This window comes from Lacticaseibacillus casei DSM 20011 = JCM 1134 = ATCC 393 (assembly GCF_000829055.1).
GTDB lineage: Bacteria > Bacillota > Bacilli > Lactobacillales > Lactobacillaceae > Lacticaseibacillus > Lacticaseibacillus casei.
The window spans coordinates 1,326,445-1,441,787 of record NZ_AP012544.1; the positions used below are offsets into that span (position 1 = coordinate 1,326,445).

Below are 115,343 nucleotides of genomic sequence, written 5' to 3' on the forward strand. Positions count from 1 at the left end.
CCACTCGTGGATATCGGAAATTTTTTAACAGCAACGAGATCGGCGCAAAAGCAGCGGTTTGATTCGAGGTTAAGAATTTTTTGCAAATTTTATGTACGATGACTGATCAGCAAACTTTATGCAGATGTTTTGGCTTAAACGGACATTTATCGGATAATCAGTAAATTTGCCCAGACTGGCAGAAATCAATCAATTGTTGCATGATTGCCACTTTTGTGATGGCCGCATATTTTGGCTGATAGCTGATTCATGATGAATTGCTGAAGCTTGTTCAAAATTGTAGCCAAACAACAACCACCAACTGAATTTTTCCAGTAGCAAGCAGCATCCAGTGCTGCAGACGGCGAATTTTAAAGTTCGAAAGTTCGGTGGTGCGAGCGAGTTTTCATACATAAATTCGGATCAATAAACACGTTTAAGAATTAACGGGATTTGGCGACCTTAACCAGGCTTTGACGTTTACCTTTGGATAAAGCTAGAACTTTATTCAATACAGTCTCACATCATTTTGCCGAAACAATCTGCGTTAAATCGCGGTTAAGTCGCTCATCTTCCTCGGCACCAGCCTCTTTTTTCAGGTATACTAGCATTATCTAGAAGAAAACATATGTTCGAGGTGATGATGTTTGTCGACTCAGAATTATCCAAAATTAATCCACGCCATGCTGCCCTCTTTGCCTGACTACATTCAGGACTACTATCACAGTCAAAAAGCAATTCCGATTGCTGACTCTACCCTTTACCAGTATCTGCATTTTTATCAGGAGTTTCTTGACTGGCTGATCGCTAGCGGCGTGACGACCGCCACTTCCCCGCAATCTGTGCCGCTTGAAACACTGGAGCACCTTTCTTTACGCGATGCGCAGGCTTTTATGGCTTATCTGCTAGAGCGGCCTTCCAAAACGCATCCAAATAAACGGATGACGCGGCGTAGTGTTGCCTTGCGATTAGTGGGCATCAAGGCGCTTTATCGATTTTTGACCGAGGAAAGTGAACCGCATGAAGACGGTGAGCCTTACTTTTACCGCAATGTCTGGAATAAGGTTAAATTAAAAACCCACGCCGAGACGACGGCTTATCGCAATCACAAATTGCAGGAAATGCTGTTTGTGGACGGTGAAGATGCTAAGTTTTTGCATTGGCTGGATCAGGTTTATGCCCATCAGCTACCTTCGAAGCAACGGGCTTACTTTAATGCAGCCAAACAGCGCAACTTGGCGATTATTGCGTTGCTGTTTGGGTCTGGTGTGCGTGTGAGTGAGTTGGTCAATATGAATCTGGAAGATTTGAATATGGACCGACACACGGTGCAGGTTGTGCGCAAAGGCAATTTTCAGGATCGGGTGAATTTTGCGGACTGGATTGACCCCTATCTCACCGCGTATTTACAACAACGTGCGGCCATTATTGGCTATCAAAAGCCGACCTCGCCGCTGTTTGTAACGCAGGTTGGTCAAACTGTGAAGCGGATTCGCCAAAATACGATCGAGGCTTTTTTTAAACGTTACACGACGGCTTATGGTCGACCATCCACACCGCATAAAGCGCGGCATACGTTAGGGACGAATATTTATACGGTGACCAAGGATGTGCAACAAGTGGCCGATCAGCTTGGGCAGACGACCACAAGTGCGACTGATCTTTACATTAACCTAAGCGATAAACGTGGAAAAGCCGCGCTGCGTGAGGTTTCTGAAACAGCAGCCAAGGCGTTGGATCGGCACACCCAACAACCGCATGAAAACTAGTGCGCCTGAATTAGCCTAGACGGGTGTTATTCAGGCGTTTTTGCATGGACAGGCTTATAATGAAGCCAGTTAGCATAAGGGTAAATAGAAAGGCGTGATTCATTGTGTTGGATGTTAAGGATTCAGTGAACCGGCTGGCTTGGACCACCGAGCACCATTTTCTGCATATTCAGGCGCGGCATGATTTCATGCGGGTTTGGGCCGTTCAATTCGAAATGGCTTATACGGATTTTCGGGTGATTCAGATGGCCATACAGCTTGGCGGTGAGCAGTATCATGATCTGCTAAAGCGGTTTGCGGCTGCCTATGAAGCAGTTTATCCATTCGAATACGCTTTTGCGGCAGGTGGCCTTGCCGGTTTTGATGAACAATTTGCCGATAAAATGGCCGATTATCAAACCGCTGAACAAAACCTGCTTAAGCTGATTGCCGAGATTAAAGCCTTGCAGCCGGCTTGAGACATAACAACTAAAAGTGCCGTTTCTGACAGTATCGTTGTAAATAAACGATGGGTCAGGAACGGCACTTTTTTTAGAGTTTTGGTGGTCACCGGACTATCGCCAGAGCCCCCTTACCTACCTGCGACTGGTTGGTTGGCGGCGGGAAACGATGCGGTAATAAACGTTGCCGGTTAGACGATACATTAACACGTAGATCACGGCAAAAATGGCTAACGTGATGAGTGAAACGGTCAAGAAGAATTGCCAATCAGGCAGGCCAAACAGCATCATGATTCGCTGCACGAATGGCAAGGCAAAGCCAACGTGGATGGCAGCAACGACTAACGGCAGATAAAACAGCATGAGCAGTTGGCTGTTGATGGTTGACCGCACCTCGCGTAGGCTTAAGCCGACTCGCTGGAGAATGGTGTAACGCCGCTCATCAGCATAACCTTCCGCCAGTTGCTTGTAGTAAAGTATCAGCAAGGTCGCCAAGATAAACGTGGCACCAAAGACGATGCCGAGGAACAGAAAGCTGCTCATCATGCTGGCGGTATCGTCGTAGTTGACGGCGCGGGACTGAACAGTGTCAGGAAGTGCGATGCCACTTTTGTTTAAATCTTGATACAGCTTAGTTTGGTTGACATGACTGCCGCTCAACATTAAATCCTGATTCGTGGTGACATCTGTTTTAAGCTCGGCCATTGTCTTTTTCGGGTACAAATGATGCAATGCCGCGAGCATTTGTGTTTCAGATGGAAATGCGACGAAAAGATTGGGAATAAACGTTTTCGGTGCATTGGGAAAGCTTGAAACCCGCGTTGCGACATGGTAAGTTTGCTTCCCGATTGTCAGAGTATTGCCAGCGAAATGATTGGACGTGTAAATAAGAATATTGTTTCCATTCAGCGAACGGTGTTGTCCCGTGTACCGATTGTAGTTCGCAATGGTCATCAACTGGACGCTGCGGGCATTGTCAAACCCAAACGGCCCGTTGATACTGTTTTGGGAATTCAACCGGTTTTTTTCAAGCAATGCCAACGTGCTGGAAGGACCAGCAAACGTGCGAATTGATCGGATACGGACGTGATGGGTTTTGGCCAGCTCGGTGACGCGATTGGCAGCTTCGGCATCATTTGTTTTAAGGGAATAAGATAAGTCGACGGGCGTTTGTGCGTTAACGATTTCATTGATACTAAAGAAAAGCGTGGCGGTCGTGGCCAGCGTAATGAGGGTCATGGTCACCAAAATGGCAATTGATGCTAAACCGGCGCCGTTTTGTTGCATTCGGTAAAGCAGATTCGAGACATTAATGAAATGCTTAGGCTGGTAGTAATAGTTTTTTCGACGTCGCAGCCATTTTAAGACAAAAACCGAACCCGACGTGAATAAGCCATATGTTCCTGTGATGACCAGTATGACCGCAAAGAAAAACATGTTCATGGCTTCCAGCGGATTGGTGATGACAACGGCCAGTGTATAGCCGGCGATTAAACATACAAGGCTGAAAATCAGCGTGAACCACGCAATCTTCGGTTCCCGCTCACCGGCGCTTTGTTCGCGAACAATGTCAATTGGCTGCTTGCGAATAAGCCAGATTTCATCGATGAACATTAAGATGATGAAGAGTCCGATTGTGATGATGCCGGCAATGCTGAAGGCTTGTTGGCTCAGACCAAACTCAAGGTGGTGGTTGACATGCAGCACCTTGGCCAGTGTCAGATAGCTAATCCGCGACAGGACTGTTCCCAAAGCACCGCCCAATAGCAATGTTGCCAACAGAAGCAGCAATTTTTCGATGGCCATCATTTTGCTGAGTTCGCCTTTGCCAAAACCGATGATGTTGTACAAACCGAGCTGACGGATGCGTTGCTTGCGAAGAAAATTGTTGGCATAAATCACTAAAATGATGGAGACGATTGCGGTAATGACCGAGCCAAACATGAACAGCGATCTGCCAGCCGAGGCGCCAAATTCGCTGAACAGAACATCACTGCTGGCATAGGCATTTAGCATGATCAGATTGATCGCCATTAGAAAGCTGGTGGTGATGACAAATGGGACAAATAAGCGGCGGTCTGCTTTGAGGTTGGTGGCGGCCAGTTTGAAATAGAATTTCATTGCCCTTCGCCTTCCTTCGTCAGCATCGCCGTCATCGTCTCGCTGATTCGGGTCAGGAATTCCGGTTGATCAAGTTCGCCCCGGTAAAGTTGATGGAAAATTTGGCCATCCTGGATGAAAAGTACCCGCTTGCTATGGCTGGCAGCAATGGCACTATGCGTCACCATGAGAATGGTTTGCTGACTCTGGGCATTCACGTCTGTCAGCAAGTCCAAGAGTTCGCTCGAAGTTTTGGAATCAAGCGCCCCAGTCGGCTCATCGGCCAGCAGAATTTCCGGTTCGGTGATCATGGCGCGGGCGGCGGCGACCCGTTGCTGCTGGCCGCCGGAGAGCTCGTACGGATACTTTTGTAAGAGGTCGCTGATGCCCAACCGCGGTGCGAGTTTAGCCAAGCGCTCTTTCATGACGGCTAACGGCTTTTTTGCCAAAACCAGTGGCAGAAAAATGTTGTCTTGCACGTTGAAGGTATCAAGCAAGTCAAAATCCTGAAAAATAAAACCAAGGTGCTCCCGCCGGAATTTAGCACGTGCCCCTTCTTTAACTTTGCGGAGATCCTGGCCGTTGAGGGTGATTTCACCGCCTGTAGGGTTATCCAGTGTCGCAATCAGGTTCAGCAGCGTACTTTTACCGGATCCGGATTCCCCCATAATGGCGACGAATTCGCCTGATTCGACTGTAAAACTGATATTAACCAATGCTTGAACGGGTTGGGCGCCCCGACTTGTATAGGTTTTTTCGACATTTTTTAATTTAAGTAACGTTGACATACGATCTTCCCCTTTCACTGACTAGCTTAAAAGGGATGGCACCCTAAAACTACTTACAGTCGGCTGCAGTTGCTTACAAGCTGGTAAGCTGACTTACTCTGCCAGCCATCGGGTTTGGGGAAAATGAATCGCAAACGTACTGCCAACGCCGACTTTTGACGTCACCGTTAACCGCAAGCCTAATTTTTCGGCGATCTGACGGCTAAGGAACAAACCCAGTCCGCTTGCCTTTTGCGTGGCGCGCCCGTTATAGCCGGAATGCCCTTGTTCAAAAATCCGCGGTAGGTCTTCTGGCAGAATACCGATACCCATGTCGGCGACAAAAACGGCATCCCCTTTTGCGTAAATCCGGATGGACCCGCGCGGCGTGTATTTAATGGCATTCGTCAAGAGTTGTTCAAAAATAAACCGCAGCCACTGACTATCACTGACAACGGTTGGCAATGCTTCGACGGAGACCGTTAAATCTTTGGCAATGAACAATTTGGCTAGATCGCGAACGGTTTCGTTGGCGAGTGGTTTCAACGCCACCTCGGTTAAAACCAGATCGGTGTTGAGGGTTGTCAGTTTGAGGTAGTTTAACATCACCGTCAGATAGCGATTGATTTTGCTGATTTCCAGCCGGGCGTCGTTTGCATTGAACGGTTCTACCTGCAGTAGCAAATCCAAAGCCGTTAGCCGCGTTTTGATTTGATGCGTCCACAACTGCAAGGTGTCTAACATTTCCTGCTCGCGATCGCGGTAGGTGTCGCTGTTTTTTCGCACAGTTTGTTGCAAAGACTGGATTTTTTGGTAATATGCGCGGCCCAACGGATCGGTGATTTGGGTATCGTCCAGCAACGAGACACCCTCTTGTAATTGCTGCCATTCCCGGTTAAAACGCCACAGATCGTAACCGCCAATCACGAGTAACGGAATCAGGGCGAACAGCCACATATTAAGGATGACCTCGATTGAGACATTAACCAGCCAATTTGCCAATAAACCGGTTAGAAGCAACGTGAGCAGGCTTAACCAAACCATCCAGCGTGCATGGTAATAAGCCTTAATCATGGCCGGCCTCCTTGCTGGCTAACCGGTAACCTTTGCCCTTGACCGTCTCAATCAGTTGCGCCAAGCCAACCGGTGCGACTTTCTTGCGCAGCCGATTCATATTTACGGCCAATGCATTGCGGTCGATAAACTCGTCGCCTTCCCACAATTTTTCGATCATGGCTTCGCGGGTCACAACTTCGCCATTGGCACTAAACAAAAGGCTCAACAATTTAGTCTCAGTGGGTGTGATATCAAGCACGCCTGCTGGTGAGCGTAGCTGATTATCGGTCGGCACCAGCGTGAAGTCGTCGTGGGTTAAATTAGTCTCGGTTTGCTGATACTGATAAGTCCGCCGCAGCATCCCCTGAATCTTCGCCAACAAAACCGGCAATTCGATCGGTTTGGCTAAAAAGTCGTCAGCACCCAGGTTCATGGCCATCACGAGGTTCATATCATCGCCGGAACTCGTCAGAAAAATAACCGGTACGTTGCTGTGCTTGCGTAGCTCGCTTAGCCAGTGAAAGCCGTTAAAATATGGCAGACTGATGTCCATAATCACGAGGTCCGGTGCCGCGGCGCGAATCTCTTCGTCAACCTGGTCAAACTTCTTAACCAGGCTGACCGTGAACGCCCAGCGATTCAGGTAATTGGCGATCGTTTTAGCGATTACATCGTCATCTTCAACAATAAAAATCTTTTGGGGCATGCTCATTGCGCTCCCTTCGTGGTGATTCGTGGGTTTTTTTGATCTTTTGATTTACACTAAAGTCAGTTTCTATTTTAACTGATTTCAGGTGTTTAAGTTGGGACAATCAAAAATCGGCTGGCAAGGACAAACTGCGGCCTTTCTGTTAAGTCAAAATTTATTTGTTTTCGGTACGTCAACCGTCTTTTTTGCGGTGCTTTGGGACATTGCCTTAAAAACGTCTTCAGGCGCGTGGATGACGTATGTATCATTGGCGACTTCGTTACCGGCGATTTTAATCTCCTTATCCGCTGGAGTTTTGGCTGATAGGTACAATCGAAAATGGCTGATTGTCCTCTCTGCCGTTGCGGTCACGGTTTTGACCCTCGCTGTTGCCTACGTGTTTGCTTTTGTGACTTAGGAGCTGTGGCTGTTGCTGGTGATTGCCGTGATCCGCAGCTTTGGCAACGGACTGGAAAATCCGGCGGCCAATGCCTTATTGCCGCAGCTGGTGCCAGCCAAGCAAATTACGCGGGTGAATGGCTACAATCAAATTTTGATGGCGGCGATGCTGGTGATGTCACCGTTGTTAGCGGGCTATATTTTAAGCGACTTGGGAATCTTCTGGATTTTCGTCATTGATGCTCTGACGGCGGTGTTAGCAGTACTTTGCATAGGGGTGGTTCACGTACCGACGCCAACTGCACGCCGGGATCGAGCCAGCAAACGGCAAAATGGGATCTTGGCCGGCCTGCGTTACGTGGGGAATACACCGTTGCTGTTGGCGTTCATGTTGTTTACCGGCGCGGCCTTTATTTTAATTGCGCCATCCTCGCAACTATCAACGTTGTATGTGAATCGGACATTTGGCTCGGAAGTCTGGCATTTGACGTTCAACGAATGGTCGTGGACGATCGGTGCTGGCTTAGGGGGCCTGTTTATTGCCCGCCACAAAAAGTTCCGCGATCAGCTTGGTCTCATCGCCATTGGGTTTGCCGGCAGCGGGATTGCGTTTGCGGAAATGGGGCTTAAGCAGCCGTTCATCACTTATCTGTTCTTCATGTTTATTTCCGGGATTTTTTATCCGTTGATTCAAGCTGGCCAGACAATTTATCTGCAGGAGAACGTACCAGCAGATAAGTTAGGGCGCGTCTTTTCGTTATGGGCAATCCTATCGACTGGTATCTATCCGCTGGCGATGTTGGCGTATGGACCATTGGCAGACTGGGTGCCAATCGGATGGATCTTCATCATCACTGGGCTATTATTAATTGGCGTTGCCTACTGGTTCTGGCAGCGGTTAAAAAAATTGCGCTGGTAGCAACGCATGCTGGCGATTATGCTGTATTCAAAAATGCTTCATCACAATGGGTCGGGCAACGGCTCGATATGTGATGAAGCATTTTTCTACTCAAGCTTAAAATCGCTGAAGAGTTGCTGGTAGAGGACGTTACGTTAATTCGATCACCATGGCTTCCCCCCGCAGATCATTTCGAGTGATATGTTTATTTAAAAAAGGTGACTTTGCTTGCTGGGATCCGATAAAGTGAGTCCGGCGCGTTCTTAGGTTTACCCACCGCGATAAGCAGTGTCGGCATGAAGTGCGCAGGATCAAGATCCAGTGCCGGTAGGATTTTCTCGTGATCAAAGCCAGTCATTGCTCCAGTTTCATAACCATAAGCGCGCGCAGCCAACATGAAGGACATCGCGGCCAGACTGCTGTTTTGAATGATGAATTCACGCAACGCCTGTTTGTCGGTCCGGAAAGATGCCACCAGATTCTCAATCATGGGTTTTTGATGCTCGACGGCGCGGTCGGTCAGCAAACCTGCTGCCGCTGCTCGCTTGAACAGTTCTGCTTCAAATGGCGCTAAATCCAGTTCACCACCGACAAGCACAACCGCGGATGCGGACAGAATTTCCGGTGCATTAGTTCCGGCCACGCTGGCGATTTTTTCTTTTGCTGCGTTACTTTGGGCAACGACAAAACGGGTCGGTTGCATGTTGAGTGCGCTTGGCGCTTTTGTCGCATAGGTGATCATTTGCAGCAATTCGCCTTTGCTGATAGTAATTTCCGGATCAAATTCGCGTGCAGTGTGGCGTTTCATGACGACTTCATCAAAGTTATTATTTTCCAACATCAAATTCACCTCTTAGATTGTGAGCGCGCGCCGGCTTCTACACCTGGGAACGCGCTAATGTTTTTGAACATCTTTAGGATACGCTAAATGTTGGCGTTTTCCTAGTGATATTTAAAAATGGTATAGGCTTTATAAGAAGAATGGAAGCGCCATCATTAGCCCGCTATGCCATCGTCAACTGTAATGCACCTAATTCTGTAATCGCCGCTGTCACTTGATCGCCAGGCTTCAAAAAGACTTGCGGGTCGCGGCCAACCCCTGTACCACTCGGCGTTCCGGTGAAGATGAGATCGCCTGGCTGCAACGCCACAATCCCACTAAGATAATGGATTAACGTCGGCACTTTAAAAATCAGTTGGTCCAGACTTGCCTGTTGCATCACCTGACCATTGACCGTTGTCGTGATTTGCAGCTGGTCCAGATTGGCGGTTTCGTCAGGTGATGTGATCCACGGACCGATGGGAGAATAATTTTGAAACGACTTTGCCAAAGAAAATTGCGGTTCCGCATTGGCAAACTGAATCGCCCGATCGCTTAAATCTTCACCGACCATCCAGCCGGCAACATGGCGCATCGCCTCGCCTTCAGGAATATTGCGGCCACCAAAGCCCGATCACCACGACTAACTCGGTTTCCCAGTCGGTTTTGGGCCCATGCATGCGCACTGTGGCAGTCGGCTTGGCCAATGAACTGCTAAATTTGGTAAAAACGCTTGGAACCGTTGGTAACTTGATATGGATTTCTTCCGAGTGATCCAAAAAGTTCATCCCAATTGCAAAGATCTGCTGGCTAGTCGTGAGAGGTGCTTCCAGCTGGTCAGCGCTAAATTGAACGGTCGACCCGAGCGTTAATGATGCCGGCTGCGTTAAGGCAGTCAAAACATCTGGCGCATTCATAATCGGTTGGGCAGTCGATGCTGACGTGATCAGGTACGGTCGGCCGCCAATGTTGGCAATTTTCACTTGAAAAACTTCCTTTCAGAAGTATTAAGGTACGCCTTCAGTTTACTTCTGAATCGTTCCGGTGCCAAACCCATTGACCGTGGCAACAGCGGCTGAGTTGATTCCAAGTAATGCGGAGGCAATGATCTTAAAGTTTGATTCCATTTTTACCCTCAGTGAAGATTCGTCTGAAACGCCTGAATAACTTGTTGGACGGCTTGATTCTGCTCGGCTGTTCCAAAGGTGATCCTTAACCAGCCAGGCATGAGTCCGTCACAAACAAGAAAGCCGTGCTGAAGCAATTCCCGCTTGAGGGCTTGCGCTCGAGTTTGTGGTGCCTGAAAGAATTGAAAGTTCGTTTGGCTGGTGTAATGCGGCAACGCACTATCGGTCAAAAAAGTTTCCCAGCTGCGACGTGCCTGCTGAACGCGGCTTCGTGTTGTCTGAACAAATGCCTGATCAGCCAATGCAGCCTGGGCGCTCAATTGTGCGATGGTACTGAGATTATAAGGCAAGCGTACCGACTGAAGATAGGCGACCAGCTGCTTCGGAAAAATCCCAAAACCAACGCGAAAATTAGCCAACCCGTAGATTTTGGAAAACGTACGTAAGACAACCAGATTGTCAAATTGCGGCAGCAGGCTGATTGCACTTGTGGCGGGATAATCGTCGGTAAACTCAATATAAGCTTCATCCACCAGAACCAGTACATTTTCCGGTACTTGGCGCATGAACCGGGTTAAGGCCGCCAGTGATAGCAGTGTGCCGGTGGGATTGTTCGGGTTACATAACCATACCAGCTTTGTTCGGGGTGTGATAGCCTGCACCATCGCGGCTAGATCGAAGTTGCCGGTTTCGGACTGAATCGGGACATCCACCACCTTGGCGCCTTCAATTTCGGCATGCAACCGGTATTCGGAAAACGTCGGCCAAGGCTCGACAACTTCATCCCCCGGCTCCAAAAAGGTTCGGGCAATTAAGGCAATCACTTCGTCAAGACCGTTACCAAACACAAGCTGCTCACTCGCAACATGAAGTTGGTTAGCCACCGCCATGCGCAACTGACTCGCGTTACCGTCCGGATAATCACGACTTTGCGCAAAGTTCCAGCTAGCTACCGCCTGTTTCACTTCAGAACTGGTACCAAAAGGATTTTCGTTTGCCGACATTCGGACCAGGTTGGTTAAACCTAACTCTTTTTTCAAATCATCCAGCGGTTTTTCTGGGGTATAAGGTTTTAAATGCTTAACGGTATGTTTAAGCACGGGTCTTCCTCCTTGTAAAAAAACGAGCGTGAGCCAGTGTCGTTAGATGTATGACGCCCACTGGCTATTCAGCCGTCAATATTTATTGATGCTGCTGCGTTCCTTCAGACGACTCATTTTCCCTTCGCGACTTGCCAATTCCACTTCGATCTGATCAAGCGTAATACCCCGTTCAACCATCAACACCAGAACGTGATAAGTCAAATCAGCGACTTCGAGGACGAAGGCGGCGTCATCAGGATTTTTGGCAGCGACAATGACCTCGGTGCTTTCTTCGCCGACTTTTTTTAGAATCTTGTCGAGTCCTTTGGTGAAGAGATAATCCGTATAGGAACCGGGAATTGGCTGGGTTTGGCGGTCTTTGATGAGTTCATATAGTTCGGTGATACTTTGTTTGGCAGCTGTCATGGCAGGTCATTCCTTTCTTGCATAAGTGCGATAAAAACAACTCGTGTGCCCGGTGTGACAGGCGGGACCAGCGGGTAGAACCGATATCAGCAACGTGTCCGCATCGCAGTCAACGGCGATTGATTGGACTTTTTGGATGTTGCCGCTAGTTTCACCTTTGTGCCACAACATCTGGCGACTGCGCGACCAAAACCAGGTTTCACCGGTTGTCAGAGTTTTCTCCAGACTTTCGGCATTCATATATGCCACCATCAAAACCTGTTTGGTTTGAGCATCCTGAATAACCGTTGTGATCAAACCCGATGCCTTATTAAAATCGAGCGCTATCATCGAACCGCCACCTTTGCTTGTTTTAAAACCTTTTTGACTTCGGGGATGGTTAATTGACCAAAATGGAAAATGGACGCGGCGAGGCCGGCCGAAACGGCTGTCTCTTTGAACAAGTCAACGAAATCTTCGGCGGAACCTGCACCGCCGCATGCGACAATGGGAACTGTTACCGCGGCACTTAATTGGCGATATAGGGCTAAGTCCAAGCCCTCCTGAGTGCCATCAGCGTCCATTGATGTGACCAATAGCTCGCCTGCTCCGGCGACGACTGCCTGTTTGGCCCACTGAATGGCATCGAGATCCACCGGCGTGCGGCCACCATTAATTGTGACCTGATAGCGTTGGCGCTCAGGTTGCCACCGGGTGTCAATGGCGACTACGACCGCCTGACTGCCGAATGTCTCGGCACCCGCCGTGATAAGTTCCGGCTGCTTCACAGCGGCCGAGTTTAAAGCAATCTTGTCCGCTCCGGCCCGTAACAAGTCATGCATATCGGCGACTGAGCGAATCCCCCCGCCAACCGTGAGCGGCATGAAAACCTGCGCTGCCACTGCGGCCACTGTCTGCGTCATTGTTTGACGGGCGTCAGTCGTGGCGGTGATGTCCAAGAAGACAAGTTCATCAGCTCCTTGAGCTTCATAAGCTTTGGCGATGGCAACCGGGTCGCCGACATCTTTGAGTTGAATGAAATGAACGCCTTTTTTAACCCGTCCCTGATCGACATCAAGGCATGGAATAATTCGTTTGGTCAGCATCGTCATCCTCCAATTCTTTGAGCTTGTTCAGTTCGATGGCGCCGGTTTGCCACGCTTTGCCGATAATGGCCGCGTGAATGCCGGCTGTGCGCAACGCGGTTAAGTCAGTCAGCGTCCGAACACCACCACTGGCCACAATGTTGATCTCAGGGATGGCGTGTTGAAGCGTCCTGAGTAAATTAACATTTGGCCCTTGCATCGTGCCATCCCGGCCAATATCGATCACGATCACTGTCTGCACACCGGCTGCCTGCATCGTTTTCATCACGTCCACGGCGTTTTGCCGAGTCGTGGTCAGCCAGCCGTTTGTGGCGACTTTGCCAGAGCGAACGTCAATGCCGACAACAATTCGCCGTGAACCAAATTGCGCAATCGCCTGCTCAACCATTTCAGGATCCGTAATGGCAACGGAACCGAGGACAAGGCGATCAATACCGGCTGTCAGATATTCATTCATCGTTGCCAGATTGCGAATACCGCCGCCAAGTTCGATAAACGCCGAGGTGTGTTGGCGAATGGTCTTGATGGCAGCTTGATTAATCGGTTGTTGGGCGCGGGCGCCGTCTAAATCAACCAAGTGCAGACGGGTTAAACCCGCAGCATTTAACCGTGCCACCTGGTCCAGCGGGTCTGCGCTTAAACTGACGCGTTGGTAATCGCCTTGCGTTAAGCGGACGCTTTTGCCGGCTAATAAATCAATGGCTGGATAAAGTTGCATGGTCGGTCATCTCCTTAAAACGCTGCAAACCGGCAAGGCCAATCGCACCGCTTTTTTCTGGGTGAAATTGCGTGCCGAGAATATTTTGGCGCCGAACGATACTGGTCAGTGGTTGTCCGTAATCGGTTGTGGCAAGTGTATATGCGCTTTTGGTCTGGACGTAATAAGAATGCACGAAATAGGTCGCTTGATTGGCAAATCCTGCCGCAAACGGATCGTCTTGGGTCAGCGTGTTGGGGTTCCAGCCCATGTGTGGGATAGAGATGCCTTCTTTTGTCGGAATCGCGACCACCTGTCCGGGGATAAGCCCTAGGCCTTGCGTTTCACCAAACTCCTCGCTGCGATCAAACAAGAGCTGCATGCCTAAGCAGATGCCCAGTAATGGTTTACCAGTGGCGGCGAAGGCCTGAATCACCGAGATGAGATGTCTTTGCTGTAAGGCGTTCATGGCTGTTTTGAAGGCGCCCACGCCTGGCAAAATCAGACCGCTTGCTGCCATGATAACGGCGGGATCGGCGGAAAGCTGATTATCGATTGCCAGATAGTCAAGTGCTTTTTTGACGTTAAGCGTGTTGCCGGTGTCATAGTCTACGATGACAATCATCAAATCACTCCCTTAGTTGAAGGAATTCCCTTGACAGCCGGATTCTCGGAAACGGCCGCCTGCATACTGCGACCGAGCGCTTTGAACAAGGCCTCAATTTTATGATGGGTATTACGTCCATATAAAACAGCAGCATGCAGGTTAAACTCGCCGGCAAAGGCAACTGCTTGAAAAAAATCCTCGGTGACTTCCGTGTCAAAGCCGCCCAGTCGTTGGTTGGTTAACTCGGCAGCAAATACCAGATAAGCGCGGCCGGAAAGATCGACGACCACGCGCGCCAGTGTTTCATCCATGGGGACAAAGGCGCTGCCAAAACGTTCAATACCCGCTTTGTCACCGAGCGCTTGCTTGAAACAACTGCCTAAGACGATACCGGTATCTTCAATCGTGTGATGCGGGTCAACATCTAGGTCGCCTTGGGCTTTGATTGTCAGACCAAAGCGGCCATGCTTGGCAAACGCCTCTAGCATATGGTCAAAAAACCCTATGCCCGTATCGATGGCAATACCGCTTTGCTGATCAAGGTTGAGACTAATCGTAATTTGGGTTTCTTTGGTTGTTCGGGTAATCGTGGCTGTTCGCATGGGAATACCTCCTTGTCGCTCAATGATGCGTTGGCAAACATTTATCGGGCCGTTCGTTTCAAAATCGCTTCGGCATGACCGTCTAGTCCCTCGGTTCGCGCCAACGTGACAATCGCATTGGCTTGCTGCGCCAGCGCTTCGGAACTGTATTGAATAAATTGGGTTCGTTTCACAAAATCATAAACGCCTAAGGGTGAGAAAAATCGCGCCGATCCGGCAGTCGGCAAGACATGGTTCGGGCCAGCCACATAATCGCCTACCGGTTCTGCAGCATTTTCGCCAAGGAATACCGAGCCGGCGTGGTGGATTTGATTTAAGTAGGTTATCGGATCCGGCAATTGGATCTCCAAGTGTTCCGGCGCAATCGTGTTCATGAGGGTAAATGCGGCATCCGTGTCGTTAACAACAGCAATAAAGCCCTGATTCCTGATTGCAGTGCGGGCAATGGCCGCTCGCGGCAACGTTGCTAACTGAATTTCGACTTGATCACTGACGGCCTCAGCCAACTTTTCACTAGGTGTAACGAGCATTGCCCGGGCGTTGGGGTCATGTTCTGCTTGCGATAAGAGATCGGCAGCTACCCGCACAGGATCGGCCGAATCGTCGGCAATAATTCCGATTTCCGATGGACCGGCAATCATATCGATAGCAACCGCTCCGAAAACCTGTTTCTTGGCTTCCGCGACGTATTGATTGCCCGGGCCCATGATTTTGTCAACGCGCGGGATGGTTTCCGTACCAAAAGCCAAAGCCCCAATCGCCTGGGCGCCGCCGACCTGGTAAATTTCGTCAATACCAGCCAATTTGGCAGCGGCCAAAACCACAGGATTAAGTCCCGCTTTTTGCGGTGGTGTCACCATGACGATTTTCTTGACGCCCGCAAGTTCGGCCGGGATCGTCGTCATGAGAATCGTCGACGGATAAGCAGCGGTACCCCCGGGAACGTATAAACCAACTGCGTCAAGCGGCGTCACTTTTTGGCCGCGTATGATGCCTGCGGACGGACTATCGATAAAGCCATGGCTGATTTCTAACTGGTGGTAACTTGTGATGTTGGTCTTGGCCGAGTTCAGCGCTTTTAATAATTTCGGCGATAAGTTTGCTAAGGCAGCATCAATTGTTGCTTGCGGAACGCGCAGGTCATCGATTGAAACGTGGTCAAGTTGCGCGCTGTAGTTGCGTAAAGCAGCGTCTCCTTTTGCTTTCACGTTAGCCAGAATTTCCTGTACGGTTGTTTGAACCGCCGTATTTTGTGTTAGGTTTTGTTCGCGGGCGGCGACTTGTTGTTGAAGTTGGGTTAAGTGCCGGTAAGAATTTTCATGTTAAACCTCCTGGGGACGAACCCGTTTCAGTGCTTGGATGAGTTGATAAATGGCAGATTTCTTTTGCTTGAGTGCCAACCGATTCACCACAAGATGGGTGGACACTGGCGTTAGTGTGGCAAAAACCTTCAAATGATTTTCGCGTAAGGTCGTCCCGGTTTCAGTGATGTCGACAATCGCATCAGCCATGCCGGTCAGTGGTGCCAGCTCAACCGACCCTTCGATTTTAATCATCTCAACGTCTTCGCCTTGTGTCTGAAAATAGCGCTGGGCGATGTGCGGATATTTGGTGGCGATTCGTTTGCGACTTGTCTGATATGGGTCAAAGTCAGGGGTTGATGCGAGAATGAAGCGGCAACGACCGGTTCTAAGATCCAACAGGTCAAACTGTTGATGACCTTGTTCCTCGAGGATATCCGAACCGACAATGCCGATATCCACCGTGCCGCGGTTCAAGTAAGTCAAGACATCAGGCGCTTTGACAAGGACAAAATGAAAATCCGGATCATCGGTAAAGAGCAAGCGCCGGCTTTTTTCCTGGAGCGGCGTACAGTCAATACCGGCAGCGCTGAGTAGCGGCAGCACCTGTGCAGTTGTCCTGCCTTTTGCCAATGCAATGGTTAACGTCATAGTGTGGCCTCCTTGGGGGGAAAGATCAATTAAGCGGGCATGGCGACTTTTTGCCAATGCTCGAGCTTCAGCAAGCGAATCAACGAGGCAAAGCCGGGCATTGGGCGTTGTGGCGACAACCGCTGCTGCTTCCTGCCACTGGGAAGGTAAGCTATAAACAAAGGTCTGCGATGATGCGGTTGGTTCCTGAACGGTGTCCGTTAAGGCATCAACATCAAATGCCAATCCGACTGCCGGCAGCAGATCGCGTTGGAAGCTCGCCATGAGCTGGTCATAGCGCCCGCCGCTAAACAGATATTCGCGCCGATTAGGGACGTAAGCGTGGAAGAAAATGCCGGTATAATACGATTGCGGTGGCTGACTGGTTAAATCCAGTGTGACGTTAAGGTTCGGAAACTGCTCCTTTAAGAAATCGACAGTTGCTTGAAGACGTGCTACCTGATCGCTTACAAATGCCGGTGGCAATAATTGCCTTAATTGTTCGAAAACATTGGCAGCCGGGCCGAATAACCAAGGCCACTGTTTTAAGAATAGGTATAGCGCATTGTCGGCAAGTGGTTCGATCAGTCGTTCGTAGGCACTAAGATTCTTCGTGAAAAAGGCTTTCTGCAGTGTCTGCTTGGTCTCGGGATCCAGCGCTAAAGCCTGTAGAATTTGCGGAACAAAGCGCGCATCGGAAAGCTCCAGCGTTAAATCGGCAACCTGCAAGTCATCACAAATGCGGATGGCTTCGCTTAAACACGCCCATTCGGCTTTCAAAGATGCATAACCGATCAATTCAATGCCTGCTTGTGTGATTTGGTTGTAAGTACCGCTCAGATTTTTTCTGACGCGGAAAATATCGCCGACATACCACCAGTGAACCGGCGGCTGAATATTGGTGGTGCTCAACAAGCGCGCCAATGGCAATGTCAAATCCGTTCGCATCACAACTGTCTCCCCTGCGTCATCGAGCATCTGATAAGGTTGTTCACCCGTGACGGTCAGCGGCTGGAAAACATCGCGATATTCCAACAAGGGCGTTTTGACCCGATCGAATCCGGCATCGATAAAATGGCGGCTCATGATTTGAATTAGGTTTTCTTTACGGATAGCGCGCGGCCCGAATTCGTCGCGGGTACCAACAGGCAAATGGCGATTTGACATGACGGTGCTCCTTTCGCTGGTGCGGTTTTTTCTGGTGTGAAGTTGTTTTGAAGGCTATGACCCGTGATTGTTCTATTGTGGGCAAATAGACGGTTGGAGTTTGCTTTCTATAACGCGCTCCCCCGACGCAGAAGCTTGCGTGTAAGGACCTCGGACGCGATGGCCTAAACCCGGGCCATCACGCCCAAGACCGCTTACACTCCAGCTTCTAAACGCGCCGGCTCACGCTCACACCATAACGCGTTCGCCAGCCCAGAAACCTGCGTGTAAGGACCTTGGTCGCAATGGCCAAAGACCAGCCATCACGCCCAAGGCCGCTTACACTCCGGTTTCTAACCGGGCTGGCTCACGCTCATGCAAAAAAAAGCCCCCGAAAACGTTTTTACGTTTTCGGGGGCGACTGGTGATCGCGGTACCACCTCAATTTTGTTTGGACCTCACGACCCAAACCTCACCTACCAGCCACAAGTCGGCTTGCGCGAACTGTGACTGGCAGCGGTGATAACGCAACGGGTGCGTGACAGCCTACTTGGTTCAGCCATCAAGTTCTTAGATGTGTGTTCGGCTGGTCGATCGCGCCTTCTCAGCAATGGGCGCTCTCTTGGGATCGGTGGTAGCTTACTTGGTCTAATCACAACTTCATGTTTGTTAATGTGACTCTAATCATAACGACCTTTAGAAAAATGTCAACCACTTTTTTAAAATAACTACATTAGGTTTCGCCGATTGCCAACCGTTTGTTTTTTAATTTAGATGCAAGAACGAGATTGCAATATTCAAAATGATCATTTTGCCAGCGGAGATGTCGTTTTCAGAAAATCGAGCAACAACCCCTGCACTTCAGCATCCTGTTCTGGGGTTCCAAAGCTTTGGCGAATCCATCCGGGAACCATACTATCGCGCACCAGATAGCCATGTTGCTTTAAGAAAGCGCCTAATGCTTGTGGTTGCGCCACTTGGTACAGCATAAAGTTTGTCTGGGTGGCGTAATGCCGGATGTGATGGTGATCGAAAAATGTCGTCCATTGCTGGCGCGCCGCAAAAAGTTGGCGTTTAACCTTTTGGGTAAAGGCCACGTCTTCCCATGCTGCCAAAGCGGCCGTTTGGCTGAGACCGCTAATGTTATAAGGCAAGCGCACGTTTTGCATTTTCGGAATGAGCGCCTTAGGGACGATGCTAAAGCCGACGCGGAAATTGGCGAGTCCGTAAAGCTTGGAAAAGGTACGCATTACCAATAAATTGGCGAACTTTGTGATAAGCGGCAAGACTGAAGGATTGGGGACCTGATCAACAAAGTCAATATAGGCTTCATCCACCACAACCAGGATTTTCGCCGGTACTTGCGCCATGAATTCAGCAATTTCACTGACCTGCAAGTAGGTTCCGGTGGGATTGTTTGGATTGCATAACCAGATGACTTTGGTTTTTGCCGTGATGCCGGTTAGCAAGGCTTGAAGATCAATGCGTCCTGTGGCATCGTCGACCGGCGCATTGACCGTCACGGCACCGGCAATTGCTGCTTGCAACTGATATTCCGGATAAGTCGGCCATGGTTGGAGGCTCTCGTCGCCAACGTCCAGGAAGGTCCGGCAAATCAAAGCAATCATTTCGTCCAAGCCACTTGAAAAAAGCAGTTGATCAGCAGGCACCTGCAGCCGCTCAGCAACGGCATTTCGCAGCGGCATGGCATCCGGATCAGGGTAACTGCGGGCTTGTGAAAAAGTCCAGTTGGCAATGGCCTCCTGCACTTTAGGAGAAGTGCCGACAGGATTTTCATTGAAAGATAAACGTGTCACTTTTGCCAAACCTGCCGCCTTGGCGATTCTTTCCGGGGTACTGTCTGATACGTAATCCGGCAACCCGGCGATACTTTTGCGCAACATCACGCCACCTGCTTTCTTGATTGCCTTAGAGTTTACCCGCATTTGGGTGCGATGTAAATATAAAATGCATAAATATTCATAAATATAACAGAGCCTAACCTGGATTTTCTCGCTTTAAAGTTTCAAACGTTATTCAATTGTGCTAAATATAAAAGATGTTGGAGCTTTTTACATCATTTATGCCAGACGAAGTTCGTTGCCAACAGTCTTACGCCATCGACTTTTGCCCACACAAACAGGCACTAAAAGACGGAATTCAGTCCTTTAGTGCCTGTTTGGTGTCATGGATCAGCGAACTTCAGCTATTGGCAACAAAGGCTAAATAGTAAGTCACTGCCGCAACGGTTTGAGCCGAGTTGATTTTACCCGCTTTGACGCCTTCAACCAGCTCAGAAAACGGCACTAAACGGCTGGTGACGAATTCGTCCTTATCGAAATCTTGCGATGTTTTGGCGGCTAAGTTAATTTTGGCCAGCACAAGATTGACTGTTTCATCGGTCATCCCTTCGCTGGAACGGACCGCGGTCAGCCATTGCAAATCATGGGTCAGATAACCGGTTTCCTCGTGCAGTTCCCTGCTTGCTGCCGTTTGCCAATCCTCACCGGGATCGATTAATCCGGCAGGCAATCCGAAAACTTCGCTGTTCGTTGCTACCCGATATTCCCGATTGACTAACACTCGCCCATCGTTTGTTAGCGCCAACATAGCGACGGCATTGGCATGGCGAATCAAATCGCGTTCAACGGTCAGACCATCAGGCGTTTTGATTTTTTGCGTGACGACATCGAAAATCGGACCATGATAATGCGGCGTTTCACTTAAAATTTTCCCCTTTGCTAAGGGTTGGTCAAAAAACATGCTGAAATCTCCTTTCAATAACGCGCTCCTGCTCACGCTCAAATCAAAAAAGCCGCGCCTGGACGCGACTTTACTTATGCTTTGGTGAAATCTTTCATCCATGCTAGGGCAATGGCCTTTTCGCCTAAATGTGTTCCGACAACCGGGCCGAAATAGGAAAGCTCAAATGGCACAGTTGGGAACTTTTGCTGGAGATCCGTCAACCAGCGCTGTGCCTCTTCGGGATCGTTAGCGTGAATCACCACAGCGCGAATCGGATAATCGACTCGTTCAAGTTCTTGCTGGAACAACGCCTCAACCCGCGCGGAAGCTTTTTTGATGGAACGGATTTTTTCGATAGCGACGATTTTATGGGACTGATCGTCGAAAGTTAATAATGGCTTAATTTTCAGCATACCGCCAATAAAGGCTGAGGCATTACTCAAGCGGCCGCCGCGGACGAGGTTCTGCAAGTCGTTGACAATGAAGTATTCGCCCATGGTGCTGCGCAGATCATCCAGCCGGGCCAAAATGGCTTCCGGATCCTTACCGGCCTCAGCCATTTGCGCTGCAGCCAGAACCAACCAGCCCATTAGGATAACGGTAATTTGGGAATCGTAAACATAAACTTTAGCGCCATGAACTTCATCAACGGCACCTTTTAAGGTATTGACAAAGCCGGAAATCGTGCTGGCAAGATGAATGCTGATAATGGTGTCATAGCCTTCGTTGGCGAGATTTTCGTAAAGCTTCAGCATCTCACCCAATGGCGGCTGTGTAGTGCTGGGAAATGTTTTTGCGGTTTTTAGTTTGGCGTAGAATTCTTCTGTGGTAATATCCTTACCTTCGTCATAGACTGCGCCGTCAAGAATGACCGGAATCGGCACCACGGTAATGTGATGTTTGTCGATTTCGGCTTGCGGCAGATAACAGGTACTATCCGTCACGATAGCAGTTTTCATACAGGCACCCACTTTTTTAAAAATGATTGTCTACATCATACCATAAAATGCAAAGATCAAGGAGAAACACCCGGGAGCGTGTTATCTAAATTTGACGCTGGATGCTTCAACCGTTCTCCAGATACTACCTTTCAACACTAACTATGCTATATTTTGAGCATAGACAATTCTAAGGAGGACCTTGCAATGACGACTTCAAAGCCCACCACATTTGCAGTGGCCAAAATGACCAGTAAGCACCAGATCACTATTCCCAGGGCCGTTCGTGAAAAACTGGGATTGAGCGATCATGATAAGCTTGTTTTTCAGCTGACTGATCATGGACAAGTTATGATCGATAAAGAACAAAAGTCGGATCTATGGTCGATCATTCGCGAACAGGATGCGGCCCACGGTAGTATCGACACACCTGAGCCTGATTGGGGGAAAGATGTTGGGGCAGAGTTGATCGATGACTGAAAATAGAAGGTTTCACTAGAGCGACGTCATTTTCCTCAATCTTGATCTTACTGAAGAACGCAAATCTCTCGCTCTTCCATAAACGCCTTAAAACCGGTAAAATGATTGGGACAATTGGAAAGCGAGCGGATTAACATGTCTTTTGATGGAATCTTTACTCATGCCATGGCCCAAGAGCTTAACGGAATCTTAAGCGGAGGCCGTGTTGCTAAAATTCAACAGCCTTATGAAAACGAAGTCGTGATTACCATTCGCGCCGGGCGTAAAAATCATCCCCTGCTGCTGTCGGCCAATCCGCAGTATGCGCGGGTGCAAATTACCCATATTCCCTTTACGAATCCCGATGTTCCCGCTACCTTTACCATGACGCTGCGAAAGTATTTTAACGCCGCAACATTAACGGCAGTTCATCAGGTGCAAAACGATCGCGTGCTGCATTTTGAATTCTCAACGCGCGATGAACTGGGTGATGAGTTAGGACTGCGTTTGATTATCGAGATGATGGGCCGACACAGTAATATTTTTTTGGTTAGCAAGCGAACCGGAAAAATCATTGAGTTGATTCGCCACGTCTCGGCTGACCAGAATCGCTATCGCCCGTTGATGCCTGGTGCGCCGTATGTAGAGCCACCAAAACAGGACAAAATCAATCCGTTTGATGATCCTGATCGACTTTACCACGAACTAGAACGTCAAGTGACGCCAACGCTCAGCCGCGCCGCCTTGCTTCAGCAACATTATCAAGGGTTAGCCAAGGATTCTGCAGCGGAACTGGCTTTGCGCCTCAATCAAGGCGATGCTGGATGGGATGGCTTTTTCAAGGAACTTGAAGCGCCAGCGCCGACGATTACGACGCAAGGCAAAAAAGCGGTCTTTACTGCCATCCCCTATCAGTCGCTGTCAGGTGATCAGCAGCACTACCCGACCTTGAGTACGATGCTTGACGCGTATTATGAACAAAAAGCCGAGCACGATTGCGTCTTGCAACAAGGCGGCAACTTGATTCATGTGATTAAAAACGTCATCGATAAAGACCGTAAAAAACAGCGTAAATTGAAACGCACGCTGGAGGAAACGGAGAAGGCCGATGATTACCGCATTCGTGGCGAAATTCTGACGACGTATCTGAGTCAGGTGCAGCGTGGCATGACCAGCATCGAATTACCGAATTTTTATGCGGATAACCAGCCGATTAAGATTACACTCTCGAATCAGCTCACGCCATCCCGCAATGCCCAGAAATATTTTGCCAAATACACGAAATTACGCAATGCGGTTACTCATGTGAACCAACAAATGCAGGAAAATCAGGAGGAACTCGATTATCTGGAAGGCATTATGGCCCAAATTAATGTGGCCAGCCCCAAGGATTTAGCCGATATTCGCCTTGAGCTGCAGCAGCAAGGCTATTTGCGGAAACAGAAGCAGAAGAAAGGTAACAAACACCAGAAAGTTTCCAAGCCGGATCAATTTTATGCCAGTGATGGTACGAAAATCTGGGTGGGCAAAAATAATTTACAAAATGACCAACTGACTTTGCATACCGCCAAGAAAACTGATATTTGGCTGCATGTCAAGGATATTCCTGGCTCGCACGTCATTATCGACAGCAGTAAGCCCAGTGAGAAAACACTGCTAGAGGCGGCTAAACTGGCGGCATATTTTTCTAAAGCTCGGGAAAGTGCCAATGTTCCCGTTGATTGGATTGAAGTGAAGAAAATTCGTAAACCCAATGGCGCCAAACCCGGCTTTGTTGTTTACGAAGGGCAAAAAACGGTGAGTGTCACGCCAGATGCTGAATTAGTCGACAAACTGCGCACCCTGCCAACGAAATAGAAAGGGATTTTAAATGACCAACACATCTGCACAAATTAGTCGACCGATTCAGGAACACATTATTGCCAACAAAGTTAAACATGGCTGGAACACGACCGATACCAATTTTGAAATGCTGCTCGCCTATCACGAAATGGCTGAACTAACCACAGCACTGCTTAAGCGTGATCAAGACAACATCGCTGAAGAACTGGCTGACGTCACTATTTATCTGCTCGGTATTGCCGAAATCAAAGGGATTGATTTGGCTGAGGCGGTTAATGCAAAAGTTGCCATCAACGACCATCGTGTATACGATGCACAAGGGCATAAGCATCTTGAATGAACCAGTGTCTAGATAAGATTGAGACTGCGCGATCATGTTCCACGGCCAATAAAAAATGACCAAATATACCCGCTTGCGATTGGGGATATTTGGTCATTTTTTGGTTACTATTTTTGGATATTTTTTAGAATGCGTCTTTACTAACCCAAAAATTTGAAAACAACTCGGCTGTCGAACAATTTTAGCATCTTTTCAAATAGCACTTTGCTTAGCAATGCTGCCGCGATTGGAATAGCAATTCAGCAAAGTAAAACCAGCGGAATTGCCAACCCAGCATCCATGGCCGCAAGTGGGCCGACCATGCCAACAATCCCGAAGCCGGCCGACTGTGGCGTCCCGCTGATTGACAATAACGCGACCGGAATTGCGGAGATGATCGCCGTGAACAAACATGGCAATAGGATAATCGGATGCTTAAACAGATTGGGCATCATGATTTTCATCCCGCCTAGTGCAATGGCAATCGTGACGCCAGATTTGTTGACCTTCCAGGAATAAACCACCAGTGCCAAGGCTGTAGCGGCAACACCCATCGCCGACGCGCCTGCCGAAACGCCGTGAAGTTGGATCGCCAGCCCGATAGCAACAGTTGAAATCGGACTGACAATTAAAATGGCAAAAGAACAGGAGATCAGAACAGTCCATTAGGATCGGTTGCAAAGTGGCGGAGCTATTGATGACATCGCCGATCGCGGTAGTGAAAGCTGCGATGAATGGCAGCAACAGTACCCCAATATAGGCAACGCCACACCGACTAGAATTGGCATAGCAATGACAGCCGTTGAACCAAACCGATCTTTCACCCATAGCAAGACTAAGACAGCGATTGATGCCGTAATCATGGTATTGATCAAATCGCCGGTCCCGGCACCAACATAGGCTTTCGTGGCCGGGTTGAATTTCACGACGCCTGAGCCAACAAACGCTGCCCCTGCCGTTACCATCATTTGCAAAGGCTTCAGTTCAAATTGCAGCGCGATTAAGCCGCCAATAATTAAGGGGGTGGCAATTTGAAAAATGGCTGCGACTTGCGTCAAGGTCACTGCGAATGTGTTCGTTCCAAAATATTTGAGAATGCCGGACAAAACCGCGTTTGGAATTAGTCCAATAATGACTCCTAACGCTGTTCCTGATAAAACCTTATTAATAAATGCCGTCACTGTCATACTGGCTGCCTGAGTAGTCGTCGCGTGAGAACCTCGCTTTCCTTGCATCGGTGCGTCAGCAAGTGTTTCGGCTGCAGCTGGCATTCCTTTTGTTGTTGAATCTCCTGCCATTGAATTCCCCCCTTAATAAGAATGTAATGAGAATATTAACAGAAGATGTGCAGATAAGTCTAGCGTTAGATTGAAATTAATTAATGGGATTTTTCTGTTATACATCAGTGGACATTGCAATGGTCGCAACGATAAATTGTAGTCGTAAAATTAACCGTTTTGGCCGTCAATACGTGAACTTTGGATCAAGGGAAACCCACTTATTAATTCAATTTTAAAAGGGCATATTCAGTATTTGCTGGACATCTTTAGACGCGATTGTGATTCAATGATCGTTATCAGGAAGCACTGCGCTTAATATGAAACAGTCATTATGCTCAGCTGTTTGCAATTGCACTTTTAATGATAGTCATAGCCAACGCACGAAAATTGCAAAACGTCATCGTAGCTTTAGAAACATTTCAACAAAGAAAGGCCCTGTCAGCAATGTTGAAAATCAACAGTGCTGACAGGGCCTTTCCGATTAAATTTTGATGAATATGCTCGACGGCCTAGCGATTATTGGAACCGATCGCCCCACTTGGCGGGATCCTCACGCCATTGATGTAAGGAACTTAGCTGCTGAGTCGTAATGGCGCCTTGAGCTTCAGCAGTTTGAATGAGCGCCGTATAGTTGGTCAGCGTGAAGAATGGCAAGCCTGCTTTGGCGAAGTTAGCGGTCACTGCTGCCAGCTGATAACTGAAGATTGCTGCGACCCCCAGAACGTTGACACCGTCTTTTTGCGCTGCGGCCACGGCACTGAGCACGGAACCGCCCGTCGATAGCAGGTCATCAATGACGACCAGCTTGGCGTCTTCAGGAAGGTGCCCTTCAATCTGTCTCCCCTGCCCGTGGTCTTTAGGCTTACTCCGAATATAAACCAATGGCAAGTTCAGCAGATTGGCGACTAAAGCCGCATGCGGAATCCCGGCAGTGGCCACCCCACCGATGGCCGTCACGTCCGGGTAATGAGCCACGATTTCCTGGGCTAAGCCGGCCGCAATTTTACTGCGAACGTCAGGGTAACCGATAGTGAGACGATTATCGGTATAAATTGGACTTTTTAACCCGCTTGCCCAAGTAAATGGTTCTTCGGGACGTAATGTGACGGCTTTGATGCGGAGTAAATCGCTGGCAACTTGGTTTTCTAGTTTAGTCATGTGCTGTTTCCCACGCTTTCTTAATCGATTGATAGGCTTCAACTGGATCAGGTGCCTGTGTGATCGGGCGGCCGACAACAATGGCCGAACTGCCTAACCGTTTGGCTCGACCCGGTGTGACGACCCGTTTTTGGTCGCCGATGGCGGCACCGTGTGGCCGGATGCCTGGTGTGACCACGAGAAATTCAGGTTTAGTCACACTGCGGATCAATGGCGTTTCTAAGGCGCTGGCAACAACGCCGTCTGCATCACTGGCCTGCGCGATGGCCGCTAAGTGTTGAACTGCCTGATTCAGCGGCACGTCGATGGACAATTGGTTTTCCAACATGGTTTGATCAGTTGAGGTCAGGTGGGTAATGGCGAGCATTTTAGGCGCCGGATGATTCGGGGCTTTAGCTCCTGCCAACAATCCGCGTTTGGCTGCCAGCATCATTTCCTTACCGCCGGCTGCGTGGACGGTTGTTAGTGCCACACCTAATTTACCTAATTGCCAAGCGGCTTTTTCAACCGTGTTCGGAATATCATGAAGTTTCAAATCGAGAAAGATATCAACCGGGTGTGCTGCCTGAATGGCGGTAATAATCGCTGGCCCTTCAGCATAGAAAAGTTCCATCCCGATTTTGACGAAAAGCCGTTCATCTTTGGGAAAACGCCCCAAAAAATCAAGTGTGGTCACCTGATCTTTAAAATCGAGTGCAATGATAGGTGTCATACCGCCTGTCCTTCCTGAATGCGTGCAAATGCTGCGGCAATTTTAGGAATTGCCTTTTCTTCGTAGTAATTGGCCGATCCGATTGCGACTGCTTGGGCGCCTGCAGCTAACATCTCAGCAGCATCATGGCCGGAGCTAACCCCACCCATGCCGACAATTGGAACGTGAACAGTGTGGGCAACTTGATAAACCAGATGCAGTGCTATCGTTAGAATGGCCGGACCGGAAACGCCACCGGTTACATTGTCCAAAACTGGTCGGCCAGTGTGAACATCCAAGCGCATGCCCACCAGCGTGTTAATCAAGGAGATGCCATCTGCACCAGCGGCTTCGACTGCTTTAGCAATCACGGTGATGTCAGTGATATTAGACGTGAGTTTAACGAAAATCGGGACCGAACTGGCTTCCTTGACAGCGCGCGTGACGGCCGCAGCAACCACCGAATCCGTACCAAACGCCATCCCACCTTGTTTCACATTTGGGCAGGAAATGTTAACTTCCAGAGCTTTGACATTTGGGGCCGCGCTCAACTTTTTAGCAACCGCTGCATATTCAGCAACATCGGCACCGGCAATGCTTGCGATGATTGGCAGATCAGGATAGTTCTTTGCCAGCCAAGGCAGTTTTTCGCGTAACACAACCTCGGATCCTGGATTCTTCAACCCGACTGCATTCAGTGTACTGCTCGGGCCGTCAGCAAAAATCTTGCCTTGGTTGCCAACCCGTGGCAATAAGGTGGTTGATTTGGTCACCAATGCCCCCAGCAGATTCAAATCATATTGTTTGGCGTATTGTTCGCCAAAACCGAATGTCCCGCTGGCGGGCATGAACGGATTCTTCATCGTAAAGCCGGGTAATTGAATCATGTGATGCTGCCTCCTTTATTGTAACGGTTGCTACTGCCGGCAGTTGTCGGTTTTAACTTCTAATCGGTGTCATCGAGAATGCCCGTGATTCCAAGACCTTCAAAATAGCATCTGCGGTATCGAGGCTTGTCATCAATGGTACGCCATGTTCGATAGCAGTTTCCCGAATGCGGAACCCATCACTTGAGGTCTTCTTGTCGGCGGTCATGGTGTTGATCACCAACTGAATCTTGCGGTCGGCAATGTCTTCCAAAATAGTTTCTTTGCCGCTATCAAGTTTTTCGATGGTTTCAACCGTAATCCCGGCTTTTTCAAATGCTTTGGCTGTGCCGCTGGTGGCGACCAGCTGGTAACCGACTTCGCGGAACCGTTTGGCCAGTTCGGTTGCTTCGGCTTTATCAGCGTCTTTAACCGTGATTAACGCGCGGCCGAATTGTGGCAAGTGCATGCCGGCTGCTTCGAATGCTTTATACAAAGCTTTGGCTAGGGTGGTATCACTGCCCATAACTTCGCCGGTGGACTTCATTTCCGGTCCTAACAAGCTATCGACGTGATTCAACTTGGAGAAGCTGAACACCGGTGCTTTGACGTGGATCCCTGCCTGATTTGGCAGTAAGCCCGTTTTAAAGCCCTGTTCCTTCAGACTCAATCCAAGAATGGCCAAGGTCGCAACTTGTGCCAGTTTGACATTGGTTACTTTACTTAAGAAAGGAACGGTGCGGCTGGCCCGCGGGTTGACTTCGATGACATACGCTTTGCCTTGATGAATGATGAATTGGACGTTCATCAAGCCGATGCAGTTCAAAGCCCGTGAAAGTTTGATCGTTGCATCGGTGATCTGGTCAATGATGTCCTGACTGAAGGTTTGCGGCGGATAAACAGCCATCGAGTCGCCGCTGTGAATGCCGGCGCGTTCGATATGTTCCATGATCCCCGGCAAAACCACTGTCTCACCATCGGAGATGCAATCAACTTCGCATTCTTTGCCGACCAGATAGTGATCAATCAAAACCGGATGATCGTGGGAAACCGACACAGCCCGATCAATGTAACTGGCTAATTCATCGGCATCATGCACGATTTCCATCGCCCGACCGCCTAATACGTAACTTGGCCGAACCAAAACCGGGTAACCAATCTTGTCTGCAACTGCCAGTGCACCGGCTTTATCGGTTGCGGTACCGCCTTCTGGTTGCGGTAACTTCAATTGTTTGATGACTTGATCAAACAGATCCCGATCTTCCGCCCGATTAAGATTCTCAACGGAGGTGCCCAGAATTTTAATGCCGCGTTTAGCCAGTGGTTCCGCCAGATTAATCGCTGTTTGGCCGCCAAACTGCACGATCACGCCTTCTGGTTGTTCCAGGTCAATGACGTTCAGAACATCTTCAAGGGTTAATGGTTCAAAATACAGCTTATCCGCAATCGAAAAGTCAGTGGAAACCGTTTCTGGATTGCTGTTCATGATGATCGCTTCATAGCCGGCTTTTTGAATGGCCTTAACGCTGTGAACCGTTGCATAATCGAATTCGACCCCCTGGCCAATCCGAATCGGACCGGAACCGATGACTAAGACGCTCGGCTTATCGCTTTTGAAGCTTTCCGTGCTGCTTTCATAAGTGCTGTAGTAATACGGGGTATCACTGGCAAATTCGCCGGCGCAGGTATCGACCATTTTGTAAACCGGTAAAATGTGCTGTTCCTTGCGCATTTGCCGAATCTGATCCGCATGTAAGCCCCAAAGCTGGGCAATCTCTTCATCAGCAAAACCATAACGCTTTGCTTCAGCGAGCAACGGCAAATCGGCTTTATGCGCAGCCAGTTCCCGTTCCAATTCGACGATGTGTTTAATCTTGTCGAGGAAGAATGGGTTCATTTTGGATAATTCGGCGACTTCATCGATGGTATAATCCCGCCGAAATGCTTCAGCCAGATAAAAGAGCCGTTCGTCGTTGGCTTGAATGATATGCTTACTTAATTCATCGTCACTGAGCTTGGCAAAAGCCGGACGGCGGGGATGAATGAGGCCGACTTCAAGTGAGCGTACCGCTTTTAGCAGACTTTCTTCAAGCGTTCGGCCGATCGCCATGACTTCACCGGTGGCCTTCATTTGGGTACCGAGGGTGCGGTCGCCATTTTCAAATTTATCGAATGGAAAACGTGGTAATTTGGTAACCACGTAATCCAAGGCTGGTTCGAATTCAGCCCAGGTTTTTTTGGTGACCGGATTCTTGATTTCGTCCAGATGCAAGCCGACCGCAATTTTGGCAGCCATTTTAGCAATCGGATAACCGGTGGCCTTGGAAGCTAGCGCGCTGGAACGGGAGACCCGGGGATTGACTTCGATGACATAGTACTTGAAGCTGTTGCGATCAAGGGCAAACTGAACGTTGCAGCCGCCTTCGATCATCAACGCACGAATGATCTTTAAGGCTGAGTCACGCAACATCTGGACTTCTTTATCCGTGAGCGTTTGTGTTGGCGCGAAGACCATTGAATCGCCGGTATGCACACCGACTGGATCGAAGTTTTCCATGTTGCAGACCACAATGGCGGAATCGGAAGCATCGCGCATGACTTCGAATTCGATTTCCTTATAGCCGGCAATGGAACGCTCGGTCAACACTTGGGTGACCGGGCTCAGGTTCAAACCGTTTTCGGCAATTTCGGCCAGCTCTTTTTCATTATCGGCAATACCGCCGCCTGTGCCGCCCATGGTGAAGGCTGGGCGAATGATGACAGGAAAGCCGATTTTGTCGGCAAACTCCTGTGCTTCATCCACGTTGTTGGCGATGGCGGACTCCGGAACCGGCTCGTGGAGTTTTTGCATCAGATTTTTGAACAATTCGCGGTCTTCGGCTTGATCGATTGCGCTGAGCTTGGTGCCCAGCAATTCGATGCCGAGTTCGTCCAAAATGCCGGTATTGCTTAACTTCATGGCAAGGTTCAAACCGATTTGGCCGCCGATTGTTGGCAAAATGGCATCTGGCAACTCTTTACGCAAGATCTGGCTGACGAATTCGACGGTCAACGGCTCGATATAAACTCCATCCGCGATTTCCGTGTCGGTCATGATGGTGGCCGGATTGGAGTTTACCAAAACAACTTCATAGCCTTCTTCACGTAAGGCAAGACAAGCCTGAGTCCCCGAGTAATCAAATTCTGCGGCCTGACCGATGATAATCGGACCTGAGCCGATCACTAAGATTTTATGAATATCTTGACGTTTTGGCATGATTATCCTTTCTGCGTACGATCTGAAAATGCATCCATCATTTCCATAAACTCATCAAAAAGATGGTCGGCGTCATGTGGACCCGGAGCAGCATCTGGATGGAACTGAACCGTAAAGGCTGGGTACAACCGGTGGCGTAAGCCTTCTACCGTACCATCATTGATTTCAACGTGGGTGACTAATAAGGTGGCTGGATCAATGCTGTCCGGATCAACGGCATAACCGTGGTTTTGGCTGGTAAAATCGATACGGCCAGTCGCAATCTCGCGAACCGGATGATTAAACCCGCGATGACCATATTTCATCTTAAAAGTATCAGCACCGTTGGCCAAAGCAAACAACTGGTGGCCGAGGCAAATCCCGAATAACGGAATTTTACCTTCAATGCCGCGAATCATATCCAGCGCTTCCGGCACATCTTTTGGATCACCGGGGCCATTGGTCAGCATCACGCCATCCGGGGCCAACTCAAGAATGGTGGCAGCTGTTGTCGTCGCTGGCAACACGGTCACGTTGCATCGGCGCTTGGCCAATTCCCGTAAAATGCTATGCTTGAGGCCAAAATCGATGACCACCACATTGCGGCCGGTACCAGGTGCTGGATAGGCTTGCTGAGTCGAAACCTGTTGCACCTGATTCTTCGGAAGCACCAACGCTTTGAGTTGATCAAAAGCATGTTCATCGGCTGCATCCACAATGCTGGCCTTCATGGCGCCGACTTCCCGAATTTTCTTGGTCAGAGCACGGGTGTCAACACCGCTGATGCCGGGAATATGTTTGCGTTTAAGAAACTCATCGAGTGTCATTTGACTGCGCCAGTTACCGGTGACCCTGGCTACCTCGCGCACCACGATGCCTTTGGCGGTGGGATCAATGCTTTCATAATCATCGCGGTTGATCCCTACATTGCCGATAAGCGGCTGAGTGAAGGTAATGATCTGGCCATTGTAACTTTGGTCGGTAATCGTTTCCTGATAACCGCTCATGCCGGTGTTAAACACAATTTCGCCGGTTGTGACGGTTTCCGCACCAAAGCCGACGCCAGGAAAAACGCTGCCGTCTTCAAGAATTAAATAGCGCTTCATGCTTGTCCTCCCTTTTGATAGGCAATCCGCCCGCGACTGATCGTATACAAGGCCTGGCCCTGAACTTTTTCGCCGATAAACGGTGAATTCTTGCCCTTTGAGAACCAGTCAGCAGGATCAATGATGTATGTGGCATCCAAGTCAAGAATCGTCAGATCAGCGGGACCACCTACCGCAATATGGCCGCCTGGCAGACCAAACTTCTCTGCCGGAACCGTACTCATTTTGGCAATCAGTTGCTTAAGCGTGAACATTTTTGATTTGACCAGTTTGGTGTAAAGCAGTGGAAAGGCGGTTTCGGAACCGACGATGCCGAACGCCGCAGTTTTAAAAGAACCGGATTTTTCTGCAGCTGTATGCGGCGCGTGATCGGTGGCGATCATGTCCAGTGTGCCGTCTTGCAAGCCTTCAAGTAAGGCCAGATGATCGGCGCGGGAACGCAATGGCGGGTTCATCTTGAACATCGGATTATCGCCTGAGATATTATTTTCATCAAGTAGTAAGTGATGTGGCGAAACTTCGGCGGTGACGTGAACGCCGCGTTTTTTGGCTTCGCGAATCAAGGCCACGCTTTGGCGAGTTGAAACATGGCAGGCGTGGTAATGAACATCGGTGGCTTCTGCCAAGTCCAGATCGCGCGCCAGCTGGCTGCTTTCGGTCTGATTGATGATACCAGGCAGGTTCAATTTCTTGGCAACCGGGCCGGCATTGATGACGCCGCCGTGCATGAGACTGGCATCTTCGATATGGGCGACAATCGGTGCTTTCAGTTTAGCCGCCTGTTTCATAGCTTGATACATGGTATCGGCATCCTGAACGCCAACGCCGTCGTTGGAAAAGCCCAGAGCGCCTGCTTCCAGCAACGCCGGCATGTCGACTAGCTGATCTGAATGTAAGTCATGCGTAATCGGGGCAAACTGCCGGACGGTAATCTTGGCATCGCTCCGGTTTTTCGCCAATACCGGTGTCAAGGTGGCGACTGTGTCGGGAACAGGTTTTAGATTGCTCATTGCAACAACAGTGGTAAATCCGCCATGTGCGGCTGCTTGAGCCCCGGTTTTAATCGTTTCTTTAGCAGTAAAGCCAGGTTCGCGAAAATGAACATGGACGTCAATCAGTCCCGGAACGACTGTTGCACCGGTGGCATCAATGACGGTTTCATCACCGCGGGCAGCAAGTTGCTGGCCGATCGCAGTAATTTTGTCGTCGGTGATCTGAATATCCGCCGTGTATTCGGTATCGCTGATGATATGGGCATTTTTGATGAGCATAAGTAAAGTTACTCCTCTCCGAAGTGACGGGCGTTGATGACCGCCTCAAGCATCGCCATCCGCATGAAGACGCCATTTTGCATTTGGGTGAAAATCCGTGAGCGCGGACCGTCAACCAAGTCGCTGGCTAATTCAACGTCACGGTTGACCGGTGCCGGATGCATGAAAATGGCATTGGGCTTCATGGTTTTGGCTAAAGCATCCGTGATACCGTATTTCGCATGATAGCTTTCTTTGGAAAATGCTTCGCGGTTGTCAGCATTGAACCGTTCAAGCTGAACCCGTAGCAACATCAGAACATCGACCTGTTTGACTAGGTCCGGCACGCTGATGAAGTCGCCATATCGATCAAAGCTAGGATCATACCACTGTTGTGGGCCGGCAAAATGTAACGTCGCCCCAAGTTTGTGAAGCATCTGCATGTCACTGCGCGCAACGCGACTGTGGCTAAGATCCCCGACAATCCCGATATTCAGGCCGTCAAAATGACCGAATTCTTCGTGAATCGTCATTAAATCCAACATCATCTGGGATGGATGCTGACCGGCACCATCGCCAGCATTAACAATAGCGGTTGTCGGCCAAGCGCCCATGAGTTCTTTGTAATAGCCGTCTTTAGAATGACGCATGACAGCGATGTTGACGCCGATGGCTCCGATCGTTTTGATTGTATCTTCCAGAGTTTCACCTTTAGAAACCGAGCTATGGGCCGGATCAAAAGGAATAACGGTCAATCCCAGTTTGCGTTCGGCCATTTCAAAGCTGGTGTGCGTGCGGGTGCTATTTTCAAAGAATAAATTGGCGGCATAGATCGGTTCCGGAAAATGAACCGTTTGGCCGGCTTTGAAATCTTCTGCGCGGTTGATCAGTGCCAAGGCGCTTTTTTCGTCAACTTGTTCAGCGGAAACAAAATCTTTAAATGGTGTATCAGTGAGATTAGATAAGGTCATTTTTTTCTGCCCCTTCTTCGTTAGCGGCATGTTCTGGTAAAACAAAGTTCAGGAAGATTCCGATCACGGTTGCCAGTGCAAGGCCAGAGAATTGATACCCGGCGAATTGCAGACTGGCATTGCCGATACCGATCACAAGAATGGTCGAGGCAATCATCAGGTTGCGTTTTTTGTCGAAGTCGACTTTGTTGTCAATTAAAACCCGTAAGCCATTGGAAGCGATGACGCCGAACAGCAGGAAGCTGATGCCGCCGATGACCGGGCTTGGAATACTGCGAATCAAAGCACTTAACTTACCAATGAAGGCGAACAGGATGGCAAACATGCCAGCGCCACCTAACACATAGACACTGTGAACTTTGGTCATGGCAAGCACCCCGATATTTTCGCCGTAACTGGTCACCGGTGGGCCGCCGACGAAACCGGCGATGATGGAAGCCGTGCCATCCCCTGCCAAAGTATGATTCAGGCCCGGATCCTTAAAGAAGTCGCGTTTTGTCAATTTGTAGAGGACCATGATGTGGCCCATGTGTTCGGTCATGGTGACAAAAGCAATGGGCGCCATTGAGAGAATTGCCCCCCAGTAAAGTTGCGGTTTGTAGCTGATGAATGGCAACTCGAACTTCGGGAGGTCAAACCAGGCAGCTTGCTGAACCGAGGTCAGGTCCACGATGCCAAACAACAGCGCTACAACATAACCCGTGACAATCCCCAGCAGAATGGGTAGTAAGCTAATGAATTTTTTGAGATACATGTTGTAAATGATGACCGAAGCCAACGTGATCATGGCAACAGCGAAGTAGCGCAGATCGTACACGCTTTTGGTCGCGGAAATCGTTCGCATCGTAGCGTCAGTTGCAGCAGTGCCGGCCAGTGACAATCCGATGACCATGACAATCGGCCCAACGACAATCGGCGGTAAGGCGCGATCAATCCAAGCCGACCCGCTGCGGGCGACGATCAAGGCAACGATCAGGTAAACAACCCCGACAGCGACGGTGCCTTGTGCGATCGCGGGATAACCGGCACCTTTCATCAACGCCTGCATGATGGTAATGAATGAAAAACTTGAGCCCATGTAGGCGGGAATTTTGCCGCGGGTGATCAAAATGTAAACTAAAGTGCCAACCCCGCTGGAGAATAAGGCAATGCTCGGATCCAAACCGACCAGAATCGGTACCAACACGGTTGAGCCAAACATGGCGAAAAGATGTTGAATGGATAAGCCCACCCATTGACCGAACTTCGGCTTGTCGCCGATGTCCAACACCGCTTCATCGTTGTGAAAAGCCATTGACTAGTCCCCCATCTTTTCGATGCTGATGCCGTCTTTGCCGTCAAGTTCCGCAACCTGTACCTGAATCTGTTCATCAAGGGAGGTTGGAATATTCTTGCCGACGAAATCCGGACGAATCGGTAACTCGCGATGACCGCGATCAACTAAAACTGCCAGACTGATCTTACGCGGGCGACCTTCGTCCATCAGGGCATCCAGAGCCGCGCGGATGGTGCGGCCAGTGAAAATGACATCGTCTACCAAGATGACGTGCTTACCAGTGATGTTAACTGGCATCTGCGCACCTTCAACATCGGGTTGATGTTCGTGATCGATTTTATGAACATCATCGCGATAAAAGCGGATGTCCAGTTCGCCGACCGGAACCTGGAGGCCTTCGAGCTGTTCAAGGCGTTTGGCAATGCGGTGGGCCAGATAAATCCCCCGTGTTTTAATGCCGACAAGAACGAGATCGTTCAAGCCTTTGTTTTGTTCGATAATTTCATAACTGATTCGAGTCAATGCGCGTTTCATCGTTACCTCGTCGACTACCTGTTTGGACTGTGTCATGATGTGCCATCCTTTCTTGTATGTATGCTGGTTGGTGTGGGGTGAAGTTGCTTGCCTTGGGTTGTTCTATTGGAGGCAAGCAAGTGATTGGGCTTTCACGTTCTATAACGCGCTCACCGGCGCAGAAGCTTGCGTGTAAGGACCTTGAAGCCTAAATGGCCAAAGCCCAGCCATTTAGGCTTCAAGGCCACTTACACTCCAGCTTCTAACCGCGCCGGTTCGCGCTCAACAAAAAAACGCCTCCCATCCAATTTGGATAGAAGGCGACCGTAGCCTGAATAATCCGCCGCAACGGAAAGGGACCTTCTAAGCCTCACTGGACTTAGTTAAAGGTGCTTGTTTGATTGAGTTAAGATTACCGGACGTTGCGGGTCTTGTCAATGCCTGCGCGCAGATCGGCTAAGGTTTTTTCGAAAATTTCGGGGACCGGCGCCGTGAAAGTTAAGCGTTTGCCGGTGGTTGGATGGACAAAACCGAGCTTGGCAGCGTGAAGAAGTTGGCCGTTGCCTGGAAGTGTGCGTTTAGGCCCATACAAAGGATCGCCTGCTACCGGATGGTGAATGTAAGCCATATGCACGCGGATCTGGTGGGTCCGGCCGGTTTCCAAAACACATTTGATCAAGGTATAGTGAGCAAATCGCTCCAGTACCTGAAAATGGGTAACCGAATGCCGACCGTCAGCAACCACCGCCTGCCGTTTGCGGTCACGCGGATCACGGCCAAGCGGCGCATCGATTGTGCCCTCATCTTCTTTAAACGTCCCGTGAACTAATGCAAGGTATTCACGAATAGACGTTTTGGCTTTAAGTTGCGCCGACAAACTCAATTGGGCTTTTTCGGTTTTGGCCACCATCAGCAAGCCGCTGGTGTCTTTATCGATGCGGTGCACAATCCCCGGCCGAATGACGCCATTGATGCCAGGCAAGTCAGTATGATAAAGCAGGCCGTTCACCAAGGTGCCATTAGGGTGACCTGGCGCAGGATGGACAACCATGCCTTGAGGTTTATTAACCACGATCACTTGGTCATCTTCATAGACAATATCAAGCGGAATCGGCTCTGCGACGGCCTCTAAGGGTCGGGCTTCCGGAATTGAAACGGCAATGACATCTCCTGACGAGACCTTATAATTGGCTTTCACCGGCTGGCCGTTAACGGTGACCAAGCCGTCCTGAAGCCATTTTTGTACCTGACTGCGGGTATGGGTCGATTCATGGGCCGTGATCACCTTATCAATGCGCCCTTGTTCAGTCGTGATGGTAAAGGTCTCGGTCATGCGGACACCGCCTTGTCGCGATCAAATAAAATAAAAACCAAAACCAGAATCACCCCGAACGTGATGCACATATCAGCAAAATTAAAAATAGCGTTGAACCGCCACTGATCCAAAAATTCAAGGTGAAACATATCCGTGACGTATTGAAACCGCAGCCGATCAATGAAGTTACCAATCGCCCCTGCCGTGATCAGTGTCAGGCCCAGCCGATACACCGGCTTATGCAAGCTATCACGCCAAAGCAACGCGACGACCACAAACGCTAGAACCGTTGTAACATAGAAGAACCACTGTTTCCCTTCAAACATGGAAAAAGCCGCACCGGTATTACGGATGTGTGTGAGATCAATCACGCCCGGAATCAGTTGCTGGCTTTCGCCAAGTGGAATATGCGCGCTCACCCAGGTTTTAATGACAAAATCAATCAAAACCAAGACAGCTGCAACGATCACATAAATAAACACAGATGTTCCCCCTGAATAAATGACATTTGCCTTTAAGTGTACCGCGCCAAAAGAAAAACCGCCATTCGAAAAATGACGGTTACATCTTGTGCCGAAAACATGGATGATTTAAAAGAGTCCGGAAATTTTACCATCATCGGTGACATCCATGTTTAAAGCGGCTGGCGCTTTTGGTAGTCCCGGCATGGTCAAAACGGTTCCGGTCATGACGACTAAGAACCCTGCCCCAAGCTTAGGGATAATGTCGCGTACGTGAATCGTAAATCCTTCAGGTGCCCCTAATGTTTTGGGGTTATCGGTCAATGAATACTGGGTCTTCGCCATGCAAACCGGTAAATCCTGCCAACCATTTTTAGCGATCGTTCGCAGTGCAGCGTTGGCTTTTCCTTCATAAACAACGTCACCACCACCGTAGATCTTTTGCACAATGGTTTTGATTTTGGTTTTGACATCCTGATGCACATCATAGAGTGGCGCGAAACTTGCCGGCTGTTTCAAGGCATCCAACACCGCATCTGCCACTGCTAAACCACCGCGGCCGCCGTCAGCCCAAACCGTTGCGGTAACAGCTTTGACGTTTAATTTTGCGCAATCATCGATAAGCCACTGAACCTCGGCATCTGTATCGCTTGTGAAGCGGTTAACGGCTACCACAACAGGCACGCCATAGCCCTGCATGCTGTGAATATGCCGCTTAAGGTTCGCAAAACCTTGAGCCAAGGCATCCAGGTTTTCCTGTTGTAAATCAGCTAACGCAACGCCACCGTTGTATTTCAGGGCGCGAACCGTTGCCACAATAACCACGGCATCCGGGGTTTTACCCAAAACCGGTGTCTTAATATCCATGAACTTTTCGCCACCAAGGTCAGCGCCGAAACCTGCCTCGGTAATGGCGATGTTCCCCAGTTGCAACGCTGTCCGGGTAGCTAAAACGGAATTGCAGCCGTGGGCAATGTTGGCAAATGGGCCGCCATGAATGAACGCCGGCGTATGTTCCAGGGTCTGGACCAGATTTGGCTTCAACGCATCCCGCAATAACATGGCAATGGCGCCGGTGACCTTTAAGTCGGCCACGGTTACAGGCTTACGATCATAAGTATAGCCAATCACGATGCGACTGATGCGGGCTTTGAGATCCGCGATGTTTTCCGCAAGACACAAGACGGCCATTAATTCGCTTGCGACGGTAATATCAAAACCGTCTTCACGCGGCACGCCGCTGGTTGGGCCGCCTAACCCGATCGTGACGTGGCGCAATGCACGATCGTTAATATCCAAAGCGCGCTTCCAAAGAATTCGCCGTGGGTCGATATTAAGTGTGTTGCCTTGTTGCAGATGGTTGTCGATTAAGGCTGCGAGGGTGTCGACCGCGGTTGTCAGAGCGTGCATGTCACCGGTGAAATGTAAGTTGATGTCTTCCATCGGCACAACCTGCGCATAACCGCCGCCGGTTGCTCCGCCTTTCATCCCCATCACCGGGCCTAATGATGGCTCCCGCAATGCGATGACGGGATGCTGACCGCGCTGCTGAAGCGCATCGCCTAAGCCAACCGTAATCGTCGATTTGCCTTCACCAGCTGGAGTCGGGTTAATCGAGGTCACCAAAACAAGCTTGCCAAAAGGCTTGTCTTTTAACGCATTGAGAGCCGCGAAGCTAAGTTTGGCTTTAGACTTGCCATAAAGTTCCAGATCATCATCGGTCAGGCCTAGATTTGCTGCAACTTTCGTAATTGGCCACATTGAGGTCGCTTCATTGGCCTGGGCAATTTCAATATCAGACATACAACACACTCCTTATTTAGTTGATGTTTCCAATCCTTTTTCGATCAACGCCACGATCTTTTGCTTTCGTTTTTTACCGAACATCAGGAACGAAACCCGACCGTATTGTTTGGTTTTAAGCATAACTGTCAAATGGCCGGACGTAAACCCCTCAATTTCGCTCCAGGACAGATTGATCGTATTACTTTTAAAAAGACTGGTTAATCGGATGCCTTTTTCAGTCGCAATCAGGCGAAGCAGCAAAATCTGGCCGATAGCCGTCAAAATCGTAATCGCCGCAATCGCAATCGCCAGCCATGAAGGTTTCGTACTTTCCAGCTGGACGATGATCGCCAAGCTGAGACCGATCACGATCGCGCTCCAAAACATGCTAAAATCGATCCAGGCAGGTTGATAATGTGTTCGATAGTCAGCCAATTTGTCACTTCCTTAGGAGAAATCATGCTTAAACTATACACAGATGGCGCTACAAAAGGCAACCCAGGCCCGACTGGCATTGGCATTCTGGTCAGCGGTTTGCCTCAGCAAATCCAACGACATGCCGCTTTACCACCGATGACCAATCATGAGGCGGAATTTGCTGCTGCGATTGCTGGATTTGAACTATTAATCGATGCTAAGTTAACAACCGCGCCAGTCGCCTTTTATAGTGACTCCAAGCTCGTCGTTCAGGCGATTGAGAAACGCTACGCCAGACATTATCCTGCCTTAACAGCAGAATTGCTGGCCTTGATTGACCGGTTTCCGCTTGTGCTGCCTAACTGGTTGCCCGATCGTCAAAACCGTGGTGCTCACACGTTGGCTCAGCAAGGGTTACGTGAAGCAGAGACGAAAAGTTAATTTTTCGCCAAAAAGAGACCGTGACATTCCATTATTCGGAATATCGCGGCCTCTTTTGGCATGAACATAGATTTTTAAAGTAAGGTATCGCCTTAGCCGAAAGACTTCAGCACCCGTGATTACATGAATACCTTAAACTGACTGGTACGATCCATATAATCCTTATCTTGTGCCGGTGCCTCGATGGAACCAAACGGCATCTGGGCACGCAATTGCCAGTTTTGTGGGATATCAAAGGCGTCGCTGACAAGCTCATCAATGATGGGATTGTAGTGTTGCAGATTTGCACCAATGCCATTGTTAGCTAAGGCCACCCATGTGTTGAGTTGAGCCGATCCCTGAGCCTGCTCTGCCCAAGTTGCAAAGTTATCTGCGTACAGCGGGAAGTCATGCTCCAGCTGCTTCACGATGTCGGTATCGGTAAAGTACATAATCGTTGCATAGGCGGCTTTGAAGCCAGCTACTTTTTTCTTGGTTGCCTCGTAGGCTTCCTCAGTCGGAACTTCACTTTTCAAGCGCTTGACCACGATATCCCAAAGCTTGTCGTGTTGTCCGCCAAATAGGAAAACTGCTCGGGTTGTTTGCGAATTGAAGGCCGTTGGTGTTGCCTGAATGACAGATTCAACTTGTTCGATGATGTCATCGTCTTTTTGCTTAACATCTTTGCCGAGTGCGTAGATGGAACGGCGTTGCTTGAGAAGATTCAGAAGATCTTGATTCACAGGAAAACCACCTTTTTCTATTAATGGCCACATTGTCACGCATGTATCCGACAACCTAGCTATTCACTAGCCATCAGGAAAGACAATGCGAAAAAATGTAGCAGAACAAAAGTAAGTGTACCAACTCACTATTAGTAAGTAAACCCCTTGAGCAATATTTTTTCAGAAAGTGCAACATATGGCTCGATCATCAGGTCACGATCACACTTAAGCGTATTTACCAGAAGGGATTGTTTCCGTTAACGTGACAGAGATAGGTGGCTTGGGTACAATGAAACTATTCTTCCTGGAGGTGTGCTATGTCGCTGATCACCTGGCTAATTATTATTATTTTGGTTTTGAACACCACGGGTGCGATTTTTACGGTTCTTCGTGAAGTTCGCGACATTTCGACAACCTGGGCCTGGTTGCTGGTGTTGATTTTCCTGCCAATCATCGGCTTCGGTTTTTATCTGTTCGCGGGTCGCGGACTCTCGACCAAAAAACTGCGCCGGATTCAGCGTGAGTATGAGTCTGGGGTCAAAGCGTTTGTGTCGCTTCAAAAACACGAAAATGCCCGAAATAAACTTTTGCCGCCTACTGATTACACTCCGGCGGCAAAAGCTCTGACCGCCTTTTTCCTGAATACGGCCCAGGCACCAGTGCTGGCCCATAACCAGGTTCAGCTTTATACCGATGGCGAAAAGAAGTTTGCTGCGTTGTTTCGCGACATTGAAAGCGCCAAGCACTACATTTATATCGAGTATTACACCATTTATAATGATGAATTAGGCAATCAGTTTCAGCAATTATTGATTAAAAAGGCCAAACAAGGTGTGACGGTTAAGGTTTTATATGACGCTTGGGGGTCGATGGGTGCCTCGGCAAAATGGTGGCGCCGACTAACCGATGTCGGTGGCCAAGCTGAAAGCTATTTTAGCTCCAAACATCCGATTACCGACTTTCGCTTGAATTACCGCGATCATCGCAAAATCGTTGTGATTGATGATCACATCGGCTATATTGGCGGCTTCAACGTCGGCGATCAGTATGTTTCCCGTAAACCAAAATTCGGCTATTGGCGCGATACCCACCTGCGTATCATCGGTAACACCATTTATGCGCTGAAAATTCGCTTCACAATGGATTGGAATGCGACGGTCGGTGAACAGGACGAGATTGCCTACAACGTCGAGCAATATAGTACCGAAAATCGCTCAAACGAGAGCATGACGGCTGGCAGCACACCGATTCAAATTGTCGCATCGGGACCTGATCGCCCTACCCAGCAAATCAAGTTAGGTTACACCAAGCTGATCACCAGCGCTACCAAGTCGGTTTGGATTCAAAGCCCTTACTTGGTTCCGGATGACACGGTGATTGATGCGCTCGTTTCCGCCGCCATGTCGGGCATTGATGTCCGAATCATGATTCCCGATATGCCGGATCATCCATTTATTTTCCGTGCGACCCAGTACTATGCCACCTATCTGGCTCGTGCTGGCGTAAAGATTTACCATTATCAACATGGTTTCATGCATGCAAAAACCGTGGTTGTCGACGATGCCATTGCTAGTGTCGGGTCAGCTAATTTTGATATTCGTAGTTTTAAGCTGAATTTCGAGGTCAATGCCTTTATTTATGATCGTAAGGTTGCCGGAACACTTGCCGAAATATTTGAGGCTGATATGAAGCAAAGCTACCTACTGACGCCAGCGATCATTGCTAGTCAAAGCCGCTGGTTACGCTTCAAACAGGACTTTTCCCGGCTTCTGTCGCCGATTTTGTAAGCCAGCCTGTAAGTCATCAAAAATTGAACAATGTTGTCACAAAAACGCCGCGTCAGCATGGGGCACCGAGGCGGCGTTTTTGTGACCGAAATATAGCATTTTCAAAATAATCATATGTGTTTAGCTGATCGCCATAATGGCAGTGAAGAAGGCTTGATGAGTTGGCTGATTACCGTTGCCAATCGTCTAGTGCCTTGGTGTGGCCGAGAAGATAGTGGATGGCAGCTTGGACAAGTGTGTCACGGGCAGTCGTTAACTCGTCGCCTTCCAGGTTATATTTGTCGCGCAGGTAACCTTCCGCAATAGCCTGATATTCTTTGCGGGCCTCGCCCCCATCTTTTAGGTAGGCATCAATGGCATTCAGATCATCTTTAGCGCGGTTAGCTAATTCTTCAGCCAGATCTTCGACATGTGGCTGGCGTTTATGGGCATAGTCCATCAACGTGTCATTCATATCAACAACAGCGGCCTCGTCTGCTTTCTTGTCTCGTTTCATGTTCGCAGTCATCTCCTAATAATTTTAGTATGCACCTACGTCGGATTTTCATCAACGCCGCCTATTTTAACAAAAGCATCGGTAACAGCGTTTTTACTAATCTGTTAAGGCTTGCGTCGGTGATGCTTGCCCATTTTTCAGAGATGAAACTGCTGGCGCGAGCGACGAAATAATACTTGATAAAGCGCAGACCAGCTTTCAAAGCGCTCACTGTCTAGATAAAAGACCGGGGTATCAGGTAGAATGGATTCCTCGCTTGCAGCCAAATTATGCGCGGAAATCACGAAATCGGGATGTTGGTCAATGGTAACTAGGCGAATGTAGGCGGGATGCACAAGATTCAGCTGCACGGTTTCGTATAAAGGCTGGGGCATCAGTGGATCAAGCGCTACTTTTAGCTTATTGGCAACCGCACTTTCGGTCATGAATGGCCAAAGCAATTGGTAGAAGCCGTCGATGATCTCTGAACGGACTTTCTCATCCGGTTCTTCCCGAACAAAAAAGGCTTCAATCGCCTTGCCAAGACGTGGAAAAAGCGGTCGCATTGGGCTGGCGGTTTTCGCTAAGTCGATATACGCGCCATCAGGAAAAATCCGTTCACTGATCAGAATTTTCAATAAATTGCCGGCTAAGGCTAGATCTTTGGAAACTGCTGGTGAAATACCGATTAAATGACGACTGAATTCGGTGCGGATTTTTTCGACGGTCTGCCACGCCGAGGTATTGTGGGCAACATGGTAACCGACAAATCCGGCAGCGTCGAATTGTTGTTCAGTGTGGAAACGCGGAATCCGCCACTGCCCGAGATACAAATAAAGGATTTCGGCTTCCGCAACTTCACGAGGTAAATGTGCCAAGACATCTGGCAGCTCATCAGGCAACACTGGGCGAGGTTGTAATGCCGCGAAATTCAGGGTGTTGCCGATCGAATGATTCGCCTGCAGTCGATGCAGATTAATGTTGGCCGAAAATTGAAGTTGCTTGACGGGGAAGTCCGGTCGAATCAAACCGGCTGCCTGCAAAGACTGAACCAGCTGGCGGGACTGCGGCATCATCGTGGCAAACAGTGGATCCTGGGTGTCGACTAGCTGCCACAATAATTGGCGATAAACTTGGCGAATTCGCGGCTCTGCGCCGGCAAGTGCCAAAGGCGTGAGATTAATGGTGACCTCTTTTTGGCGCAAGTACCCGCGTAATGCGGAAATCCGCCGGAAAAAAGCTGCTCGGGAGAAACCGGTTTCTTCTAATAACATGGGCAACGTCAAGTCAGGTTGCATCAATGTTTTGACCAAAAGCTTTCCGGGAAGCGATCGGCGAAACAAAAAGATTCGGTAGCGAACCCGACTAATCGAAGGCGGTGCCGTCATATTGCCATCCCCTCTACGTAATAAAGGTGGTTCACCAGGATCAATGGCATGTAAATCCTCGGCGACTTTCGCCATTTGCCGTCGCAGTTGCCGGTAGCTCTCGCCGCGGGCCATCGCTGCCGTTGAAATATTCATTTGCCGATTAGGCGCGTCTCGCAAATCGCCATAAAGCGCCAACCGCTCGCGTTCTTCGCGGTCTAGGAACAATTCTTCAAACGCCATGGTGACGACTTCCTTTCCAAATTTTTGCTATAGTATAGCAAAGAAGATCGGCAACCGGATAAATGATGCTTGTGTACTTGTCTCAGACGTCTGTTTCCTTAGCGGGCAGGCTTTTGCCGCATTAAGTCTGCCTATGGTTGATTAACACTGGCGCCTGGCATGCATTCTTGCTATACTAAAAGTAAGCAAAAATCAAGTCGACACCATATGCTTTGGGGCATCAAAAAAATTAACCCCAAGATATGGTGTTTTTCATTGACATGCACCCCAATATTGAGTATTCTAAACTACATAAGATAACAAGAAAGGATGATACCTATGCGTAACATCACACTGTTCACGCGCAATGGCTGTCCACAATGCCGGATGACAAAGCGCTACCTCGATACCCACAAGATTCCATTTACGGAACACAACATCAACGAGGAACCTGAATACATCGATTACTTAAAGAAAAAGGGATTCCAGCAGGTTCCTGTTCTTGAAGCAGATGGGCTTGATTCATTCTCCGGGTTCCGACCGGATGCCTTGAAGCAACTGGCTGTCTGAACAGCCAGCTTTTTTATCGAATCGAACTTAACCGAATGAAGATAAATTGCAGTGAAAGCAGGGATTAGCATGTCATTAAAAACAATCAGTCCGGACGAGGTTACTTATTACGCCCTTAACAACGAGATCAATATTCCCGTTAACGACCAAATTCCGCTCAATAAGGACAAGGAAGCATTACAGGCCTTTTTGACCGAAAATGTGGCGCCAAATACGATGAAGTTTTCGTCGCTACAAGAGCGCTTGAAGTATTTGGTTGACCATCACTATTATGAAGCCGACTTTTTAAAAAAGTATCAGCCGGCCTTCCTGGAAAAGCTGGATCAATTTCTGACGGCCCAGCATTTTCAGTTTAAGTCCTTTATGGCGGCCTATAAGTACTACGCCCAGTATGCGTTAAAGACCGACGATGGCACTCAATATCTTGAAGACTACAAAGATCGGGTGTTTGCCAACGCCCTCTTCTTTGCGGATGGTAATGAGCAGCTAGCGGTTGACTTAGCGGATGAAATGATTCATCAGCGGTATCAACCGGCTACCCCATCGTTCCTGAACGCTGGTCGGCAACGCCGTGGTGAATTGGTTTCCTGTTTTCTACTGCAAATTACCGATGATATGAATTCGATTGGCCGCGCGATTAACTCTGCCCTTGAGTTGTCACGAATTGGCGGCGGGGTTGGCCTGACGCTGTCGAATCTGCGTGAAGCCGGAGCGCCAATCAAGGGTATTGACGGTGCTGCAAGTGGCGTATTGCCGGTCATGAAGTTGTTGGAAGATTCTTTTTCCTACAGCAATCAACTGGGCCAACGTCAAGGTGCCGGTGTGGTTTATTTGAATGTCTTCCATCCTGATATCATCAGTTTCCTGGGTGCCAAGAAGGAAAATGCGGATGAAAAGTATCGAGTGAAGACCCTTAGCCTCGGCGTGATTGTCCCTGATAAGTATTACGAGCTTATTAAGGACAACGCCGATATGTATCTGTTCTCCCCTTATTCGGTTGAACGGGCTTATGGCAAGCCATTTTCGTATGTGGACATTACCAAGGAATACGATAATATGGTGGCCAATCCGGACATTAAGAAATACAAGATCAAGGCCCGCGATCTGGAAAATGAAATTTCCAAATTGCAGCAGGAATCTGGCTATCCTTATATCATCAACATCGACACTGCCAACAATGCGAGTCCGATTGATGGCAAAATCATCATGAGTAACCTGTGCTCGGAAATCATGCAGGTGCAGGTACCGTCCAAGCTCAACAACAAACAGAAATATGAAGTCTTAGGGACAGATGTTTCCTGCAACCTAGGCAGCACGAATATTCCTAATTTGATGCATAGTCGCGATTTTGGTCACAGCGTTGAAGCCATGGTTCGGGCATTGACCTATGTCACCGATCACAGCAATATCGACGTTGTGCCATCTGTTCAGCACGGTAATCACATGGCGCACAGCATCGGCCTTGGTGCGATGGGCTTGCACACGTACTTTGCTAAGAACCATATGTATTATGGTTCACCGGAAAGTCTTGATTTCACCAACATCTATTTCTTGTTGCTGAATTATTACACGTTGAAGGCATCCAACAAGATTGCTAAAGAACGTGGCGAGTCCTTCCATAATTTTGAAAACAGCAAATACGCTGATGGCAGTTATTTTGACAAGTATATCCAACAATCATGGGCACCTAAGTACGACAAGGTGCGTGACTTGTTTAAGGATGTTCACATTCCGACCCAGGCGGACTGGGAAGCACTCAAAGAGAGTGTGATGAAGGACGGCTTGTATCATCAAAACCGGATGGCTGTGGCCCCTAATGGCTCGATCAGCTATATTAACGATACCAGTGCCTCCTTGCAGCCAATTGTTAACCGGATCGAGGATCGCCAGGAAAAGAAGATCGGCACCATTTACTACCCGGCGCCTGGTTTGTCGAATGACACCATGCCTTACTATCAAAGTGCCTACGACATCGACATGCGTAAAGTCATTGATGTTTATGCCGCTGCCCAACAGCACGTTGACCAAGGGATGGCGATGACCTTGTTCATGCGCAGTACCATTCCTGCTGGCCTCTACCCATGGAAAGACGGCCGAACCGACAAGATGACGACACGTGATTTGAACATTTTGCGGAACTACGCACATCACAAAGGCCTCAAGTCGATTTACTACATCCGGACTTACACCGATGACCAGGAAGAAATCGGCAGCAATGCTTGTGAAAGTTGCTCAATTTGATTATCTTTTAACAGGGGGATCTCCCCTGTTTTTACATACAAGGAGCGAAGAATATGGCAAAACAATATATTGCGATTAACTGGAATGCGATTGAAGATGAGGTCGATAAGGCGACTTGGGAAAAGTTGACGGAACAATTTTGGCTGGACACCCGGATCCCTTTGTCCAATGATTTAGACGATTGGCGCTCACTGAGTCCTGATGAACAGTGGGTTGTCGGGCATGTTTTTGGCGGGCTGACGCTGCTGGATACCTTGCAAAGTCAGGATGGCATGGCAAGTTTGCGGCAGAATATCCGGACGCAGCAGGAAACAGCGGTCTTGAACAACATTCAGTTCATGGAAAGTGTTCACGCCAAGAGTTACTCGTCAATTTTCTCAACGCTGAACACCCCTGCTGAAATTGATGAAATCTTCGACTGGACGAATCATAATGAACATCTTCAGTACAAAGCCAACAAAATCAACGATATTTACCACAATGGTTCGGCGTTGCAAAAGAAAATTGCCAGTGTCTTTTTGGAAACCTTCCTGTTTTATTCAGGCTTCTTTACCCCGTTGTATTATTTAGGCAACAACAAGCTGACCAATGTGGCGGAGATCATCAAGCTGATCATTCGGGACGAAAGTGTCCATGGCACGTACATCGGCTACAAGTTCCAATTAGGCTTCAATGAGTTGCCAGAAGCCGAGCAGCAAAAGTTGCAGGATTGGATGTACGATTTACTTTACGATTTGTACGAAAATGAAGAAAAGTATACGAATGATTTGTATGCTAAAACAAAGTGGACGGACGAGGTTTTGACATTCCTGCGTTACAACGCCAACAAAGCGCTCATGAATCTGGGCCAGGAAACCGCCTTTCCAGATACCGCTGACGATGTGAACCCGATTGTTATGAACGGTATTTCGACGTCAACAGCCAACCACGACTTCTTCTCCCAAGTCGGTAATGGTTATCGACTGGGACAGGTTGAAGCCATGCAGGATGACGACTATACATTTTCAACCGAAGATGAAGGCCACGATAAGTAAGGCTTTCGGAAATGAATGTGTTGAGGAATTAAAAAACCGGCTCCAGATGCGTCGCAGGTTATGCGATTCGTATCTGGAGCCGGTTTTTGATATTCACTTTTCAAGTCAGAATGGCGAGAATAGCCCATTTTGGATGATCGTACGACAGCCGCTTTTCCTTTTGGTCTAACTTTCTGCTTTTTGCTGATTGATCGTTTCATGAACGAGGCTTAAGAAGCGTTGGGCGATGCGTGAAAGCTCACGATCCCTTTTCCACACTAACGCAATCGGATCGGCTAATGCCGGAGCTAAAGGACGGAAGGTTAAGGAAGTGTTCGATGTTTGCGTCGCCAGATATTCGAGACATAGCGCGCGCCCTAATCCGACTGCGGTCATGCCTAAAGCATCAGCGGTCAAATCGTAAGTGCCAACAATGTAAGCTGGATCGAGTCCCTGTCCTAGCCAGTGTTCAAAGGCATTGCGAGTATGCGTGGCCCGCGGCAGAATCAGCTCGCTATCGTTGAGATCGTTTGGCGTGATCAGAAGGTTATCGGTTAAGGGATCATCTGTGGTCATCAAAACGCCCCAGGCATCGCGAATCGGGAGCGGCAGACTTTCGTACTGGGTCTGTTCCTTACCTGGGCGCAAAATAAAATCGTACATACCGGCTTCAAGATTAGCAATCAGACTTTCATCGGAACCATAAGTTACATGGACATGTAGACTGGGGTACTGCAGCCGGAGTGATTGGGCAACCTGCAACATCAGGCGCTTGCCACTGGTTTCGCTGGCACCAATGTAAAGATCACCACCCAGTGTATGTTTGCCTTGCAAATTATTTTTGGTGCGTTCGGCGATGGCGGTTAACTCGCGGGCCCGGTTCAATAAGTAGGTGCCATCTTCCGTCAAGGTGACTCGTCGATTCCCCCTGATCAGTAACTTAACACCCAGTTCTTTTTCTAGATCTTTTAATTGCCGCGATAACCCCGGCTGGGAGATACCTAATGTTCTGGCAGCAGCCGTAATACTGCCATGGTCGGCAATTTCAATAAAGTTACGCAACGTCTGCAGTTCCATAAGCTCCCCTACTTCCTATCAGTTCCGATTATCGCAGATGCTTTCCTATAACTATTATAACCTATCAAGACCACTTTGTATTCCCTTTCACACGCCTTTGCTCAACTGTGGCTTAAATCCGCTGCTCGGAAGATGATGCTTCAATGCATTCACTTCTGGTTATCAGCATTGCGTGGTGCTTTGTTTAGCGCCATTCTTCTAAAAAAGCATCGACTCAATGAGTCGATGCTAATGGGGCTACCAAATTTGAACACGTTTTTCCGGCGGTAGATACATGCCGTCGCCTGGTTGAACGTCAAACGTCGTGTACCAGTCATCCAGATTACGCGGCTGGATGTTGGCACGCAACTCATGCGGGGCGTGGACATCAACGGCCAGCAACATCTTTGCCCGTTCTAGGCGGGACTTGGAGCGCCAGATACGCGCCCAGTTAATGAAAAATGCACGCAGATCGGCATCCGGCTCGCGTTTGGCAGTATCCAAAGCTGCAGCCAAACCACCGGCGTCGGCGATATTTTCCGACACAACGAGTTTACCGTTAACTTTGCCTGCTTCGGTTTCGAGACCGTCAAATTCGTCAATCATGGCTTTGGTTAGCTCATTAAAGTGCGCATAGTCTGCTTTTTGCCACCAGTTGACCATATTACCGAATTCGTCAAACTGTGCCCCGTTATTATCGAACCCATGCGAAATTTCGTGAGCGATAACGGCACCGATGCCACCAAGGTTTTCTGAGGCAGTTTGCTTCAATGAATAAAATGGCGCCTGCAGAATCGCTGCTGGGAAGGTGATGTCATTTTTTGACGGGTCGTAACTGGCATTGACCAAATGGCCCGGCATGTTCCAGATACTGCGATCAACCGGCTTGCCCAGCTTATCGTAATTGTATTGTTGCTGAATAATTTGCATGGCTTTCAAATTCTCAAGTAATGACTTTTCTGGATCAACGTGGAGCAAATCGTAAATCGCTTCAGGTTTGTCCGGATAGCCCATTTTGAGTACCATCTTATCAAGTTTGAGGATAGCTTTATCTTTGGTTGGTTGTGAGAGCCAGTCAGAATTGGCTAGGCGTTGTTTGTAAGTGGCAATCATTTTTTCCACCAACTGGGTTACATCGGCTTTCGCCTTTTCGCCAAAATAAGTGCGGCCATAGTAAATACCGATTGGCTCACTGAAATAGGCATTGGCTACCCGATAAGCATGCTTAACCTGATCCGGTGATTTCGGTGCCCCGGATAATGCGCGATTATAGGTGCCGCCTAATTGCCGCAGTGGTTCACTCAAGAAGCCTGCAACACTATCGAGGCTTAATACATAAAGCCAGTCGCGGTAGTTCGCAAAATTGGCTTCATTGAATAACTGACCGAATTCATCCAAAAAGCGCGGATCGGCGACGACAATGGTATCCGGAACCGTTTTGAAAATTGCCTTCAAGAAGTTTTCAAAATCAAATGGTTTGAGCTTTTCAACGACAGTGGTTGTCGGCATTGGATTGTAAGCTTTTGGATAATCCGCCCACTCTTCGGAACTTTTGACGTGTTTAGCAATTTCGGCATCAAAAGCAAGCGCGCCAGCCAAGGTTGCCTTTTGCGCCGCTTCATCAAGATCGGTGTATGCCAGTAGCTTGCTCATCATGTCCTTGAAGATCGCAAGTAGTTGGGCGCCGTTTTGATTGTCTTTGGCGTAATAGGAAGTATCCGGCAAAATGGTCTTGGGTCCCATGAGATTAATCACATTTTTGCTGGTGTCCTTCATGTCGGCATCGACGAAGAGGTTGAACGGCGGATCAATGAGCTGTTGCTGCAGTAACTCGGCAGCACGTTGATTGTAGTCAGCCAAATCTTTGATGGCGGCAACTTGGTGCAACGTTGGTAAAGCCGGTGCAAAGCCGGCAGCGTCACGTGTCTTAAAATCCTTGGCTTGCTGATAAAGCGTGACTGCCTGCGCAAAATATTTGTCCGGTGCTTCTTTTGAACCATCGGCAACAGCTGCAAAGTCAGCCATCATTTTTTCTTCTACTTCGTCGGCTAAATCCTGGAAGCCGCCGGTACTGCTTTTGTCATCAGGAATGACTGCTTGATCCATCCAGGCCCCATTTACTGCTCGGTATAGATCATCTTGGTAGCGCACTTTACTCGTCATTCAAAAGCTCCTTTCATAATAAAACGATATATGACAATCTTAACGCATTTCTCATTTAGTTGCACGAGGAATCAGCTGAACGGCCGGCGTTGTCAACAAAAAGCGGAAACGGATGATCAATAAAAAGTGTTCAACTCACCAGTATATAAAAATATTTTATGGAATCGATACCATTCGAACTAATGAATTGTTTACAATCGAAATCGCTTTCTTTTTAATGATTAACTCGTTAAAATAGAGCATGTACCAAAATGACACTTAACAATCTTCGTTGAGTGTCACGAGATCGGATGTTGAACCGGCCTTCGGTTTCTAACCGGGCTGATTCACGCTTTACCATAACGCGTTCACCGGCGCAGGAGTCTGCGTGTAAGGGTCTTGGTCGCAATGGCCAAAGAGCGGGCCATCACGCCCAAGGCCACTTACACTCCGACTCCTAACCGCGCCGTTCACGCTCACAAGGAGGAAACCCATAGATGTACTATGTCATTATGAAGTCCCACGATATTCGCGAGAATTTGGCGACAGAGCAGTACTTGATGAACGCCAAACAGTTCGATGAGCCATTGCTGCTTTTTTATTATGAAAAGCCGAGTGTGATTGTCGGGCGCAACCAGAATACACTGGAAGAATTGAATCAGAAGTATGTTGAGGAACACAATATTGTTGTCACGCGGCGGCTATCAGGCGGCGGTGCGGTTTACCATGATTTGGGCAACCTGTGCTTCTCGTTCGTGGTCGATAGTGATTCTGAAGAATTCGGCGACTTCAAGTCCTTCACTCAGCCGATTGTGGATGCGATTCACACGTTGGGTGCCACGAGCGCCGAGGTTTCCGGCCGCAACGATATGCTGGTTGACGGCAAGAAGTTCTCTGGCAGTGCGATGTACACCCGCAACGGCAAGACGTTCTCTCATGGTACTTTAATGCTGGATGTGGACATGAGTGTCATTCCAAAGGTCCTCAACGTACCGGAAGACAAGATTAAGAGTAAAGGTATTAAGTCCGTTAAGAGTCGGGTCACCAACCTGCGCCCTTACTTGGACAAAAAGTATCAGGATATGACGCTTCCGGAATTTCGGGATATCTTGTTAACGCGTTTGTTCGGTGTGGATGATGTTGCTGAGATTAAAGACAAGGAATATCACGTTACTGACACTGACCGAGTCGAAATCAAGAAGATTTATGACGACGTTTACAACAACTGGGACTGGGTTTATGGCCACAGTCCGGAATTCACTACCAAGAAGCGTAAGCATTTCGATTACGGTACAATCGATGCCCGTTTTGATATTAAAGACGGCAAAATCGCAAACGTTAAATTCTACGGTGACTTCTTTGGACCACAAGATGTTGCTGACGTCGCCGCTGCGTTGAAAGACAAGCCGTATACGTCTCAGGCAGTTAAGGAGACGCTGGATGGCATTAACACCAATGATTACTTCACCAATATTCCTAAAGATGACGTGATCAACTTGCTGGTACCTTAAGCATTAATCAGTTCAATATTTCCAAAAAGGGGCAGCCATTTTACCGGCTGCCCCTTTATCTACGCCTTCTTAGAAGCGTTAATTATATTTAATTTGGCTAATGGCGTACGCCTGAATTCGTTTAGCTCCTCGCCCAGTTGCTACCGTAATGACGCCGCGTTCGTTGTACGGCTTAACTTTTGCCGCCTTAATGTCGACGACACGGCCTTTTAGGCAGCGGCGATCGATCGTATCGATCGCAACCTCGTGCTGTGAGTGTAAAGCATCTTGAAGCAAGTTGGTAATTTCTTCCGGGCGTTGTGCCATAAGAATTCCTCCTTCATCTTCATGCCGTCTGAAATGCTGGCGGCAACTGTTTCAACGCGTATTGTCGGTTTGCCGGGCAATACAGTAACTGAAAACGTTTACGAGTTCAGTATAACGGTTGCCGGACTAAATTTCAGTAACCTCGGCTCAGATCGACTTGGTGACTCGCTAACTGACCGCGTGATACCAAGGCTTGGAGGTTTTCATTAAAAATTTTAAAAACTTGGTCGCGCAAATGAGGAACCGTGCCGGAAATGTGCGGCGTCAACAAAACCTGATCCATGTCCCAAAGCGGCGAGGTTTGTGGCAATGGCTCGGGATCGACCACGTCAAGGACAGCGGCACGCAACTGCTGGGATTGCAGCGCTTGAACGAGTGCCGCTGTTTCAACGGACGCCCCGCGCCCGATGTTAACGAAAATTGGCTGCCGATCGAGAGCAGCAAAGAATTCTTCGTTGTAAAAATGTCTGGTAGCAGGCGTGAGCGGCAGTGCGTTAATCACAATGTCAGCCGTTCGAATCACCCGCTTTGTCTCGGCATCGGTTACGACATCCTCAAAGCCAGCTGCAGGCCGACCATGGGCACTGACACCAATCGTATGCAATCCTAGCGCATGCAACTTAGAGGCAATCGTCGAGCCAATATGGCCGGTTCCGAAAATAACCACCGTTAACCCCTTCAGCAGCGTCATCGGTGGCCGTTCCTGACGCAATGACCACATCTGGCGCCCTGCGCGAATCGCCGGTAGTATGCCGCGGCTGATGGTGAACAAAGCGCCAAGCACATATTCGGCGATCGGTTCCGCATGAATGCCGCTAGTATTGGCTAACAAGACGTGATGCTTGGCAAAATCAGCGAGCGGTAAATAGTCAACACCAGCGGACATTGCCTGGACAAACTGCAGATGGTCATAATTAACCGTTGCAGAGGCCGCATGCCAGCCGTAAATGACATCGATTTGCTGGGCGGTCGTTGCGTCCAGTTGATCTTCTTCGATCACGGTATGTCCAGCTTTTTCCAATACCTGCCGTTGCGCTGGTTCAAGACTGAAGCTATTTAGAATCTTCACGATTCATCCCTCTTTTCTGTCATGATGGTGCCAATTAGGTTTACCCCAATATTGGAAAAGATCGGTTCGAATTGTGCCATTGTAGAGTTTGCGGCGTTTGGTTGCTTTGCTGCCATAGGCTTTCTCAAAGCCCATGTCGCTCGTTAAAATGTATTTGCTCCAGGTGGTCAAAGGCGCAAAGGCCCGACCCATTTCCGCATACAGCTGGCGGACGGCCGCTTGATCACTTAGACGTTGGCCATAAGGCGGATTAGCCACTATGACGCCATTTTCTTTAGTGGTCGTAAAATCTTTAACCGCTAATTGTTTAAACTGAATGCTATGAAGTAAACCTGCTTGCTGGGCGTTTAACTTGGCCATGTCAATCATGTCACCGTTAATGTCACTCGCCTGAATATCAAGTTCTCGGTCAAAATCCGCCTGATCCATAGCCTGATCTTTGGTGGTCTGCAAGACGTCTTGATCAAAAAATCCGAAGTTTTCAAAGGCAAAATGCCGCTGCAGGCCCGGCGCCAAATGATGGCCAATTAAAGCCGCTTCTATCGCGATGGTTCCGGAACCGGTTGTGGGGTCGACAAACGGCATATCGGGATGCCAGTTGGTGAGCAAAACCAGTGCCGCCGCAAAGTTTTCTTTCAGCGGTGCCTCCCCTTTGGCAATCCGGTAGCCGCGTTTAAATAAGCTGGGACCGGTTGTATCCAGCGTCAGCGTTGCCACATCTTTTAAAATCGAAACTTCAAGCGGATACTTAGCTCCGGTTTCGGGTAAACGAGTGGTGCGGTGGTAAACGGCCGACATTTTCTCTACGATTGCTTTTTTGGTAATGGCTTGCGCATCAGGCTCAGAATGTAACTGTGAGCGAACCGCGCGGCCTTCAACCGGGAACGCCGCATCCAGTGGCAAATACTGATCCCACGGCAATGCTTTGACGCCTTCAAACAATTCATCGAAAGTGCGCGCCTTAAACTGACCGACCACGATTTTGATTCGATCGGCACTACGCAACCAGACGTTGGTTAAGGCAATGGTTTGATCATCGCCTTGAAAATACACTTTGCCATTTTCGGTTCGGGTCTCAATGCCCAGTGCTTTTAGTTCCTTGGTCGTAACAGCTTCCAGTCCTGCTGCCATGGTTGCGACGAGTTGATATGTCATGACGTGATTTCCTTTCAAAATGCCGGTTTAAAGAATGGTGTTCAGGTTTAGTTTAACTTTTTTTGGCGGGGTTGGCGATGTTGGATTTTAAGGTGGGCGGAATTGTTGGTGGGGATAGGCGATTGAGTTTTGCGTTCTGTAACGCGTTTACCGGCGCAGGAGCCCGCGTGTAAGGAGCTTGGGCGTGATGGCAAAGATCGCGTTAACTAGGAGATTTCTATGGTGGCAAGTATGTAGTCTGACTTTCGTTTTCTATAACGCGCTCACAGTCGCAGAAATCTGCGTGTAAGGACCTCGAGCGCAATGGCCAAAAACCTGCTAACTTAAGATCTTTCTATTTGAGGACTATCGGAGGTCTTACTTTTGCTTTCTATAACGCGCTCGCCAGCCCAGAAATCTGCGTGTAAGGACCTTGGTCGCAATGGCAAAGACCGCCATCACGCCCAAGGCCACTTACACTCCGGTTTCTAAGCGGGCTGGCTCGCGCTCACAAAAAAACAGCCCGAGTCTCCCCGAGCTGTGCCTGCATGTAGATCCCTATAAGCCATGTTTTGTTCCAGAGCCTGTTCAGGCGCAGGTTCCTTCAGTCATCATCTATCTCAGCGTTGCCGCTGTATTGCCGTCGCTTCAATTTGCTTGGCAAAACGCCCCTACCAAAAGTTTGGGTTACTCGCTCGCGGGGTTTACCCGTTCCACCGTTTAGGTTTCCCTGAACGTTTCGTCACTGTGGCACTTTTCAGACCTACTGGCGCATAGCCGAAACCTTAGCGCGGTTGGTCGCCGTAACCGTTGACACGGTCCCTAAGCTTATTGGGCTTAGCACGAACACTACAAGCATCGCAGCTTGTGCGGGCATGGACTTTCCTCAGCCTGCAGATGCAGACCGCGATCACTCAGGATCTACATGTGATCATCAATATTGGTCAACGTCGGAATGGCTGTTGTCATCGTGGGTATCAGCGCTGCCGCTATCCGACAGCTTTGAACCGAAAACATGATGCTCCAGATTACTCAGACGTTTAAGAATATCATAATTTGTGGCGGCAGCGTTGGTTTGCGGTGTCTGCGCACTGACATTCTTGGAAACACTCAGCTGTTTGGTTAGCTCATCGACCCGACTAAACAGCTTTGCATTTTCTTCTTTCAGTCGATCAATCTCGTTAGTAAAAGCTTCATAATCACGAATGATGCCGTCTAAAAATTCATCGACTTCATCCGGATCATAACCGCGAACCTTATTCTTGAACTTCTTGTCCAAAATATCTTTAGGTCCGTACTGGATACTAAATTTTGTTTCTTTGTTACTATCCATTCCGACACACCTCATTGTTTTCATGGAACCAGACTAACAATAAGCTTACCATATCTCAATCGTTTTGAAAATGCTCATTTTCCGCTTCTGCCATTTCTTGGGCAGTGTCTTCCAAATCGTCCATCGTAATCAACGTGACCGGATAATCACGCCGTTTTGCCATATCTTCGGCAGCGCGGTAATCCCACTGCGGCTTACCGGGAAACTCCGGATCGTAAACAATCACCGCAGCATCCGTGTGTGCGGTCATGAACCGCATATAACCCTGTAACTGTGCCGGTCGTTGATACGGCGCCTGCGAAACTGCATCGGAAAAATCGACTTGCTGGCGTAGTGCGGCCAGTTGTCCCTGATTGGCTTCATTCCACTTTGAGCCAAAATCCGTAAACGGCAGCATCATCGCAATTTTAAAGTCGGGATACAATGGCTTCAGCCTTAAAGCAACCTCGATTGCCCACTGCTCAACGCCTAATTGGCCGCCGGTAATCAGCCAGTTCAGGCCTTCATCCAGATACTGAAGCAGTGTGTTTTTTAATGAAATTTTAAGGACTTTTAGCTTCGGGTCCTGATTGCCAAAGACATTGAGTTCATAGGCACGGTATCCGGTTATCCACAATCGTTTTCCAGCCATGATTTTCCTCCAAATATTAGGCCAACGCGGTTGATATTGGTATAATAGCGCCAGGAGTGTGATCGCATGACCATTCGTTATCCCAATGGTAATCCATACAAAGACGGGACGCAATTATCACCGGATCCCGTTTCGCGCCCAACGATTTATGGCGGGCGTGGGATGACATTAGAAGAAGAACTTAATCTCAGTAATCAGTATTATCGCAGTGTTGACAAGGCGGTCGTGTATAAAAAGCCGACGCCTGTGCAAATTGTAAAAGTCGACTACCCCAAACGTAGCCAGGCGGTGATTCGCGAAGCGTACTTTAAGACACCTTCTACCACAGATTATAATGGGGTTTATCGTGGTTATTACCTTGACTTTGAAGCCAAGGAAACCAAGAATAAGGCAAGCTTCCCGCTAAAAAACTTCCATCAGCACCAGATTGATCATTTTCGGCGCTGTTTGAAGCAAAACGGGATCTGTTTTGTTGTGATTCGATTTGCGACAATTAAGCGGCTTTTTGTTTTTCCGGCAAGCCGATTAATCGCATGCTGGGATCACCAGAGCACCGGTGGCCGTAAGTCGATTCCATTAACAAAAATCATTCAACACGGATTTGAACTCCATCCGCAGTTGCAACCGGTCGTGCCGTTTCTTGACGGTGTTGACTGGTTGATCGAAACGAAAGTAGGTAATTTGCGTGGCTGATAATCAGAACATGTCGCGAATGGCGCGACGCCGCGAAGATAAACTCACTAATGGACCCAAGCCGCCCAAGAAATTGTGGCGGCGTATTCTCAAGTGGACATTGCTTGGATTGCTTGTCCTGTTCATTGCAGGCGTGGGCCTGTTCTCTTGGTATGCCAAAGATGCCCCTGAAGTCACCCAGGCGAAGTTGGAATCAGGCGGTTCCAGCACCATTTATGATCGCAGCGGAAACGAGATCACGACGCTTGGACTCGAAAACCGTGATTACGTGAAAGCTTCCGAAATTCCGCAGCGGTTGAAAGATGCCGTTGTTTCGATTGAAGATCGCCGGTTTTACGATGAAAAGTTAGGCATTGATCCGGTTCGAATCATCGGCGCCGCCTTCAACAACCTGACTGGAACCAGCGATGGCCTTCAAGGTGGTTCAACTTTGACGCAGCAGCTGATTAAGCTGTCTGTATTTAGTACGAAGTCATCTGACCAAACCCTGCGCCGTAAAGCTCAAGAAGCTTGGTTGGCGATGCAGGTCCAGCAAAAATACAGTAAAGATCAGATTCTGGAGTACTACATCAACAAAGTCTTCATGAATTATGGTCAGTACGGGATGAGCACCGGCGCCAAGTTTTATTTTAATAAATCGCTCAAAGACCTGACGTTAGCGCAGACGGCGTTCATTGCCGGTCTTCCGCAAAGTCCTGCCGGTTACGATCCGTACAAGTATCCGCAAAAGGCAACCCAGCGCCGCAATGCGGTTATTGATGCGATGCTGCGGGACAAGAAAATCACAGCAGCAGACGCTAAAAAGGCCAAGGCTACGCCGATTACGGATGGCTTGCAGCCGAAACAGCAGCAAACCAATACCACGGCCAATGACAAGATTATCGATTCTTACCTCACCCAGGTGATAGCCGAAGTGAAGAAGAAAACCGGGTTAAATCCGTATACCGATAATCTGGATATTTATACCAATATTGACATGAGTGCCCAGCGCCGGTTGTATGACATTGTTAATACCGACGACTATGTGAGCTTCCCTGATGATTCTTTCCAAACCGGGGTTACCATGACCGATCCGGATAATGGTGAAGTGCTGGCACAGATTGGTGGCCGTAAAACCGGCGATGTACGCCTTGCCTATAACCGCGCGGCACAAAATACCCGTAGTAACGGATCGACCATGAAACCGCTCATGGATTATGGGCCGGCCATTGAATATCTGAACTATTCTACGTATGAACAAATGCTGGATGAACCTTACCAGTATCCGGGAACCAGTATTTCCTTATATGACTGGGACAAGAAGTATCAAGGCCGTATTTCTATGCGGACCGCCCTCGAACAATCGCGGAATATTCCGGCGGTCAAAACTTTGAGTGCTGTTGGTATGACCAACGCCGTGAAGTTCCTGAAAGGCTTGGGTATTGATTTACCAAGTTCGGAGCAGTACCTCTCAAGTGCGATCGGCGCTTCGGTTAACACGGTTCAAGAAGCAGGCGCTTATGGGGCTTTTGCGAACGGCGGCACGTATTACAAACCGTATTACGTCAACAAGGTTGTGAGTGCTGACGGCAACACACAGACCTTCAACAGTCAAGGAACGCGTGCGATGAAGTCCAGTACCGCGTATATGATTACCGACATGCTGAAAGGTGTCTTGACCAAGGGTACCGGCACCGCGGCAGCTATTTCCGGACTTCACCAGGCCGGCAAAACCGGGACCACCGATTACAGCGATGCCGAACTTAAACAAAATCCGGCGTTAAACGCAACGGGAATTGCTAAGGACGCTTGGTTCACCGGATATACGCGCAATCGGGTCATTTCGGTTTGGACAGGCTACGATAAACCGACGTCGCATGGCATTAGTTATGCTGAGCAGGAGATCTCGCAGAAAATATACAAAGCGCTGATGAGTTATACCTCACAGAATCTGGATAATCGCGACTGGACCCAACCAGATACGGTTGAATCCTACAACATTCTAAAAGGCAGCAATCCGGGAACCGCGATTACTGGCGGCTCAGGTAATACCACGAAAGAACTGTACGTCCGTGGTCATGGGCCAAGCAGTCGCAAAGCGGTCGCCGAGTCTTCATCCTCAAGTGCCACTTCCGAATCATCGTCGTCACGGGCTAGTGATGAAAGCTCAAGCAGTGAAGTTTCCGAAAGCGTTGAATCAAGCGTTTCCACACCGAGTGTCACAACGCCAAGTGCCTCGCAGGCTTCACAAGAAGAACCATCTTCAAATAGTACGCCTTCATCGGCAAGCGGTGGTGGCTCCTCTGGCGGCAATCAGTAAGGCATTTAAACTGCCGACTGAATACTAAAAAGCTCGACGTTACTGCCAAATGTTTTGGCGGTGGCGTCGAGTTTTTTGACGTGGAAACTTGATTGAATTTTGGGCCCTTTCGAGTTCACACTTCATGTCAAAAGGTCCTACTGCTTTGATGCAGGCACATCAAACAGTGGGACCTTTTCTATAACGTTAATCTTGTGGTGCTAAGTGTAAGACATCCAAATGATGTTGCTTTAACAAGGCTTCACCATATGGATCATTGCGATAGTCGTGCGCGTAAACAATGCGCTTAATCCCGGCTTGAATCAAAGCCTTAGTGCAATTCAGACACGGGAAGAAGTTCACGTAAACAGTCGCGCCGTGGGTACTGACACCATTGGCTGCGCATTGGATAATCGCGTTCATCTCTGCGTGAATCGTGCGAATGCAGTGGCCGTCACGCATTAAGTGCCCTGCCTCATCACAATGCGGATCGCCACTGATGGCGCCATTATAGCCCGTGGCAATGATGCGGTGTTCCTGCACTAAAACAGCGCCAACAGTGGCTCGCTCACAAGTTGACCGTTCCGAAACTTGTTGCGCGAGTTCGAGAAAATAATGATCCCAACTTTCACGATGAACCTTTCGTTTAGATGGCACAATTTTATCTGTCAATGCTTAGCTGCCTCCTTAAGCGGCGCGTAATGCTCTGCTAAAAATGACCATTCGGAACCGGCCGGTATTTTTGGGTCTTGGGCGCGTAAATGCTCGCGACCAAAACGAATCAGGCTGCGGTGCAACTTGATCCAGGTAGACTTCGGCATTAATGCTTCCAGTCGCTTCTGAATCTGAACTGGCGTGGCCTTAGGCGAAACTAATCCCAACCCCTTCACAATCCGACTGACATGTGTATCGACGGCCACGCCAGGAATGCCGAACGCATCGCTAAGTACGACCGTCGCCGTTTTCTTGCCGACCCCTGGCAGCTTAACCAAATCAGCTGCGTCAGCCGGAACCTTACCGCCATATGACTGAACCAAAATGGCACTTAATGCCTTTAAGTGGGCTGCTTTCGTCCGGTACAACCCGAGTCGGCTGATTTTTTCGGCAATATCCGTCACCGGCGCAGCGGCCATTGCTTCCGGAGTTGGATAAGCCGCAAACAATGCCGGGGTGACAGCATTGACGGCAACATCTGTCGTTTGCGCCGACAGCATCACCGCAACCAGAATTTCAAAAGGGTTCGCTGCGTGCAATGTCGGTTCGGGATCAGGATATAGTGCCATGATTTGGTTAAACAATTGCCTAGCCTCTGCGTCAGTCATGAATGCGCCTCCTAGTTGTCTTCCACCGCTTTTACTCGATGAAAGTATGATCTGATGTGATGGTGAATCTAAAGCTCCTGATGCCGCTTAATGTCAGCTTGAACTTGTTGCGCGGTTTTGAGATGGCGGCGTTCCCAGTTTAGCAAAATACGATCCATATATTTTAATGAGTACGCCGAATTCAAAACCGCCTCGCGTAACGCCAACAAAATGACCTCTGGCAGATAATGATCAGTAGTCAACCAGTCCCGAATGGTTTCCTGCTCAATCGGGGAAAGCGGCCGGCCAAATTCAATTTCGATTTGATTGAAAACGTTTGTCTGGGCATCGGCATTTGGTTGCGTCACCGCCGTGCTGGTGGTTTGACCGCTATTCGGAATCTTTGCAAGTAGCGGACTGAGATCATAGTAATCCCGCATCCGCCCTTGATTGTCAGGAACGCTTTCCAGTACGATCGCCTTTTTTTGAATCAAGGTTTCAATGGCTGTGTAAATCGCGTTAGGTGCGACATTCATCAGGTTGGCTAATGCTTTGAGATCCGGGGCCTGATGGTGGTTGGATTGCCATTGATCCAAAAAAAGATACGTCAGAAATTCGGTCTGTGTCAGCCCCAATGCTGGATAATGGTCAAACAGCAGGTTCGAGACACTGAACTGCCCTGCTTCAGTATAAGTCCTTAAATCAGTCATTCTTGTGACCCTCCAAAAAAAGCCGGCGCGTTGGCGTCCGACTTTTGCGTGCCATTACGGCTTCAAACGATTGATCATGCGTGGGAATGGGATGGCTTCGCGTAAGTGATCCAGCTTGCAGATCCAGGTAATTGCCCGCTCCAGACCCAAACCAAAACCGGAATGCGGAACGGATCCATACTTGCGCAAGTCTAGGTACCATTCGTATTCATCCAAATCAAGCCCGGCTTTTTCGATGGCAGCCTTTAATGTGTCATAATCGGTTTCACGTTCGGAACCGCCAATAATTTCGCCATAGCCTTCAGGTGCCAGCATATCGGCACAGACATATTGCTGGGGATCATCCGGATCCGTAAACATATAAAACGGTTTGATATTTTTCGGATAATTCAAAACAAACACCGGCTGATCGAATTGGTCAGACAGGTAGGTTTCTTCAGGCGAGCCAAAATCATCACCATACTTCACATCCATTCCGGCATCCTGCAGCATTTCGATCGCCTTTTTATAGCTGATACGTGGGTATGGGAGCTTGATGTATTGTTTGAGAACTTCAGGATCGCGACCGAGCAAATGCAGCGGATAACTGCAGTTGTCCAAAACCGCCTGAACTAAGTAAGCAACGTAACGTTCCTGAACCTTGAGGCTTTCTTCCTGATGACAAAAGGCCATTTCCGGTTCGATCATCCAAAATTCGGTCAAATGACGGCGGGTCTTGCTCTTTTCCGCCCGGAACACAGGACCGCAAGTGAAGACTTTACCATAAGCCATGGCGCCCGCTTCAGCATACAGCTGGCCGGACTGACTGAGATAAGCCTTCTTATCAAAGTAATCGGTCTCGAACAATTCGGTTGTTCCTTCAGGGGCCGAATCAGTCAGAATTGGCGGATCCATTTTAATAAAGCCTTCGTTGTTGAAAAATTCAAAGGTTGCCCGGATCATTTCGTTACGGATTTGTTGAATGGCAAATTGGCGTTTGGACCGTAACCAAAGATGACGGTGGTCCAACAAGAACTCAATACCGTGTTCCTTAGGAGTGATTGGATAATCTTCAGAGTCGCCGACAAGTTTGATGTCGCGAACTTCAATTTCGTAGCCAAAATGACTGCGGCTGTCTTGATGAATGACGCCGGTGATCCACATGCTGGACTCTTGGCGCAGCTCCTTGGCGAGCTTAAACACTTCATCTGACACGTCAGCTTTAGAAACAACGCCTTGAAAATACGCCGAGCCATCGCGTAACTGAAGAAAGGCAATCTTGCCAGAGCTTCGTTTGTCAGTCAACCACGCGCCAATTTTTACTTCTTCGTTTACATGTTCCTTTGCATCAATGATGCGAATCTTTTCGGTCATGCCTTAACTCCCCACTTTAAAAATATAAAATTATTTCCGGACAAATTCCTGAATGCGCCGCGCTGCTTCGCGCAGACTGTTAAGATCTTTACAATAACTGATGCGCGCATGATCCGGCATCCCAAAGGCGCGCCCAGGAACAATCGCAACCCCGGTTTCATTCAACAGTGCGCTAATAAAATCATCAACGGTGCCATAATGGCTCAACTGCGCTGCTCGCTTAATATTCGGGAAAAGGTAAAAGGCCCCTTGTGGCTTTTCGCCCATATCAAACCCAGGAATTTCGGCCAACAAATCGTAAAAAAGGTTGAGTCGTTCTTCAAACGCCTGGCGCATCTTTTCGACAACGCTCTGGTCACCGGTAAGCGCCGCTACTGCAGCGTATTCGGAGACGGCTGCCGGATTAGAGGTGGTATGGCTGATGAAGGTTGCCATGGCTTGCATGAGCTTTTCCGGACCCGCCGCATAGCCGATTCGCCACCCGGTCATGGCATAAGATTTGGAAACGCCTGAAATTAAAACCGTATTATCGGCAATGTCAGGATCAATACTGATCATGGATGTATAGGATGTGCCATTGTAAATCAGATCCCGATAAATATCATCAGTGACTACCAGAATGTGATGTTTTAAGGCCCAGTTGCCGATTAAGGTCAATTCGGTGCGATTATAGACGACACCGCTTGGGTTTTGCGGCGAATTGATGATCAACGCGCGCGTTTTGTCCGTTCGCGCAGCTTCAAGATCATCAACGCTGACTTTATGGCCAACTGCTGGCATGACCAAGTGTGGGATGCCGCTGGCTAATTTAATCTGTTCCTCATAGGAAACCCAATACGGAACCGGAATCAACACCTCATCGCCTGGGTTTAAATAAATCTGGAATAAGGCGTATAAAGCAAACTTTGCTCCAGTAGTCGCAACAATCTGGCGCGCCGGATAGCGGACCCCATCCTGGGCAAAAATCCGATCGCTGATGGCTTGTTTTAATTCCGGAATACCGGTTGCTGCCGTATAGAAGCTAGCATTGCCGGCTTGAATGGCAGCAACTGCCGCGTCATCGATGGCTTTGGGGGTCGGAAAATCCGGCTGACCGATTGATAAGTCAATCACATCGGCGCCTTTCGCCTTCAGTTCCTTAGTCTGATTACTTAATGCTAATGTCGCGGACGGTGCAACGTTGAGGATTCTTTTTGCTAAATGCACGAGGGCGCCTCCTACAGTGTCGACACCACTCAGGATGTCGAATCATGCTAATTTATAGATTTTTGATCGCGTTCAGCTGTTCGCCGCTGCGAAAACTGTACGTCACGTAATTCAGTTTACCAGACTTTGACAGATAGCCAATATCCCAAACGAATTCCGAGCCACGTTTACCCAAGGAAGCGTTTAAGATCTTCTTCGGGTTGTTGTCACTTGTCGCTTGTTGGATCGCCTGCTGCCGGGTGATACCGGATTTTTGGTTTAAAATATCGACTTTGCCGGTTTTTTTCTGAATAACGACGTAGACGGACTTATTTTTTTGCGTTCGTCCGGCCACGCTTAGGTAGCTTTTATCGCGGTTATACCACCAAAAGCCGTTAATCGTTTTCAGGTCGGCCCGATTGGTGGCAATTCGTTCGGCTTGGCTGCGTAATTGCTGATAAGGCGAGATACTTTTGGCATAAATGCCGATAACCGCGATGATGAGAATGATGAGGCCGCTGATCAAGGAAAATTTGAGCCAATCAAAACGTCGGTGACGCCGCATGGGTTGTTCCCTCCTTTGTTGGGTGAGTGAGTTGTAAGTATAAGGTTGGTCGATGCTGCTGAAACGCGCTCACCGGCGCAGGAGTCTGCGTGTAAGGACCTTGGTCGCAATGACCTAAGCCCGGGCCATCACGCCCAAGGCCACTTACACTCCGACTCCTAAGCGCGCCGATTCGCGCTCTCACGCTCTTAGCCACATTTTGACATACTCTGGCATATCGTTTAGAGGCATGGTCATGGGTTTAATATTCGGTAAGGATTTTTGCATCTTTTTACCGTATTGCGTAGTGATGAAGCGTGGATCCAGAATCACGAAAGCACCGCGGTCGGTTTCGGTACGGATAAGGCGGCCAAAGCTTTGACGTAAGCGAAGCGTGGCCCGTGGTAGTGCGTCGTCGGTGAATGGATCGCCGCCGCTGGCTTTGATTTGGGCATAGCGGGCCTTGGTGATGGGCGCTTCCGGTGCGTCAAACGGTAACCGGGTTAAGATGACCATTTCGAGTAAGCGATCCGGATAGTCGATGCCTTCAAAAAAGCTCGCCGCGCCTAACAATAGACTCTGCTCGCCGACTGCAAAGCGCTTGGCAATCTTTTCCGCCGAGCCGGTCACGCCTTGTGCCAACAGTTCTTTGTGATCGGCAATGGGGCGATGAACCAGTCGCTGATAAACCTCGTCAATCACAGTCAGAGAGTTGAACAGGACAATGGTTTGATGCTGATTGTCGGCTAGCAGCTCAATTGCCTGAGCGAGGTAGTCTGCATAGGCTGATGCGGACACCTCACTGGCGTTTGGCGCATCTGTCGCAACCAACACCTTGGCTTGGTCACGATAATGAAACGGACTGCGGAGTTTCAGGAAGCTTGTTTCCGGGAGCTCGCCGTAGCCTAGTTGCCGGGTCAAAAAATCAAAGGAGCGGGCAGCCGTCAACGTTGCGCCGACGAAAACCGGTGCCGTAAATTGACGAAGTAACTGTTGCACCGCCGCGCCAACTTGAAAAACATCCCAACTTAAGCCTAAGCTTGCCACATCCTTCACCTGGCTCAAGGTAATTGACGCAACGGCAGCCCGGCCGTTGATTAGCTCCGGCAATCGTCGAAGCATTTCTTGCAGCCGATTGCGTTGATCAGCCAAACTCATGCGCAATGCTGCTAGTGCCTGAAAACGTTGACCGTCACTTTTTAAAAAGAACCGTGGCCGTTGATTAAAATCAGCCGTCAGTTTATCTGCCGTCACTGTCAGCCGACCAATGACTTTGATTAATAGTTTAACCTTATCCGACTGAGTTTCACGCAGCCAGTCGACGGCGGCCGGATCTAGACTTAAATTGACAAAACCGGACGTCGCCGTCGTTTTGCCGTGGAAAAAGTGCCGGTAGATGTCTTGCTGCAAAGCTGTGACGGTTGTTTGGGCCGTTTCAGTTAGCTGATGTAGCTGCTGCAAAATCGTTTGCATCGCCGGCTCGCTTTGATAAACCGCAACTAGGGAGTGAGATTCATCGGGATCACTTAATTGCCAAAGATGACGCAACTGACGGCGCAAATGGCCTAATGCCATATGTTGGGCGAACGCTGCTGCGGTGTTATCCGCGAAATGCTGTGCTTCATCCACCACCAAAAATGGCTGTCCACCTGCAAGTTGCTCGACATGGCGCGCAAGAAAGGCATGATTCGTGACCACTATCACCGCTGCATCCATGGCCGTTTGCAGACGCCGATAAAAATCCAACGTATAAAACGGATTGGTAAATGGCGTCCCGACATCGCCGGTGTGCCGAATCTGCAAAAACAACGGCGCACGATATGTCGTCAGATGCAACTCGTCAAAATCGCCTGTCGTTGTTTGGGTCAGCCAAACCAACAATTTCATTTGCAGTAACTGGGTTTGCCGTGTCGGTGCTTCCTGATGCAGGCTGGCAGCAAATTTATTTAGATCCAGATAATGCTGCGGGCTTTTAACTTCCACACTTGGCACCGTGCGCCCTAGCAAGTCGTTGAGGGCCGGAATGGCTTTCTGCATCAGCTGGGTTTGCAAAACTAAAGTTGGCGTTGCAATAACCAGTTTGTGCTCGGGGGTTGCAGCGTAAGCATAAGGTAAGAGATAGCCTAATGTCTTCCCTAACCCTGTCCCGGCTTCTACAAATAACGGCTGCTGAGGTTGATGCGTATGGGCAAAGATGGCATCCATCATTTTGGCCTGTACCTTGCGAAACCGATAACGCGGTTGCAACAGATGCTTTTTGGCTAAGTCGGTTGCCGGATAAGCGCCTGAAAGTGCAAAGTCGGTTGTCGGTGTCACGGGCCGCCGCAGCACCAACGAGCCGACTTGAAAGTAGGCTTTTTTAAGCGGCTGCGGCGGTGTCGCAATCAGGTTGAGGTAATCGCCGGTTTCCCGAATAAATCCGTCGCGATGTTGAATTAGCGCCTGTTGGGTCGGACTAGGCAGTTCCTGGAATTTTTTGGTTAATTTTAATAATAGTTTGCCGGTGCTGATCGCGTCACTGTCGGCTTGATGCGGATTATCGTGTTGAATGGCCAGATACGCGGTTAAATCACTCAGGCGAAAGCTGCTGATTTCCGGCAGTAGAACCTGCGCCAGTTCAACGGTATCAATAGCCTCCAACTGCAATTTTGGCAAGCCGACCCGTTCAAATTCCGCATTCAAAAATGGATAATCGAAATTAACGTTGTGCGCAACAAAAACCGTGTTTGTCAGCAAGTCGTGTAAAACCGGTGCCACTTCGTCAAAATACGGTGCTGCGACTAACCGATCGGGATTAATCCCTGTCAGCCGTTGAATGGTCTGCGGCACCGAACGATCAGGATTAACCATTTGTGAAATTGTTTGAATGATTTTGCCATGGCGCAATAAGGCACATCCGAACTGAATCATCCGGTCGCCATCTTTGACGCTGGTGCCGGTTGTTTCCAGATCAACCACGGCAAACGTGGTGTCAGCATTCATAAATTCTTATCCATTCCCGTCTAAACATACTGCTTATATCATACTATTTCCCGATTGGGTTCGCCACCAAATCAACAATCGTACCGGTTCGCAACAAAACCAGATAACGATGGTTAACCGGCATGGTTTGCAGCCGGGTCAATGCCTGTGCATAAAGGTTCAACTGACCGCGATAACGCGCGACTAATACTTCAGGATCAGGTTCGTGATCCGTTTTATAATCAAAAAGCGTCACCCCATCGGTATCACTGACATAACCGTCAATGATCCCGTGAATCAGAACATCTTCGCCGGGGTCATCCTTCATGCCTTCGAATAACCGATCTGCCGGCAACAACATGGAAAATGGCACTTCCCGATGAACTTGCTGCGGTTTGGCCTGCAGCAGGCGACCCAAGTCAGTCGCAAAAAAGCGCACTAGTGCGGATAAATCAATGCGGGCGGCTACTTCCTTAGGGATAGCGCCCGTGGTTATCAGATGGCGTCGTAGTTCATCAAGACTTGTATGCGTCACTGGTTGCGTCAGGTCTACCAGTTGCAACAACAAATGGGTGGCGGTGCCGACTTCGGTCGCACTGACGCCACCTGCCGATTGGGTCAGAAAAGCCGGTGCGGCTAAGTCTCCCAGCGGTGGTTGTGCTCCCAAAAACCGATCGGCACTCACCAATTCCATCGTATCCGGGTCATCAAAGGCGCGTTTGATTTCCGAGACACTTTGGAAGCCGGCAGTGGTGGTAGCGGACTGAAATGGATACTGCTGCTTGAACCATCTGCTTAAGTCGATTGACGGCGTTTCAGCCGGAGCTGATTTTGTAGCGGTGGCCGCCGGTTTAACTTGCGGATTAACCTCGATTTCAATGGCAAATTCGGTTGAATCACCGATGAGAGCAGGCTTTACGGTAGTTTCGGCTAAACCTTTGACTTGGGGATGACGAATCAGTGCCGGACCGATCCAATCTAGGTAATTCGTTGCCGCGCTGCGAACTTGGGGAGCCAGTACCAGTTGTTCGCCTTCTGCTTCTTTAGCCCATCTTGCCACCGTTTTGTCGGCAGATGTGAGTTGCTGGCCGCTCATCGTTGCGCCAACAAAGTATAGGCGTTGCTGCGCTCGGGTTAAGGCCACATACAGCAGCCGCATTTCTTCAGCAAGCGTCTGATTTTGGCGGGCGGCTTTTGCGGCCTGATACTGCGGTAATTCGTATTCAACCCGGGTTTCCGGATCCAGCCATTTAACGCCGATGCCATTTTTAGTCAAAATGGCCGCGCCACGTTGATCGCGCCGATTAAAATGTTTATTGGTTTGCATCACAAAAACGACCGGGAATTCGAGGCCCTTACTTTTATGAATCGTCATTAACCTAACCGCGTCTTGATCTGGATCGACTTGGGCAGGTGTGGCGAGGTCCTGATCCTGTTTCTGCATGAGGGTAATGAAATGAATAAAGGCAAACAGGCCCTTAAATCCACCTGACTCATACGTCTGGGCCCGATCAATCAAGGCTTGCAGATTGGCCTGACGCTGACTGCCACCAGGAGTTCCACCGACATAATCGAGAAAACCGGTTTCTTGATAAATCGCCCATAGCAAGGTCACAAGATCATTTTCCCGTGCGAGGTCACGAAAATGTTTTAATTGCTGGAAAAATTGCGTGAGTGTTGCGTGGGTTTGCTTGGCTAGCGGCGTGGATGGTGTCGCAGCCAAAAAGGCAGTGACTGCATCATAGTAAGGAACCTGTTTAGCTGCTAGGCGAATGAGCGCTAGTTGATCCGCCGACAGTCCGACAATCGGCGAACGCAACACGGCAACTAATGGAATATCCTGCTTAGGGTTGTCAATAATCTTAAGCAACGCAACCATGACCATCAGTTCGGTGGTTTTAAAGAAGTTCTTCGTATCTGCCACGAACAGCGGCACGCCGGCTGCAGCAAACTGTGTCTGGATCAGACTGTTTTGTGTGGTTTGGCGGGTTAACAAGGTGATGTCACGATAATGGATGCGGCGGTAAGCCTGTTGCTTCCGGTCCCATAACTTCGCCTCCGGATCCTCAACCAACCGTTGAATTTCGGCGATGACCATTTGGGTTTGACCGGTCGCGACATCTAAAGATTCATCATCGTCTTCGCTTTCCGGTAAATCAGGTGCGTCAGTTCCTTCATCATCCTCATCTGAAGTGGCCTTGCTGTATAACAACATTTTGACCGTTGGATGGCATTCACCGTAATCCACGGCGCCATACTTCAAAGCGGCGCGATCATCGTAGCTTAAGTCCCCTACCTCGGGATCCATGATCTGGCTGAAAATAAGATTGGTGAATGCCAACACGTTCTTGGTTGAGCGGAAGTTCTCTGCCAGAATAATCCGTTCGGGAGCGGCAGGATCACTAGGTTGATCGGCGAAAGACTGATATTTGTGAATGAAGAGTTGCGGATCGGCTAATCGAAAGCCATAGATGCTTTGCTTGACGTCTCCCACCATAAATCTGTCGCCTGGGTTAGTCGTGCTGACAGCTGCTAGTAATGCCTCCTGCAGCGGGCTGATATCCTGATATTCATCGACCATCACTTCATCGAAGCTAGCTCGATAATTCTCGGCAATCGGTGCACCGGTTTGGGGATCCTGTTGCTGCAGAATCTTCAACGCGTTGTGGGCGATGTCGCTATAATCCTGGACATGACGATCTGCTTTTTCAGCGGTTAAGGCCGCCAAAAACTGTCGTGCCACTTTTGTCAACATTTGCATCATTGGCTGAACCGTCTGCAGCAGGTCCTTGATTTGTTCACCTGTCAGTGCAAATTCCGGTGCAACTTGTTTTTGCCACGTGGTTTTGGCCGCATCACGTAACTGCTTAGCCGCTTTTTTGGTTGCTTTATCGTTGTCATCAAGCCCTTTCCTGGCGCTCGACCATGTCTCAAATTGATGATCAGCCAAAACGTCGCGCACCGTGTCATAAGTCGGGGCGGCATTTTCCAATAAATGTTGCAGTGGTGCCAGATCGGCTTCGATTTGGCGCTGCCAGATCGGGTTCGGTAATTGATCGGCCAGTGCTGCTGCTTGGGTGAGATCTGTGGTGATTTGCAGCAATTTTTGTTTCATCCGCGGCCAGATTTGGGTGTTGAAGGTTTGCTCCCATGCCTCGGGTGCATACGGTTCGGCTAATTGACGCAAATAGGCTTCAGGATCGGTCGTCGCCGCTGCTTGACGCATTAGCTCAAACATCAAATCCTGGAGGCCACTATCATCACGGTCACCGCTAAAATTAGCCGTTAACTGTTCAAAAGCGGCGGCATCGTCACCAGCATAAAATTGCTCGCGTAAGTCATTCCAGACGCGTTCCTGCAACATGTATCGTTCCGTTTCATCCGTGAGTAACCGAAAACCGGGATCAAGATCGATGACGTAATAATAAGTTTGGACAATCTGTAGGCTAAAAGCATCCAAAGTACTGATTTTGGCCGCATTCACCATCGCAATCTGATTGGATAAATGGCGGCGATCTTCGGCATTGAGTTCGTGCCGTTTTTGCGTCAGTGTCTGTTTTAAAGCTGATTGAATTTTGGTTCGCATTTCGGCTGTTGCTGCGCGGGTAAAAGTGACGATCAACATTCTGGTGATATCGGCATGCTGTTTGAGGATCTTCTGAATAATCCGTTCAACTAACACCGTCGTTTTGCCGCTACCGGCAGAAGCAGAAACCAGCACATCATGGCCATGATGATCGATCGCTGCCTGTTGAGACGAAGTAAATTTTGTCATGATTGCGGTTTCTCCTTTTTAGAATCTTGCGGCTGCTTAGGGTCCGTTGTGAGGCGGTTAACGACATCTTTCCGTTTTAGTTTAGGAACATGATGATAATGGTCAAATCCCGTTGCCGGATCAAAAAGCATGATACTTTGGTAATCACTGCGGCTGACGACTTCTGAGGATTGACCGTATTGGAAAGGTGCCAGGTCAATATTACCGGCGAGAATTTGAGTGGCAGCGTCGATGATCAGTGCTTGATTGTGTGCCAAGTAAGCGCGTAAATCATCGGGCGTTAAAATATTCGACTGGCTACGGTTGAAGCTGCCATCCTTTTTAAACCCTAACGGAGCAACTTCGCTGGCGCCGCCACTTTCCGGTGAAATCGTGCGATCAACCGCGGCGAGTTCGTCACCATGATTGGCAACCAGAAAACCTAGGTATTTGAATTTCTTAAGGCGCTCAATCACCGGTTCCAATGTTGGCGTGTATGGAAGCGTTGGATCCTGAAGATGGAAATACAGTGCGCCGGCCGGTACAAACGGCGGGTCGATAGGAACGTTTGTCATGGCTTCAATGTACGTCAGCATTTGCAAGGCAATCCCGTAATAGGCATCACTGTCATTAAACCGATGCTGGTTACTCTTATAGTCAACAATGATAAAGCGGCGCGCATTCGGTTCACGATAAACATCTAAGCGATCGATTTTGCCGCGAACGTTAACGCGGCCACCATGCGGCAACGGCCAGGATAACCCCGGCAAGCCTTTGGTGTCCCCGATTCGTCCAAATTGCAATTCGGTGCGTATCGGACGAAACCCACTGCGTTGTTGTTGCTGGCGCATGTTAACCAGTACTTGGATCAGTAGCTGGCTTAAACGTCTGGTCAGATAGAGCATGCGATGCGTACTGCCGAGAATTTCATAACCCGGCTGACTGGCAATGTCTTCAACAAGCAGCGGAACGGCGGCGTTGATAGCAGATGGGTCAACATCTGCCAATGTCATATGTTCTTCGCGTAGTTGGGTCAAATACCGGTCCAGCACTGCATGGAACAAACTGCCGGTGTCGGCTGGTGAAAGCTCAAACTCCGGACGCGGTTGCAGGAGCAAGCCGTACTTGAGAAAATATTCAAAGTGATTGAGATAGTAAGTTTCAAGCCGGGAAACCGAAACATTCATGTCCCGTCCGTAAAGTTGGATAGCTAAATCCGGATCAAGGTGTCCCGGATCATTCTGATAAGTGAGACTACCAGCGAGGCGGCGGGATAACGTTGCTAAATTGGTTTGTTTCAACGCCTTCAAAACGCTTTGCCACGCTTGCCCCAATGGCAGTTTTTGTTGTTGGGCATTACCGGCGGCCCGTACAAAGTCACTCAACATTGCCCGCGGACTGCCTAAAACGGTTTCGACCGGCGTTGTCAGCGAAACCGGTGCCCAAGCGGTTGGCGTTAGGTGCAGTGCATTCCCCATTTGCTGAAAATAAGGTGAGGCCTGATTTTCGCTGTTTTCCTGGGCATTTTGAACCGGATAGCTCAACGTCAATTCGTCTGACGCTGCCATGAAGCCCAGGTAGTTGATAAATGGATCGCCTAAAGTTGTTGTCGGGCCTTGTTCAGGTAAGAAGCGATCATCCGGCAACTGAGCAGCCAACAATTGGCGCTCCTCACTGTTCAACACGCCATCATCAGTGGGGACATCCGGCATGGCCGTGTTAGTTGCGCCAATGACGAAAACATGTTTTGCCTTGGCTAACCGCACCAAGCCGGTTTCAGAAATGACAACCGCATCAAGCGTCGCCGGAATCTGGGTGTACGTGGCACTGGCAAATCCCGCGGCCAGCAATTCGTGAAACTGCTCCCGGTCAAATTTGGCACTGCCCAAGATCGTGACATAGTCGTCCAATAACGCAGTAAAAGTGGTCCACGCCTGCTCATGGGCGCGGCTGCGGGTCAGATCACCGGCGTCACTGGCAGTTTGCCGCCAAGCGCGCAGTTGATCAATGACGCCATTTGCGTCCAACCAGCGATAGAGGTCGCTTGCTGCCTCCGCCCCTGTTTTTGCGGTCCGCCATTGTTTTAGCAACGTTGGGACGGTTTGGGCGATCAACGTTTTAATCGCATTGATCTGCGCGGTTTTAGCGGCTTCCGGATCCATCTGCGGATCATCGGTGTCAGGATTGCGCTGAAAATAGCGCCATGCAGCTGGTTGCGTCCAGCGCTGCTTCCCGGCAATGCCCGTCCGCACTAGGTGGTTATCCGTTGTGTCCACTGCATCCCGAAATTCGGCCAGTGACATCCCTTCCGGCAACAATAGCTCCGTGTGCAGCAGACGCATGACATCTTGATACTGATAATCGTGTTTTTGAATCGCAAACAGACTTTCCATCAAGACAACTAGCGGATGGTCCTTCATCGGCCGTTGCAAATCGGTAAACTGCGGGATCGAAAATTCGGCAAAAATCGCCGGAATCACGGTTGCATAAGGCTCCAATCGTCGTGCTAAAATCAGGAAATCACGATAGCGCGCACCATGCCGAACTGCGCGATAAATGTGCTGAGCCACATGCCGCAGTTCCTGATACGGATCGGTCGCGATGGCCAGATGAATTTGCTCAGCGGTTTCAGAAGTCGGAGCTGTTGATGGTTGCAAGTCAGTATTGGCCTCCCACCAATTTGCAACTTGTTGCATGCCGCGACTGATTTGACGCGGTGCCGCAAATCGATCCGGACGAATCGGAACATGCAGCGTTTTTGCCTTTTGGTAAAGCCGTTGGTAAAGTCGACCAGCGGGTAAAAATAAGTTCGGAGCAACTGGCGGATTAAGCGGATATGGCTTATTCAGCACTAACCCGAGCGTTACCTCGGCGGCCGTTTCGAGCATGGTTTCGACTAACGCGGACTCGGAAGCAGAAAATACGTTAAAATCATTGAGATAGATAAACGTGTGGCTTAGGTCCTGCGTGCGCATGGCTTGCTGCAAGCCACTCAGTAAACTTGCGGTCGTGGCATAAGGGCCGATTTCTGCTTCATATTGGTCAAGAATGATCCCCAGATCGCGCAACTTCGCGCGATGCCGATCACCGGGAGCTAAAGCCGATACCGTATGCATCAGATCTTCGGCAGTGATACGGCCGATCATCAATTCGCTTAATTGATCGGCAAGTTGCGTCACGAAACCGGTATGTTGCGCTTCACCGGCATAAATGGTCAAGTCGTCTTGCCGATCAGCCAGAATTTTGGCCACCAACATGGTATTGCTTGCCTGATCAAGCCGCGGTTGTTGATAAAGTGGCGTGTTTTTCAAATAAAACCAGGCCAGACGCGAAAATGACAGTACCTGCACCCGACTCTGAGCGTACGCATCCGCCTCACCCTGTTGCAATTGGCGCAAGCGTTTGAGAAGATCGATTTCTGCTTCGAATTTAATATGGTTCGGCACTAAAAAGAAAATCTGATTTTGCGGATCAGCAGCGAGTTGTTCCTGGATCATGGCTGCCATGGTTTGAGCATGATCCCTTGTTGCGTCACCTAAAATAAACTGCAGCCCCATGCTGTGCCTCCTCAAGTTTCAATCAATGGTGATGATGACTTATGCTTTAGTCTAGCATAACTAAGTAGTGTCCGATCGGCGTTTGCGCTATCATAAGTAAAGAATATTAACGAGGTGTTTATATGGAAATCGGGACGGGTAAAAGTTACGCAAAAATTATTCTTATTGGGGAGCACGCGGTCGTTTATTGGGAACCCGCTATTGCGCTTCCGGTCAAAAGCATCGGCTTGTCAGCGCGGGTGGCACCGTTGCCTGATGGGCGGCAGGAGGTTACATCGGCTTTTTTTACCGGTGATTTGAACGCGGGTCAGCTGACCAACTTTGCCGGCATTGCCATGCTGATTCGCCGGTTGCTTGTGTTCTTCGATGCCAGTAAGCAAGGTTTTCACCTCACTATTATCAGTGCCTTGCCATCTGAGCGAGGAATGGGATCGTCAGCAGCAACTGCGGTGGCGGTCGTGCGGGCCTTTTACGATGCGTTTCAGACGCCGTTAACGCGCACGGCGTTGTTGAACTGGGCCGATATTTCCGAAAAAGCACTGCATGGCAATCCCAGCGGCTTAGATGCAGCAACGGCTAGTGCCGAAAAGCCGCAGTGGTTTGTTCGGGGCAAATCATTGCGGTCAATCATGATGCCGCGGAATGGTGTTTTGCTCATTGCTGATACCGGCATTGCGGGTCAAACCAAAGTCGCGGTTGATCTTGTCGCGCAAAAGCTTAAACAGGCGCCTAAAGTTTATCGACCGCTTATTACGGACATCGGCACCGCGGTTCGCCAGGCAGCATTAGCTTTGGCACAGGATGATATTATCACGTTAGGGCAACTATTGAATCGCGATCAGGCCGATTTGGCTGCACTTGGTGTCAGCAGTCCGGAGCTGGATCGATTGATTAATGTCGCCATCGATCACGGCGCATATGGGGCTAAATTAACCGGCTCCGGCATGGGCGGCTGTATGATTGCCCTTGCTGCAGAAGACCAGGCGCCGACGATTATTCAGGCGCTTAAAGCAGCTAATGCGGTCAAGGTCTGGGAATATCACTTTGAAACGAAATGAGGCACCTATGACAACTTACGCACGTGCGCATACGAATATTGCGCTCATTAAATACTGGGGTAAAGCTGACAAGAAGCTTATGTTGCCGGCAACGAGCAGCATTTCTCTGACGCTGAACGATTTTTATACAGATACAGCGGTGACGTTTGATTCAACACTTTCAGAAGACCATTTTGTCCTCAATGATCAACCACAATCGCCAGTCGCTGTCAGCCGGTTCTTGGATCACGTCCGGAAGTTAGCTAATATTAAAACCCGCGCCCGGGTGAGCTCGTTGAACCACGTACCGACTGCGGCAGGTTTGGCCAGTTCTGCCTCGGCATTTGCGGCACTGGCACTGGCCGCCAGTCGTGCCGCTGGCTTAAATTTATCCCCAATCGACTTATCGCGCTTGGCCCGGCGCGGATCCGGCTCGGCAACCCGATCGATTTTTGGCGGCGCCGTCATTTGGCATCGTGGCTTTGACGATGCCTCTTCATTTGCCGAACCCTTGGCGATTCAGCCGACCTTGCCGTTACGCATGTTGGTTGTCACCGTTTCGGATCAGAAAAAAGCGGTCAGTTCCCGCACCGGCATGGCCAATACGGCCGCGACCAGCCCTTATTACCAGGCCTGGGTGCAAGCCAACGAAGCCTTGATAAGTCCCATGATCACGGCGTTGGCTGAAAATGATTTTGCTACGATCGGCGCGCTCACCGAATTGTCCAGTATGCGCATGCACGCTGCGATCATGGCCGAAGAACCGCCATTCACTTATTTTCTGCCAGAAACCATACGCGCTTGGCAACTGGTGCAGGAACAGCGCCGGCTTGGTATTCCGGCCTTCGTCACTATGGACGCGGGACCTAATGTCAAAATTCTCACAACGGCACCCTATGTGGATGTGCTCATGACCGCATTGCGTCCGGCTTTCGGTGATCGCATCCTCAGCACTAAAATTGGCCCAGACGCTCAAGTGATTACAAAGGAGCAGTTTGATGACACAGAGTCAGCAATCACATCGCAAGGATGAGCACGTCTTCTTGGCGGAAAAATATTTCAAAGCCGATGCTAATGCCGGGTTTGATCAAATCCGGTTGCTTCATCGTGCGCTTCCGGAAACGGCCTTAGCTGATGTTGATCTGACGCCCCCGTTACCTTTTGGTTGGCGCTGGCCGATTTATATTAACGCGATGACTGGCGGTTCGCCACAAACCGGCAAATTGAATGCCCAACTCGGTCAATTAGCCAATGCGCTGGACGTTGCGATTGCCAGTGGATCGCAGTCCGTCGCCTTGCATGACCCTGGGTTGAGCTCAACGTTCACGACATTACGGCAGCACAACCCTGATGGCTTTATTCTGGCTAACATCGGTGCCGGTCATGATATACATGCGGCCATGAAGGCAGTGGCCATGTTGCACGCGAATGCGCTGGAGGTGCATTTGAATGCGGCGCAGGAAGTTGTTATGCCTGAAGGTGATCGCGACTTTTTATGGCATGACAACATTCAGGCGATTGCAGCGGGAGTCTCCGTTCCGGTGGTGGCAAAAGAAGTCGGTAACGGGTTCATTCGTGAAGACTTGCAGACTTTGCAGCAGTTGGGTATCCGCTATGTCGATGTAGGCGGTCGTGGCGGCACCAATTTCGCCATTATTGAAAATGCACGCCGGCCGCAGCAGGACTTTGGGTATATGCGGGACTGGGGCCAGACGACGGCTGAATCCTTACTTGAGGCTCGTGGCTTGCCGCTGACGATTCTGGCAACCGGTGGCGTTCGTTCACCACTAGATGTGATCAAAGCGCAGCGGTTAGGCGCACACGCGGTCGGGATTAGCGGACTGGTGCTGCATCATTTGATTCAAACCGGCTATGCCGCAACGCTTGCTTATTTTCAGGAGTTCTTACACCAGATCCAGCAACTTTATGCACTGCTTGGCGTCACAAACTGGCAAGCCTTGCAAACTGCTCCTGCCCTTCTCGGCACCGAGCTGGAGCATTATCGCCGTGCTCGCAATTTGCCGGCGATTTGATCGTTAACAGCAGAGTAGGACCGACAAAAAAGATGATCTAAGAGTCAAAAGTCGCACTCTTGGATCATCTTTTTTAATACCGATTACTGGCTAAACGCGCAGCCCTTTTGGATAAAAGTTCTTGATGGTGCCATTGACCAATTTGCCGATCGCAAACGGTTTGTGTTCAAACGTGAGTAACACAAATCGCTTACCAGCGGCGGTTGCCGATAAGGTTTCACCATGGCGATAGCGGGCATAATCATCCTGATCAACCTCGATGACGGTCTGAAACGTATTTGGCGATAATGCGGTGGCCAAACTGTGGCTGGGTTCGAAACGTTTTTTGCGAAAACTGCCAAGTTCCAAACCTGCCCGCACCACTTTGACCCGGTCAAATGGCAGCATGGTTGCTGGCAGCAATGACAAGAAATCACCGTGACGATAGAATTGCCCGGTTAACGGCTGATTTAAGCTGGTTGTAAAAAAGTCATGAACCTCATCCATTGCCGGCTTCGCCAATGGTTTGACCGAAACCGTTGCAGTGGTGTGCACCGTTTTTTCGCCAGCTAGGCGTAATTTAGCCACAAAATGACCTTCGCCGCGCAGCCGATGTGGGAACAAGCGTACCGTTTTGGCTAACTCTGGGTTGCCATCGGCCCATTCCGGTCGCCCGGCTTCCATTCCTGGATAAGTTTTGATGGGCTCAAGCGTCATGTCATAGTTTGTCAGTAACCATGCGATGATTTGCTCATCTTCTTCCGGGCTGAAGGTGCATGTCGAATAAATCAACTTGCCGCCGGGTTGCAACATTTTAACGGCCGCTTGTAGGATCTGCTTTTGTCTAGCAGCGCATTCGGCCGGATAATCGCGATGCCAATATTGAACCGCATCCGGATCCTTGCGAAACATGCCTTCGCCTGAACACGGTGCATCAACCAAAATTCGGTCAAATGTTTGCGGCCAAGCCTTCGCCAACGTGTCGGGATCATTATTGGTCACCAAAATGTTTTGACTGCCCCAGCGCTCGAGATTGCCTGATAGCACCTTGGCGCGGTCCGGGTTGATCTCATTGCTGACAAGCAGGCCGGTATCGCCCAGATAACTGGCCAGTTGCGTCGACTTACCGCCGGGAGCAGCGCAAAGATCAAGCACCCGTTCACCTGCTTGTGTCGCAGCGACCGTGCCCACAAACTGAGCGCTGGGTTCTTGGCTGTAAACCAGACCGGCAACGTGATCAATGTCATTGCCGGCAATTTTGCCATAATATCCCCAAGGACTCCAAGGAACAGGATCATCCGTTGCTTCATCCAGCGGCCAGGGTTTGGCGGGATCACGCCGGAAGCCACTCACCGGTGCTGCATCAAAACTGGCCAAAAAAGCCGCTGCATCCGCACCTAATAGCCGGGTATATTTTTCTTTAAAAGCTTCAGGTAGTTGCACTTGTTCGATCCTTTCTGCGAATTAAGTAACGCAGGAAAAAAATAGTGGCGATCGTTAAAATAACCAGAAAACTCCAGATATTGGTCCGGGTGGTAAAGTAGAACCACCAATTGGCAAACAAGCCGCCGAGAAACAGACTGATGCCCACATGACTGGCACAGCTAGATAAAACACCGCGTAAATATCTGGCACGCATGTTGATTTCCAAGCCGGATGTTTGTAACGGCCCGATCAACGTCACCATCAATAAACTTAAGATTCCTGCTCCCATTAGCAGTAACACACAGAATAAAGCAGTTTGCCCATAAGCGCGCCACCAGGTAGCCGCATCGCTGTCGCTAAAATGGACGCGATGGACGCGACTCGCCCGTAAAATTGTCTTCAATGTTTTACTATGCTGATTGGCGCCATCGACATAAATTTTAACGTGCTTCAAGGTCAGACCTTCATTCGCCATACTCGGCGAAGCATTCAGGAAAACTGCTTTGTTAAGGGGGCTGCCTTTGCGCGTACCGACTGTCCCCATGACCGGAATGTACTGGCCGTTAACACTCAGGTAACGTTGATTATTACTGCCGGTGTAAAGCTTATCTGCTAAATCATGGCCGACCACCGCCACGGGCAGACTTGAGGCAAAATCCCCCGTTGAAAACCATTGTCCGGTTTCCACTGGAAGACTCGCGACCGACCCACGTTGATACACGTAAACCAGCTGTTTCGTCACAAACCGCACTTGGTAACCGGAAAAATCGGTTTTCTCAAGCTCAGCCACCGCCTTCGTCACACTTCGCGAACTGCTCGTGACATATTCCTGCGCCATTTCAGACATCCCAAGATGGTCCAGCTGACTGGCATATTCATTTTGATCATTCTGCGACCAAACCAACCCAGCCAAAATCGCCAAGCCGATCCATAGAAAATCAATCAAAAATAATTTTTTCACGAGACCCTCCTGTGAAGTGAGCTGAGCGTGAGCCGGCGCGCCTAGGGGTCGAAGTGTAAGGACCCCTGCGCCGGCGAACGCGTTATGGCGCCAGAAAACCCACTTGTCAACCGACAATACACTTAAGAAACAGTCCCTAATCCACCAGCCAGCATTACTGCAACCGATAAACCCGCTCATGAATCGCATCAAAATGACCTAAAGCACGATTCAACGCGAACACGCGTCTATCCGGTACCTGTCGAGCTTCCTGCCAAAACAAGCGACTGTTGGTGGCCCCTTGGCGCTCACCGATCACAAACAATTGTTTATCGGGAAAAGACCGCGCCATGATACGTAAAAAGCGCACATCGTTCGGATCCTTATCCGGGCTCCACGCCATGACCACCGCATCAACCTGGTCGGCATATAGGAACAAGGAAGCATTAGCGGTGGCGGTTTTAACTGGGACTAAGGGTTGCTGGCCGGTCACGTTTTCTTTGACCCAAGTGTGCGCGTCCGTTGTAATCGTGGTATCCCCTTGCGCCCGCAACCCGGCGCTAACGTAACCGTTACCGGCTGCGACTTCCAAATACCGCTGGGAACCATATAAACGGTGCCAGACGTTAAAGAAGTCGGCGTGGACAAATGACCACATCCCATAATGAAACGCAATGTAACGCCGAAAATTATGCAACAAATGATCCAGTTGCTGCAACTCCGCCAATCGCGCGTCAGGCAAAGCTAAAGCATGTTCGGTTTGCGGCGCAGTCAATCCTAACCAAGGTAAGGCGTGTTGCGGCAGGCGATGATTCGCTACTGCCGTTTGCCACGCATCCATTGCCGTCATTTGTTCTTTAAGTGGCAAAATGGGCGTATACTTGCGCGTTAATTCATTTAACCGGGTCCAATAAGCCATGTCAACCTCGATATTTAACGAATGCTAGTAAAAAAGAAACTTGCAGGAAAACACTCAAAAGCCGCCAGAAACGGCGGCTTTTACGGTGAATTTTGACAACCAAAACGTTAATGGATACCCAGTGCCATTTTGGCATAGCGACTGAGCCGTTCCGGGCCCCATGCCGGGTACCAAACCAGATGGATTTCGACACTCTCGATCCCATCAATCGCAGTCAAGGCCCGCTTAATATCGGCATCCAGCATATCCGTCAATGGGCAACCCATCGTGGTCAGCGTCATTTCAACGGTACACTTGCCATCTTCATCCAGATCAACCCCGTAAATGAGCCCAAGATTAATCAAATCGATTCCCAATTCAGGATCGATCACTGTCTCCAGCGCATCAAGAATCTGTTGCTTCATTTTATCAAAATATGCCTGATCCTGGGTGGTGGCTTCGTCATGATCTGCCATCAGCGTTCCCTTCTTTCCAAAAAACTTGCAGAACCTTACGCCTTATCGGCCGCTAAAACACCCGCAACGGCGTAATGTTCTTTTGCCATTTCATTTAACACAATGTGCACATGTTCAGCTGGGGCGCCGGTATCCTTAACAATTGCAGCAGTCACATCTTTGACAAGCGCCTTCAATTGCTCCGGCGAGCGGCCTTCAATTAAATCAATATGGACTAATGGCATAGCATTTCGCTCCTTCAATCATCATTGGTGAAAGTTAATTTGTTTCATTTTAGCATGCAAAGCCGTTTTGCGCACGTTTTCGCGAAGCCTAGTATGGGTCAAGATTCTCTAGGCGTTAGTTTAGTGTCTTGCCCAACCTAGTGATTGAACGCTGATTTTTTTGATTATCTGACGGTGACTACATAAACGTAAACGGATCCGTGGATAACTTGGACGGAATAGCTTGGACGTCCCAACCTTCTACTGCTGCCCATTCATTGATCAAGGCGGCTACTTTGCCTTTCATGATGGCTTCGATGTGATGGCCTGGGTCGATGACGGGCAAATCCGCTGCCAACATGTCATGGCCGGTGTGATAGTACACATCACCGGTAATGAAAACATCCGCGCCGGCTTCCTTGGCATCGTTGAACGCGTCGCCGCCATCACCGCCAAGAATGGCAACCCGCTGAACCCGGCGATCCAAGTCGCGCGCGATCACCCGAAGTCCCTTAACGTTGTAAGCAGCTTTGACCTGTTCAACGAAGGCTTCGAGCCGGACTGGTTCCTGTAAAAGGCCGATCCGCCCCATATTGGCGCCTTCACCTTCGTTAATAAACGGCACGACCTGGCTTAAACCGAGTGCTTCGGCCAGCCAGTCATTCATACCTTCCTGAACCCGATCCAAATTCGTATGGGCGCTATAAACCAGCAAATCGTCCTTCAGAATCTGCGCATACATAGCGTTTTGCGGTACCCGCAGGTCGAGGTTGTGAACTGGCCGAAACATGGCCGGATGGTGGGAAAAAATCATGTCAGCATGAACCGCTTCGGCTTCCTCAACCACTTCCGGACGAACATCAAGGGTCACCAAAACCGTTTTGACTGTTCGTTCCGGATTGCCTAATTGCAGTCCGCTGGGATCCCGTTCCCAAGCAAGGCTTAAAGGTGCATAATCTTCGAATCGATTGATAATCTGCTTACCGCTTGTCATGTGCGTTTAACTCCTCCTTAATGAGTGCCAGGATATGCTCCTGTTCGCGAATCTTAGCCAGTGGTACCATTCGTGCGTCTGCCAATCCCTCAAGAACGGCTTCGGTCTTTTCAGCCTCCCGATGCATCTTTTTCATGAACACCGGATTTTTCTGGCGGCGCAAAATGGGGCCGAAGCGCAGATCTGCTTCTGAATACGGAACATCTGGTTTGGTTTTACCAGCTGCCATAATCTCGTAAATATGACCTTCATCTTCGACAATCTGTTCGCTGATAATACCGTATCCATGCTTGTCTAGCCAGAGACGGACATCATATTGGTGACGATTCGGCGCCAGTACCAGTGTTTCAGTGCCGTCCATGCGCGTACTACCTGCGTCGAGAATATTGGTAATTAATTGCCCGCCCATGCCAGCAATGACAATGGTCGAGATGGCATCAACCAGCTTGATTCCGGCTAAACCGTCTGCCTGGCGCACGTCGATTTGCTTGGTTAACCCCGCGGCAGCCACGTTTTGTTTGGCAATTGCTACCGGGCCAGCGCCAATATCACTGGCGACGGCGAATTGAATCACGCCACGGTGGACAAGCTCAATTGGTAAAAAAGCATGATCGGTACCGACATCCGCAACCCGTTCGCCGGGTTCGATAAACGTGCTGATCGTTTGCAGGCGCTTTGATAAATGTATATGATCCATTAACTTTACGATCCCCTCATCTAATTAACAGTTTTCATTATAACAAACTGATGCGAAGATGCTGGTATTCGGTCTAAAATCAATTGGTTTGAACGCAAAAAGCCGCTATCTCTCAACCGAGAGACGGCGGCTTTGCAGACTTGCTTTAATTATTCAAGAAAATCTTTAAGTTGCTTGGAACGACTTGGATGGCGTAGTTTCCGTAGCGCCTTTGCTTCAATTTGCCGAATCCGTTCGCGGGTCACACCGAAGACTTTGCCGACTTCTTCCAGTGTCCGAGTACGACCATCGTCAAGGCCGAAGCGCAACCGCAAAACATTTTCTTCGCGGTCGGTTAAGGTGTCGAGAACACTTTCCAGCTGTTCCTTGAGCAGTTCATAGGAAGCGTGGTCTTCCGGACTAGTGGCGTCCTGATCTTCAATGAAATCACCTAGATGAGAATCGTCCTCTTCACCAATTGGGGTTTCAAGGGATACCGGTTCTTGGGCGATTTTAAGAATTTCGCGGACCTTTTCAGTTGGCATATCCATTTCGGCACAGATTTCTTCAGGTGTTGGTTCACGACCAAGGTCCTGAAGCAGTTGCCGCTGAATCCGGATCAACTTGTTAATGGTTTCAACCATATGCACGGGAATCCGAATGGTGCGGGCTTGGTCGGCAATGGCACGGGTGATCGCCTGACGAATCCACCAGGTCGCGTACGTGGAGAACTTGAATCCTTTGCGGTAATCAAACTTCTCGACCGCCTTCATCAGGCCCATGTTACCTTCCTGAATCAGATCCAGGAATTGCATGCCCCGGCCGACGTACCGCTTGGCAATTGAAACAACCAACCGTAAATTGGCTTCAGCCAGGCGCTGTTTGGCTTCCTGATCGCCTTGTTCAATCTTCAGCGCCAACGCGACTTCTTCGTCCGCCGTCAGTAAGGAAACACGACCGATTTCCTTCAGGTACATCCGCACAGGGTCATTAATCTTGACCCCTGAAGGTGCGGACATGTCGCTCATTTCCTTCTTGGAAACCTTCTTTTGCTTCTTCAGGCTGATGGTTGCCGGCTCGCCGTTTTCATCGACGATCGCAATGCCGTTGTCTTCGATTTTCTGCATCAAATCATCAATCGCATTGCTCTTAAGCTCGAATGGCTTGATCAATTTAGCGGTCAGGTCATCTTCGGTAATCTGCTTTTTCTTCTTGTAATCTTTGATCACAGCCTTGACAGCACTATCATATGCCTTCGTGGTTGTGTGAGTCTTGCTAGCGGTAGTCTTCTTGGCCGTTGTTTTCTTGGTTGCGGTCTTTTTGGCCGTCGCCTTAACATCGGTTGCCGTCTTCTTGGCAGATGCAGCCGTTGTCTTCTTTGTGGTCTTGCTTACTTCAGTTGCTGTTTTTTTCTCAGCCATTAAAGTTCCTCCCCTAGCCTTGTTGTTGCTTCAAAAGTTTCATGAGATTCACATATTGCACCGTTAACTCGCCTTGTTTCTGCTTGTCTCCCAAACGTTGCGCTTCAACAATCGCCTGTTTGATTGCCTGCAGTCGGGTCACCGTCGAGGCAGACGTGATCGTCTGAATTAACTCGTCAATGGTTGCCTCAGTGGCTTCAGGCAATGACTGCATGGCAACATCTGCCGCCACGCCGCTGAGTTCGGGATCAACCCGATCCAGAAATCCTGCCAAATCACCGTCTGGCTGTTCATGCAAAAAGTTCAACCATCCAGTAAAAAGTGTCTGGAAATAAGTGGTTGGAAAAGTGAATGCGGCATTTTTCAACCGCTGCATCACCAAATCATCATGCCACACATAATATAATAACTGCCGTTGCGCCGCCGTGTACCGATCAAGCGGGCGCGCTGGTTGGTCCGTGACAGCGGGACGCGCAACGGGTGGTTGTGACTGCTGCGGTTGGGGCAAACTTTGATTCAACGCCGCGATCGGCACATCGGTCGTTTCGGCTAGCTGTTTAACATAGACTGCCCGGGCAACCGGATCGTTGATCTTACCAATGATTTTCAGTGCGGGATTCAGGTAAGTCAGTTTTGCCTGATCATTATGCATATCAACGCCGCGGGCCAAAAATTGTAACATAAAAGCTGTTGGTGTCAAAACCGACTTGACTTGCGCCTGAAAAGCTTCAGCACCGCGGGCTCGAATATATTCATCAGGATCCATGCCATCCGGCAAAACCACCACATCGGTTTGCAGCCTAGGATGATCGGCTAACATCGTCACTGCGCGTTCGATGGCTCTTTGGCCCGGTTCATCGCCATCGTAACAAACTGTCAACCGTTTGCTCAAATGGCTGATGATGTCGACTTGCTCGGTCGTCAAGCTGGTCCCCATTGACGCAATGCCGTTTTTAACGCCGGCTTGATAAGCAGCAATGACATCCATGTAGCCTTCAAAAAGAATCGGTCCCCCGTCGCGGCCTATTTCGGCTTTTGCGCGATGCAAGTTAAACAGAACATCGCGTTTGTTAAACAACTTTGTCTCCGGACTATTCAGATACTTGGCCTGCGACTTATCATTTTGCAGGATCCGCCCGGAAAAACCGACCACCTTACCATTGCCGTCTGTCAATGGAAACATGACACGATCATTAAAGCGGTCAAACAATTTACCTGCCTGATCTTCGACAAATAAACCACTTGCGCGTTGATCCTGATAATCGATTTTACGGTTATTCAGGAAAGCCACCAACAGATTGCGTTCTTCCGGCGCGTATCCCAACTGGAATTCTTCAATCGTTTCATCGGTCAACCCACGTTTATGCAAATATGCCAGTGCTGTCTCACCTTTTTCGGTGTTGACCAGAATATGGTGAAATAAATCGGCCGTATCTTGCAGGATGTGTTGCTGCTTGGCAATTTCCGGATCAACCGGTGCGGCGTGACCGATTTGCACATTAAGCGGGATACCGGCGAAATCAGCCACTTTCTTAACGGCTTCGGGAAACGTGACATTATCGTAGTCCATCACGAACTTAAAGACATTGCCACCTCGTCCGCACGAAAAGCAATGGAAAATCTGCTTTGACTCATTGACGGAAAATGATGGCGTATGCTCTTCATGAAAAGGACAGAGGCCAAAAAGGTTTTGGCCGGTTTTACGCAACTGGACAAATTGCCCGATATAGTCAGCAATATTAACTGCCTTCAGGACTTGATCGACAGTGGCCTCTGGAATCATTCCGGCGATATCAGCTCACTCCCTTTCCATGACAGGCGCAACAGCAATGGTTCTCCCGCTTCACTGTTGCGCGACTTGAACCGACTGAAATAGCGGTAAAAAGTCGCACTTCTCATGTGAAATGCGACTTTTCAATAGTCTATCGGCATAATAATACAAGATACAGTATAGCGCGTCCTCGTCAAAAAGGCAAATCTACTTAACAATCACCTGGCTAACATCACCGAATTGGCGAATAAGCTGGGCGAGTTGCTGCAAGGTAGCCAAGCGATTAGCCCGCACCGCGGCATCGTCGGCCATCACCATCGAGGCGTCAAAATAAGCATTAATCGGATCAACCAAGGCTTTTAGTGCTTGGTAATCGGCTTCAGTCGGTTCAGCATCGAAGGTCTTCGCCGTCGTCGTCACTGCTTCATGCAGTTGACCTTCAGTTGTATTTTCGAATTTGTCGGGATCAACCGGAGTATCAACGACCTTGTTACCGGTAATCCGCAAAACCCGTCCCAAGGCTTCCATGACCGCTTTAAAGTCATCATCCGCTGCATGGGCAGTCAATAGCTTGGCTGCATCCAAAATACCGGCAATATCGGCGTCACTGCGAACCGTGACTGTATCCACGATATCGTAGCGGATTTTTTCAGCTTGCAGCAGTTGCTTGGCGCGGTCGATGATGAAGTCGTCAAGTTCCTGTTGATGGGTCCCAAAGTCAAGTCCGTTTGTTTTTCCTGCAGCAGCTAATGCTTGGGCAATCGCTGGCTGCAGTTTAGCGAGCGCAAATGGCCAGTCGTGTGCGGCGATCATGCGAACGATGCCGTATGCTTGGCGGCGCAAGGCGTATGGATCATTGGAACCGCTTGGAATCAGATCAACCGCAAAAAAGCTCATGAGCGAATCCAGTTTGTCCGCAATGGCCAATACGGTGCCGACAAGACTTTGCGGCAGCGCCCCGTCTGCAGCAATCGGTTCGTAATGCTCGGCAATGGCTTGGGCAACAGCCGGTTTTTCGCCAGCCAGTTGCGCATAATGCTCACCCATGATGCCTTGCAATTCAGGAAATTCCCCGACCATTGATGTGACCAGATCAAACTTGTAAATCGATGCCGCCCGGTCCAGATCAGCCTTGTCTGTGGCAGAGAGGCCAAACTGGTCAGCAAGCAAATCAGCAATAACTTTTGTGCGCGCCATTTTATCATACATCGAACTGATTTTATCGTGGAAACTGACCGTTTTCAGGCGCTCAACATCGTCGGCAATGCTGCGCTTTTGATCTTCGGCATAAAAGAAGGCGGCATCCTCAAGGCGGGCAGCCAAAACTTTTTCATTTCCGGCAATCACATTGGCCAAGTGATCGCGGTTACCATTGCGGACGCCGATGAAGGCATTGACCATTTTCCCGTTCACATCGCGGGCATAAAAGTAACGCTGATTGTCCTTCATTGAGGTGATCAGAACGGCTTCAGGAATGGCCAGATATTTCTTGTCAAACGTGCCGGCAAAAGCGGTTGGCCATTCAACCAGATTATTGACTTCTTCCAATAAATCGGCATCAAGATCGATTTGCCACTGATGATCGGTGGCAATTTGTTTGATTTGGTCGCGAATGAGCTGTTTACGCGCCGCTGGTTCCACAATCACAAACTGGTCTTTTAAAGCAGATACATACGCATCAGGATTCGGCAAGGAAACAGGTTTGCCGAGGAAACGATGGCCTTGGGTCACGCGACCGGCTTCGACATCCAGCAACTTCATCGGCACAACTTCGCCATCCAGCAAACTGACTAGCCAGTGAATCGGGCGAATGTATTCAAAATCATACGCGCCCCACTTCATTCGTGTTGGGAAGGTCAGACTCTTGATGACATCCAGCATCCCTGGCAGAATCTCGGCAGCACTTTTTCCCTTGATCGCTTTATGCAGGTAAACATAATCGACCCCTTTGACGGTTTTAAAGACAATATCGTCTGGCGTCATGCCCTGACCGCGTGAAAAACCGATCGCAGCCTTCGTCCAGTTGCCATCTGCATCTTGGGCAATTTTCTTAGCCGGGCCTTTGACATCTTCTTCAACATCTGCTTGTTTAGCAGCCAGATCATGAACCAGTAACGCGAGCCGCCGGGGGGTTGCGTAACGGTCAATGCGGCCATGTTCAAGGTGGTTGGCTTTTAGAAAAGTAACTGTTTTCTCGTGGAATTGATTCAAACTTGGCGTGACAACATGGGCAGGCATGTCTTCAAGGCCAATTTCGATCAGATAGTCATGCGTCATGTTATTGCACCTCCGTTTTGTGCTGCAGCAATGGGAAGCTCAGCTTTTTGCGTTCAGCTACAAATGCCCGGGCGACCTTGTGCGCCATCTTGCGAATCCGGCTCATATACCCGGCTCGTTCCGTCACAGAGACTGCCCCGCGTGCATCTAGTAGGTTAAAGGTGTGGCTGCATTTGAGAATGTAATCATAAGCCGGATGAACCAAGCCGAGATCCATCAGTCGCCATGCTTCTTTTTCATAAGCATCGAAAAATTCCAATAACATTTTCTGGTCGCTGACTTCAAAGGCATATTTGCTGTGTTCATATTCAGGTTCTTTGAAAATATCGCCATACAAAACACCGTCGCCCCATTCGAGATCAAAGACACTGTTAACGTCTTGAATGTAAGAGGCCAGACGTTCAACGCCATAGGTGATTTCACTCGTCACCGGCGACACTTCAAGACCGCCGACCACCTGGAAATACGTAAACTGGCTGACCTCCATCCCGTCAAGCCAGACTTCCCAGCCAACACCGGCACAACCCATGGAAGGATTCTCCCAGTTATCTTCCACAAAACGGATATCGTGTTCCAAAGGATCAATACCAAGCGCAGCAAGTGAATCCAGATAGTAATCCTGGATGTTTTCCGGCGACGGCTTCATGACCACCTGAAATTGGTGATGCTGGAACAGCCGATTCGGGTTTTCACCATAACGGCCGTCTGCCGGGCGCCGCGATGGTTCCACATACGCGGCATTCCAAGGTTCCGGTCCGATTGCCCGTAAAAAGGTATACGGACTCATAGTGCCGGCGCCTTTTTCTACATCATAGGCTTGCATCAGCATGCAACCTTTGTCACCCCAGAATTTTTGCAGGGTCTGGATCATCGTTTGGATGTCCATTTTTGTTGTCATGACAACCTCTTTCCCGGTGAATCGAAGCGGATCCTGGCTCAGGCAACTGTTTTTTAAAAGCGAAAACGTCCCTACGCCAAGATATGGCGTAGGGACGCTTCTGCGCGGTTCCACCCTACTTCAGATAGAAAAAAACTACCTGCGACTTCATCATTTGGTTCGAAAACGCCAATCACAACAACCGTTATCAGGCTTACACTTTCCCCGACTCGCTTTAATAGGTTTCGTTGCGACCCTTTTTCTCATCACCGATTCAATTTCCTTATTAGTATAGCATCGCGGAAAAACGTGTCAATAGATTTTCTGAAAGCACCTAATTGTAAGCAATTTTCCCATGTTTTCCCTCATGTTATCTCTCATGTTTTCCCTGTCGTCTGTACCCCTTGTGCCAGTGGAGCTACAGCAGTTATTTTTTACCGGTTTTTAAATACTTTGCCAGCTTCTCTGCGGCCTCCACTTCTTGTTCCTGATGGACACGGGCATAGATTTGCAAGGTGATTCTGGGGTCGGTATGTCCGACCATCTTTTGGACCGTACTGACAGCGACACCGGCAATCAAAAGATTAGAGATATAGCTTTTACGAAACTTGTGCAACGATATAACCGGTGCCAAGTTGTTGTTACGAATAATGGTACTAAGCCACATGCGCGGTTTATCAACACGGAAACGGTTGCCTGTCTTAGTAGTGAACAGAAGTTGGTGATGAGTTGAAAGCCTGACGTAGCCATATACATAGTCAGGTTGCTCAATTCGCCATCGCTTTAGCCAATTAATAGTTTCTGAATCAACTGGGACATCACGCCTACTTGCTCTGGTTTTTGGCGGATTAACAATCAGCTTCCCATGCACACCGAGTGAAACAGTTTTGTTGACACTAATTAGTCGCTTTTTGAAATCAATGTCTTCCCATTCAAGTGCCATAGCTTCGCCAATTCTTAAACCGGCATAAGCTAGGATACGAAACAGCACGTACTTGTAAAGTTCCCGATCAGGGTTAATACAATTGAAAAATACTTCCAATTGACGTCTATCCCAGAAGTCGTTTGTGGAGCCAATCTTGTCTTGGACACGTGGTAAGATGATGCGTCTTGCAGGGTTGTGTGGGATATAGTCCCTGAGTTCAGCATAGGTAAGTATTCGGTTGATATGAACAAAGTACCGTTTAAAGGCCACTGGAGACTGTTTAAACCATTTATTCACCGCAGTTTGGACATCTTGTGGGGTGATCTTATCAATGTACATGTCACCTAGATCAGGCAAAATATGGAGATTGAAACAGTCACGAGTCTTGGACCATGAACTTTCCCTGACTGTGAGCTTGTATGATTTTAGCCATTCTTCATAGACATCTTTAAACTTTCGAGCAACTTTAACAGGGTTAGGTGCAGCCGTGAGTTCACCACTTTGAACAGCTTTCTCCAAATCACGCCCTGCTTTAATAGCGTCTTGTCGTGTGAGCTTACCTCCTTTTACAACATACTTCTTACGTCCAGTCTTTGGATCAATTCCAACATAAACGGATACCTTCCACCGTCTTTTTCCACTATCAAGTTTGTAACTCCTGATTGAAGCCATAATTTTGTCCCTTCATCGCCAGCAGGCTATGTAGAGGGCTAACTATTTACGCTGATCCAGCATTGCTTTCGCTAAAGCTTTTAGCAAGGCCTTTTCAGCAGGCATAAGTGGTATTCCGTTCATTTTAACAAGCGTTTTGTCATCATCAAGATCAGCAGTCTGCGTACGTTCTGCTGGATTGATTGGAGTTATGCCATTGAAAGCAATTGCAATCTTATCAGATGCCTCCTGAGTGACATTTCGTGTCCCTGCTTCATATGAGCTTATTAGAGACGCCGATAAGCCCGTTGCACGTGACAAGTCTACTTGAGACATTCGCCGTGCATTCCGTAGTTGTTTAATTTGTTCTCCAGATAAAATCATTATATCAACCTCCCCTCTTGTAAAATTAAGAACACAGTGTTGACATCTTCACCCAAATGATTTATGATGACCCATGTAAAGATTATAGCACAGTGTAGCTGGCTTACACATTCAAAGAAGGTGCAAAATTGGTTGATATATTTGTTTGGCTTATGTCTCATCAGATCACACTAGCGGCTTTATGCCTTGCAACTCTAGCAGGAATCTTTATTGGTGCTCTGATTCAATTTCTTGAAGACAACAAAAAAGCTACCCAGCGCGCCAACGCCAAGTAGCCTACAGCTAACTTAATAGCCGAAACAGTCAACCCACGCCAATGGGTCGATATACTTATCCCCTAGTAAGGACAGTCACAGTATATCATGATTGTTATGTTCGTGTCACAGCATACCTGCGCACGGTTAAACAAAAGTCAGGTGGTCCGCTGGAGCCGATGCTATAAAGTCCAGCCGGTAAGTGCCCCAGTCAGGTTCCCTATCGTCAAATCCTTGGTGTCTACGGCCTTCCGGACTTTAAATGGTAAATGGTAGGGGTGGAACGTCTTGACGGCTTTAACGAGCTGTGAGGTCATCCAGCCATGTGTATTAGCGGTGTTTTCAGGAGTTAGACCGCACAGTTAACAGCTAAATAAATCTCAAACTCATGCACATGGTACTCTGGGCAGGACTAGAGTGGTAACTGGATGCTGGTTATTAGCAACGTGATTATCATGGGCTAATAGCTAGGCTGTGTATGCAATTGGTGGTGAAGAGCCACCCACAGTCACTTTTTGTGGCAAGGGGGAACTATCAGCAATTACCTACTTCCACCAAAGAATGCCAATTGATTAAATGAAAGCAGGTAAGCTAAAAGATATGATGCTTCTAAGGAACGTGATGTAATAAGTAACCAGCTTTGACAAATTTGTCAATGTATTTTTCCTGCTTGATTGTACCATTGCCCCTCCTGTTCCATTCAACATTATTAGAACTCTTGAAGTACATGCCTACAACATCATGTTGATTTCCAGATGCAGAGCCGCGAAAGCCCAAATCAACAACTGTATTTCCAGGAGGTAAAACTTCCTTGAAAGAAATCATATCAGCTCCAATATTATCTATATCAAGCCCCTTATCGCTATTACTGTTGAGTATTTCATATATATAAGCATTGTATATGGGCTGATTACTATTATTTCTGACAATCACATTCGTTTTGCCACGCTTTCTGTCAACTGATTGAATCCAGCAAGAAATTTTTTCGGCCTGTAAATATTTCTCTTTTCTTTTCATTGCTATTATACTGAAACCAAAAGCAGCAGCGCTTAGAATAATAGAAAATAAAGACAACAACAAAGGTGCTATATACTTTATAAAAGTCAAAAAAGTTCCTCCCTTTAACAAATAAGCTCTAGCAGGCAATCATTAAATGGTTTAAAAAATACTATGGTGAAACAATAGCAATTTAGAATATTTTGTCAATAGACTAGAACAAAAAAAGCCCCCTACCATGACTAGTAGAGGGCCAAAAGGTGATAAATGTTGGTACAAGGCTAAAGTACCATATGTGTAGCGTTTGTCAATGGTTGTTACCTGATGTACAGGCTTTCACCTGGGTAAATCAGGCTGTAGATTGACTTGCCATTGTTAGCGGCTAACGTGTACATGCTGACGCCATGCTTGTTGGCAATACTCCAGAAGCTGTCACCTGACTTCACAGTGTAATAAGTGTGACTCGGTGCACTATAGCTTCTAGAACGTGAACCATAGCTTTCGCCACCCATAACACCTAGGCATATATAATGATACCTTCCAGAGTAGCTAAGATACCGTGCCCATACATAACCATTGTGGATGTACACATGGTCATACATGAGGCTTTCACCGGGTGCATAGGTACCAATTGAGGCATAGCTTGTGTCATCACCGGTGCGAATGTTGAGTGTCACAGAAGGCCTAAATATGCCATTCTGGGCATAATCTGTATCACTAGATGTAACTTGTGAAGGTGTAGAAGGCACTGTGGTCGCTTGTGCTGGCTTTTTAGAGTAACCATTGTCAGTTATACCCAGCAAGTCAACATTGCCATCCAGGCCACCTAAAGCGTGCATACTGGTAAATTGCCAGATAGCTACACCGGGAAGGCTTGGAAAGTAACTGTATAGTGGCAATGCACGGACTTGGTAGTCAGGATAACCAGCAATCCAAATGGAATTAGAAAACCGGCTAAGTACTCGATTGTAGTCAACGTGGGCTACTATGTACGGCTTGTAACTGTAGAGCATTGGGGTATAACCTGCTTGGGCAATCCGTTGCATACCATAAATAATGGCATCAGTGTTAGCCTCAACAGACCCACTCGCTCCATCCTCGTAATCAAGTGCCACAATTGATCCCTTTGGTGTCTGAATCCGTGGCAGGAAATAATCAAGTGCTTGGCGACCAATATCAGAACTACCACCAACACCATACCATAGGTAACTATGGACTCTAAGCCCGTCATTATTAGCCGCTTTGATTTGGCTACTATAAGTTGACTGGTTATAAATCGTACCGCCTTGGGTTCCACCAATTTGTGAAATAGCAAAACGGTCACCCTCAACTGTCTTGCCGTTGGTGCCTTGATACACTGACCAGTCAACACCAATATCATTCTTAGCCGCTTTAACATGGGTCGGTAAGGCAAATGAAAAGGCAGCCATAATGGCTACCCCTGTGAGTACTAGTTTAGTTTTAAATTGCAATCTTAAGCCCCCTTATGATAGGTTGCTTCAATGGTGTTCTTTAGGTCGCTATAGGCCTTCTCAACTGCATTTTCAACGGTCTGCTGATCAACCTTGGTAAATCCCATGGCTTTCAATTGAGTTTCAACAGAGGCTACTGCTTGCGATTTCTTGACAGTCCCTGTTATTGCCTGAGTAACACCTAACTGTTCGGCTGCGGTAACAGCTGCTTGTGCTAATGGTTCCAACACTTGCACCAGGGTCAAAGCCTGTTTATTCGCTAATAGGACCTTTGCCACCCATGCACCCAAAATAGGTATCACTGCAATAGCAATTTGGACAATTAAATCTTTCATTTTTACCCCTCCTCACAAGAACTTTTCGATGATATACACAAATAGGGTGACTCCAATCGTCCCACCAAGTACGCCCCAGATTGCCCACACCATTTTCTTTAGACTGCTAATGTCTCTGGCATTATCTTGGCTGGCATTGTAGGCCTTATCGGCCTTGTCATCTGTACTTGGTAGGCCAGTCAATTGTTGCTTAATCTGGGCAATATCTTCCTTGATCTCCATTAGCATTTTTGTTTGTTCGTCCACAATTTCACCCCATAAAAATAGCCGCTAGCTTTTGCCACCGACATAGTCCTTGCCTGTAATTTGCTTGTATTGATCTGGGGTAATCATTACCGGTACATAAGGTGTTAAATCAATCCCCCAACTGTAAAGTAGTGCACACTGATCATAATTAGTCACTTGATTTCGCCGCCTTCAACTGTGCTACTTCAAGAGTAAGTGCAGCAATCATCTGATGTTCTGGTGACGTTGTTGGCCTTGCATCAGCCGGATAAAGATTAGCAACTCGCTGCTTATCGACAACAATTTTACCGTCAACCAGCTTAGAGGCACCTACGACAATCTTTTTGAGTTCACTCTCGTCTATATCAACTACATTATCGCTTGTGTAGTCGGTACCCCATGCATAAATGAAGCCATCGGCTCGTGTATCAAGTCTTACTTTCATATTTTGACCCCCTAAAAAGCAAAAACGTTAACAAGTACATAATTTCCAGCAACCGAAGGATTACCAGCGCCTCCAGAGTTATTCTTATCGCCAAAAATTGTGTGATTGTTTGGGGAAACCTTCTTGTTAAAAGAAGTCCCGCCATAGGCGACCATCTGGAGCGTCAACTGCCTGCCTGGATTAGCCTCCACATATGCTCGATATATCGGAGTCGTAATGTAATCATAATACTGAGCCGCTCCATTTTTGTATTCACACCAAAGCAGCAGCCATCCATTTAAGCAATCGCTAATGGGTTTGCTAGGCGTGGCATCTTGCTCTGCGCCACTCCATCCCATTAAACTCACACCTTGCCACAAGTTAGCACCAACATTGTTAAGTCTAGTAATTGTCATTGCGTCAAGACTACTTGTAACCCAATATGGCGCTGTGTTATCAAAATCCTGATAAAAACTTCCCAGTGTCAATGTACCCATTGAAATTTGTGTACTCTTCATCTGCGTTTTACCATCAGTTTTTGTTAAATATGACAGTAAGCCATCAGGGTTTAACTCAGTATGATAATTTTGACCATTTGGCTTACCATCGTAGTCTTCAATATTTCCGTCAATAGAGTATGAAGTCCCATTCAGAGACATCTTCCCTGTTGACTTGATGCCGCCGCCTTCAATAGAAGCATGAGTGAAGGGCACATTTATCATTGGAGAATTCATGGTTGCACTGTCAATCTCAATTGATTGCAGCTTTTTGATGCTAAGAACCGCTTGCTGGATACTTTGGTCAATCCAAGTTGATCCATTGTAATACTGTAATGCTGTGGCATCGTTAAGCGTTGTCCCATGCCACCACAAATCGCCTTTCTTGGGGCTTGTGGGTGTGCCCAACTGAATGTAAGTGTATGGCACATCCTTGCTTCCGGGAACACCTTGTGGCCCCTGAGGCCCTTGTGGTCCTCGCTCTCCTTGTGGCCCCTGATTACCTTGTGGTCCCTGATTACCTTGCGGTCCCTGCACTAGTTGCCAACTATAAGCACCTGGATTGGTGCTGTCAGCCTGTGTGAAGTCTGTATAACTACCAATGTATTTTCTAGAACCCGGGGTATCCAATGAGAAATTGGTTTTGCCATCACTGCTATCTGCATAGGCAACGTGGAAGTATGGTGTTTTGCCATCGGCACCGGCTTTACCCGGCACCCCATCTTTACCATCAGCACCATCCGCACCCTTTACAAGTGTCCAGTTATACTTAATAGGGTCAGTAGAATCATCCTCAACATTATCTACATATATGCCAATATGTGTCTTACCAGCAGAATTTGTGGTTGAAAATCCACTTATCAATTCGACACTTTTTACAATACCTACAGCTGGGTCTCCTTGACCCCAAAGAGCAGCTTCCGCTGTGTAAGTTCCAGCTTGAAATTCTTTATATACCCAACGACTGTCCGAACCGAATCTAACAAGAGATGTGCCAGCTAATGTAAAATCGCTTCTTTCTTGGCAGAGAAGCTCGATATTGGCATAAGCAATGTGAGTGTAGCTTGACTTACCATCAGCTCCAATAGGTCCTTGAATACCTTGGTCGCCTTTTGGACCTTGCAGACCTTGTAACCCTTGCGGACCAGTATCACCTTGTGGCCCCTGCACTAGTTGCCAACTATAAACAGCTGGATTTGTACTGTCAGCCTGCGTGAAGTCTGTATAATTACCAATGTACTTTCTAGAACCCGGAGTATCCAATGAAAAGTTCGTTCTACCGTCACTGCTATCGGCATAGGCAATATGGAAGTAAGGTGTTTTACCATCGGCACCTGCTTTACCTGGCACCCCATCTTTACCATCTGCACCATCTGCGCCTTTAATGAGTGACCAGCTATAGTCACTTGGATTCGTACTGTCGCTAGATGTGAAGTCACTGTAAAAGCCAATATACTTACGGTTAGAATCAGTGGTTGAAAAGTCGGCATGGCCGTCTTGGCTGTTTGCGTAAGCAAAGTGGGCATAAGTGGTACGACCATCAGCACCCGATTTCCCTGGCAAGCCTTGAGGCCCTTTGGGTCCCACGTCACCATCTTCACCTTTAAAAAGCGCCCAATTGTAGTCACTCGGATTGGTACTGTCGGCCTTTGTGAAGTCGCTATAGGTGCCAATGTACTTTTTGCCATCGCCACCGGATACCGTGAACCCACTTTGGCCACTTACATCATCTGCCCAAGCAGTGTGGAAATAGCTTGTACGGCCATCTGCACCCTTTGCTCCGGGAATACCATCAGCACCATCAGCGCCCTTAATCAATGCCCACTTGCCGGCGTAATCAGCCGGATTGTCACTTGGCACAGATGACTTGGCATTGGGAACAATAGCCATGTACTTCTTGCCACTTGGGAAGGCACTCATATTGGTACCTTTGTCGTCATCGGCATACCGAATCCACAGGTAATATTGAACCGTTTTCGGTATATTTTTAATTTGATCTGCCATGGCTTGCAGTTGTGTGTCAACTTGAGATGTCTCAGTCAAATAATCGCCAAGGGTTATCTTGGTATAATGTTCTGCTCGACTACGTTCAATTGATAGGACTTTTGCTGACAGAAACAAGTTCTGGTTCTCATCGGCAATGTGTACAGTTTGATTTAACGGGACGTAAGGAGCATTGACCAAATCAATCTGATAGTTAACATTGGGATGATTGTGTTGCTTTAAATCAGCCAAAACGGCCTGAAGTAAGGCTGCCTGTGAATTAGAGTCAAATGATTTGAACCTCTCCCAATGCCCAGATGTTGGTGTTGGATTGCCATTGCTGATTAGATAAGAATATTGTTGTACAGCAACAGTGTCACGCAACACGCCATCGCCTCCAAGCACATATCGGCCATCAGGATCAGACCAACTATAACCGGCTAAATTAATTGGTGTATCTGATCCATCTGGTGTTGCGCCAGTGCCATAAACAGCAGTTTCCATGTCATATATGTCAACACTTTTGACAAGATTATTGATATCTTTGTTCATGTAAAAAAAGACATTGCTGTCTTTTGCATCCTCTTGCTTGATATTAATGACCCGTTTTACAACGGTTGTGCCAACAAAGCTGAATCCAAAGCTAAGGACCGCTCCAAAATCATCAGCAACCGATTTAATCCGGTTTAATGCAGTATCAGTGTCATCCCATTCAAGTGTACGAGTGTTGTTGGTGAAATCGTTTGTGCCAATCTCCCATCCTGATCCTGATGTGAACCGCAAAATATAATCCGCAATTGTGTATGCTTTATCGGCCTTGTACGAATTGACAACAACATTCATGAGATCGTTGCCCGCATCTGTACAAACAACTGTATGGATATGAGTCAATGTATCGTGATTGATGCTAGCGATGACCATCTGATGTCCATCACCCTGTTCATCTTGATATAAGACAAAATTGTTTTCAGCAGCCATTTCGTCAATAGCTTGCTCTTGATCAGTTTGAAAAGGAATAGTTAGCGTCAAAGCCACCGCAGGACGATCATCAGTAGACTGAATTTCGCTATCAGCGCTAACATGCCAATGACCATCTCCATCAGTGGAAGCAATTCCTAAGACGTTAAATTTACGATCAGTAAAATAATAATCCATTATAACCACGCCTCCCTCAAAGCAACTTCACACGCAAAAGGCTGCGCCCATGATGATGGCACCATTTGAATCAGAGTGTCACCAGGATTAAAACGAAATTTGCTCCATTCATTGCCTATTGTGTGCAGGGTGCTATCAGGAACGCCGTTAACATATACTGCACGGTTAGCAACATCAATCGTCACAATGTCACCGGCACCAAAGCGGTTCTTCAAATCAGTCCAGTAATCAACGTTAAGCCATTCAACATCCATGTCATACACGCCCATATCGGGATATGGATAGTTTTTAAATCGCTGAAACCATAATGTAGTCCCCGTGATTGGGATTGATGCTTGAGCTGGTGTCAAAGCAATGGGTGGCATTACCAATGGCGGATTTCTGGTAATGACTTCAGATGGCTTAATACCGCCTTGAACAATACCAGCAAGTTGCAGATTGAGCGTATTACCAAGCTTGGTCAGCTTAGCCTCATAATAGCGGCCATTGCTGAAAACCCTGCGGTTAAGTGTCTGTTGGAAAACTAATGTCGATCCCGCAAACACTTGGACATCAACATCATCTTTGCCGGCATAGTTTGCTCTGATAATCACCTCATAGGCCACGCCCGTATCATTATCAAGCGTCATTTCAATGGCGCCCAAGGCATTAACACTAGAATTGAACTTGTAGCGCCATTTGGCTATGAAGCTCCTAGTATTGCTGCCATTAGATGCATTTTTTGTCTTAAGATGCAGGGAAGGTCCTTCCCAATAGTATGAATTGGTTGACAAGAAGACTGGCTCAACCGCGGAACCATCGTCATCCGCATACTTGACTGAACCTTCCATGACATTTTTTTGAGCCTTGATATAGTAGTAATGGCTGTTAGTTTTGCCAGTGTTATAAGCCGCACCAGCTGGCTCTTTATCGAAGCCTTCATATCGAGCAACCTCTGATCGTTTTCGCTCAACGCCATCGGCTTCTTCTGGATTGCCAAACTGTAAAACACCACCTTGGCTATTGATTAAAGCAATCAAGCCGTTATCAGCGTGCATAGTTGCCGTAATAACTGGCTCAACAGGATAAGTGCCACCATTATGAACCGTGATGGTGTCAGATAGTGTGTCATCGTTTATGTTGTCAAATGCCTTTATGGCTACCGAGTGCGCAATGCCACCATCGGGACAGACGAAGCTGATTGAGATTGTCCCTGATCGAAATCCTTCGGTGAAGGTAGGCTGACTGTCTACGATGGCTAGATAATATTTATCAGGCTCATCCCCAAAGATTAGCTGCTGTGGTTCGTCCGCATCAATAGCAGCGGCCAAGGAACGCCTTAGTGGTACCAAATCATCGTTCATAACGATCCCAGTTACCACAATCGTCTTGACGTCCCGTGACATGTATTGAAGCATCTGACCATCGCTAATGCCGACCTTTTGCATTGTGTTGACATGATTAGTTCCTACATCACGTTTGACCATCTGCACATACATCCATTGGGTAATATCTACTCCGGCGTATGTGATGGTCATGCCTGCTTGTTTCAATTAAACGGTTCCTCCTTTCCAATAAGCATTGAACCTGTCTGTTCTGTCGTTGTACTGCTTAACTTTTGGTGCAACTTTTGGATAAAACTGGTCGTCACCAACTTGCAGAACAAAGCTGAGTTTCGTGAGAAGGTCAGCGATGTTGTCCAACTTCTTTCCTAAATCATCTGTACTGCTGTTTTCACTCTCTGTAGCCACACCATTACCCAAGTTGTGATTAATGTTGGTAACAGCCTGACCTAGTAGTTGCCAAGCACGGCTTGTTTTGGTTAATGGCAAAATGGTTTCGGGGCCATCTTCGCCAACAAGCGCATGGATTGGCTGTGTGATTAAGCCACCATTGGCGTAACCTTCAGGGCCACTGACACGAGCAAAGGCAGAACTTCCAGAGCCGTAGATGGCCTTCATGTAGTGAATACCGGCAAGCAGATCGTCATAGCCGTTATAAACATCGTTGTGGCCGGGGAACTTAAACGCATTGAACGTTGGCCCAATGGTTTGTACAAGCCCCATTGAAGGTATTCCGGCTTTAGCGTTGCTATCCCACAAGTTAATTGCCCTAGGATTACCATTGGATTCACGCTGGATAACTCGCATCCATGCGGCAACTTGGTATGCCGAGGCGTCAAATCCATTGGCCTTTAAAGCTCGAATAACATATGGCTTCCAACGTTGCACGCCTGCCCCACCGGGATTAGCCATGGAATCTTCTATTTTTTTAAGCTCTTTTTTAATCCAATCGCCAATTCCGTTATATGCATGTTTGAAAATGCCAACTCCTAAGTCTCCAAATGCTTTTACTGGAGATGAGCTAACAATCCCTTTTATACTGCTACTGATTAGATCAGTTACATGCTTAATCGGGTGAGCGATCCAATCTACAATTGCTTCGAACTTATCACCGATCCATTTGCCAACATCTTCAGCCTTATCGACTACCCACGAACTAGCGTCTTTAACGCCGTCCCACACACTGCCGATGATGCCGCCTTGTGCAAAGCCGGGAATGCCATACATGTTAGCGATGGCCTTGCTTTCCCGCCCGTTATAAACACGGTCGCCAGTCTCAAGTGGAAGAATAGCGTTGCGCTTTTCAGCATATATCCACTGATTTGTGCTCTTCTTGTGGATCAATTCTTTGTAATGCTCGCTACCGTCATCGTTTACCATAGCCAATTGCGTACCATCTTTACCAACTTCGCCGCCTTGGGCAAAGTGTACGTATGATGGCAGACCAACTTTTTTAACACCGAAGAAGCCTAGAACACCATTGACTGCCGACAAGCCAGTACGAATAACTCTGACCACAAAGTTGATGCCGCTTTCCGCTGCCTTTTTGATACCATTCCAGATGCCGCTGAAGAAGCGACCAACGCCACCCCATACATCTGTCCAAACATTTTTAATGTTCTTGATGACACTGCCAATTGTGTTAGACATGCCATGAATGATTGGCGTGAAGAATTTAACCATGCCGTTCCAAATGTTTCCAAAGAAACCAGAGATGGCACCCCATGCTGTATTCCAGACATTTTGAATAAACTTTAAAGTTACGCTGATGCCCTTTGAAAGGGTGTTTGATACATTGTTATATATCTTAACGATGTCATTCCAAATATCTTTGAAGAAATTAGAAATTGCTTTCCAAATACTACCCCATACTTTTTGAACTGCATTTAAGAAATTCGTGACATTCTTGACTATCCAATTGGTAGAAGAAGATACAATCTTGACGATTGAATTCCACGTATTGGAAAAGAACTTAGAAATAGCTCCCCAAGTTTTATTCCATGCGTTTTGAACTCCTTTTGTTGTGCTGCTAATGGTTTTGCTGATTGTGTTTAATGGGGGCTTAACGAACTTTACTAAGCCATTCCATACATCCTTAAAGGGCTTCTCTAATTTTCTCCATGCAATTATGAAAAGGCCAACAATAAGTGCCACAGGATATACAATTACCTTTTTAAGAATATCTAGTCCTGCTTTTGCAATTTTCACAATATTCTTCCAGATAGAAGACATTGTTTTGCTAATTGGATTCCAAACTTTAGACCATGCTTTTGAAAGTGACTTTCCCCAACCATTAATGGTCTTTAGAAATCCATTCCAACCTTTACCGACACCCTTCCAAAAACCATTCCAACCTTTGACTACTGACTTTATGGCGTTGTTGAAGCTCTTGGGTAATTGACCGAACCACTTTGCAATTCCTTTGGCCATGTTCTGAACAGATTTTACAATGCCATCGATGAAGGCTTTAAACTTTGCATTGTGCTTGTACAAATTAACCAATGCCACGCCCACAGCAATGATGACTGTGGCAAGTGCAATCCAGGGTGAGGCTTTGACTACTAGATTTAATGCTTTTTGAGAAACCGCCATGATGTCGGCACGCTTGGCATAAATATCCACGGCTGTACTCATTCCGGCAATTGCCACCTTGCCAATTTTCATTGCTGCCCACATCGCGAGCATTACCTTAGCTGTTGTCTGAATGCCACTCTTGTTCTTGGCGATATTGCCTAAGACTGTGTTGGCATTCTTCAGCGGATCGTTTGCTTTGCTTGCACCACTGCCCATCAGTCCAAAACTCTTGGCGATGCTCGAAACAATACCTGAAATTGTGTGCCACACTGTCCCTGCAAAAATCTTCACAATGGTACCTAAGCTGGTGATAATGCCACCAATATCTTTTTGATGTTGAGCCACATAGTTCAATAAGTTGCTTGCTTGTTGCGCTACACCAGCCATGGCTTTACCCAATGAAGTAAACAAGGAAGTCACTGCTGATGACTTTAGAACATTAACAATGCTGTTGATACCTGTGCTTTGAACTGATACCAGAGGTTTAGCAAGTGTTGCTTCAACTCCTTGCCAAGCACCCTTTAGTCTTTGCGTGGCACCCTCAGCAGTATTACCAAAGTCATTAAAAGTAGCTTTGCTATCACCGCCAATTTTGACGATCATATCTTGCAACTTTTTGCTGCTAATTTGACCACTATCAACCATTTTATTAAATGCTGTTTCAGATACACCACTGGCCTTTGCTAAAGCTGATCCAAGTCCGGGTGCAGCGTTTTCCATACGTGTTAGAACACCAGTAGTAAGCTGTCCATTGTTAAATGCGCGTTGCAATGACTTTGCAAATGTACTGGCACCGTCACCAGAAAGTCTCAACTTGTCAGCTAAAGTTGCAACTCCAAGTGTCAAAGCTTTAGTTTGGCCAACATTACCTGTCATGCCATAAAAGCGCTTTTGCAAAACAGATACTTGGTTTGCCGATAAGTTGGTTTCACCCTTTAAATCTCGCATTTGACCAACTAGTTGTTCCGCACCTTTGTCATTGACACCTAGGGTTTCCCATACTCGTGTTGCTTGTTCACCAGCTTCAGCTAACTGGACACCCTGTGTCACCGTTTCTTTAATTGATCCACTGAACGAAGTCCAAGCATTCATAATGCCTTGACCTAAAGCAGTAGCACCAACCATCTTTTTAAAACTAAAAGTTGTCTTATCTGCTTCATTCTTCGTGCCTGTAATGTGGCTCTTAATTCGGTCAAAGACGGACGGATTAGCCTTATCCATTTCAGTTTGCAGGCCGGTCATTGATGACTTGGCTTTGGCTAAACTGGTAGCTGTCTCATCAACACGCGTCTTCTGCGTTCGCCAAGCATTGGAGTCTTTGCCACTAGCGCTCGCAATCTTATCCAACTCAGCAGACTGTTTAGACAGCTGTTCATTCAGATTGGTAATGGAAGACTTATAGCCTTCCATTTTGGCCTTGTTGGCTTCTTGCTGATTGCCTTCAGCCTCTAAGCGAGTCACATAAGCTTGGTTGGCACGTGCAGCAGCTGTGTATTCTTGCTGTAAGCCAGCTAATCCAGACTTTTGATAGTCCATTGCTTGCTTGGCACGGTCTTGCTGAGCTTGCATACTGGCCAGTTGCTTAGTTGCACCATCAATTTGTTGCTGATACTTTAAAAACTGTTGAGCAACATCGGCAGTATTGCCCTTCAACTCAGCTTGTTTGGTTTTGAGAGCGTCAATCTTAGACTGTTGTGCTTCAATAGACTTACCCAAGCCATCATATTTAGCTTGAGCAGCGCCAACTGCATCACCAGCAGATTTCATCTCCGCTTCTTGAGCTTTCCAAGCATTTTGACTCGAACGAACAACCGCTGTTAATGATTTGACGGATTCGCTTGCCGACAATAGATCAAGGGCAATCTTGGTGCTCATTGTTGCGTTAATTTGTTGTGCCACTTTAATCACCCTTTCTCTTGGTATTGTTTCCACATAATTGCCGGATCAATTGGCCGATCTTTCTTATCTTTGGCGGACATCATTTCCAACATTTCAAAATAATCAGCATTATCAAAATCCTGCATCGACCAGTGGAAATACATGACTGCCTGCTTTTTCATCCATCTAAAGTCCTCTAGCTGATTTTCAAGCTCATAAACTTTTACGGCTGGATTAATCTTTGCTTTTGCTGGCATCCTGCTTCTTAGCAGCTAAGTCAATATCCTCGTCACTCATGCCCATCATGCGTTCAAAAGTGTAATTAACTACTTGAATAGTTTCAGTGAATTCTAGGTCCCCAAGCTTTTCTGTTTCTTGCTTGTTCAGATTTAAAACCGTGGTCAAGAAGGAGATTGAGTCATGCAGCATATCGCGTTGAACCTTAATAATTTCTACCGGTTCCATATCGGCAATATCATCAGCCTTGGCCATCAGTAACTGTAAGTCGTACATCTTTTCCATGTTCCGATTGGTTGTCTTGACTTCATGTACACGATTGCTAAGTTGGCTAACTTTAATTTTCATTTGTAATACCATCCTCTGTATTTAATAAGGTCGCTGTGGTGAATCGGACACCACCAAGTTCACCAGAAAGCGACTTTTGAGCATAAAAAATAGCGCACGTTCGTGAGCCATTCATCAGTTGTTGCTATGAAATTGTGTCAGATTGCGTCTGTCAGCACCGGCTTATTTGCCAGGTGACAATACATATCCGCCAAACACTTCTTTGTACATGTTGGCTTTATCAAACTTGCTATCAAGATCGCTATAAATCTTGTACGGCTGATTATTAAAGGCCATAGTAGAAAGTGCTGTGTAAGTTAAAGTGTCATCTACACGTTGTTCTGCTGCCGCATCAGTTTGAATGTTAGCTGCGGTTTCGGTCATGATGCCATCACCAAATCCATAGTAAACAAAGTGCGCCCGATCAATGGTTTGGGTGGTAATAAGCAAGGCCACATGAGCCTTCAAATTTTCATCGGTCCAACCGCCCTTTTTATCACTGACAAAGCCTTTGATTTGCTGTTTGACTTGGTAATTCAAGTTGTTAATATCCAAAGCCACTGTTGGTTCTGAAGTACCAACGGCAACGTCTTGGACAGCATTGTTGCCATAGGTCTTAGCAATTGTACCTGCTAAGCCTGTAATGTTAGCCGTTTTAGTACCTAAATCTTTGTGATCGACAGTATAGACACCGTCTGTGCTTAGTCCTGTATCAGCGCCAGAAATTAACTTTTGTTGTGCATCAACCAAAGCTAGCTGAATTTGATATAAACCTACTGTTGCCATTTAAATTCCTCCAATGTTCTTTGTTCTACTGAAATAAAATGTGTTAAAAAGTTGCTGTGTGTCTGGATCAAATGTTCGTTGCCTAACCGCGGCTACCTGCCAATGTTGATGAGTAAAAGCCTTCATCATGGCTATCTCAATGGCCTCAGGATCAGAATCAAGCAATTGCGAGTACCAAATCTGTACTTCTACTTCCTGATTTAATGCCCAGAAATCATTGTTACCATGGGCGGTAGGATCATCAGCAGCATCAGTAATCAGCACGACTGTTGTGTTCAGATTATCGACTAATTCTTGTGGCAAGTTATTGCCTTTAACTTCATCAATATTGGCAATTTTTGCTTGGGTAAGAATTGTTACTGCATCACTTACAGCGCTCATTTGTCTCCACCACCATTCAACTTGGCGATAATTGCCTGATATTCCTCTTGCTCGGCTGCAAATACAGCGTCTTTGGCATCGTCACGGGCATTATCAACAAAATGGTCACCGTGAATTTTCTTTGTCCCATCATTAAGGAAACGTGCAACGAATGCCTTATCACCAAATCCAACCGTTGAGCTACCATTGTGATCACCGTCAATATCGCCTTTTTTACCACTAATGTCCTCGCTCAGATGCCCATACTTGCCACCAGTACCCTTAGTATTTGGGTGTTTTTCTTTGGTGGTCTCTGCTAGCTTCTTGGCGTAAACATCAGCACCAGCCTTAGTAATCTTCTCTTGGTCATTAATAGACAATTCGGCAGCCTTTGATACTTGCTTAAGCCATTCTTCAAGTGCATCATCCATATCCATAGCTAAGCCCCCTTAGTGACTTTTATGAGGGTTAAGTAGTCATAGCGAATAGCGTTGTTTGAATCATCTGGGCTAATGTCTGAAATGTCATACACGATGCCATCAAGGCGTGCCTGTTTCTGCTCAACATTTCTTGCATCGTGACGAACAATAATCGTGATTGAATTATCCAAGCGTGTGCCCACAAGCGTGTATTGCTGTGTGAGAGTCCGTTTCTGCTGCTTGTAATGCAGTTTGTAAGCTGGTACAAAGCTAGTGATATTAAGGCCAGCGCCAGTTGTGTGTGATTTTGGGGAGCCAAGCTCAACGGTTCGACTAAAGTCACTTGGTTTAAAGCTACTTACCATTGTTGTCACCACCACTACTAGCCTGTAAGTGTGCTAGCATCATCAGAAGACCCTTAGGCATGCCGTTTTCTAATGACCTGTCATAGTATGTAGCCTGTGTGAGCGTTTTGATGGCTGGAATCGTCAAGGTATCGTCCTCTGGTGCATCACTTGATCTATTAATAATACTAATTGCAGTGTTTACCAGACGGGTAATTGTTGGCAATTCAGACTCATCAAGGTTTAACTCGGTCATTAAATCACTAGCAATCTTGTTTGGGTCTACTATTGTTTCTGCCATTGATACGCCTCCATTCGGCCGCCGCTTAGAATCAAGCTATTATGCCTTTTTTAGGCGACCGGTTTACTTAGTTATTTGCCAAGATGAGCAACTGGTGCAGTATAAGTAATGAACTTACCGGCAGCTGTATCAGCAGCTTTAAAGTCTGCCCGCAGTGCTGCCAAAAGTACCTGTTCAAAATTCTCGTTACGCTGCCAAGACAGGTTAATGTTGCCCTTAACAGTTTCAATCACAAAGTTTTTAACACTTCCAATGAATGCCTTTGCTTCTTTAGACTTGCCAAGCACATCATCAGCAACAACTACCAGCGGAGCACCGAACAGTTGTTTGCCGGATGGAGAAGTGATGGAATCTTGTAACAAGTACCGACCTTCACCATCCTTCTGCTTATCAATTGCGGCAAAGAATGATTCAGATACAACAAACATTCGGTCAGTGTAGTTGCTCAAGCCAACGTTGAATGCATCCTTAATATCATCAATGCTAGTTGCGGCAACTGGAGTAGCTGTTTGCAATACTGCCCCAATCTTATGCTGTTCAGTTTGGTTCTTAATGTCGTTCACATACTGAGTCAGTAAGCTGGTGATATTTGGATAGTCTTGGGTCATTTCAAGTGAAATTGGAAGAGCACCACGCAAAGTCTTAACATCATAAGTGACCTTTGTTAAACTTGCGTTTGCAAGCTTAGGGTTGTCAGCCAATTCAGCTGCTGAAACCAGTTGTGCAGAAGCCTTAGACAAAACAGGAATCTTACCAGTGGGTGCAGAAACCTGAACCTTAGTTACATACCCGCCTAATTGTGCTGGGTCCTTAGGCTGACTCATAATGTCCAATACTTGGCTAGGCAATACTGCTTCGCCAGCGTTGCTATCAAAGCCTGTGGAATCTCTCTTAATTTCGCCAGTCTTCAAAAAATCTTTGAAGTCACGTACTTCTTCATCTTCAACTTTGTCTGCTGTTAAATTTTTAGCCATTTGTTTCTCTCCATCTCTTTTATTTTCTTGCTTGACATCTTGTTCCGCAGTTACCTCAGCTGGCTTATCATCACGCTTTTCAGTTTCAGCTGTTTCTTGCTTTGGCTTTGCTTCATCCAAAACAACATTATTGTCATCATCTGGGGCATCATCGTCCGCCTGTGTTGGCGTTTGTTGGTCTGCTAATTGCTGACTTAATGACTGAATAGCAGCTTGAAGTGTTGCTATCATGCTAACCAAATCACCTGATGTTGGTTGTGCAGTAGTTTCATCACTTGCCATATCTGGTGTAGCGTCACGCTTTTCTTCCTCAGGCTTGTCAATAACAACCTTTGTGTTAATTTTTGCTTGAAGGTCAGCTAACTGTGATTTAAATTCCTTCAATGACCTCATCTGGTCATCAACAGATTGTTCTTCTTTTTCTTCTGGCTTTTCTTCTGGCTTTTCTGCCATCTTCACAACTTCTTTCTTACTTGATAAAAATTGAGCCAAATCCCTTTGCACTTGAACACTTGTTTCGGTATATGCTGGGATGGGAGTCAGCGACAGTTCAAACACTTGGTCAATTTGATGAATTGTATGGATCGTGTTGCCTTGTGAGTTGACTGACCAGCTATCTCCATCAGGCGCAATGGTGAATCCAAAGCTCATGCCCTTGATATTGCCATTCAGTATGTTTGTGTATGTGTCATGCCCCAACTGTGTGTCTGGCAATTGGGCATTAAAGTGTAACCCATCAGGCTGAATGCTTGTTTGTAGTGTATTTGCATCTGCACGGGCCAAAATGTTGCTGAAATCGTGGCTGTAAAGCAGCAAAACGTTGCTCAAATCCACACCATTTAGAGCATTTCGGTCGATATATTCGGTGAAATCACCCTTAATACTTGGCTGATTAAACACGGTTGCGATGCCGGAAATAGCCATATTTTGGTTACTTTCAACCTGATTATTGCTACTTTGGCTGTCTATAGCTGTTTCAGCCCTTATTTGAACATTAAATGTACGTATATCTTCATTTTTCACTAAATCACACCCCTTTTTGCTAGCATTTGTTGTGCTTGTAAAGGCGTAATGGCTGGTGTTGTGCCACTTAGCAACTTCTGAATCTGGCTAATAAGTAGGTCATTATCAGCGTCTACTGCTTGACTTTCATCAATATTCACGGGGACGCCAAATTTGGCACCCATTTCGCTTTCTATTGGCTTTACATAGCGCCTTAAAGTGTTGCTATAAAGCGATTTAGTCATATCTAATGAACTTTGTTGATCACCTTGACCATTCAAATAGCTATCTGGAACACCAAAAACCTTGCCTATCTGTGTCTTGGACCAGTCATTACTTGTTAGAAACTTGCTTACGTCAGCATTAATTGCTAAATTTTGTACGTCATAAAGTTGGTCAAGCACCATAGGCCGTCCAGCATTATCACCTGTGTTGGCATTTTCAAAAGCTTTTCGTGTCGCTTCTTTTTCTTCTGGGCTTAGTGCACCCTCAGCAACTTTAATGACGGTGCTTGGATTAATAGCATTTTTAATAGTTGATAGTGTCAACTTGTTTGCATAATCTTGAATGTTGACTTGGCTTGCTATTGATTCTAGTGGACTAATACCAATGTATTGCTGACCATTGCTACCACTAGCCATCAATCGAAAGTGAAGCATGTTTGCACTTGGATAATTGATTGTGCCTCTCTCGTCTCCCCAGTTAACCGCATAGCTAATATCTGCACTGCTGTCTGCCAAAGTGACTACTACCTGTGCCGCTGGCGCCATCTCTAGCCTCATAGGAACATTGTTGCTATCTCTTGTAATGACGATATAGGCGTTTCCCGTAAGCAACATCTGAAGTACAGCTGATTGCCAAAAGTTAAACGGCGAAATAAGGTTGTTCGGGTTATTTATCACCTTGTCAAAGGGTGCAGCCACTTCAAAACTTGCCGATGCAATATCACTGCTTAGAAGGTTGGTAACAGCATATAGATCAGAATTATTTAAGGCCGTACTGGCATCAACCAAATGATTGGGCAATACTTGTCCACCACTTATGATGTAACTTGACAGGTTAGTTGATGGTATCGTCATGCTTCTTTTCTGCATTCGTTCATACGGATTCCATATGCTCATCTACTACCACCTGCCTTAGATGTAGGCGTGAGTAGCCAACCGCAAAAGAGCAATACACTGCCTAGTACCAACGTTCCTATGATGCTATTAAAAAGGTAGGCACTGGTTACAATAGCAATTAAGCCGGATACAAATAACACTGTTGGCAACAGTTCCTTAAGCATTATCAATTTGCTCACACTCGCACCTCCCTAAGATTCTTTGTGTCTTTCATTGTTTTTACCTCTCATATATATAACGTATGAAGTGCGTCATTTTTGACCAATATTGACCTTCAAGCGCAAAAAAATATGTAGACTTTTGGTAGATTGCAAATTTAATCCGAATTTTTGGACAAATTTGTCAGCATAACCTGATACGGTGTTTGCCAGTCGAGTATTTTAAGCGGTCGCTGGTTAATTTGGAGTAACGTCGTCGTTAAATCTTGAGCACTAATGTGCTCAAAACGAGTCCCTTTAGGATAAAAATAACGCAAATTCCGATTAAAGCGTTCATTACTACCACGTTCAGCTGGAGTATAAGCATGGCAGTAATAGGTCTTAATACCATATTGTGATTCAAGTGATACTAGCCCACTAAACTCAGTGCCACGGTCCACAGTAAAGCTGTGCACCGGACCATTAAAAGTGGTTAGGAACTTAGTTAGTGCTTCATTAACAGTCGCTGTCGTCCGATCTTTTAACCGGTATGCCCAAAGGAACCGTGATTTTCGATCGATTAAAGTTAATAAAACTGCCTTACTATGCCCACGAGGACCAACGACTGTATCTAGTTCAAAATCGCCGATGCGATTACGTTGATTAATCATCATGGGACGCTGTTCAATTGATCGCCCCAAAGATTGATTATATTTGGATCGTTGGTCAACGTTACGCCGTTGGCGTACGCCATGTTCAGGTAGATCATTCAAGGAGAAACCAATTCTCCCCTGATTTAGCCAATTATAAATAGATTTAGTAGCTAGTTTAAATTCGTGAGCAATCATTCCTGGTGACCAGCTTAGACGTAAATGGTTGAGAATTTTTTGCTTTAACTCATCGCTCAGCTTAGTTTTCCGACCACATCGTGATCGCTTGTATTCGGCATCTGTTTGTGCTAATTCAGCCTGATAAGGTTGACATCGAGATAATTCATAAGAAATTGTTGACGGTGATCGGTTCAGCCGAACGCCCATTTGGATATTGGACAGCCCTAGTTCACAAAAGGTTTCGATTTTAATTCGTTCGGAATAGGTTATACTAGACAAAAGATCAGCTCCTAAAAGATGGGTTTGTGGTAAACACCATTTTAAAGGAAGCTGATCTTTTTTGTCCGAACAGCGTTCGGATTAATTTTACAATCTACCTTTTAAAAGCCTACATCCATCAGGAATTTATGGCGTTCTTCATCACTCATACCAGACAATGGGTCCTTTAATTTTGCTTTAGGATCAAAGTCAGGGTTAACATCACTAAATTCATAAATTGCTCTAGACATGGCATCAATAATGGCATCTACACAGTCAATTTTGCTTGTATATCGTTCCTTATCAACCTTTAAGCCCGCACTGTTACCAACAAGAATTGCATTGGTTAGGCTGTATTGGATAATTGGATCGTCAGAATAATGAATGCGACCCTCTCGCATCAGTCTCTGAAACTCATGGGTAGGCTTATCTAAGTCATGTGCTGTTTGTCGGATAGGCATCATTGGCCACTTGTCGATTTGAACCAATTTATCTAAAACATCACTACTTGCCCATGGGTCATAACAAATGAAACGAACTTGCAACTGATTTTGCTCTATATAATCACCAAGGTATGTGACAACTGAGTCATCATCTATATATCCCCAGCGATTTCTAGCAATATCACAGTATCCTAGCTGTTCAGCCCTGCGATAGTTAATACCATCTTGTTTTTCTTTGCTATCAATACTTCCTCCAGTATGATTCAGTGGTATCCAACTGTGTTGTTCTATGTAGTAATGCGTATCCCCATTGGCCTGATATGGGTAGACAAGAGCTATAGCAGTATCATCGCTAAGTTTCGACAAATCGATACCGATGTAGCACACGTGACCATTTGTGTTGATTGGCACTTTATCAGCTACTGCATTTTCTATGTCATGGCGGTTCAAAAATCTGTTTTCCTTTACCTGCAACCACATGTTTAGGTTCTTGTTGATGAACTCAGACAAGCTACCATCTGATTTCTTAGTGTCACGCTCACTAATCATTGAATCAAGCATTGTTTTGCCGGCAACTGGAAGCAGTGGGTTCGACTTTATCCATTTTTCAGGATTATTGACCTCGTCTTCACTGTCCTGACTGTAATTAACCATCAAATTATCGTCCAGTTCTCGCTCATTATCCTTTAGCATGGCCTCTCTGATTAATTTCTCAGTGAGATATAGATTTGAAGTGGCGTCTGGATAGGCAGTACTGATGTCCCATGATTGGCTATCAAAGGTCTGCACTTGTCCAGATGTGATTTTCCCGTCATTTTCTTTGATTAAACCAATTCTGCCATCATCACCGGCTTCGTCATGAACGCTAAAGGCCAAATGATAGCTATCAAACTGTCCCGATTCATCTGACAAACGCAACAGTTGATTCTGATTAGTATTGCTTTTGACAGCATCCTCACCAATCTTAGTCTTGGTTGAACGCATCTGATCCCCAAAGCCCTCACTTTGCAGACGATTAAACGTTGTCTTAATGTACCGCCAGCCCTTCTTACTCTGCTGTGAAACTGGAGCTATGTATGCCATGTCCTGATTACTATACCCAGCACTAGCAATTAGATACTGATAGCTGAGAAGTATA

The 115,343-nt window shown here is 48.0% G+C and carries 98 protein-coding genes, 1 other RNA gene and 5 pseudogenes (1 of these 104 running past the window's edge); 18 read left to right on the forward strand and 86 right to left on the reverse strand.

The window, feature by feature from the left end:
- Nucleotides 1-626 precede the first annotated feature (626 nt).
- Entirely contained in the window at nucleotides 627-1,748 is a 1,122-nt protein-coding gene (gene xerS, locus LBCZ_RS06615) for a tyrosine recombinase XerS (protein ID WP_025012355.1), read from the forward strand.
- 104 nt (nucleotides 1,749-1,852) lie between these two features.
- A complete protein-coding gene (locus LBCZ_RS06620) occupies nucleotides 1,853-2,206 on the forward strand; it encodes a hypothetical protein (protein ID WP_025012356.1) in 354 nt (117 codons plus the stop codon).
- Nucleotides 2,207-2,323: 117 nt separating this feature from the next.
- Here the strand turns inward: LBCZ_RS06620 and LBCZ_RS06625 are convergent, their stop codons facing one another.
- From LBCZ_RS06625 to LBCZ_RS06640, 4 genes are all read right to left on the reverse strand, one after another.
- On the reverse strand, nucleotides 2,324-4,309 hold the full coding sequence (locus tag LBCZ_RS06625) for an FtsX-like permease family protein (RefSeq protein ID WP_025012357.1): 1,986 nt from the start codon (nucleotides 4,307-4,309) through the stop codon (nucleotides 2,324-2,326).
- Nucleotides 4,306-5,076: an ABC transporter ATP-binding protein gene (locus LBCZ_RS06630; RefSeq protein WP_025012358.1), complete on the reverse strand. Its 771-nt coding sequence runs from the start codon at nucleotides 5,074-5,076 to the stop codon at nucleotides 4,306-4,308. Before LBCZ_RS06630 ends, LBCZ_RS06625 begins: the two co-directional genes overlap by 4 nt.
- A 93-nt stretch (nucleotides 5,077-5,169) precedes the next feature.
- The gene (locus LBCZ_RS06635) at nucleotides 5,170-6,129 is read right to left on the reverse strand and encodes a sensor histidine kinase (protein WP_039639004.1); all 960 of its coding nucleotides are present in this window, start codon (nucleotides 6,127-6,129) and stop codon (nucleotides 5,170-5,172) included.
- Nucleotides 6,122-6,817, reverse strand: coding sequence for a response regulator transcription factor (locus tag LBCZ_RS06640; protein ID WP_010488338.1), 696 nt, complete (start codon nucleotides 6,815-6,817; stop codon nucleotides 6,122-6,124). Before LBCZ_RS06640 ends, LBCZ_RS06635 begins: the two co-directional genes overlap by 8 nt.
- Before the next feature lie 97 nt (nucleotides 6,818-6,914).
- Between LBCZ_RS06640 and LBCZ_RS06645 the strand changes: the two are divergent.
- A pseudogene (locus LBCZ_RS06645) lies at nucleotides 6,915-8,117 on the forward strand (MFS transporter).
- Between the two features lie 184 nt (nucleotides 8,118-8,301).
- On the opposite strand, the gene LBCZ_RS06650 reads toward LBCZ_RS06645, so the two are convergent.
- The 15 genes and pseudogenes from LBCZ_RS06650 to LBCZ_RS06720 all read right to left on the reverse strand — a co-directional run bounded on the left by LBCZ_RS06650 (nucleotide 8,302) and on the right by LBCZ_RS06720 (nucleotide 21,323).
- Nucleotides 8,302-8,937, reverse strand: coding sequence for a nitroreductase family protein (locus tag LBCZ_RS06650; RefSeq protein ID WP_025012359.1), 636 nt, complete (start codon nucleotides 8,935-8,937; stop codon nucleotides 8,302-8,304).
- 163 nt (nucleotides 8,938-9,100) lie between these two features.
- Nucleotides 9,101-9,899, reverse strand: a pseudogene (locus LBCZ_RS06655) (fumarylacetoacetate hydrolase family protein).
- A gap of 152 nt (nucleotides 9,900-10,051) precedes the next feature.
- Entirely contained in the window at nucleotides 10,052-11,143 is a 1,092-nt protein-coding gene (hisC, locus tag LBCZ_RS06660) for a histidinol-phosphate transaminase (RefSeq protein ID WP_039639007.1), read from the reverse strand.
- Nucleotides 11,144-11,218: 75 nt separating this feature from the next.
- Nucleotides 11,219-11,551 carry a phosphoribosyl-ATP diphosphatase gene (hisE, locus tag LBCZ_RS06665; RefSeq protein ID WP_025012360.1) on the reverse strand — a complete coding sequence of 111 codons (333 nt, stop codon included), beginning with the start codon at nucleotides 11,549-11,551 and terminating at the stop codon, nucleotides 11,219-11,221.
- 6 nt (nucleotides 11,552-11,557) lie between these two features.
- Nucleotides 11,558-11,881 (reverse strand): phosphoribosyl-AMP cyclohydrolase, encoded by a 324-nt coding sequence (gene hisI / locus LBCZ_RS06670; RefSeq protein ID WP_025012361.1) that lies wholly within the window; start codon nucleotides 11,879-11,881, stop codon nucleotides 11,558-11,560.
- Complete coding sequence (gene hisF / locus LBCZ_RS06675) at nucleotides 11,878-12,636, reverse strand: imidazole glycerol phosphate synthase subunit HisF (protein WP_025012362.1); 759 nt, start codon at nucleotides 12,634-12,636, stop codon at nucleotides 11,878-11,880. Before hisF ends, hisI begins: the two co-directional genes overlap by 4 nt.
- A complete protein-coding gene (gene hisA / locus LBCZ_RS06680) occupies nucleotides 12,605-13,354 on the reverse strand; it encodes a 1-(5-phosphoribosyl)-5-[(5-phosphoribosylamino)methylideneamino]imidazole-4-carboxamide isomerase (RefSeq protein ID WP_025012363.1) in 750 nt (249 codons plus the stop codon). Before hisA ends, hisF begins: the two co-directional genes overlap by 32 nt.
- The gene (hisH, locus tag LBCZ_RS06685; protein WP_025012364.1) at nucleotides 13,332-13,958 is read right to left on the reverse strand and encodes an imidazole glycerol phosphate synthase subunit HisH; all 627 of its coding nucleotides are present in this window, start codon (nucleotides 13,956-13,958) and stop codon (nucleotides 13,332-13,334) included. Before hisH ends, hisA begins: the two co-directional genes overlap by 23 nt.
- Nucleotides 13,958-14,542 (reverse strand): imidazoleglycerol-phosphate dehydratase HisB, encoded by a 585-nt coding sequence (gene hisB / locus LBCZ_RS06690; RefSeq protein ID WP_025012365.1) that lies wholly within the window; start codon nucleotides 14,540-14,542, stop codon nucleotides 13,958-13,960. Before hisB ends, hisH begins: the two co-directional genes overlap by 1 nt.
- Nucleotides 14,543-14,583: 41 nt before the next feature.
- A pseudogene (hisD, locus tag LBCZ_RS06695) lies at nucleotides 14,584-15,863 on the reverse strand (histidinol dehydrogenase).
- Between the two features lies 1 nt (nucleotide 15,864).
- Complete coding sequence (gene hisG, locus LBCZ_RS14795; RefSeq protein WP_032958336.1) at nucleotides 15,865-16,494, reverse strand: ATP phosphoribosyltransferase; 630 nt, start codon at nucleotides 16,492-16,494, stop codon at nucleotides 15,865-15,867.
- Nucleotides 16,495-16,506: 12 nt separating this feature from the next.
- A pseudogene (locus LBCZ_RS06705) lies at nucleotides 16,507-17,640 on the reverse strand (ATP phosphoribosyltransferase regulatory subunit); the annotation flags it as partial.
- A gap of 785 nt (nucleotides 17,641-18,425) precedes the next feature.
- Nucleotides 18,426-19,523, reverse strand: coding sequence for a histidinol-phosphate transaminase (hisC, locus tag LBCZ_RS06710; protein WP_039639011.1), 1,098 nt, complete (start codon nucleotides 19,521-19,523; stop codon nucleotides 18,426-18,428).
- Between the two features lie 298 nt (nucleotides 19,524-19,821).
- Nucleotides 19,822-20,382, reverse strand: a complete 561-nt coding sequence (locus tag LBCZ_RS06715; RefSeq protein ID WP_025012366.1) for an NUDIX hydrolase — start codon at nucleotides 20,380-20,382, stop codon at nucleotides 19,822-19,824.
- A gap of 74 nt (nucleotides 20,383-20,456) precedes the next feature.
- Nucleotides 20,457-21,323: a DegV family protein gene (locus LBCZ_RS06720; protein WP_025012367.1), complete on the reverse strand. Its 867-nt coding sequence runs from the start codon at nucleotides 21,321-21,323 to the stop codon at nucleotides 20,457-20,459.
- A gap of 186 nt (nucleotides 21,324-21,509) precedes the next feature.
- Here LBCZ_RS06720 and LBCZ_RS06725 point away from each other — a divergent pair, with 186 nt between their 5' ends.
- The 3 genes from LBCZ_RS06725 (at nucleotide 21,510) to LBCZ_RS06735 (ending at nucleotide 23,943) form a co-directional block, all read left to right on the forward strand.
- Entirely contained in the window at nucleotides 21,510-21,782 is a 273-nt protein-coding gene (locus tag LBCZ_RS06725) for an AbrB/MazE/SpoVT family DNA-binding domain-containing protein (protein ID WP_025012368.1), read from the forward strand.
- 135 nt (nucleotides 21,783-21,917) lie between these two features.
- Nucleotides 21,918-23,618, forward strand: coding sequence for an NFACT RNA binding domain-containing protein (locus tag LBCZ_RS06730; RefSeq protein ID WP_025012369.1), 1,701 nt, complete (start codon nucleotides 21,918-21,920; stop codon nucleotides 23,616-23,618).
- A 13-nt stretch (nucleotides 23,619-23,631) separates the two neighbouring features.
- Nucleotides 23,632-23,943 (forward strand): MazG-like family protein, encoded by a 312-nt coding sequence (locus LBCZ_RS06735; RefSeq protein ID WP_025012370.1) that lies wholly within the window; start codon nucleotides 23,632-23,634, stop codon nucleotides 23,941-23,943.
- A gap of 239 nt (nucleotides 23,944-24,182) precedes the next feature.
- Here LBCZ_RS06735 and LBCZ_RS06740 read toward each other — a convergent pair.
- The 14 genes and pseudogenes from LBCZ_RS06740 to LBCZ_RS06805 form a co-directional block, all read right to left on the reverse strand.
- A pseudogene (locus LBCZ_RS06740) lies at nucleotides 24,183-25,220 on the reverse strand (PTS sugar transporter subunit IIC).
- Nucleotides 25,221-25,718: 498 nt separating this feature from the next.
- Nucleotides 25,719-26,360 (reverse strand): orotate phosphoribosyltransferase, encoded by a 642-nt coding sequence (pyrE, locus tag LBCZ_RS06745; protein ID WP_025012371.1) that lies wholly within the window; start codon nucleotides 26,358-26,360, stop codon nucleotides 25,719-25,721.
- Nucleotides 26,353-27,072, reverse strand: a complete 720-nt coding sequence (pyrF, locus tag LBCZ_RS06750; protein ID WP_039639014.1) for an orotidine-5'-phosphate decarboxylase — start codon at nucleotides 27,070-27,072, stop codon at nucleotides 26,353-26,355. The genes pyrE and pyrF overlap by 8 nt, the downstream gene beginning before the upstream one ends.
- Complete coding sequence (locus LBCZ_RS06755) at nucleotides 27,069-27,938, reverse strand: dihydroorotate dehydrogenase (protein ID WP_025012372.1); 870 nt, start codon at nucleotides 27,936-27,938, stop codon at nucleotides 27,069-27,071. The genes pyrF and LBCZ_RS06755 overlap by 4 nt, the downstream gene beginning before the upstream one ends.
- 52 nt (nucleotides 27,939-27,990) lie before the next feature.
- Nucleotides 27,991-31,173 (reverse strand): carbamoyl-phosphate synthase large subunit, encoded by a 3,183-nt coding sequence (gene carB, locus LBCZ_RS06760; RefSeq protein ID WP_025012373.1) that lies wholly within the window; start codon nucleotides 31,171-31,173, stop codon nucleotides 27,991-27,993.
- Nucleotides 31,174-31,175: 2 nt separating this feature from the next.
- Entirely contained in the window at nucleotides 31,176-32,258 is a 1,083-nt protein-coding gene (locus tag LBCZ_RS06765) for a carbamoyl phosphate synthase small subunit (RefSeq protein ID WP_025012374.1), read from the reverse strand.
- On the reverse strand, nucleotides 32,255-33,529 hold the full coding sequence (locus tag LBCZ_RS06770; protein WP_025012375.1) for a dihydroorotase: 1,275 nt from the start codon (nucleotides 33,527-33,529) through the stop codon (nucleotides 32,255-32,257). Before LBCZ_RS06770 ends, LBCZ_RS06765 begins: the two co-directional genes overlap by 4 nt.
- A gap of 8 nt (nucleotides 33,530-33,537) precedes the next feature.
- On the reverse strand, nucleotides 33,538-34,479 hold the full coding sequence (locus LBCZ_RS06775) for an aspartate carbamoyltransferase catalytic subunit (RefSeq protein WP_025012376.1): 942 nt from the start codon (nucleotides 34,477-34,479) through the stop codon (nucleotides 33,538-33,540).
- Nucleotides 34,466-35,773, reverse strand: coding sequence for a uracil-xanthine permease family protein (locus LBCZ_RS06780; RefSeq protein WP_025012377.1), 1,308 nt, complete (start codon nucleotides 35,771-35,773; stop codon nucleotides 34,466-34,468). The genes LBCZ_RS06775 and LBCZ_RS06780 overlap by 14 nt, the downstream gene beginning before the upstream one ends.
- 3 nt (nucleotides 35,774-35,776) lie before the next feature.
- Complete coding sequence (pyrR, locus tag LBCZ_RS06785) at nucleotides 35,777-36,325, reverse strand: bifunctional pyr operon transcriptional regulator/uracil phosphoribosyltransferase PyrR (RefSeq protein WP_025012378.1); 549 nt, start codon at nucleotides 36,323-36,325, stop codon at nucleotides 35,777-35,779.
- A 355-nt stretch (nucleotides 36,326-36,680) separates the two neighbouring features.
- Nucleotides 36,681-37,601 (reverse strand): RluA family pseudouridine synthase, encoded by a 921-nt coding sequence (locus tag LBCZ_RS06790; RefSeq protein WP_039639018.1) that lies wholly within the window; start codon nucleotides 37,599-37,601, stop codon nucleotides 36,681-36,683.
- Nucleotides 37,598-38,065: a signal peptidase II gene (gene lspA, locus LBCZ_RS06795; protein WP_025012380.1), complete on the reverse strand. Its 468-nt coding sequence runs from the start codon at nucleotides 38,063-38,065 to the stop codon at nucleotides 37,598-37,600. Before lspA ends, LBCZ_RS06790 begins: the two co-directional genes overlap by 4 nt.
- A 108-nt stretch (nucleotides 38,066-38,173) precedes the next feature.
- Complete coding sequence (locus LBCZ_RS06800) at nucleotides 38,174-39,847, reverse strand: formate--tetrahydrofolate ligase (RefSeq protein ID WP_039639020.1); 1,674 nt, start codon at nucleotides 39,845-39,847, stop codon at nucleotides 38,174-38,176.
- 12 nt (nucleotides 39,848-39,859) lie between these two features.
- Nucleotides 39,860-40,264 (reverse strand): EbsA family protein, encoded by a 405-nt coding sequence (locus LBCZ_RS06805; protein WP_010488282.1) that lies wholly within the window; start codon nucleotides 40,262-40,264, stop codon nucleotides 39,860-39,862.
- Nucleotides 40,265-40,288: 24 nt separating this feature from the next.
- On the opposite strand from LBCZ_RS06805, the gene LBCZ_RS06810 reads away from it, so the two are divergent.
- On the forward strand, nucleotides 40,289-40,687 hold the full coding sequence (locus tag LBCZ_RS06810; RefSeq protein WP_025012381.1) for a ribonuclease HI family protein: 399 nt from the start codon (nucleotides 40,289-40,291) through the stop codon (nucleotides 40,685-40,687).
- 119 nt (nucleotides 40,688-40,806) lie between these two features.
- On the opposite strand, the gene LBCZ_RS06815 is transcribed toward LBCZ_RS06810, so the two are convergent.
- A complete protein-coding gene (locus LBCZ_RS06815; RefSeq protein WP_025012382.1) occupies nucleotides 40,807-41,409 on the reverse strand; it encodes a nitroreductase family protein in 603 nt (200 codons plus the stop codon).
- A 299-nt stretch (nucleotides 41,410-41,708) separates the two neighbouring features.
- On the opposite strand from LBCZ_RS06815, the gene cls reads away from it, so the two are divergent.
- Nucleotides 41,709-43,178: a cardiolipin synthase gene (gene cls, locus LBCZ_RS06820; RefSeq protein WP_039639023.1), complete on the forward strand. Its 1,470-nt coding sequence runs from the start codon at nucleotides 41,709-41,711 to the stop codon at nucleotides 43,176-43,178.
- A 169-nt stretch (nucleotides 43,179-43,347) separates the two neighbouring features.
- Here the strand turns inward: cls and LBCZ_RS06825 are convergent, their stop codons facing one another.
- Both LBCZ_RS06825 and LBCZ_RS06830 read right to left on the reverse strand, forming a co-directional pair.
- Nucleotides 43,348-43,674 carry a hypothetical protein gene (locus tag LBCZ_RS06825; protein ID WP_010488279.1) on the reverse strand — a complete coding sequence of 109 codons (327 nt, stop codon included), beginning with the start codon at nucleotides 43,672-43,674 and terminating at the stop codon, nucleotides 43,348-43,350.
- Between the two features lie 137 nt (nucleotides 43,675-43,811).
- The gene (locus tag LBCZ_RS06830) at nucleotides 43,812-45,263 is read right to left on the reverse strand and encodes a helix-turn-helix domain-containing protein (protein ID WP_025012383.1); all 1,452 of its coding nucleotides are present in this window, start codon (nucleotides 45,261-45,263) and stop codon (nucleotides 43,812-43,814) included.
- 318 nt (nucleotides 45,264-45,581) lie between these two features.
- On the opposite strand from LBCZ_RS06830, the gene nrdH reads away from it, so the two are divergent.
- From nrdH to nrdF, 3 genes are all read left to right on the forward strand, one after another.
- The gene (gene nrdH, locus LBCZ_RS06835) at nucleotides 45,582-45,812 is read left to right on the forward strand and encodes a glutaredoxin-like protein NrdH (RefSeq protein WP_010488276.1); all 231 of its coding nucleotides are present in this window, start codon (nucleotides 45,582-45,584) and stop codon (nucleotides 45,810-45,812) included.
- 69 nt (nucleotides 45,813-45,881) lie between these two features.
- Nucleotides 45,882-48,053: a class 1b ribonucleoside-diphosphate reductase subunit alpha gene (gene nrdE / locus LBCZ_RS06840; RefSeq protein ID WP_039639025.1), complete on the forward strand. Its 2,172-nt coding sequence runs from the start codon at nucleotides 45,882-45,884 to the stop codon at nucleotides 48,051-48,053.
- A gap of 53 nt (nucleotides 48,054-48,106) precedes the next feature.
- Nucleotides 48,107-49,087, forward strand: a complete 981-nt coding sequence (nrdF, locus tag LBCZ_RS06845) for a class 1b ribonucleoside-diphosphate reductase subunit beta (RefSeq protein ID WP_025012384.1) — start codon at nucleotides 48,107-48,109, stop codon at nucleotides 49,085-49,087.
- Between the two features lie 165 nt (nucleotides 49,088-49,252).
- Here nrdF and LBCZ_RS06850 read toward each other — a convergent pair whose 3' ends face one another.
- Together LBCZ_RS06850 and LBCZ_RS06855 are read right to left on the reverse strand one after the other, a co-directional pair.
- Nucleotides 49,253-50,143, reverse strand: coding sequence for a LysR family transcriptional regulator (locus tag LBCZ_RS06850; RefSeq protein ID WP_025012385.1), 891 nt, complete (start codon nucleotides 50,141-50,143; stop codon nucleotides 49,253-49,255).
- A 237-nt stretch (nucleotides 50,144-50,380) separates the two neighbouring features.
- Entirely contained in the window at nucleotides 50,381-52,285 is a 1,905-nt protein-coding gene (locus tag LBCZ_RS06855; protein ID WP_025012386.1) for a M13 family metallopeptidase, read from the reverse strand.
- Nucleotides 52,286-52,761: 476 nt separating this feature from the next.
- Here LBCZ_RS06855 and LBCZ_RS06860 point away from each other — a divergent pair, with 476 nt between their 5' ends.
- Nucleotides 52,762-53,775 carry a lipoate--protein ligase gene (locus LBCZ_RS06860; RefSeq protein ID WP_025012387.1) on the forward strand — a complete coding sequence of 338 codons (1,014 nt, stop codon included), beginning with the start codon at nucleotides 52,762-52,764 and terminating at the stop codon, nucleotides 53,773-53,775.
- A 78-nt stretch (nucleotides 53,776-53,853) separates the two neighbouring features.
- On the opposite strand, the gene LBCZ_RS06865 is transcribed toward LBCZ_RS06860, so the two are convergent.
- The 6 genes from LBCZ_RS06865 to LBCZ_RS06885 all read right to left on the reverse strand — a co-directional run bounded on the left by LBCZ_RS06865 (nucleotide 53,854) and on the right by LBCZ_RS06885 (nucleotide 58,248).
- Entirely contained in the window at nucleotides 53,854-54,081 is a 228-nt protein-coding gene (locus tag LBCZ_RS06865; RefSeq protein WP_025012388.1) for a hypothetical protein, read from the reverse strand.
- Between the two features lie 133 nt (nucleotides 54,082-54,214).
- Nucleotides 54,215-55,150, reverse strand: coding sequence for a phosphoglycerate dehydrogenase (locus LBCZ_RS06870; RefSeq protein WP_025012389.1), 936 nt, complete (start codon nucleotides 55,148-55,150; stop codon nucleotides 54,215-54,217).
- Between the two features lie 3 nt (nucleotides 55,151-55,153).
- Nucleotides 55,154-56,305, reverse strand: coding sequence for a THUMP domain-containing class I SAM-dependent RNA methyltransferase (locus tag LBCZ_RS06875; RefSeq protein ID WP_025012390.1), 1,152 nt, complete (start codon nucleotides 56,303-56,305; stop codon nucleotides 55,154-55,156).
- 535 nt (nucleotides 56,306-56,840) lie between these two features.
- An RNA gene (gene rnpB, locus LBCZ_RS14440) (RNase P RNA component class B) lies at nucleotides 56,841-57,206 on the reverse strand.
- A 12-nt stretch (nucleotides 57,207-57,218) separates the two neighbouring features.
- Entirely contained in the window at nucleotides 57,219-57,617 is a 399-nt protein-coding gene (gene gpsB / locus LBCZ_RS06880; RefSeq protein ID WP_025012391.1) for a cell division regulator GpsB, read from the reverse strand.
- A 55-nt stretch (nucleotides 57,618-57,672) separates the two neighbouring features.
- Nucleotides 57,673-58,248, reverse strand: coding sequence for an SLOG family protein (locus tag LBCZ_RS06885; RefSeq protein WP_025012392.1), 576 nt, complete (start codon nucleotides 58,246-58,248; stop codon nucleotides 57,673-57,675).
- A gap of 66 nt (nucleotides 58,249-58,314) precedes the next feature.
- Between LBCZ_RS06885 and recU the strand changes: the two genes are divergently transcribed.
- Together recU and LBCZ_RS06895 are read left to right on the forward strand one after the other, a co-directional pair.
- Nucleotides 58,315-58,941, forward strand: a complete 627-nt coding sequence (recU, locus tag LBCZ_RS06890) for a Holliday junction resolvase RecU (protein WP_025012393.1) — start codon at nucleotides 58,315-58,317, stop codon at nucleotides 58,939-58,941.
- Nucleotides 58,934-61,240, forward strand: a complete 2,307-nt coding sequence (locus LBCZ_RS06895) for a PBP1A family penicillin-binding protein (protein WP_025012394.1) — start codon at nucleotides 58,934-58,936, stop codon at nucleotides 61,238-61,240. The genes recU and LBCZ_RS06895 overlap by 8 nt, the downstream gene beginning before the upstream one ends.
- A 186-nt stretch (nucleotides 61,241-61,426) precedes the next feature.
- Here the strand turns inward: LBCZ_RS06895 and LBCZ_RS06900 are convergent, their stop codons facing one another.
- The 9 genes from LBCZ_RS06900 to LBCZ_RS06940 all read right to left on the reverse strand — a co-directional run bounded on the left by LBCZ_RS06900 (nucleotide 61,427) and on the right by LBCZ_RS06940 (nucleotide 76,584).
- Nucleotides 61,427-61,891: a deoxycytidylate deaminase gene (locus LBCZ_RS06900; RefSeq protein WP_025012395.1), complete on the reverse strand. Its 465-nt coding sequence runs from the start codon at nucleotides 61,889-61,891 to the stop codon at nucleotides 61,427-61,429.
- Nucleotides 61,888-62,541 (reverse strand): endonuclease III, encoded by a 654-nt coding sequence (gene nth / locus LBCZ_RS06905; protein WP_025012396.1) that lies wholly within the window; start codon nucleotides 62,539-62,541, stop codon nucleotides 61,888-61,890. The genes LBCZ_RS06900 and nth overlap by 4 nt, the downstream gene beginning before the upstream one ends.
- 68 nt (nucleotides 62,542-62,609) lie before the next feature.
- Nucleotides 62,610-63,230, reverse strand: coding sequence for a DnaD domain-containing protein (locus LBCZ_RS06910; RefSeq protein WP_025012397.1), 621 nt, complete (start codon nucleotides 63,228-63,230; stop codon nucleotides 62,610-62,612).
- Between the two features lie 54 nt (nucleotides 63,231-63,284).
- Nucleotides 63,285-64,583, reverse strand: a complete 1,299-nt coding sequence (asnS, locus tag LBCZ_RS06915) for an asparagine--tRNA ligase (protein ID WP_025012398.1) — start codon at nucleotides 64,581-64,583, stop codon at nucleotides 63,285-63,287.
- A 30-nt stretch (nucleotides 64,584-64,613) separates the two neighbouring features.
- Nucleotides 64,614-65,789: a pyridoxal phosphate-dependent aminotransferase gene (locus LBCZ_RS06920; RefSeq protein ID WP_025012399.1), complete on the reverse strand. Its 1,176-nt coding sequence runs from the start codon at nucleotides 65,787-65,789 to the stop codon at nucleotides 64,614-64,616.
- Nucleotides 65,790-65,841: 52 nt separating this feature from the next.
- Nucleotides 65,842-66,333: a cell wall elongation regulator TseB-like domain-containing protein gene (locus LBCZ_RS06925; protein ID WP_025012400.1), complete on the reverse strand. Its 492-nt coding sequence runs from the start codon at nucleotides 66,331-66,333 to the stop codon at nucleotides 65,842-65,844.
- 180 nt (nucleotides 66,334-66,513) lie between these two features.
- A complete protein-coding gene (locus tag LBCZ_RS06930) occupies nucleotides 66,514-69,294 on the reverse strand; it encodes a helicase C-terminal domain-containing protein (protein ID WP_025012401.1) in 2,781 nt (926 codons plus the stop codon).
- A gap of 43 nt (nucleotides 69,295-69,337) precedes the next feature.
- Nucleotides 69,338-73,048: a helicase-exonuclease AddAB subunit AddA gene (gene addA / locus LBCZ_RS06935; RefSeq protein ID WP_039639030.1), complete on the reverse strand. Its 3,711-nt coding sequence runs from the start codon at nucleotides 73,046-73,048 to the stop codon at nucleotides 69,338-69,340.
- Nucleotides 73,045-76,584 carry a PD-(D/E)XK nuclease family protein gene (locus tag LBCZ_RS06940; protein WP_025012402.1) on the reverse strand — a complete coding sequence of 1,180 codons (3,540 nt, stop codon included), beginning with the start codon at nucleotides 76,582-76,584 and terminating at the stop codon, nucleotides 73,045-73,047. The genes addA and LBCZ_RS06940 overlap by 4 nt, the downstream gene beginning before the upstream one ends.
- A gap of 122 nt (nucleotides 76,585-76,706) precedes the next feature.
- Between LBCZ_RS06940 and mvk the strand changes: the two genes are divergently transcribed.
- Genes mvk through fni form a run of 3 tightly spaced genes read left to right on the forward strand, consistent with a single transcriptional unit; the run spans nucleotide 76,707 to nucleotide 79,654 of the window.
- Nucleotides 76,707-77,642: a mevalonate kinase gene (mvk, locus tag LBCZ_RS06945; RefSeq protein ID WP_025012403.1), complete on the forward strand. Its 936-nt coding sequence runs from the start codon at nucleotides 76,707-76,709 to the stop codon at nucleotides 77,640-77,642.
- A gap of 7 nt (nucleotides 77,643-77,649) precedes the next feature.
- Complete coding sequence (gene mvaD, locus LBCZ_RS06950) at nucleotides 77,650-78,654, forward strand: diphosphomevalonate decarboxylase (RefSeq protein WP_039639032.1); 1,005 nt, start codon at nucleotides 77,650-77,652, stop codon at nucleotides 78,652-78,654.
- Complete coding sequence (gene fni / locus LBCZ_RS06955; RefSeq protein WP_025012404.1) at nucleotides 78,620-79,654, forward strand: type 2 isopentenyl-diphosphate Delta-isomerase; 1,035 nt, start codon at nucleotides 78,620-78,622, stop codon at nucleotides 79,652-79,654. Before mvaD ends, fni begins: the two co-directional genes overlap by 35 nt.
- A 90-nt stretch (nucleotides 79,655-79,744) precedes the next feature.
- Here fni and LBCZ_RS06960 read toward each other — a convergent pair whose 3' ends face one another.
- The 13 genes from LBCZ_RS06960 to LBCZ_RS07020 all read right to left on the reverse strand — a co-directional run bounded on the left by LBCZ_RS06960 (nucleotide 79,745) and on the right by LBCZ_RS07020 (nucleotide 93,551).
- Nucleotides 79,745-81,076, reverse strand: coding sequence for an RsmF rRNA methyltransferase first C-terminal domain-containing protein (locus tag LBCZ_RS06960; protein ID WP_039639034.1), 1,332 nt, complete (start codon nucleotides 81,074-81,076; stop codon nucleotides 79,745-79,747).
- The gene (locus LBCZ_RS06965; RefSeq protein ID WP_025012405.1) at nucleotides 81,063-82,019 is read right to left on the reverse strand and encodes an ABC transporter permease; all 957 of its coding nucleotides are present in this window, start codon (nucleotides 82,017-82,019) and stop codon (nucleotides 81,063-81,065) included. Before LBCZ_RS06965 ends, LBCZ_RS06960 begins: the two co-directional genes overlap by 14 nt.
- Before the next feature lie 154 nt (nucleotides 82,020-82,173).
- Entirely contained in the window at nucleotides 82,174-82,917 is a 744-nt protein-coding gene (locus LBCZ_RS06970) for a hypothetical protein (RefSeq protein WP_039639036.1), read from the reverse strand.
- A 107-nt stretch (nucleotides 82,918-83,024) separates the two neighbouring features.
- Nucleotides 83,025-83,372 carry a metal-sulfur cluster assembly factor gene (locus LBCZ_RS06975; RefSeq protein WP_025012406.1) on the reverse strand — a complete coding sequence of 116 codons (348 nt, stop codon included), beginning with the start codon at nucleotides 83,370-83,372 and terminating at the stop codon, nucleotides 83,025-83,027.
- A gap of 35 nt (nucleotides 83,373-83,407) precedes the next feature.
- Nucleotides 83,408-83,596 (reverse strand): 2-hydroxymuconate tautomerase, encoded by a 189-nt coding sequence (locus LBCZ_RS06980; RefSeq protein ID WP_025012407.1) that lies wholly within the window; start codon nucleotides 83,594-83,596, stop codon nucleotides 83,408-83,410.
- Nucleotides 83,597-83,774: 178 nt separating this feature from the next.
- On the reverse strand, nucleotides 83,775-84,569 hold the full coding sequence (locus tag LBCZ_RS06985; RefSeq protein ID WP_025012408.1) for a Nif3-like dinuclear metal center hexameric protein: 795 nt from the start codon (nucleotides 84,567-84,569) through the stop codon (nucleotides 83,775-83,777).
- A complete protein-coding gene (locus LBCZ_RS06990; protein WP_025012409.1) occupies nucleotides 84,556-85,266 on the reverse strand; it encodes a tRNA (adenine(22)-N(1))-methyltransferase in 711 nt (236 codons plus the stop codon). Before LBCZ_RS06990 ends, LBCZ_RS06985 begins: the two co-directional genes overlap by 14 nt.
- A 149-nt stretch (nucleotides 85,267-85,415) precedes the next feature.
- Nucleotides 85,416-86,666: an RNA polymerase sigma factor RpoD gene (gene rpoD / locus LBCZ_RS06995; RefSeq protein ID WP_080769592.1), complete on the reverse strand. Its 1,251-nt coding sequence runs from the start codon at nucleotides 86,664-86,666 to the stop codon at nucleotides 85,416-85,418.
- 13 nt (nucleotides 86,667-86,679) lie between these two features.
- Nucleotides 86,680-88,449 (reverse strand): DNA primase, encoded by a 1,770-nt coding sequence (gene dnaG / locus LBCZ_RS07000; protein ID WP_025012411.1) that lies wholly within the window; start codon nucleotides 88,447-88,449, stop codon nucleotides 86,680-86,682.
- Nucleotides 88,450-88,644: 195 nt separating this feature from the next.
- Nucleotides 88,645-90,714: a glycine--tRNA ligase subunit beta gene (glyS, locus tag LBCZ_RS07005; protein ID WP_025012412.1), complete on the reverse strand. Its 2,070-nt coding sequence runs from the start codon at nucleotides 90,712-90,714 to the stop codon at nucleotides 88,645-88,647.
- A gap of 1 nt (nucleotide 90,715) precedes the next feature.
- A complete protein-coding gene (gene glyQ / locus LBCZ_RS07010; protein WP_025012413.1) occupies nucleotides 90,716-91,612 on the reverse strand; it encodes a glycine--tRNA ligase subunit alpha in 897 nt (298 codons plus the stop codon).
- 406 nt (nucleotides 91,613-92,018) lie between these two features.
- The gene (locus LBCZ_RS07015; RefSeq protein ID WP_039639039.1) at nucleotides 92,019-93,188 is read right to left on the reverse strand and encodes a site-specific integrase; all 1,170 of its coding nucleotides are present in this window, start codon (nucleotides 93,186-93,188) and stop codon (nucleotides 92,019-92,021) included.
- 42 nt (nucleotides 93,189-93,230) lie between these two features.
- Nucleotides 93,231-93,551, reverse strand: a complete 321-nt coding sequence (locus LBCZ_RS07020; protein WP_025012414.1) for a helix-turn-helix domain-containing protein — start codon at nucleotides 93,549-93,551, stop codon at nucleotides 93,231-93,233.
- A gap of 128 nt (nucleotides 93,552-93,679) precedes the next feature.
- Between LBCZ_RS07020 and LBCZ_RS15570 the strand changes: the two genes are divergently transcribed.
- Nucleotides 93,680-93,826 carry a hypothetical protein gene (locus tag LBCZ_RS15570; RefSeq protein WP_107750274.1) on the forward strand — a complete coding sequence of 49 codons (147 nt, stop codon included), beginning with the start codon at nucleotides 93,680-93,682 and terminating at the stop codon, nucleotides 93,824-93,826.
- Nucleotides 93,827-94,414: 588 nt separating this feature from the next.
- Here the strand turns inward: LBCZ_RS15570 and LBCZ_RS07025 are convergent.
- The 20 genes from LBCZ_RS07025 to LBCZ_RS07125 all read right to left on the reverse strand — a co-directional run.
- Nucleotides 94,415-94,912: a hypothetical protein gene (locus tag LBCZ_RS07025; RefSeq protein WP_025012415.1), complete on the reverse strand. Its 498-nt coding sequence runs from the start codon at nucleotides 94,910-94,912 to the stop codon at nucleotides 94,415-94,417.
- Between the two features lie 206 nt (nucleotides 94,913-95,118).
- Entirely contained in the window at nucleotides 95,119-96,273 is a 1,155-nt protein-coding gene (locus LBCZ_RS07030) for a GH25 family lysozyme (RefSeq protein WP_025012416.1), read from the reverse strand.
- A 2-nt stretch (nucleotides 96,274-96,275) separates the two neighbouring features.
- Nucleotides 96,276-96,608 carry a phage holin gene (locus LBCZ_RS07035; protein ID WP_025012417.1) on the reverse strand — a complete coding sequence of 111 codons (333 nt, stop codon included), beginning with the start codon at nucleotides 96,606-96,608 and terminating at the stop codon, nucleotides 96,276-96,278.
- Between the two features lie 12 nt (nucleotides 96,609-96,620).
- Nucleotides 96,621-96,854 (reverse strand): hemolysin XhlA family protein, encoded by a 234-nt coding sequence (locus LBCZ_RS07040; RefSeq protein ID WP_025012418.1) that lies wholly within the window; start codon nucleotides 96,852-96,854, stop codon nucleotides 96,621-96,623.
- Nucleotides 96,855-96,878: 24 nt separating this feature from the next.
- Nucleotides 96,879-97,010 (reverse strand): XkdX family protein, encoded by a 132-nt coding sequence (locus LBCZ_RS14815; protein WP_005689480.1) that lies wholly within the window; start codon nucleotides 97,008-97,010, stop codon nucleotides 96,879-96,881.
- Nucleotides 97,003-97,278: a hypothetical protein gene (locus tag LBCZ_RS07050; RefSeq protein WP_025012419.1), complete on the reverse strand. Its 276-nt coding sequence runs from the start codon at nucleotides 97,276-97,278 to the stop codon at nucleotides 97,003-97,005. The genes LBCZ_RS14815 and LBCZ_RS07050 overlap by 8 nt, the downstream gene beginning before the upstream one ends.
- Nucleotides 97,279-97,289: 11 nt before the next feature.
- Nucleotides 97,290-100,892 (reverse strand): phage tail spike protein, encoded by a 3,603-nt coding sequence (locus tag LBCZ_RS16370; protein ID WP_080769593.1) that lies wholly within the window; start codon nucleotides 100,890-100,892, stop codon nucleotides 97,290-97,292.
- Nucleotides 100,892-102,424 carry a distal tail protein Dit gene (locus LBCZ_RS07060; protein WP_041084723.1) on the reverse strand — a complete coding sequence of 511 codons (1,533 nt, stop codon included), beginning with the start codon at nucleotides 102,422-102,424 and terminating at the stop codon, nucleotides 100,892-100,894. Before LBCZ_RS07060 ends, LBCZ_RS16370 begins: the two co-directional genes overlap by 1 nt.
- Nucleotides 102,425-106,696, reverse strand: a complete 4,272-nt coding sequence (locus LBCZ_RS07065) for a tape measure protein (protein WP_041084724.1) — start codon at nucleotides 106,694-106,696, stop codon at nucleotides 102,425-102,427.
- Complete coding sequence (locus LBCZ_RS07070; protein ID WP_025013714.1) at nucleotides 106,693-106,923, reverse strand: hypothetical protein; 231 nt, start codon at nucleotides 106,921-106,923, stop codon at nucleotides 106,693-106,695. Before LBCZ_RS07070 ends, LBCZ_RS07065 begins: the two co-directional genes overlap by 4 nt.
- Complete coding sequence (locus LBCZ_RS07075) at nucleotides 106,901-107,251, reverse strand: phage tail tube assembly chaperone (protein ID WP_025013713.1); 351 nt, start codon at nucleotides 107,249-107,251, stop codon at nucleotides 106,901-106,903. Before LBCZ_RS07075 ends, LBCZ_RS07070 begins: the two co-directional genes overlap by 23 nt.
- Nucleotides 107,252-107,413: 162 nt before the next feature.
- Nucleotides 107,414-108,016: a phage tail protein gene (locus LBCZ_RS07080; RefSeq protein WP_025013712.1), complete on the reverse strand. Its 603-nt coding sequence runs from the start codon at nucleotides 108,014-108,016 to the stop codon at nucleotides 107,414-107,416.
- Nucleotides 108,017-108,397 carry a DUF806 family protein gene (locus tag LBCZ_RS07085; protein WP_025013711.1) on the reverse strand — a complete coding sequence of 127 codons (381 nt, stop codon included), beginning with the start codon at nucleotides 108,395-108,397 and terminating at the stop codon, nucleotides 108,017-108,019.
- Nucleotides 108,394-108,813, reverse strand: coding sequence for an HK97-gp10 family putative phage morphogenesis protein (locus tag LBCZ_RS07090; RefSeq protein WP_025013710.1), 420 nt, complete (start codon nucleotides 108,811-108,813; stop codon nucleotides 108,394-108,396). Before LBCZ_RS07090 ends, LBCZ_RS07085 begins: the two co-directional genes overlap by 4 nt.
- 2 nt (nucleotides 108,814-108,815) lie before the next feature.
- The gene (locus LBCZ_RS07095; RefSeq protein ID WP_025013709.1) at nucleotides 108,816-109,160 is read right to left on the reverse strand and encodes a phage head closure protein; all 345 of its coding nucleotides are present in this window, start codon (nucleotides 109,158-109,160) and stop codon (nucleotides 108,816-108,818) included.
- Nucleotides 109,150-109,440, reverse strand: a complete 291-nt coding sequence (locus tag LBCZ_RS07100; protein WP_025013708.1) for a hypothetical protein — start codon at nucleotides 109,438-109,440, stop codon at nucleotides 109,150-109,152. Before LBCZ_RS07100 ends, LBCZ_RS07095 begins: the two co-directional genes overlap by 11 nt.
- 71 nt (nucleotides 109,441-109,511) lie before the next feature.
- Nucleotides 109,512-111,437 carry a phage major capsid protein gene (locus LBCZ_RS07105; protein ID WP_025013707.1) on the reverse strand — a complete coding sequence of 642 codons (1,926 nt, stop codon included), beginning with the start codon at nucleotides 111,435-111,437 and terminating at the stop codon, nucleotides 109,512-109,514.
- The gene (locus LBCZ_RS07110; RefSeq protein WP_025013706.1) at nucleotides 111,437-112,537 is read right to left on the reverse strand and encodes a phage portal protein; all 1,101 of its coding nucleotides are present in this window, start codon (nucleotides 112,535-112,537) and stop codon (nucleotides 111,437-111,439) included. The genes LBCZ_RS07105 and LBCZ_RS07110 overlap by 1 nt, the downstream gene beginning before the upstream one ends.
- A 316-nt stretch (nucleotides 112,538-112,853) precedes the next feature.
- Nucleotides 112,854-113,783: an IS30-like element ISLpl1 family transposase gene (locus LBCZ_RS07120; RefSeq protein WP_003561810.1), complete on the reverse strand. Its 930-nt coding sequence runs from the start codon at nucleotides 113,781-113,783 to the stop codon at nucleotides 112,854-112,856.
- Nucleotides 113,784-113,884: 101 nt separating this feature from the next.
- Nucleotides 113,885-115,343 carry the 3' portion of a terminase TerL endonuclease subunit gene (locus LBCZ_RS07125; protein WP_025013704.1) on the reverse strand. Its footprint extends 443 nt past the window's final position, so 1,459 of the gene's 1,902 nt are visible here — the last part of the coding sequence; its start codon lies off the right edge, out of view; the stop codon is at nucleotides 113,885-113,887.

Coding starts and splice junctions, on each gene's coding strand:
- LBCZ_RS07090 (WP_025013710.1), bottom strand. CDS start 108,813: ATGGATATGGATGATGCACTTGAAGAATGGCTTAAGCAAGTATCAAAG.
- LBCZ_RS06970 (WP_039639036.1), bottom strand. CDS start 82,917: ATGGCTTATTGGACCCGGTTAAATGAATTAACGCGCAAGTATACGCCC.
- LBCZ_RS06875 (WP_025012390.1), bottom strand. CDS start 56,305: ATGACATATCAACTCGTCGCAACCATGGCAGCAGGACTGGAAGCTGTT.
- hisE (WP_025012360.1), bottom strand. CDS start 11,551: ATGACAGCTGCCAAACAAAGTATCACCGAACTATATGAACTCATCAAA.
- LBCZ_RS06725 (WP_025012368.1), top strand. CDS start 21,510: ATGACGACTTCAAAGCCCACCACATTTGCAGTGGCCAAAATGACCAGT.
- hisB (WP_025012365.1), bottom strand. CDS start 14,542: ATGCGAACAGCCACGATTACCCGAACAACCAAAGAAACCCAAATTACG.
- LBCZ_RS06850 (WP_025012385.1), bottom strand. CDS start 50,143: ATGGAACTGCAGACGTTGCGTAACTTTATTGAAATTGCCGACCATGGC.
- LBCZ_RS06630 (WP_025012358.1), bottom strand. CDS start 5,076: ATGTCAACGTTACTTAAATTAAAAAATGTCGAAAAAACCTATACAAGT.
- pyrR (WP_025012378.1), bottom strand. CDS start 36,325: ATGACACAGTCCAAACAGGTAGTCGACGAGGTAACGATGAAACGCGCA.
- LBCZ_RS06650 (WP_025012359.1), bottom strand. CDS start 8,937: ATGTTGGAAAATAATAACTTTGATGAAGTCGTCATGAAACGCCACACT.
- recU (WP_025012393.1), top strand. CDS start 58,315: ATGACCATTCGTTATCCCAATGGTAATCCATACAAAGACGGGACGCAA.
- hisF (WP_025012362.1), bottom strand. CDS start 12,636: ATGCTGACCAAACGAATTATTCCATGCCTTGATGTCGATCAGGGACGG.
- LBCZ_RS07095 (WP_025013709.1), bottom strand. CDS start 109,160: ATGGTAAGTAGCTTTAAACCAAGTGACTTTAGTCGAACCGTTGAGCTT.
- mvaD (WP_039639032.1), top strand. CDS start 77,650: ATGACAACTTACGCACGTGCGCATACGAATATTGCGCTCATTAAATAC.
- LBCZ_RS07070 (WP_025013714.1), bottom strand. CDS start 106,923: ATGCCAGCAAAAGCAAAGATTAATCCAGCCGTAAAAGTTTATGAGCTT.
- gpsB (WP_025012391.1), bottom strand. CDS start 57,617: ATGGATAGTAACAAAGAAACAAAATTTAGTATCCAGTACGGACCTAAA.
- fni (WP_025012404.1), top strand. CDS start 78,620: ATGACACAGAGTCAGCAATCACATCGCAAGGATGAGCACGTCTTCTTG.
- LBCZ_RS06720 (WP_025012367.1), bottom strand. CDS start 21,323: ATGAAAACTGCTATCGTGACGGATAGTACCTGTTATCTGCCGCAAGCC.
- LBCZ_RS06865 (WP_025012388.1), bottom strand. CDS start 54,081: ATGGCACAACGCCCGGAAGAAATTACCAACTTGCTTCAAGATGCTTTA.
- LBCZ_RS06860 (WP_025012387.1), top strand. CDS start 52,762: ATGTACTATGTCATTATGAAGTCCCACGATATTCGCGAGAATTTGGCG.
- asnS (WP_025012398.1), bottom strand. CDS start 64,583: ATGACCGAAAAGATTCGCATCATTGATGCAAAGGAACATGTAAACGAA.
- LBCZ_RS06780 (WP_025012377.1), bottom strand. CDS start 35,773: ATGGCTTTTCACAACGATGAAGCGGTGTTGGACATCGGCGACAAGCCG.
- LBCZ_RS06940 (WP_025012402.1), bottom strand. CDS start 76,584: ATGGGGCTGCAGTTTATTTTAGGTGACGCAACAAGGGATCATGCTCAA.
- LBCZ_RS06975 (WP_025012406.1), bottom strand. CDS start 83,372: ATGGCAGATCATGACGAAGCCACCACCCAGGATCAGGCATATTTTGAT.
- mvk (WP_025012403.1), top strand. CDS start 76,707: ATGGAAATCGGGACGGGTAAAAGTTACGCAAAAATTATTCTTATTGGG.
- LBCZ_RS07110 (WP_025013706.1), bottom strand. CDS start 112,537: ATGAGCATATGGAATCCGTATGAACGAATGCAGAAAAGAAGCATGACG.
- LBCZ_RS06625 (WP_025012357.1), bottom strand. CDS start 4,309: ATGAAATTCTATTTCAAACTGGCCGCCACCAACCTCAAAGCAGACCGC.
- LBCZ_RS06930 (WP_025012401.1), bottom strand. CDS start 69,294: ATGAATGCTGACACCACGTTTGCCGTGGTTGATCTGGAAACAACCGGC.
- LBCZ_RS06855 (WP_025012386.1), bottom strand. CDS start 52,285: ATGACGAGTAAAGTGCGCTACCAAGATGATCTATACCGAGCAGTAAAT.
- hisG (WP_032958336.1), bottom strand. CDS start 16,494: ATGACGTTAACCATTGCATTGGCAAAAGGCAGGACAACTGCACAGGTG.
- LBCZ_RS07035 (WP_025012417.1), bottom strand. CDS start 96,608: ATGAAAGATTTAATTGTCCAAATTGCTATTGCAGTGATACCTATTTTG.
- LBCZ_RS06730 (WP_025012369.1), top strand. CDS start 21,918: ATGTCTTTTGATGGAATCTTTACTCATGCCATGGCCCAAGAGCTTAAC.
- pyrF (WP_039639014.1), bottom strand. CDS start 27,072: ATGACACCTATCATTGCACTCGATTTTAAAGATCAGGTGACCACACTT.
- LBCZ_RS06715 (WP_025012366.1), bottom strand. CDS start 20,382: ATGTTTTTTGACCAACCCTTAGCAAAGGGGAAAATTTTAAGTGAAACG.
- dnaG (WP_025012411.1), bottom strand. CDS start 88,449: ATGATTCCAGAGGCCACTGTCGATCAAGTCCTGAAGGCAGTTAATATT.
- hisI (WP_025012361.1), bottom strand. CDS start 11,881: ATGATAGCGCTCGATTTTAATAAGGCATCGGGTTTGATCACAACGGTT.
- LBCZ_RS06985 (WP_025012408.1), bottom strand. CDS start 84,569: ATGACAAGCGGTAAGCAGATTATCAATCGATTCGAAGATTATGCACCT.
- cls (WP_039639023.1), top strand. CDS start 41,709: ATGTCGCTGATCACCTGGCTAATTATTATTATTTTGGTTTTGAACACC.
- nrdF (WP_025012384.1), top strand. CDS start 48,107: ATGGCAAAACAATATATTGCGATTAACTGGAATGCGATTGAAGATGAG.
- LBCZ_RS06825 (WP_010488279.1), bottom strand. CDS start 43,674: ATGAAACGAGACAAGAAAGCAGACGAGGCCGCTGTTGTTGATATGAAT.
- LBCZ_RS07050 (WP_025012419.1), bottom strand. CDS start 97,278: ATGAAAGTAAGACTTGATACACGAGCCGATGGCTTCATTTATGCATGG.
- hisC (WP_039639011.1), bottom strand. CDS start 19,523: ATGTTGCGCAAAAGTATCGCCGGGTTGCCGGATTACGTATCAGACAGT.
- LBCZ_RS06990 (WP_025012409.1), bottom strand. CDS start 85,266: ATGGATCATATACATTTATCAAAGCGCCTGCAAACGATCAGCACGTTT.
- LBCZ_RS06770 (WP_025012375.1), bottom strand. CDS start 33,529: ATGCTCATCAAAAATGCCCATATCATCAGCGATACCGAATACACGGCG.
- LBCZ_RS06640 (WP_010488338.1), bottom strand. CDS start 6,817: ATGCCCCAAAAGATTTTTATTGTTGAAGATGACGATGTAATCGCTAAA.
- hisA (WP_025012363.1), bottom strand. CDS start 13,354: ATGCAACTTTATCCAGCCATTGATTTATTAGCCGGCAAAAGCGTCCGC.
- glyS (WP_025012412.1), bottom strand. CDS start 90,714: ATGACGCATGACTATCTGATCGAAATTGGCCTTGAAGACATGCCTGCC.
- LBCZ_RS06800 (WP_039639020.1), bottom strand. CDS start 39,847: ATGTCTGATATTGAAATTGCCCAGGCCAATGAAGCGACCTCAATGTGG.
- LBCZ_RS06790 (WP_039639018.1), bottom strand. CDS start 37,601: ATGACCGAGACCTTTACCATCACGACTGAACAAGGGCGCATTGATAAG.
- LBCZ_RS06775 (WP_025012376.1), bottom strand. CDS start 34,479: ATGACCTTATCTAATCTCACTGATACACCATTTAAAGATTTTGTTTCC.
- LBCZ_RS07015 (WP_039639039.1), bottom strand. CDS start 93,188: ATGGCTTCAATCAGGAGTTACAAACTTGATAGTGGAAAAAGACGGTGG.
- glyQ (WP_025012413.1), bottom strand. CDS start 91,612: ATGACAACAAAAATGGACATCCAAACGATGATCCAGACCCTGCAAAAA.
- carB (WP_025012373.1), bottom strand. CDS start 31,173: ATGCCAAAACGTCAAGATATTCATAAAATCTTAGTGATCGGCTCAGGT.
- LBCZ_RS06635 (WP_039639004.1), bottom strand. CDS start 6,129: ATGATTAAGGCTTATTACCATGCACGCTGGATGGTTTGGTTAAGCCTG.
- LBCZ_RS07100 (WP_025013708.1), bottom strand. CDS start 109,440: ATGGCAGAAACAATAGTAGACCCAAACAAGATTGCTAGTGATTTAATG.
- LBCZ_RS07085 (WP_025013711.1), bottom strand. CDS start 108,397: ATGAGCGCTGTAAGTGATGCAGTAACAATTCTTACCCAAGCAAAAATT.
- LBCZ_RS06885 (WP_025012392.1), bottom strand. CDS start 58,248: ATGGCTGGAAAACGATTGTGGATAACCGGATACCGTGCCTATGAACTC.
- nth (WP_025012396.1), bottom strand. CDS start 62,541: ATGACTGACGCAGAGGCTAGGCAATTGTTTAACCAAATCATGGCACTA.
- hisH (WP_025012364.1), bottom strand. CDS start 13,958: ATGATTGTCATCGTAGACTATGACACCGGCAACACGCTTAACGTCAAA.
- LBCZ_RS06735 (WP_025012370.1), top strand. CDS start 23,632: ATGACCAACACATCTGCACAAATTAGTCGACCGATTCAGGAACACATT.
- LBCZ_RS07020 (WP_025012414.1), bottom strand. CDS start 93,551: ATGATTTTATCTGGAGAACAAATTAAACAACTACGGAATGCACGGCGA.
- LBCZ_RS07080 (WP_025013712.1), bottom strand. CDS start 108,016: ATGGCAACAGTAGGTTTATATCAAATTCAGCTAGCTTTGGTTGATGCA.
- addA (WP_039639030.1), bottom strand. CDS start 73,048: ATGACAAAATTTACTTCGTCTCAACAGGCAGCGATCGATCATCATGGC.
- pyrE (WP_025012371.1), bottom strand. CDS start 26,360: ATGACTAAACTAGAAAACCAAGTTGCCAGCGATTTACTCCGCATCAAA.
- LBCZ_RS06810 (WP_025012381.1), top strand. CDS start 40,289: ATGCTTAAACTATACACAGATGGCGCTACAAAAGGCAACCCAGGCCCG.
- nrdH (WP_010488276.1), top strand. CDS start 45,582: ATGCGTAACATCACACTGTTCACGCGCAATGGCTGTCCACAATGCCGG.
- LBCZ_RS16370 (WP_080769593.1), bottom strand. CDS start 100,892: ATGGATTATTATTTTACTGATCGTAAATTTAACGTCTTAGGAATTGCT.
- LBCZ_RS07075 (WP_025013713.1), bottom strand. CDS start 107,251: ATGAAAATTAAAGTTAGCCAACTTAGCAATCGTGTACATGAAGTCAAG.
- LBCZ_RS06765 (WP_025012374.1), bottom strand. CDS start 32,258: ATGAAGCGCTATTTAATTCTTGAAGACGGCAGCGTTTTTCCTGGCGTC.
- nrdE (WP_039639025.1), top strand. CDS start 45,882: ATGTCATTAAAAACAATCAGTCCGGACGAGGTTACTTATTACGCCCTT.
- LBCZ_RS06910 (WP_025012397.1), bottom strand. CDS start 63,230: ATGACTGATTTAAGGACTTATACTGAAGCAGGGCAGTTCAGTGTCTCG.
- LBCZ_RS06830 (WP_025012383.1), bottom strand. CDS start 45,263: ATGGCGTTTGAAGAATTGTTCCTAGACCGCGAAGAACGCGAGCGGTTG.
- LBCZ_RS06755 (WP_025012372.1), bottom strand. CDS start 27,938: ATGATTCAATTACCCGGCTTTACGATGAAGAATCCGTTCATGCCCGCC.
- rpoD (WP_080769592.1), bottom strand. CDS start 86,666: ATGGCTGAGAAAAAAACAGCAACTGAAGTAAGCAAGACCACAAAGAAG.
- LBCZ_RS06925 (WP_025012400.1), bottom strand. CDS start 66,333: ATGCGGCGTCACCGACGTTTTGATTGGCTCAAATTTTCCTTGATCAGC.
- LBCZ_RS06980 (WP_025012407.1), bottom strand. CDS start 83,596: ATGCCATTAGTCCATATTGATTTAATTGAAGGCCGCTCGCCGGAGCAA.